This window comes from uncultured Winogradskyella sp., assembly GCF_947498345.1.
Classification (GTDB): Bacteria; Bacteroidota; Bacteroidia; order Flavobacteriales; family Flavobacteriaceae; genus Winogradskyella.
Map to the genome: position 1 here is coordinate 1 of NZ_CANMJY010000006.1, position 115,343 is coordinate 115,343.

Annotated in this window: 92 protein-coding genes, 1 tRNA gene, 1 pseudogene and 1 riboswitch (1 of these 95 running past the window's edge); of the genes and pseudogenes, 42 read left to right on the forward strand and 52 right to left on the reverse strand. The window is 32.7% G+C overall.

Features of this window, described 5'->3' with window-relative positions; genetic code table 11:
- Positions 1–297 precede the first annotated feature (297 nt).
- The 5 genes from Q0912_RS09015 to Q0912_RS09035 form a co-directional block, all read right to left on the reverse strand.
- The gene (locus Q0912_RS09015; RefSeq protein ID WP_299114248.1) at positions 298–2,265 is read right to left on the reverse strand and encodes a putative porin; all 1,968 of its coding nucleotides are present in this window, start codon (positions 2,263–2,265) and stop codon (positions 298–300) included.
- Positions 2,266–2,391: 126 nt separating this feature from the next.
- Entirely contained in the window at positions 2,392–4,365 is a 1,974-nt protein-coding gene (locus Q0912_RS09020) for a S8 family serine peptidase (RefSeq protein WP_299114250.1), read from the reverse strand.
- A 376-nt stretch (positions 4,366–4,741) separates the two neighbouring features.
- On the reverse strand, positions 4,742–5,500 hold the full coding sequence (locus tag Q0912_RS09025; protein ID WP_299114253.1) for a hypothetical protein: 759 nt from the start codon (positions 5,498–5,500) through the stop codon (positions 4,742–4,744).
- A 14-nt stretch (positions 5,501–5,514) separates the two neighbouring features.
- Positions 5,515–6,957, reverse strand: a complete 1,443-nt coding sequence (locus Q0912_RS09030) for a RagB/SusD family nutrient uptake outer membrane protein (RefSeq protein ID WP_299114255.1) — start codon at positions 6,955–6,957, stop codon at positions 5,515–5,517.
- A gap of 13 nt (positions 6,958–6,970) precedes the next feature.
- A complete protein-coding gene (locus tag Q0912_RS09035) occupies positions 6,971–10,207 on the reverse strand; it encodes a TonB-dependent receptor (protein WP_299114257.1) in 3,237 nt (1,078 codons plus the stop codon).
- A 214-nt stretch (positions 10,208–10,421) separates the two neighbouring features.
- Here Q0912_RS09035 and Q0912_RS09040 point away from each other — a divergent pair, with 214 nt between their 5' ends.
- The 6 genes from Q0912_RS09040 to Q0912_RS09065 all read left to right on the forward strand — a co-directional run bounded on the left by Q0912_RS09040 (position 10,422) and on the right by Q0912_RS09065 (position 17,484).
- Positions 10,422–11,024, forward strand: coding sequence for a ribonuclease HII (locus Q0912_RS09040; protein ID WP_299114260.1), 603 nt, complete (start codon positions 10,422–10,424; stop codon positions 11,022–11,024).
- Positions 11,025–11,058: 34 nt separating this feature from the next.
- Positions 11,059–13,422 carry a ribonuclease HII gene (locus tag Q0912_RS09045; protein WP_299114262.1) on the forward strand — a complete coding sequence of 788 codons (2,364 nt, stop codon included), beginning with the start codon at positions 11,059–11,061 and terminating at the stop codon, positions 13,420–13,422.
- A gap of 81 nt (positions 13,423–13,503) precedes the next feature.
- Positions 13,504–15,060 carry an OmpA family protein gene (locus Q0912_RS09050; protein WP_299114264.1) on the forward strand — a complete coding sequence of 519 codons (1,557 nt, stop codon included), beginning with the start codon at positions 13,504–13,506 and terminating at the stop codon, positions 15,058–15,060.
- Positions 15,061–15,180: 120 nt separating this feature from the next.
- Positions 15,181–16,230, forward strand: coding sequence for a nucleoid-associated protein (locus Q0912_RS09055; protein WP_299114266.1), 1,050 nt, complete (start codon positions 15,181–15,183; stop codon positions 16,228–16,230).
- A gap of 40 nt (positions 16,231–16,270) precedes the next feature.
- Positions 16,271–17,209 carry an ion channel gene (locus Q0912_RS09060; protein ID WP_299114268.1) on the forward strand — a complete coding sequence of 313 codons (939 nt, stop codon included), beginning with the start codon at positions 16,271–16,273 and terminating at the stop codon, positions 17,207–17,209.
- On the forward strand, positions 17,206–17,484 hold the full coding sequence (locus Q0912_RS09065; protein WP_299114270.1) for a hypothetical protein: 279 nt from the start codon (positions 17,206–17,208) through the stop codon (positions 17,482–17,484). The genes Q0912_RS09060 and Q0912_RS09065 overlap by 4 nt, the downstream gene beginning before the upstream one ends.
- Here the strand turns inward: Q0912_RS09065 and lipB are convergent.
- From lipB to Q0912_RS09080, 3 genes are read right to left on the reverse strand one after another with little or no spacing between them, the layout of a single operon-like run.
- Positions 17,481–18,179 carry a lipoyl(octanoyl) transferase LipB gene (lipB, locus tag Q0912_RS09070; RefSeq protein WP_299114272.1) on the reverse strand — a complete coding sequence of 233 codons (699 nt, stop codon included), beginning with the start codon at positions 18,177–18,179 and terminating at the stop codon, positions 17,481–17,483. The genes Q0912_RS09065 and lipB overlap by 4 nt on opposite strands.
- Before the next feature lie 4 nt (positions 18,180–18,183).
- Positions 18,184–18,972 (reverse strand): hypothetical protein, encoded by a 789-nt coding sequence (locus tag Q0912_RS09075; RefSeq protein ID WP_299114274.1) that lies wholly within the window; start codon positions 18,970–18,972, stop codon positions 18,184–18,186.
- Between the two features lie 40 nt (positions 18,973–19,012).
- Positions 19,013–19,171: a YqaE/Pmp3 family membrane protein gene (locus Q0912_RS09080; RefSeq protein WP_299114277.1), complete on the reverse strand. Its 159-nt coding sequence runs from the start codon at positions 19,169–19,171 to the stop codon at positions 19,013–19,015.
- A 108-nt stretch (positions 19,172–19,279) separates the two neighbouring features.
- On the opposite strand from Q0912_RS09080, the gene Q0912_RS09085 reads away from it, so the two are divergent.
- The 13 genes and pseudogenes from Q0912_RS09085 to Q0912_RS09145 all read left to right on the forward strand — a co-directional run.
- Positions 19,280–20,338: a LuxR C-terminal-related transcriptional regulator gene (locus tag Q0912_RS09085; protein WP_299114279.1), complete on the forward strand. Its 1,059-nt coding sequence runs from the start codon at positions 19,280–19,282 to the stop codon at positions 20,336–20,338.
- A gap of 109 nt (positions 20,339–20,447) precedes the next feature.
- Positions 20,448–20,855, forward strand: coding sequence for a DUF1573 domain-containing protein (locus Q0912_RS09090; RefSeq protein ID WP_299114281.1), 408 nt, complete (start codon positions 20,448–20,450; stop codon positions 20,853–20,855).
- A gap of 65 nt (positions 20,856–20,920) precedes the next feature.
- Complete coding sequence (locus tag Q0912_RS09095; protein WP_299114283.1) at positions 20,921–21,811, forward strand: hypothetical protein; 891 nt, start codon at positions 20,921–20,923, stop codon at positions 21,809–21,811.
- A gap of 58 nt (positions 21,812–21,869) precedes the next feature.
- The gene (lysS, locus tag Q0912_RS09100; protein WP_299114285.1) at positions 21,870–23,561 is read left to right on the forward strand and encodes a lysine--tRNA ligase; all 1,692 of its coding nucleotides are present in this window, start codon (positions 21,870–21,872) and stop codon (positions 23,559–23,561) included.
- A 550-nt stretch (positions 23,562–24,111) separates the two neighbouring features.
- Entirely contained in the window at positions 24,112–24,633 is a 522-nt protein-coding gene (locus Q0912_RS09105; protein ID WP_299114287.1) for a hypothetical protein, read from the forward strand.
- A 168-nt stretch (positions 24,634–24,801) separates the two neighbouring features.
- The gene (locus Q0912_RS09110) at positions 24,802–25,872 is read left to right on the forward strand and encodes a site-specific integrase (RefSeq protein ID WP_299114289.1); all 1,071 of its coding nucleotides are present in this window, start codon (positions 24,802–24,804) and stop codon (positions 25,870–25,872) included.
- Between the two features lie 3 nt (positions 25,873–25,875).
- A complete protein-coding gene (locus Q0912_RS09115) occupies positions 25,876–26,583 on the forward strand; it encodes a hypothetical protein (RefSeq protein ID WP_299114291.1) in 708 nt (235 codons plus the stop codon).
- A 66-nt stretch (positions 26,584–26,649) separates the two neighbouring features.
- Positions 26,650–26,955 (forward strand): helix-turn-helix domain-containing protein, encoded by a 306-nt coding sequence (locus Q0912_RS09120; protein ID WP_299114293.1) that lies wholly within the window; start codon positions 26,650–26,652, stop codon positions 26,953–26,955.
- Between the two features lie 19 nt (positions 26,956–26,974).
- The gene (locus tag Q0912_RS09125) at positions 26,975–27,919 is read left to right on the forward strand and encodes a phage/plasmid replication protein (RefSeq protein ID WP_299114295.1); all 945 of its coding nucleotides are present in this window, start codon (positions 26,975–26,977) and stop codon (positions 27,917–27,919) included.
- Between the two features lie 112 nt (positions 27,920–28,031).
- Positions 28,032–32,276: a hypothetical protein gene (locus Q0912_RS09130; protein ID WP_299114297.1), complete on the forward strand. Its 4,245-nt coding sequence runs from the start codon at positions 28,032–28,034 to the stop codon at positions 32,274–32,276.
- 288 nt (positions 32,277–32,564) lie between these two features.
- A complete protein-coding gene (locus Q0912_RS09135) occupies positions 32,565–33,035 on the forward strand; it encodes a hypothetical protein (protein ID WP_299114299.1) in 471 nt (156 codons plus the stop codon).
- Between the two features lie 96 nt (positions 33,036–33,131).
- Positions 33,132–36,593 (forward strand): hypothetical protein, encoded by a 3,462-nt coding sequence (locus Q0912_RS09140; RefSeq protein WP_299114301.1) that lies wholly within the window; start codon positions 33,132–33,134, stop codon positions 36,591–36,593.
- 107 nt (positions 36,594–36,700) lie between these two features.
- A pseudogene (locus Q0912_RS09145) lies at positions 36,701–36,931 on the forward strand (lysine--tRNA ligase); the annotation flags it as partial.
- Positions 36,932–36,999: 68 nt separating this feature from the next.
- Here the strand turns inward: Q0912_RS09145 and Q0912_RS09150 are convergent.
- Positions 37,000–38,400 carry a hypothetical protein gene (locus tag Q0912_RS09150; RefSeq protein ID WP_299114303.1) on the reverse strand — a complete coding sequence of 467 codons (1,401 nt, stop codon included), beginning with the start codon at positions 38,398–38,400 and terminating at the stop codon, positions 37,000–37,002.
- A 192-nt stretch (positions 38,401–38,592) separates the two neighbouring features.
- On the opposite strand from Q0912_RS09150, the gene Q0912_RS09155 reads away from it, so the two are divergent.
- Both Q0912_RS09155 and Q0912_RS09160 read left to right on the forward strand, forming a co-directional pair.
- Positions 38,593–39,843 (forward strand): fibronectin type III domain-containing protein, encoded by a 1,251-nt coding sequence (locus Q0912_RS09155; RefSeq protein WP_299114305.1) that lies wholly within the window; start codon positions 38,593–38,595, stop codon positions 39,841–39,843.
- A 92-nt stretch (positions 39,844–39,935) separates the two neighbouring features.
- Positions 39,936–42,440: a zinc-dependent metalloprotease gene (locus Q0912_RS09160; protein ID WP_299114307.1), complete on the forward strand. Its 2,505-nt coding sequence runs from the start codon at positions 39,936–39,938 to the stop codon at positions 42,438–42,440.
- Positions 42,441–42,499: 59 nt separating this feature from the next.
- On the opposite strand, the gene Q0912_RS09165 is transcribed toward Q0912_RS09160, so the two are convergent.
- From Q0912_RS09165 to mraZ, 19 genes are all read right to left on the reverse strand, one after another.
- Positions 42,500–43,201, reverse strand: coding sequence for an alpha/beta hydrolase (locus tag Q0912_RS09165; RefSeq protein WP_299114309.1), 702 nt, complete (start codon positions 43,199–43,201; stop codon positions 42,500–42,502).
- A gap of 79 nt (positions 43,202–43,280) precedes the next feature.
- Entirely contained in the window at positions 43,281–44,159 is an 879-nt protein-coding gene (locus Q0912_RS09170) for an alpha/beta fold hydrolase (protein WP_299114311.1), read from the reverse strand.
- A 114-nt stretch (positions 44,160–44,273) separates the two neighbouring features.
- Positions 44,274–45,215 carry a UDP-glucuronic acid decarboxylase family protein gene (locus tag Q0912_RS09175; protein ID WP_299114313.1) on the reverse strand — a complete coding sequence of 314 codons (942 nt, stop codon included), beginning with the start codon at positions 45,213–45,215 and terminating at the stop codon, positions 44,274–44,276.
- Between the two features lie 51 nt (positions 45,216–45,266).
- Positions 45,267–46,094, reverse strand: coding sequence for a zinc-dependent peptidase (locus Q0912_RS09180; RefSeq protein WP_299114315.1), 828 nt, complete (start codon positions 46,092–46,094; stop codon positions 45,267–45,269).
- A gap of 338 nt (positions 46,095–46,432) precedes the next feature.
- Positions 46,433–46,506: transfer RNA gene (locus Q0912_RS09185), tRNA-Arg, on the reverse strand.
- A 12-nt stretch (positions 46,507–46,518) separates the two neighbouring features.
- Positions 46,519–46,971 carry a GatB/YqeY domain-containing protein gene (locus tag Q0912_RS09190; protein ID WP_299114317.1) on the reverse strand — a complete coding sequence of 151 codons (453 nt, stop codon included), beginning with the start codon at positions 46,969–46,971 and terminating at the stop codon, positions 46,519–46,521.
- A gap of 152 nt (positions 46,972–47,123) precedes the next feature.
- Complete coding sequence (gene ftsZ / locus Q0912_RS09195; protein WP_299114319.1) at positions 47,124–49,052, reverse strand: cell division protein FtsZ; 1,929 nt, start codon at positions 49,050–49,052, stop codon at positions 47,124–47,126.
- Between the two features lie 158 nt (positions 49,053–49,210).
- Positions 49,211–50,542 (reverse strand): cell division protein FtsA, encoded by a 1,332-nt coding sequence (gene ftsA, locus Q0912_RS09200; RefSeq protein ID WP_299114321.1) that lies wholly within the window; start codon positions 50,540–50,542, stop codon positions 49,211–49,213.
- A 3-nt stretch (positions 50,543–50,545) separates the two neighbouring features.
- Entirely contained in the window at positions 50,546–51,229 is a 684-nt protein-coding gene (locus Q0912_RS09205) for a hypothetical protein (protein ID WP_366125127.1), read from the reverse strand.
- Between the two features lie 25 nt (positions 51,230–51,254).
- Positions 51,255–52,607, reverse strand: coding sequence for a UDP-N-acetylmuramate--L-alanine ligase (gene murC / locus Q0912_RS09210; RefSeq protein ID WP_299114325.1), 1,353 nt, complete (start codon positions 52,605–52,607; stop codon positions 51,255–51,257).
- The gene (murG, locus tag Q0912_RS09215; RefSeq protein ID WP_299114327.1) at positions 52,604–53,701 is read right to left on the reverse strand and encodes an undecaprenyldiphospho-muramoylpentapeptide beta-N-acetylglucosaminyltransferase; all 1,098 of its coding nucleotides are present in this window, start codon (positions 53,699–53,701) and stop codon (positions 52,604–52,606) included. Before murG ends, murC begins: the two co-directional genes overlap by 4 nt.
- Complete coding sequence (locus Q0912_RS09220) at positions 53,701–54,900, reverse strand: FtsW/RodA/SpoVE family cell cycle protein (protein ID WP_299114329.1); 1,200 nt, start codon at positions 54,898–54,900, stop codon at positions 53,701–53,703. The genes murG and Q0912_RS09220 overlap by 1 nt, the downstream gene beginning before the upstream one ends.
- A gap of 85 nt (positions 54,901–54,985) precedes the next feature.
- Positions 54,986–56,317 carry a UDP-N-acetylmuramoyl-L-alanine--D-glutamate ligase gene (gene murD, locus Q0912_RS09225; RefSeq protein WP_299114332.1) on the reverse strand — a complete coding sequence of 444 codons (1,332 nt, stop codon included), beginning with the start codon at positions 56,315–56,317 and terminating at the stop codon, positions 54,986–54,988.
- The gene (gene mraY, locus Q0912_RS09230) at positions 56,317–57,558 is read right to left on the reverse strand and encodes a phospho-N-acetylmuramoyl-pentapeptide-transferase (RefSeq protein ID WP_299114334.1); all 1,242 of its coding nucleotides are present in this window, start codon (positions 57,556–57,558) and stop codon (positions 56,317–56,319) included. Before mraY ends, murD begins: the two co-directional genes overlap by 1 nt.
- Positions 57,559–59,022, reverse strand: a complete 1,464-nt coding sequence (locus Q0912_RS09235; RefSeq protein ID WP_299114336.1) for a UDP-N-acetylmuramoyl-L-alanyl-D-glutamate--2,6-diaminopimelate ligase — start codon at positions 59,020–59,022, stop codon at positions 57,559–57,561.
- Positions 59,019–60,980, reverse strand: coding sequence for a penicillin-binding protein (locus Q0912_RS09240; RefSeq protein ID WP_299114737.1), 1,962 nt, complete (start codon positions 60,978–60,980; stop codon positions 59,019–59,021). The genes Q0912_RS09235 and Q0912_RS09240 overlap by 4 nt, the downstream gene beginning before the upstream one ends.
- Positions 60,981–61,037: 57 nt before the next feature.
- A complete protein-coding gene (locus tag Q0912_RS09245; protein ID WP_299114338.1) occupies positions 61,038–61,361 on the reverse strand; it encodes an FtsL-like putative cell division protein in 324 nt (107 codons plus the stop codon).
- Complete coding sequence (rsmH, locus tag Q0912_RS09250; protein ID WP_299114739.1) at positions 61,358–62,254, reverse strand: 16S rRNA (cytosine(1402)-N(4))-methyltransferase RsmH; 897 nt, start codon at positions 62,252–62,254, stop codon at positions 61,358–61,360. Before rsmH ends, Q0912_RS09245 begins: the two co-directional genes overlap by 4 nt.
- Positions 62,241–62,711 carry a division/cell wall cluster transcriptional repressor MraZ gene (gene mraZ / locus Q0912_RS09255; RefSeq protein WP_299114341.1) on the reverse strand — a complete coding sequence of 157 codons (471 nt, stop codon included), beginning with the start codon at positions 62,709–62,711 and terminating at the stop codon, positions 62,241–62,243. Before mraZ ends, rsmH begins: the two co-directional genes overlap by 14 nt.
- A gap of 282 nt (positions 62,712–62,993) precedes the next feature.
- On the opposite strand from mraZ, the gene Q0912_RS09260 reads away from it, so the two are divergent.
- Both Q0912_RS09260 and yihA read left to right on the forward strand, forming a co-directional pair.
- Positions 62,994–63,758, forward strand: a complete 765-nt coding sequence (locus Q0912_RS09260; RefSeq protein ID WP_299114343.1) for an alpha/beta hydrolase — start codon at positions 62,994–62,996, stop codon at positions 63,756–63,758.
- Between the two features lie 65 nt (positions 63,759–63,823).
- The gene (gene yihA / locus Q0912_RS09265) at positions 63,824–64,438 is read left to right on the forward strand and encodes a ribosome biogenesis GTP-binding protein YihA/YsxC (protein WP_299114741.1); all 615 of its coding nucleotides are present in this window, start codon (positions 63,824–63,826) and stop codon (positions 64,436–64,438) included.
- An 8-nt stretch (positions 64,439–64,446) separates the two neighbouring features.
- Here yihA and Q0912_RS09270 read toward each other — a convergent pair whose 3' ends face one another.
- Positions 64,447–65,541 carry an ABC transporter permease gene (locus Q0912_RS09270; protein ID WP_299114345.1) on the reverse strand — a complete coding sequence of 365 codons (1,095 nt, stop codon included), beginning with the start codon at positions 65,539–65,541 and terminating at the stop codon, positions 64,447–64,449.
- Positions 65,542–65,547: 6 nt separating this feature from the next.
- Positions 65,548–67,722, reverse strand: coding sequence for a carboxy terminal-processing peptidase (locus Q0912_RS09275; protein WP_299114347.1), 2,175 nt, complete (start codon positions 67,720–67,722; stop codon positions 65,548–65,550).
- Between the two features lie 169 nt (positions 67,723–67,891).
- On the opposite strand from Q0912_RS09275, the gene surE reads away from it, so the two are divergent.
- Genes surE through lpxB form a run of 3 tightly spaced genes read left to right on the forward strand, consistent with a single transcriptional unit; the run spans position 67,892 to position 70,097 of the window.
- Positions 67,892–68,662: a 5'/3'-nucleotidase SurE gene (gene surE, locus Q0912_RS09280; protein ID WP_299114348.1), complete on the forward strand. Its 771-nt coding sequence runs from the start codon at positions 67,892–67,894 to the stop codon at positions 68,660–68,662.
- Between the two features lie 34 nt (positions 68,663–68,696).
- On the forward strand, positions 68,697–68,984 hold the full coding sequence (locus Q0912_RS09285) for a hypothetical protein (protein WP_299114350.1): 288 nt from the start codon (positions 68,697–68,699) through the stop codon (positions 68,982–68,984).
- Positions 68,985–70,097: a lipid-A-disaccharide synthase gene (gene lpxB / locus Q0912_RS09290; protein WP_299114352.1), complete on the forward strand. Its 1,113-nt coding sequence runs from the start codon at positions 68,985–68,987 to the stop codon at positions 70,095–70,097.
- Between the two features lie 23 nt (positions 70,098–70,120).
- On the opposite strand, the gene Q0912_RS09295 is transcribed toward lpxB, so the two are convergent.
- Positions 70,121–70,456 (reverse strand): hypothetical protein, encoded by a 336-nt coding sequence (locus Q0912_RS09295; protein ID WP_299114354.1) that lies wholly within the window; start codon positions 70,454–70,456, stop codon positions 70,121–70,123.
- Between the two features lie 80 nt (positions 70,457–70,536).
- Here Q0912_RS09295 and Q0912_RS09300 point away from each other — a divergent pair, with 80 nt between their 5' ends.
- Positions 70,537–71,046: a C40 family peptidase gene (locus Q0912_RS09300; RefSeq protein ID WP_299114356.1), complete on the forward strand. Its 510-nt coding sequence runs from the start codon at positions 70,537–70,539 to the stop codon at positions 71,044–71,046.
- Positions 71,047–71,096: 50 nt separating this feature from the next.
- Complete coding sequence (locus Q0912_RS09305) at positions 71,097–73,127, forward strand: ComEC/Rec2 family competence protein (RefSeq protein WP_299114358.1); 2,031 nt, start codon at positions 71,097–71,099, stop codon at positions 73,125–73,127.
- Positions 73,128–73,133: 6 nt separating this feature from the next.
- Here Q0912_RS09305 and Q0912_RS09310 read toward each other — a convergent pair whose 3' ends face one another.
- The 5 genes from Q0912_RS09310 to rsgA all read right to left on the reverse strand — a co-directional run bounded on the left by Q0912_RS09310 (position 73,134) and on the right by rsgA (position 79,084).
- Positions 73,134–75,089 (reverse strand): transglutaminase domain-containing protein, encoded by a 1,956-nt coding sequence (locus Q0912_RS09310; protein ID WP_299114360.1) that lies wholly within the window; start codon positions 75,087–75,089, stop codon positions 73,134–73,136.
- Between the two features lie 49 nt (positions 75,090–75,138).
- Positions 75,139–77,043 carry a DUF3857 domain-containing protein gene (locus tag Q0912_RS09315; protein WP_299114362.1) on the reverse strand — a complete coding sequence of 635 codons (1,905 nt, stop codon included), beginning with the start codon at positions 77,041–77,043 and terminating at the stop codon, positions 75,139–75,141.
- 105 nt (positions 77,044–77,148) lie between these two features.
- The gene (locus Q0912_RS09320) at positions 77,149–77,685 is read right to left on the reverse strand and encodes a metal-dependent hydrolase (protein ID WP_299114364.1); all 537 of its coding nucleotides are present in this window, start codon (positions 77,683–77,685) and stop codon (positions 77,149–77,151) included.
- Positions 77,685–78,137: a D-aminoacyl-tRNA deacylase gene (gene dtd / locus Q0912_RS09325; protein ID WP_299114366.1), complete on the reverse strand. Its 453-nt coding sequence runs from the start codon at positions 78,135–78,137 to the stop codon at positions 77,685–77,687. Before dtd ends, Q0912_RS09320 begins: the two co-directional genes overlap by 1 nt.
- On the reverse strand, positions 78,134–79,084 hold the full coding sequence (gene rsgA, locus Q0912_RS09330; RefSeq protein WP_299114368.1) for a ribosome small subunit-dependent GTPase A: 951 nt from the start codon (positions 79,082–79,084) through the stop codon (positions 78,134–78,136). Before rsgA ends, dtd begins: the two co-directional genes overlap by 4 nt.
- An 82-nt stretch (positions 79,085–79,166) precedes the next feature.
- Here rsgA and Q0912_RS09335 point away from each other — a divergent pair, with 82 nt between their 5' ends.
- Positions 79,167–79,661 carry a hypothetical protein gene (locus Q0912_RS09335; protein WP_299114370.1) on the forward strand — a complete coding sequence of 165 codons (495 nt, stop codon included), beginning with the start codon at positions 79,167–79,169 and terminating at the stop codon, positions 79,659–79,661.
- Between the two features lie 221 nt (positions 79,662–79,882).
- Positions 79,883–80,308: a hypothetical protein gene (locus Q0912_RS09340; protein ID WP_299114372.1), complete on the forward strand. Its 426-nt coding sequence runs from the start codon at positions 79,883–79,885 to the stop codon at positions 80,306–80,308.
- A 33-nt stretch (positions 80,309–80,341) separates the two neighbouring features.
- Here Q0912_RS09340 and Q0912_RS09345 read toward each other — a convergent pair whose 3' ends face one another.
- Genes Q0912_RS09345 through Q0912_RS09360 form a run of 4 tightly spaced genes read right to left on the reverse strand, consistent with a single transcriptional unit; the run spans position 80,342 to position 84,276 of the window.
- A complete protein-coding gene (locus Q0912_RS09345; protein WP_299114374.1) occupies positions 80,342–81,424 on the reverse strand; it encodes a bifunctional 3-deoxy-7-phosphoheptulonate synthase/chorismate mutase type II in 1,083 nt (360 codons plus the stop codon).
- Positions 81,425–81,453: 29 nt separating this feature from the next.
- Positions 81,454–82,305, reverse strand: coding sequence for a prephenate dehydrogenase (locus Q0912_RS09350; RefSeq protein ID WP_299114376.1), 852 nt, complete (start codon positions 82,303–82,305; stop codon positions 81,454–81,456).
- 4 nt (positions 82,306–82,309) lie between these two features.
- Positions 82,310–83,452: an aminotransferase class I/II-fold pyridoxal phosphate-dependent enzyme gene (locus tag Q0912_RS09355; RefSeq protein WP_299114378.1), complete on the reverse strand. Its 1,143-nt coding sequence runs from the start codon at positions 83,450–83,452 to the stop codon at positions 82,310–82,312.
- Positions 83,449–84,276, reverse strand: a complete 828-nt coding sequence (locus Q0912_RS09360; protein ID WP_299114380.1) for a prephenate dehydratase — start codon at positions 84,274–84,276, stop codon at positions 83,449–83,451. The genes Q0912_RS09355 and Q0912_RS09360 overlap by 4 nt, the downstream gene beginning before the upstream one ends.
- Positions 84,277–84,548: 272 nt before the next feature.
- Between Q0912_RS09360 and gldA the strand changes: the two genes are divergently transcribed.
- Positions 84,549–85,442, forward strand: a complete 894-nt coding sequence (gene gldA, locus Q0912_RS09365) for a gliding motility-associated ABC transporter ATP-binding subunit GldA (RefSeq protein WP_299114382.1) — start codon at positions 84,549–84,551, stop codon at positions 85,440–85,442.
- A 45-nt stretch (positions 85,443–85,487) separates the two neighbouring features.
- On the opposite strand, the gene Q0912_RS09370 is transcribed toward gldA, so the two are convergent.
- The 5 genes from Q0912_RS09370 to Q0912_RS09390 form a co-directional block, all read right to left on the reverse strand.
- Positions 85,488–86,231: a head GIN domain-containing protein gene (locus Q0912_RS09370; RefSeq protein WP_299114385.1), complete on the reverse strand. Its 744-nt coding sequence runs from the start codon at positions 86,229–86,231 to the stop codon at positions 85,488–85,490.
- A gap of 37 nt (positions 86,232–86,268) precedes the next feature.
- Positions 86,269–87,363, reverse strand: coding sequence for an acyloxyacyl hydrolase (locus Q0912_RS09375; protein ID WP_299114387.1), 1,095 nt, complete (start codon positions 87,361–87,363; stop codon positions 86,269–86,271).
- Positions 87,364–87,592: 229 nt separating this feature from the next.
- The gene (locus Q0912_RS09380) at positions 87,593–88,663 is read right to left on the reverse strand and encodes an aspartate kinase (RefSeq protein WP_299114389.1); all 1,071 of its coding nucleotides are present in this window, start codon (positions 88,661–88,663) and stop codon (positions 87,593–87,595) included.
- Positions 88,626–89,642, reverse strand: coding sequence for an alpha/beta fold hydrolase (locus tag Q0912_RS09385; RefSeq protein ID WP_299114391.1), 1,017 nt, complete (start codon positions 89,640–89,642; stop codon positions 88,626–88,628). Before Q0912_RS09385 ends, Q0912_RS09380 begins: the two co-directional genes overlap by 38 nt.
- A gap of 100 nt (positions 89,643–89,742) precedes the next feature.
- A complete protein-coding gene (locus tag Q0912_RS09390) occupies positions 89,743–91,035 on the reverse strand; it encodes an O-acetylhomoserine aminocarboxypropyltransferase/cysteine synthase (protein WP_299114393.1) in 1,293 nt (430 codons plus the stop codon).
- A 119-nt stretch (positions 91,036–91,154) separates the two neighbouring features.
- Positions 91,155–91,279, reverse strand: a riboswitch (SAM riboswitch).
- A 430-nt stretch (positions 91,280–91,709) separates the two neighbouring features.
- Here Q0912_RS09390 and metK point away from each other — a divergent pair.
- The 3 genes from metK (at position 91,710) to Q0912_RS09405 (ending at position 96,883) form a co-directional block, all read left to right on the forward strand.
- Positions 91,710–92,963, forward strand: a complete 1,254-nt coding sequence (metK, locus tag Q0912_RS09395) for a methionine adenosyltransferase (RefSeq protein ID WP_299114395.1) — start codon at positions 91,710–91,712, stop codon at positions 92,961–92,963.
- Positions 92,964–93,106: 143 nt separating this feature from the next.
- A complete protein-coding gene (locus tag Q0912_RS09400; protein WP_299114397.1) occupies positions 93,107–94,924 on the forward strand; it encodes a hypothetical protein in 1,818 nt (605 codons plus the stop codon).
- 129 nt (positions 94,925–95,053) lie between these two features.
- Positions 95,054–96,883, forward strand: a complete 1,830-nt coding sequence (locus Q0912_RS09405; protein ID WP_299114399.1) for a carboxypeptidase-like regulatory domain-containing protein — start codon at positions 95,054–95,056, stop codon at positions 96,881–96,883.
- Between the two features lie 51 nt (positions 96,884–96,934).
- On the opposite strand, the gene Q0912_RS09410 is transcribed toward Q0912_RS09405, so the two are convergent.
- The 4 genes from Q0912_RS09410 to Q0912_RS09425 all read right to left on the reverse strand — a co-directional run bounded on the left by Q0912_RS09410 (position 96,935) and on the right by Q0912_RS09425 (position 102,666).
- The gene (locus tag Q0912_RS09410; protein ID WP_299114401.1) at positions 96,935–99,742 is read right to left on the reverse strand and encodes a TonB-dependent receptor; all 2,808 of its coding nucleotides are present in this window, start codon (positions 99,740–99,742) and stop codon (positions 96,935–96,937) included.
- Between the two features lie 23 nt (positions 99,743–99,765).
- Positions 99,766–100,680 carry a GLPGLI family protein gene (locus Q0912_RS09415; protein ID WP_299114403.1) on the reverse strand — a complete coding sequence of 305 codons (915 nt, stop codon included), beginning with the start codon at positions 100,678–100,680 and terminating at the stop codon, positions 99,766–99,768.
- 161 nt (positions 100,681–100,841) lie between these two features.
- A complete protein-coding gene (locus Q0912_RS09420; protein ID WP_299114405.1) occupies positions 100,842–101,705 on the reverse strand; it encodes a GLPGLI family protein in 864 nt (287 codons plus the stop codon).
- A gap of 103 nt (positions 101,706–101,808) precedes the next feature.
- Positions 101,809–102,666 carry a GLPGLI family protein gene (locus Q0912_RS09425; protein WP_299114407.1) on the reverse strand — a complete coding sequence of 286 codons (858 nt, stop codon included), beginning with the start codon at positions 102,664–102,666 and terminating at the stop codon, positions 101,809–101,811.
- Positions 102,667–102,789: 123 nt separating this feature from the next.
- Between Q0912_RS09425 and Q0912_RS09430 the strand changes: the two genes are divergently transcribed.
- The 4 genes from Q0912_RS09430 to Q0912_RS09445 all read left to right on the forward strand — a co-directional run bounded on the left by Q0912_RS09430 (position 102,790) and on the right by Q0912_RS09445 (position 106,463).
- Entirely contained in the window at positions 102,790–104,259 is a 1,470-nt protein-coding gene (locus Q0912_RS09430; RefSeq protein WP_299114409.1) for a HAMP domain-containing sensor histidine kinase, read from the forward strand.
- A complete protein-coding gene (locus Q0912_RS09435; protein ID WP_299114411.1) occupies positions 104,252–104,935 on the forward strand; it encodes a response regulator transcription factor in 684 nt (227 codons plus the stop codon). Before Q0912_RS09430 ends, Q0912_RS09435 begins: the two co-directional genes overlap by 8 nt.
- A 127-nt stretch (positions 104,936–105,062) precedes the next feature.
- Complete coding sequence (locus Q0912_RS09440) at positions 105,063–105,845, forward strand: hypothetical protein (protein ID WP_299114413.1); 783 nt, start codon at positions 105,063–105,065, stop codon at positions 105,843–105,845.
- Between the two features lie 3 nt (positions 105,846–105,848).
- Positions 105,849–106,463, forward strand: a complete 615-nt coding sequence (locus tag Q0912_RS09445) for a deoxynucleoside kinase (RefSeq protein ID WP_299114415.1) — start codon at positions 105,849–105,851, stop codon at positions 106,461–106,463.
- 41 nt (positions 106,464–106,504) lie between these two features.
- On the opposite strand, the gene Q0912_RS09450 is transcribed toward Q0912_RS09445, so the two are convergent.
- The 3 genes from Q0912_RS09450 to Q0912_RS09460 form a co-directional block, all read right to left on the reverse strand.
- A complete protein-coding gene (locus Q0912_RS09450; RefSeq protein ID WP_299114417.1) occupies positions 106,505–107,509 on the reverse strand; it encodes a phosphatase domain-containing protein in 1,005 nt (334 codons plus the stop codon).
- A 79-nt stretch (positions 107,510–107,588) separates the two neighbouring features.
- On the reverse strand, positions 107,589–109,991 hold the full coding sequence (locus tag Q0912_RS09455; protein ID WP_299114419.1) for a sodium-translocating pyrophosphatase: 2,403 nt from the start codon (positions 109,989–109,991) through the stop codon (positions 107,589–107,591).
- A gap of 112 nt (positions 109,992–110,103) precedes the next feature.
- Positions 110,104–110,631 (reverse strand): inorganic diphosphatase, encoded by a 528-nt coding sequence (locus Q0912_RS09460; RefSeq protein WP_299114421.1) that lies wholly within the window; start codon positions 110,629–110,631, stop codon positions 110,104–110,106.
- Between the two features lie 178 nt (positions 110,632–110,809).
- Here Q0912_RS09460 and Q0912_RS09465 point away from each other — a divergent pair, with 178 nt between their 5' ends.
- The 4 genes from Q0912_RS09465 to Q0912_RS09480 all read left to right on the forward strand — a co-directional run.
- On the forward strand, positions 110,810–113,026 hold the full coding sequence (locus tag Q0912_RS09465; protein ID WP_299114423.1) for a M1 family metallopeptidase: 2,217 nt from the start codon (positions 110,810–110,812) through the stop codon (positions 113,024–113,026).
- Between the two features lie 68 nt (positions 113,027–113,094).
- A complete protein-coding gene (locus Q0912_RS09470; protein WP_299114425.1) occupies positions 113,095–114,228 on the forward strand; it encodes a hypothetical protein in 1,134 nt (377 codons plus the stop codon).
- Positions 114,229–114,384: 156 nt separating this feature from the next.
- Complete coding sequence (locus Q0912_RS09475; protein ID WP_299114427.1) at positions 114,385–114,816, forward strand: carboxypeptidase-like regulatory domain-containing protein; 432 nt, start codon at positions 114,385–114,387, stop codon at positions 114,814–114,816.
- Positions 114,817–114,900: 84 nt separating this feature from the next.
- A protein-coding gene (locus Q0912_RS09480; protein ID WP_299114429.1) for a transglutaminase domain-containing protein crosses the window boundary here: on the forward strand, positions 114,901–115,343 show its beginning. 574 nt of this gene lie beyond the right edge of the window; 443 of the gene's 1,017 nt are visible here — the first part of the coding sequence; it begins with the start codon at positions 114,901–114,903; its stop codon lies off the right edge, out of view.

Sequence of the window (115,343 nt, forward strand, 5' to 3'; positions counted from 1 at the left end):
TTAGCGGGCGCAAATATATAATACCTTTTTATTATCGCAATACCTTTTTGCATTTTATTTGTACTTTATTTTTATTTCACTATATATTAAGGAGTTAAAGACTTAGCTCTATTGACTAACACTTGCGTTAGGGATAGTAACGACATCCTTTTTTGTACTAACATAAATTATTCTGCTGTTATGAATATTTTGATTTAATTAAAAAAAAGAATGATAAATGGCTTGGAACAAAAAAGATATAGTGTATGGCCCGACGTTTTTGCTATATAAAAGCAAAAGCGGAACGCTCAAATAATCTTATAAAAAGAAATCCCAAACTAAACCGAAACGGATGGTGAAATCTCTGTAAGGATGGTTGGGTGCTGAAAAATAATCATACCCAGTAAAGGACGAATTAAAGTGTTCTGCTTTAAGGAATATACGAGTTTGCCTAACCTTGGCGTTGATGAAGAAGTCTAATCTTGGAAAACCACCTAATTCGGTTTCATTTTGAGTATAAAATTCTGCCAGTAAGGGATCATAACCATTCATGTTATATTTAGTAAAATAATTGAAGGTTACCCCTGTTTGTAATGTCATCGCTTTTTTAAAAATCTGATTGGAATAATAAAGTGTATTGCGAGTTATAATAGTTGGTACATTTAAAACATCTTCGTCACTAATTACGTTTTGATACATTATTGTATTGTCTAATGCAAAATGTCCTACACGAAATTCTTTTTGGGCTTTTACCCTTAGGTATTGTAAAGAATTGCTATACTGTAATGGCTTAACTATATTATCTCTAGTTGCATCTGAGCTTATACCAAAGTAGGTGTAATTTTCTATATTGGATATGTCTAATGATGCATCAAAAAATTTATCTGACGAAACATTAAATCTTATCTGTTGTGTATTAACGTTTCTAAAATCTTCAAAATTATACCAGTTATAGTCTATATAATCACTTTGATATAAGAGAAAATTATAATTAGGTAGTCTAGAACTTATAAAAAGCCCTCCATCTATATGTATATCATCATTTAGTTTAAAACCAAGGTTAGTATCTATATAGCTACCAACGAACTCATCGGAAAGATTTAAACTGGCTTTACCATTTATATTTATAGAGTTTATGGTTTTACTATACGAAGCCTGGGCTCCAAAAAAACTTGTTTTAATTCTGTTTGGGATTATTTCTGTAGGAAATAGTACAACACTATTATAGCCATAGTTAATGTTGGTATAATCAATTCCGAATTTTAAATTACCTAAGACATTATTACTATACGCTAAACTGAAGCTAGATCTAAAATCCTCTAACGTAACTTTATCATTTATACTACTAGTGAAAGCGTTACCAAAATAATCAACTGAAGGAGAGTTTTGTCGGTATTGATAGTATTTATCTTCGAAAATAGTTTCATTTATAATCGTAAGACTGTTTTTATTTAATGAATCTTTTTTCTTTATAATATCATAAGAATGATTGATAAAAAATCGTTTGCCTACGAGAATGTTTTCTGCATTTTGAAAATTCATATCAAAAACAGATCTATCAATAAACTCCTCATTACCCGATGTGAAATTTTCAATATCTTCATCCAACAACCCTCCATTCTCTTCATTGAGTAAGTCTTGCATTACAATATGCCCTCTAACTTTATATCTATTGTTTTTGGTTTTATAATTTGATGTAAATCTAAAATTCCCTGTACTTGTTAAACTATTTTGATACTTACCTAATGATCTCAATCCCTTATATGCTATCGAAAAATTAAATTGCCTAGATAAGTTTACTGTAAAAAAGGCATCTAACATTTGACCTTGTTCAAATGCTGTCTTATATGTCAATCTTGTCCAAGGAGTAGGTACTTCATAGTATAGTGTATTATTCTTCTCAATATAATTAAAATGTCTTGCTCTAGAACCAAAGACTGGATTTGTCTCATTATTAGCGGTATTAAAACTAAGCGTATTATAGGTTTGTCCTATATTAGAAAAAGGCATTAACCCAAAATTATCATCTTGAAGGTAATTAAATTTATAGTCTTTTTTAATAGATAATGTGGTATCAACAACTGTAGTATCTGCCTCGGTATTAAACAGGAGATACATATCAATTGATGCTTCTTTTTTAACTTCCTTAGTACGTTTAATGGATAAGGAGTCTCTACTAGGTGATTTACCATTATTAGGTTTTGCTACTTTTCTAGGGTTTACTTGTGAAGTAAGCTCCGAGGAAAATAAACAGAAGATAATTATGATAAAAAACTTAAACCGCATTTGACTAATAATAAAGTACAACAAAGTAAACTATAAATTATTGTTTTTAAGTGAAGAATTACAAATTACTTAACATAAAAAAGACCAACAAAAAATGTTGGTCTTTTTTAATATATTAATTAAATCTTACTTAATAATAAGTTTATGAGTTGTTGTTCTATTTCCTTCTGAAATATTAACCATGTATATACCTGGCTTTGCATTATTAAGAGCAATTGTCTCTTTAAATACTGAAGACGAATTTGTAAAGGTGTTATCATAAACTAATCTACCTTGCACATCATAGACATCTACTTTAACATTATTATTGTTACTATTTAAATTAGATTGAAAGCTAATTGTAAATTCTCCGTTAGAAGGATTAGGATATACTGATAGATTTCGTGCTAAATCATTTTCATCAACACTAAGTACAAGGTTGTTACCAGTAACAATTAATGAAAAATCCTGACTTTGTGGGTCAAAAGGACCACCTACATTACCTTGCAAAGTTCCCTTATGGGTAACCGTTAGCGTATACATACCAGATGTAGGAACTTCTATATCTATTCGCTCTACATTATCTACACTATTATCACCTTTGGAGTTAGAAAATCCACTAGCTCCAGAGAAATCTAACTTCCATGGTAAATATGTAGTAGTGCCATCAGAAATTCTAAGATCTAAATCGTTTACCAATTTTGGTGTAGGATCATTGGTCGTGCTAGATACTGAACCTGGCATGTCTGTCCAGCATAATGTAGCTGACAATTTCTCACCAGCTTGTGCAGTAAACGTAAAGGTATAAGTTCCGTTGTTATCTAAGGTTAATTCATCGACTAAGGCATCACCACTAAGCGCACCTGCGATTGTTTGAACTGATGCTCTAGCATTTAAAAACCCCCAACCAAATACAGGATCTGGACCAGCGTTATTATCGTCAATTGCTGTGTGGCAAACCAAACCTTTCAAAGTTGATGAGTTCATGAAATCACCATTTAGCTGATTATAGTATTGCTGTAACAAGACAAGTGTACCTGCAGTGTTAGGTGAGGACATAGATGTACCAGAGAAAGTGGAATATGTACCATTTGGTGTAGGAGAAAATAGATTAGTGCCGTCTGCAGCTATGTCTGGTTTTATTCTTAGGTCATCTGTAGGCCCTTGACTACTCCCCTGGTTAATTACTAAGTTAGTAAGTTCAAAATTACCGCTAAAAATAGGTTGTTCTGCAACAGTTGGATTAGCATTAGCAATTACCAAACTATTTTTAGCATTCTTATCAGTAGTTAACTTATCAAAACCAGGGTATTTCCCCCCTGGATAGCTTGTAATACCGCTATTCCCTGCTGAAGCAACTAAAAGATATTTTGGATTGTTTCTCGCTATATTATCTACATCTCTGGCATCTTGTGTATAAGTACCTATAAATGCTGCATCTAATTGAGTACCTCCATTTTGATTAATTGGGATACCGTACGAATGGTTAGAAACTATAATTGGATTGGTTACAGCATTAATTGCACTTACTATTTCAGCCTCATCATTACTCCAATTATAAGATTTAACATTTACATTAATGGCCATACCTCGTGCACTAGAATTAGCACCTCTTGCAGATATCGTTCCTGTTACATGAGTACCATGAGAACTAAAACCTACATCACCATCGACAACTGTATTATCAATTATTTGTACACGCGATTCTGTTCCTGCAGCATTTTCAAACTCAACATGGCTACTAAATGCTGGCCCTCCATCCCATACTCCAATTGTCATACCTGCACCATCTAAATCTAATCCTAAGCTACCCCCAGTCCATAGTTCTGCTGTTTTTGTCGCCTGTGCAGCTAATCTGTTATCTGTAGATTTATATACTGGTTTACCATCAAATATGTCATAAATATGAGTGATACTAGCTCCTTCTTTTATCGTGGCTTTAAAATTAGGGTTTTGGTTCAAAAAGTTTTGAACTCTAGATAATCTTTCTTGTTCTTGTACTCTAAGTTCTTCTAATAATTCCTTATTTGCATCAGATAGTTTAATACCATCAGAATTCTGAGAATATGAAGAATAGCTAAATGTTAGTAGTACTACTAATACGAGTAAATAATTTTTCATTTTTCTTTCTATTTTTATTTTTTATGCAATATACTGATATTTTAAACGAATTCATAAACTATAACGTAAAGTGCGCTCAATTTAGAAACGACTGTATAATAACCTAACTTCATCTTAATCTATATAATATCACCATTTTGCATCTATTGAATATTATCTTTCAATAAGATGATTAGGTATAACTACATTGCGAATATAATAATATCTGCTGTAAATTTTAAAAATTATATTAATCTAAATAATATATAAGCTAAGGTACTTACTACAGTATATTGTAATTCATCATTAAAAGGAAACGAAAAATCTATCTCATAAAAAAACGCTACAAACTAAGTTTGTAGCGTTCTTAAAACTTTAAAAGTAAATATATATAAGCTTAAGGTGTAAAGAGCGTAACCTCATTGGCACCAAAGGAACCACCTTCCTTAATAACTTCACCGTTAAGTGTTAAAGTATAACTTCCCTGTCCGTAAGCACAGCATATACCATCGGAATATACATCATAGATAACAAATCCATAATCACCATCCTCTAAACATATACGTTCCTGAATTGATCCACCATCTAAATCATCGTAACCATCACCAGATGCTATAAGAACTGTCCCACTGGTTAGGTCATAAAGCTCCCAACTGGTCTCCTCTGCAAAGTTATCAAAGTTGATATCCAGAATCAGCTCGTTCACAGGGCACACAATTACAATGTTCAAATTCATTGGGTGTGGGCTCTCAGCTGTTGTATCATTAGAAAATGCGATAGCCAATCGTTGACCACTTGCTACACCATTGTCTGTAATAGTTACATCAAATTGAGCTGATCGCTCATTTGCTGGAATAGTTACAGAAGCTGGCACACTATAGGCATCTGCACTTATGTCTGTGCCGTAATCATCACTGAAACCTGCAGGTAAAACCTGTAAATTATAAGTTCTCGCTGATGATGATCTTCTTGAATTATAGACTGTAATAGTCTGAGTCGAAGAACCATCCTGGTTCAATTCGAAAACCACATTGTCGTCCTCAAAACTTATAAAGTTATAATCCGATACGCTTGGAACGTCTGCCTCAATATCACTATCACAAGATGTGAATATAGCCATTGAAAGAACTAAGGCACCTAATAAAATTTTTTTCATAATATTCTTTTTTTTTAAATGTTATCAAATCCTGTATAGTTCTCATTTAAGTCAATCTCATCTTCTGGAATCTTTAAGAAGAAAAGGTTACTATTCGCAGGTATATCAATAGAAATTCTATGGATATCGTTTCTATTTATAGGAAGGTTATAACGTTTTGCATCAAACCATTGTGGTCCAAACTCGCCGTAAAATTCCTTCTTTCTCTCCAATAAGATCTCGTTCAATAATGCCTGACCAGAATTATTACTCATTGTAGCATTAGGATCTCTTGACGATTGTAGTGCAAACAAAAGGTTTCTCGCTGCTGGCAAATTACCCAAGTGGTACTGTGCTTCTGCATCGAATAATACCATCTCTGATTTTCTTATTAGCGGAATATCAGAACTGAATGTAAACGCATATTTAGTAGACACGTATTCTCTCCATGGAGTCGTTGCCGAAACACCGTATACATCTATAAATGTATTTCTAGAGTCCGTAGCAGAAAATTCGTCCACAAAATCAGGATCGAAATAAGTAGCATTATAACTTAAAGTTAAATGGTCCATCATTGGTGCTGCATGACCCCAGAAAAAGTTGGTCTCATCTGATCCATTTTGGAACAAGCCCCATAACCATTCCTGATCTTGCATGTCACCAAAGCCATTGCCCCAGTTAGTAGACTGTACGGCTTGTGATGCATTACCACCATAGGCTGCACTTGCCAAATCAGATACTCGCTGCCAGTTATTTTGCGTAACTGCATATACTCGGGTTAATACCGCCTGAGCTACTGCTTTGTTTAAAAAGCTCTTCCCTATTCTAGAATCTGGTAAATCTGCTACAGCATCTTCCAAATCCTGAATAACCTGTGCATATACCTCACTCATTGCTACTGGTGGGTTACCACCAACCGTTTCTAATGATGTCGGTGAAGTATAAATCGGTATACGTTCTAAACTTGGGTCATTGTTAAGGTTAGGTCCAAATTCTAAGGCTAACTCAAACAAGTGTAAACCTCTAAAAAACTTACCCTTGGCAACAAACTCTCGCTTTTCATCAGAAGTCAATCCGCTACTATTGTTAACACCAGCAATTAAAGTGTTTGCAAAATTGACGTTCTCATAGTTGAAATCCCAAGTGAAATTGGTTCTTCTAAAGTTAGGCTCTCTGTTCTCATGACCGTAATCAAAGGTATACCAACTAAAATCCTGGATAATATCATTACCCTTTACCGCTCTTGCAAAATACATAGCATAAATTCCACCTACATCTACTGTTCTATACTGCCCCTTATAATTTGCCAATATACCATTGACAAAGGTTTGGGCATTAGCTCTAGTTGAAAATATCAACTGATCCGTTACACCTGTAGTATCTACAGGCTCTTCAACAAAATCCTCGTTACAGGACACAACCATACATAGCGCAAAGAAAAACGCTAAAGGTCGAATTAATTTAAATCTATTTTTCATATCCATTTTTATTTTAAAATTCAATCAATGTTCCAAAAGTGAAGGTTCTCTGTAACGGAGATCTGTTAGCCGTAAGTCCGTTAAAAGCTTGCTCTGGGTCGATACCACCGTGCGATTGCCAAGTGATTAAGTTATCCCCCTGGAAATAAAATCTTACCGAACTCAATCCTATGTCTTTTAATGCATCTTGAGAAAGGTTATAACCTAGTGTTAAACTTCTAAGACGTACATAGTCGTTTTTAAACAACCATCTTGTAGATCTTGAATTGAAATTGTTATTCGCATTTGTCAATCTAGGGAAATCAGTAATATCCCCTGGTTGTGACCATGCCTTAAAGTTATCTGGGTGTGCAGATGCTCCAATTGCATCAAAGTTATTCACCAACCCTGAGTAGTCTGTATCTAATAGATACGCTCCTAAACTAAAGTTGAACAAAGCACTTAAATCAAATTGCTTATATCTGATATTAGTGTTAAATCCACCTTGGATATCTGGTAAAGATTCTTTTCCAGTCTCAACACGTGTCGCATCATCATACTGGTTAGTCACCGTTCTTACGATTTGTGCATTAGGGTTATCAGATCTATATTGAGACAAACTAGTTATGTTAGTGTCGCCTGTATTAAAGACACCGTCACCATTTGCATCATCAAAATATTGGTACCACATGGCATCACCATTGGCTGGGTTAACACCGGCCCACTCTCTAAGGTAAAACTCAAATAATGAATTTCCTGGTGCCCAGTATTTAGTACCCGCAACTTGATTATCTGAAAATGGAGATACACGGATAATCTCGTTTTTCAATATTGAGAAATTACCACCTACACTCCAGCTAAAATCATTTTTGTTGATAATGTTACTGTTTAAAGTAACTTCCCATCCTGAGTTCTCTATAGTACCCGCATTAGCTCTTACTGTTGGTACACCTGGTGATGGTGTTGCTGTAATATCTTGTATTAAATCTTCACTTCGTCTTTTAAAATACTCAACAGTTCCCGAAAGTGCACCATTAAATATTGTAAAGTCCATACCAAAGTTCAAGGTTGTAGAAGTCTCCCACTGTAATGCTGGATCTGGTAATGTACCTGCTGGTAAATTAGTTGGCTGACCCTCTACTGGTGATATTACAACACCACCGAAATTGGCACCTCCGAACAAGAAACTCACTGGGAAGAATCCACCTGGAATACTGATATTACCCAATTCACCATAAGAACCTCTTAACTTAAGATTGTTAAGCCAATCGATATCTTCCATAAAGCTCTCATTGGTAACATTCCAGGCTCCACCAACTGAGAAGAACTCACCCGTATTGAAATCTTCACCAAACTGAGAAGACTTATCCTGTCTGAAAGAACCCTCTACAAAGTATCTGTTGTCATAGTTATATGCCAATCGACCCAGGTAACTTACAATTCTTCGCTCAGTTCTAAATCCTCCAAAAGATTCTGCTACGGTACCGTTACCCAATTCTTCCTGTCCAGGTAAAAATCCTGTCGCTGAAGCTCTAAAGGTATCTGATGTCGATGTATTAGCCTCGTAGATCGCATCTACAGAGACATTGTGCACATCTGCTATAGTTGTCTTATAATTAAGTGCTTGGATGGCATTAAGACCTGTTGTTACATTTCTTGCCTTACTTACCCTTCCTTGAACATTAGAGGCAGCACCGATCTCATCATCATCAAAACTATGACTGTCAAAAACAAAGTTTTCGTAGTTAAAAGTCGTTCTAAATGTAAAGTTCTTTAAGAATTTTGCCTCTGCATATACAGAACCTAAGAAATTGGTTCGTATACGTTGCTCTGTTCCAAGTAAAATCGAAGCCAAAATATTCTCACCTTGATTTGTTGGTCTGTTAAAGTTGACTGGCTGACCAGTTGGTCTTCCGTTACCATTACCAAGATCGTAGATCCTGTTTCCTGTATCATCCAATATTAACTCTCCATTGGCATCTCTTACAAATATTGGGTATATACCGTTAACGTTATATATCCATGAAATGGCCTGAGTTGTACTTCCTGAAGTCTGGTCAGGATTGTTTGAGTATGATCTTGAATATCCACTGGTGATTCCTAACTTTAACCAATCGTTAACCTGAGAGTCCAATCCAACTCTTGAAGCGATCCTTTCGAAATCTGACTTTATTACTGGTCCATCTTCACTAAGGTAATCTACAGAGAAGAAATAATTGGTATTATCTGTTCCACCAGAGATATTGACATTATGGTTAATCCTTGGTACGTTTTCTCTTAGTACTGCATCTTCCCAATCTGTATCCCACTGTAAACTAGCACCTTGAACTAGGTTACCATCTGTACCGATAGGGTTGGTTACACCGTAAGGGTTATAACCTAAGGTAGGTATTAATGCGTTTGAGGCATTGGCTGAAGCCGTTGCCGCATCCTGACCATTATTGTAGATGTTATCGTTTCTAAGCGATCTCCACATAAGTCTCAGGTAATCTTCAGAACCCACAATGTCATGGATACCTACAGCTGGATTTGAAACACCGTACTGTGATCTAAGTCTTACACTGGTCTTTGTATTTCGCTTACCTCTCTTGGTAGTTATCAATACAACACCATTTGCAGCTCGCGAACCATAAAGTGATGCAGAAGCCGCATCCTTTAATACAGAGATAGACTCGATTTGATCCTGACTTATCGTATTAAGGTTACCATTAAATGGTGCTCCATCGATAACTATAAGCGGGCTGTTAGCACCGTTAAAACTACCGAAACCTCTAATAACAAAATTTGGATTGTTACCTGGTTGACCACCTGAAGTGATTAAGTTGATACCTGCAACAGTACCCTGTAAAGCTCTTAATGGTGAGGTTACTTGTTGGTTCTCGATAATTTCGGAGCTTACAACTGCAACCGAACCTACTATGGCCTCCTTTTTCTGTGTACCATAAGCGACTACAACCACTTCCTCGAGGGCGTTGTCTGATTCTAAGGCCACATCATAAGTATTACTAGCGCCTACTGTAACTTCGGCAGTCTTCATACCTACATAGGAAATCTGTAAAACATCTCCTGTATTGACACTGATAGAATATTTTCCATCAAAATCTGTTTGTTGACCTCTAGCGGTCCCTTTTACAATTACACTAGCACCAGGAAGGGGCAACCCATCCTCTGCAGTTGTAATTGTACCTGTGACTGTTTTCTCTTGTGCAAAAGAAAATTGCATCACGAACGCCATAAATAGCGTTAATAACCATGTTAACTTTAATTTCATAAAACAATTATTTGAGTTAGTCTAGTTGCAAACATCTTAATTAAATATTAAATAAGCAAGTGTTTTTGCCAAAAAAATGTTAATGTAATTGCGAATTTGTCAATTAAGTCTGTATAACAAATTCTTAATGTTTTCAACATATAACTCATCATTATGATGTAAAAACTGTAAAAGGGTTGCGTTAAAATTTTAACTTTGTTCAAATTTTAACATTTTGACTCTTAAAAATCAGTATTCATCTTTTGATTTTGAATGTGGCACAGACGAAGCTGGTCGGGGTTGTCTGGCAGGTCCGGTTACTGCAGCTGCTGTTATTTTACCATCTAATTTTAATAATATCATATTAAAGGATTCTAAACAGCTCTCTGAAAAGAAAAGGATGTTTTTAAAACCAATTATAGAAACTGAAGCTCTAACTTTTTCTGTACAACATATTTTTGAAACTGAAATTGACAGTATCAATATTCTCAATGCCTCAATTAAAGCTATGCATGCTTCAATTGCCCAATTGAAAGTTTCTCCAAATTACATTGTAGTTGATGGTAATCAATTTAAACCTTATAAATCCATACCTTATAAGACAATTATTAAAGGAGATGGTAAATTTTTAAATATAGCTGCCGCTTCAATCTTAGCAAAAACTTACCGGGATATCTATATGGAAAAAATCCATGAAGAATTTCCAATGTATAACTGGAAACAAAATAAAGGCTACCCTACAAAAGAGCACAGAGCTGCCATTAAAGAATATGGAATCACTAAATACCATAGAAAATCGTTTAGATTATTGCCTGAGCAATACCGTTTGGATTTATAACTTTTTATATTTGCAATAATCTATTATCATTTTAATGAAACGACTTGGTTTTTTACTCATTTTATTATCTACTATATATACCTGCCAAAAGGATTACAATAAAATTAAGTCACCTTTTAGATTTATTCCGAATGAAACCACCTCTGTAATAAAAGTTAATGCAATAAATGAGTTTATCAATAGCACCAAAAATCACGATATACTTTTTGGCATATATAATAAGGAGATAAAAAGCACCTTAGGTATCCTAGAACATCTCAATACAACAAAACCAATTTATATTGCTTTTAATGATGAAAACCAGCCAGACTTCCTCATTCTTGCAGAAAAGGACTCCACACTTTTTGTTGTAGACTCTATACCTAACCATATGTCTGAAACTTTGAATAAATTTAACATTGATAAGACACTAATAGATTCAACTGCACTTTTTCACAAAACATTGGGTAAAGTATTTGCTGCATCAAATTCACTTGACATTATACAAAATCTAAATCGTAAAGACACAAATACAGAACTTATAAGACTTCTAGAAACTACGGATAATAATGCTATGGCATCTATATCTTTTAAGACAGTTGTGCCAAACTATTCAAAATTATTATTCTCTAATGTGGGGAAAAATATTAATGGTTACACAGTACTTGATTTAAATTTTTCAAAAAAAAATCTTCAATATAATGGTATTACTACCACAAATGACTCAACATTAAATAAAATAGATTGTTTTAAACATACAGTGCCTCAAACCATAAATAGTTTAGCAATTGCTCCGTACAACACAAACTCACTCTTAAGTATAACATATAATGATTTTTCAACTTTCAACAAAAACCTCAATCATCTAAATAACACAGTAGTTGATAGTACTCAAACATTTTTGAATTTTATTAATGAAATTGCCCAAATTGATAATGCCTTAATACTTCATTCTTTAGATGTGGATTTGGTTTTAGAAACCATTGATGATAAATCTAATATTGAAACCTACAGGGATATTGATATATATGAGCGCAATGACTTAAATTTTTTTAAATCGCGGTTAAAACCTTTTATTGAATTCGAAAATGCCAGATATCTTTCTGTATATAAAGATTTCGTTATTTTTTCAAACTCAACTGAAACTTTAAAATCCATATTATCTAACGCACTCAATAACAATACAATAGCCAACTCAGAAGCATTCAAAAGCATTAGTGATAATTTAAGTGATGAAGCCTCTTTATTTATTTTTAAAAATTCTAAAAGTTTATCAAACATTTTAGAAAAAAACACAAAGGGTTATAATGCTAATGTGGTACAATACATCTATGAAGATAATTATGCACATATCAATGGTATCATTCAAAAATTTAAAAAGAGAGCAGCATCTAACACAATTACTGAAGCCTTCAGCACAACACTTGATGCAGAGATAATCAAAGCACCGCAAACAGTTAAAAACCACATCACAAATACATACGATATTACAACACAAGATGTCAACAATGTATTATATCTTATTTCAAATTCTGGGAGTATCCTATGGAAAAAACAATTGCAAGGAAAAATACTTGGTAAGATAGAACAAATAGATATGTACAAGAATGGTAGATTACAGCTTGCATTTGTAACACCAAATCGATTATATGTATTAGATAGAAATGGTAATGACGTTTCTCCTTTTCCTCGAAAATTTAGCGATAAAATCACACAACCACTTTCTGTTTTTGATTATGACAAAAAAAAGAACTACAGGCTATTAGTGACGCAAGGAAAAAACCTCTTAATATATGATGCCAAAGGCAAATCTGTTAATGGATTTAATTATAAAAACAGTGTTTCAGATATTATAACTCAACCAAAACATTTTAGAATATCAGGCAAAGACTACATTGCTTTTGCTACAGCTGATAACCAATTAAAAATCCTAAACCGTCAAGGTAATGTGAGAATTAAAATAACAGATAAGATTCGTTTTTCTGAAAATGAATTGTACCTCTATAAAAATAAATTCACTACAACCAACAAATTAGGGCAATTGATTCAGGTAGATACAAAAGGACAATTACATACAAAAAATCTTAACCTCACAGATAAACATAAAATTGAAACTACAAGTAAAACATTAGTTTCAATGACTGATAACAAACTAAATATAAAATCTAGAAGTATTGATTTAGATTATGGTGAATATACCAAACCTAGAATCTTCTACATCAATGACAAAATTTACGTTACAAGTACAGATACACAAACTAAAAAGGTGTACCTATTTGACAGTCAAGCAAAATCTATTCCTAATTTTCCGGTTTTTGGAGCTTCGTCAGCAGAACTTCAAAAGCTTGATAAAGACAAAAGCTTAGAACTTATTACCCAGGCAGACGATAAAACTATTGTTGTATACAAACTACATTGATTATATAACCAATTATACATTTCATTTTTTTGTATCAATAGTTATTCTTAACTTTAGACAGCTATTAATCAACGATTTAAAATGAAATATTCAACAATTTCGAAACAAATTCTAATTACATTTTGCCTGATACTTTTTGCTACCCCTAAACTAGAGGCGCAAACTAAAAAAATAAAACGCCCAAAAAGTCGGGTCGGAGTTACCAGTGTTGATAATTTTGTAAGGGAGTCTTTTGATTTGTACGATAAGGTCTATAAATATGATGGCTACGCAGCATCAGGAACTCCACTTGAAGATGAAGATATTGATGTACTCGAAGAAGCTCTTGATGAAATGTCAGCTCTAAGTGAAAGTGCTCCAGATATTTTAAATGATTTAGATGGAGTTGGTATGTTAAAACAAGGTAAGGCTACACTACAAATGAACAAGGCAAAAAAAGCCTTAAAATATAGTATTAAAACAGCCAAAGAATTGTTACTCGGGCAAAGAGAACGAGAATCTAAAGAAGAGGAAGGCAATACCGAACCTGAGGATAAAAGTGATGAAAAATCAGAATCTGATTCTAAGGATGGTAACAATTCAAATAATGATAAAGTCGAAGAAGAAGCTTCTAATGTTTCTGATAACTTAGAAGTTTACAGCAAGTTTGATTTTGTACCAGGAGATAAACAAATTTATTTTGATGATTTTTCTCAAGACTTTATTGGAGATTTCCCAAGCAAATGGAATACTAATGGTACAGGTGAAGTAGTCAAAGTTAACAATGTAGAAGGTAAATGGTTTGAGCTAAAAGGTGGATACGGAATAAAGTTTATACCGCTATTGCCTAATGTTTTACCTGAAGAATATACTATTGAGTTTGATATACTAGCTGTGGTTGACAAAAAAACATCATCAACTGCTAGATTAAATATCACTCTAGACGACAATAATGAATTTAAAGATGGTGCCAATAGAGCAACTGCTGAAATTCCTTTAGGGCAGTATGGCGCTTTTGACATTCGTATTTCCAACAGAATTAATAATGCAACTAAAATTAACTCAGCCTTAAATACTGATTTAAGAAGTGCAATATTAAATAAACCACATATCTCAATAGCCGTAAATAAACGACGATATAGATTATGGATTAATCAAAAGAAATATGTAGATATTCCTCAGTTTGTTGCTCCAAATAAAGTACTGAGTACTATTAAGTTTAATCTATTGGGTATGAGGGATGGAGAAGATCGTTTGTTTATTTCTAATCTAAAAGTTGCTGAAGGTGGCGTTGATTTAAGGCGTAAATTAATGGCAGAAGGTAGAATCTCTACTAATGGTATTTTATTCGATTCTGGCTCAGCTAATATTCAACCGCAATCTCTAGGAATTGTAAGGCAGATATCGCAAGTTTTAATGCAAGATGATAGCATTAAGTTAAATATTATAGGCCATACGGATTCTGATGGTTCAGATGATGCTAATTTAAAGTTATCTAAAGATAGAGCGATGGCTGTAAAAAACGCATTAGTAAACATTTATAAAATCTCTGAAGATCGATTAACTACCGATGGTAAAGGTGAAACACAACCTATAGATGATAATAGCACATCTGATGGAAAAGCACAGAACAGACGCGTCGAGTTTGTAAAAATATAACGGTAACCAAATCTCAAAGTCCCTGAGTCTGAAAACGCCAAATTTATTTTGGCGTTTTCTTTAGTTTTAAGCCTTTCGTTTTGTAGTATTGCACACTCTAAATATCTCATCTATTTCGTAATGATAAAACGACAAAAAGCTTCAATAAAAAGTTGTATTATTCACAAGGTTGGTAATAAATTTAACGACACTAAAAATGCATTTTCTGATGCTAGTGTAGATTTTGATGAAGCTACTTATAACTTAATGCTTCCTTACCTATTAAAACCATTTGTAAATATAGCTGAAAGCTATCGTTTTCATCATCATAGCGACGTTGGTTTAAACGAAATTAACACTTATAGCGAGCAACTTTTTAAAGATGAAGCTGACTTTGTAGATGTTTCAAAACACATGGTTACGCATCTATTTGAACAAAGCAATTCTGCTCAAATAAAAACGGGTGATGTGCTCATTTGCCATTTTGAAAATGTGCAATACGAGGATTACTTTACTGATGCGATTGGTATCTATAAAATTGAAAATAAAACTGAGTTCTTTCAAACGTATTTAGAATCTGGAAACTATGATATTTTAGTTCAAAAAGGGATCCAAGCAAAGAAAGTGGATAAAGGCTGTTTGGTATTAAACACATCTGATATGGAAGGCAAAATTGTATTTAGTGTGGACAACAACACATATGATACTCAGTACTGGATTAAAAGCTTTCTTAACATTAAATATCCAGACGACAGTAATCAACACACCAAAAACTGCATTGAGCTTTGCAGAGAGTTCTCAAAAGAGGTTTTACAGCCTAATTTTGGAGGGCAAGAACAAAGTAATTTTTTAGCCAAAACAGTTGATTTTTTTAAAGAAAATGAGATTGTAAATATCGAAACTTTTAAAGAAGAGGTCTTTGATGAAGAAGACCAAATTCAGCTTTTTGAGGATTATAAAAAAAGTTACGAAACAGAACACAAAGTCCTCATTAGAAACCAATTTGATGTTTCTGAACGTGTTCTAAAAAAGCAAAAACAAAAAATTAAAACCGAGATAAAATTAGATACCAATATTCAAATTAAACTCGATGTGGACGCACCTGATGCTTCAGCTGAATATTTGGAACGCGGTTATGACGAGGATAAAAAAATGCATTTCTACAAAGTATTTTTTAATGCAGAAGCATAACCAAAAAAACCTCATCTTTTTTGCTTAATTTAGAGCCTTAATGGCAAAGCAACAGAAAGAAAAATATAGTGATTTTGGTTTAGGAGATAAACCCGTATCAGAAGGCTACAGAGCTTTAAACAAAGACGGCTCTTTCAATATTAAAAAAATTAATATTCCTTTTTTTGAGGGCTTGAATTTCTTCCACTCATTGGTGACAATGAAATGGTCGCATTTTTTTGGATTTATACTAATCGGTTATTTTATTGCCAATTTATTCTTTGCAACAATTTACAGTATAATTGGTGTAGAAAACCTCACAGGTACGGAAGGCATGAATCCTTTTGAACAGTTTATGGAAGCTTTTTTCTTTAGTGCCCAAACTATTACAACTTTAGGATACGGACGTGTAGCACCTATAGGTTTACCAGCTAATATTGTAGCAGCCACAGAGTCGCTGTTAGGCTTGTTAAGTTTTGCTTTAGCTACAGGTTTGTTATATGGTCGTTTTTCTAAACCTAATGCAAGGATTAGGTATAGTGATAAAGCTGTTATAGCACCTTATCAAGGTATTAATGGTTTTATGTTCAGAGTTGTGAACCCGCAAAAAAATCAGCTTTTAGAGGTAGAAGTTAGTGTAAGCCTCTCTATGAAACGTGAAAACTCTGAACTCAGAAATTTCTACAGCTTGGATCTAGAACGTTCTAAAGTAGTGTTTTTTCCATCCTTATGGACCGTAGTTCATCCAATTGACACTTCTAGTCCAATGTATAATTTAGCGAATGAAGACTTATCTAAAAAAGATGTAGAATTTATTGCTATGCTAAAAGCTTTTGATGAATCCTCTGGGCAGATGATGTATTCGCGTTCATCTTACAAAGCTTCAGAAATTGTTTGGGGCGAAAAGTTTGTTTATATCGCCAAACCTGAAAATGGAAAGCTCACCATAGATGTTAGCCGAATTAATGAAAGTGAAAAAGCGGCTTTAAATAACCAATGAAACTTTTCTTAAAAATATTTGTGCTCATATTCTTAGTAGACATTATTCTTGGTTTTTCTATGTCTTATTTTACAGAGAACTCAGAACCTAATTTTCTATTTAAAATAATTGACGAAATTATTTCTTTCCCAGTAAGTTTATGGAATAGATTGGTACCAGATCAAGGCATTTATGCAGCTACTACAAATGTGTTTTGGCTTGTTGTTTTTTTCAATGCTTTTGTGCAAGCCTTAGTTATATACGGAGTTATGAGATTTGTTAAGAAAAAAATCTAAAAAAATTCAGCTTCAAACAACACTTCAAAATGCTTTAAAAGTTTCTTTTTAACTTCTAACTCATCAACTTTATCAACACCTAATTCATTGTTTAAAGAGGTTACAGCTTTACCTCTAATGCCGCAAGGAATAATATTGTCAAAATACCCTAAATCTGCATTCACATTTAATGCAAAACCATGCATAGTAACCCAACGACTAGCACGTACTCCCATAGCACAGATTTTACGAGCAAATGGAGTACCCACATCTAACCAAACTCCTGTTTCTCCAGGACTACGTTCCGTTTTTAATCCGTATTCTTCAAGTGTAAGGATAATGATTTCCTCTAATAACCGAAGATATTTGTGGATATCTGTAAAGAAATTATCTAAATCAAGAATTGGATAGCCCACAATTTGTCCTGGACCATGATAGGTAATATCTCCTCCTCTATTGATTTTATAAAACGCCGCTCCTTTTTCAGCTAATTGAGACTCAGAAAGTAAAAGATTAGACAAATCACCACTCTTACCCAAAGTATATACGTGTGGGTGCTCCACAAACAGAAAATGGTTATCAGTTTCTAAACCAGCATCTTCCCTCCTATTCTTAATTTTTGTATCTAAAATAGCTTTAAAAAGCGTTTCTTGATAATCCCAAGTTGCTTTAAAGTCTTTTACTCCTAAATCTTCAAACTTTACCGTTTTATTCAAAACCTTAATCTTCTAAAACAACATCTAAATTCATAATAGATGCATCACGATTTATAGCATCCCATGACACTTTATAGGTTACCGTTTTACCATCTTTGGATACCATTGCACCTGCATTAGAGACAGACTTTATCTTTTTAGGAAATTTGTATCTCAATGTGTAAAATGAATTTGAGAAAATCTCATCAAACTGCATCATAAACTCATCATCTTCTCCTTCTATGGACTCCTCGTCGTTTTCAAGGCCGCCTTCCATTTTTATAGTTGATGGCTGAAATCTTGAAAACGTATTGTCTTTAAAAGCATAAGAAATCTCTTCTGTTGTTGATAATTCGTCCATTTGTTGTTGTGGAGCCTGACCATTCTTATTACCAATGTCCTTTACATAATTCATAGCTTCATCGGTCTCCTCATAAATCGTTTTGAGTTCGTCAAATTCCTTAAACTTCTTAGACATATTAAATTTAAAGATGTTCTTTTCTTCATCCATTTCTACGTCTAAAGTCATCCCTCTTAATTTTTCTAAATCCGCACGTTGCTCAGCAGAAAGTGAGGCAATACTATCTTTATGCGTTTTAAAAAGATCGTTAAATACAATGGTTGTATCCATTTTCTCTGTCTCTGGCCCTTCTTGAGATGGTGGTCTGTTAGTAGCAGCGTACTCAAGCATTGGAGCTAAATCAAAATCTGTTACATATTCTCCACCCATATTGTTATCAAAAACAATCGATTCTGTAACATTACAGCTTGTTAAAAAACAAGCTAAAACAAATAAAAGGGCTAAATTTTTCATGTGTACTTTGTTGATTTTTGTAAAGTACAAAGATAAGGATTTATCGTTCAGGATTATTTAGAATTACCAATGCTGCAATTACGCCTGGAACCCAACCGCAAATCCACAGCATAAAGGTGATAAGAACAGAACCACAACCTTTATCTAAAACAGCTAAAGGTGGAAAAATAATGGACAATATTACACGCCATATACTCATAATTTCGTTTTTGATTTGATGTATTTATAGGACGTATTTTTGTTAAAATTGTTACACAATTTGAGTCTAAGCCGTTTAAAATATTCTAAAATTATGTAGTTTCGTCTTATGCGTTTAAAAATTCTTTTGATCTTTTTAACAGCTTCATATGTTTGCCAAGCTCAATATTCTTTTTCAGGCTTTACAAATCCTGATGAATGGCAGAATACGGTATATCTATCTATTGTTGAAGATTACAGAAAAATGTCTGGTGTCTATTCAGAACAAATTATTGCCAAAACCACTGCAGACCAAACAGGTTTCTTTGAGTTTAAAGGTAATATGCTAGACAGTGAAAATCGTATATATCGTATCCATGTTGATAAATGTTTAGAAAACCAACAAGATATTAACCACTTTAATGGTCATTGTAGTGATAGTGAAGAATTATTATTTATCGCAAAAAACACGGACACAATTAAACTCCCTTTTTCGTTTGGTAATCAGGTGTTTTGTAAAATTGAATCGAGCAATTCAAAAGCGAATGCCTTTTTAAAAATTGATTCATTAAAAAACGATATGCGATTTGCATATGGTGAAGTACGAAGCGAAGCAAACCGTAAATTGAATAACAAAAAATGGTTTAAAGCCCTACAAGCATACGGAGAAGCATTAAACGAACCTATTGCAGAACTTTCAATCTATGCTTACCTATCGGATAGAAGTAGTGATTTGCATAGCTACTACGTAGAAGATTTACAAAATAGCTCTTACTATGACAATTTAAAGACCAGGCTCGAAAATAATTACCCTAATGCACCATACACTGTACAATATAGAAATGAATTGGCAGCAGATCGCTATATGTTGGCCTCGTCATCTAATGATACAACTCGTACTAATTGGAATACTTACCTCTATTTCATTTTAGTATTTTCTTTTTTGTTGAACGGTATTTTGCTCTATCGTAACTGGAAACAAAAACAATCTAAAACCAAAGATTTGAAAGCCAGATTATCAAAACAAGAACAAGTCGTTTTAGAATATATCCTTCAAAATAAAACTAATAAAGATATTGCAGAAGCACTTTTTCTAAGTGTAAGCACGGTAAAATCACACACTAACAACATTTACAAAAAATTGAATGTGCAATCCAGAGACGACGCAAAATCTCTGTTTACCAAATAGTTAGAAAATTCAAACTAGGTTCTAGTACCGATTTCCAACCCGTTTTTCGCAAATTTTACATCCCTAATAGTGATGTTTGTTTCATTATTAATCATAAAATATTTATATCATGAAACGAACATTAAACACATTAGTTATTCTGGTTTTAGCTATTGGCTTTTTCAATGCAACATCTACTGAATTTAATAAGTATGAGACAAAAGTTGCTATTATAAAATTTAAAACCGAAGTCATTGACTATGGAACTGTAGAACAAAACTCTGACGGCACAAGAATCTTTGCTTTTACCAATACAGGTAATGCACCCCTCTTAATAACTAAAGTAAAAACAAGTTGTGGCTGCACAGTACCTAGCTACTCTAAAGCACCTATTTTACCAGGAGAATCTGGAGAATTAGAAATTAAATATAATACTAAAAAATTAGGTGCTTTTACTAAAACGGTCACTGTTACATCTAATGCAGAAGGTGGTAACAAAATCCTAAAGATCAAAGGGAATATTGTAGCTTCAAAATAAATCAATCTAGTAATATAAGCCTAGCAGAAGTAAAATGCTAGGCTTTACTTTTAACACCACCAATCATGAAAACGAACATTTATTCAATCATAATAGTATTTATAATTTCTTTTCAGTTAGATGCGCAAAATCTTAATTTAGAAATAACCGAAAACACCAAATCACCATATCTGCTCGGTAAAATTGACAAAAGCGGTTTAGAAGGTGATAATTACAAATCCTGGTTTACAAAGAACTATAAGGATTACCAACCTAATTCAGAAATAATTTCGGCTATTACATTAACACTTAAAAATTATGACATAAAGCTTTTTATGGGTACGTGGTGTGGAGATAGTAAAAAAGAAGTACCTAGACTGTATAAAGTTTTAGAAGCTTGTAATTTCCCAATGGATCAGTTAACAGTTGTCGCAGTGAGCAGGCAACCAAACATGTACAAACAAAGCCCTCAGCATGAAGAAGTTGGATTAAATATCCACCGTGTCCCAACAATCATTTTCTATAAAAACGGTAAAGAAGTCAACCGAATTGTAGAACATCCCATTAAAACTTTCGAAGAGGATATTCAAAATATTATTACTGAAAACAGTTATAAATCTAATTATCAAATTGTTACTGCAATTGATAAGATTTTGAAGAAAAAAGGAATAAAAGGCTTAAAAAGAAAACGCAAAAAACTTTTAAAAGCATACAAAGAGCAAGTTACAAGTATGTATGAGTTGAATACCTATGGACGCATCTTGTATGGAACAAACCGTATTGATGAAGCTATTGCTGTCTTTAAGTTTAATACCAAACTATTTCCAGACCAACCAAGAGCATATATGAGCTTGGCCAATACTCTAGGGGTTTCTGGTCAAAAAGAAAAAGCCATTAAAGTATTAGAAAATGCCATAAAACTACATACTGATAATGAAGACCTTAAACAAAATTTAGAAGTTATAAAATCTAATTAAAAAAGCAGTTCTTCAATTCTTGTAAATAATGTAATTTTGCATCTCTAAAATAACAAGAATGCAACTTTCAGAACAAGAATTAGTACGACGCGAAAAGTTAGATAAATTACGTGCTTTAGGAATTAATCCTTACCCAGCAGATTTATTTCCAGTCAATCACACCTCTAAACAGATTAAGGAGAATTACGAGGATGGCAAAAAGGTGATTATCGCTGGTCGTCTGATGGCTATTAATGTTCAAGGAAAGGCATCATTTGCACAATTACAAGATAGTGAAGGTCGCATTCAGGTGTATTTTAACAGGGATGAAATCTGCCCTGAAGATGACAAATCATTATATAACGATGTCTTTAAAAAGCTTATTGACTTAGGAGACTTTGTTGGTATTGAAGGTGAATTATTCACAACGAAAGTTGGTGAAAAAACAGTAATGGTTAAACAATTTCAACTGCTCAGTAAAGCACTTAAACCATTGCCAATACCTAAACAGAAAGACGGAGTAACATATGATGCTTTTACAGACCCAGAGCAACGTTACAGACAACGTTATGCAGACTTAGCGGTAAATCCACATGTAAAAGATGTTTTTGTAAAGCGTACGAAGCTATTTAATGCCATGCGGCATTTTTTTAATGATGCTGGTTACTTTGAAGTAGAAACACCAATACTACAACCTATAGCTGGCGGAGCAGCTGCTCGTCCTTTTGTAACACATCATAACAGTTTAGACATTCCTCTATACATGCGAATTGCCAATGAGCTTTATCTAAAGCGTTTGATTGTTGGCGGTTTTGATGGTGTTTATGAGTTCTCAAAAAATTTCCGTAACGAAGGTATGGACAGAACTCACAATCCTGAGTTTACTGCCATGGAAATTTATGTAGCCTACAAGGATTACAATTGGATGATGGATTTCTGTGAAAAACTTTTAGAGCATTGCGCTATTGCTGTTAACGGAACTACAGAAGCTACTTTTGGTGAGTACAAAGTAGATTTTAAAGCTCCCTACAAACGTATCTCTATGCGCGATTCTATTTTAGAATTCACAGGATTTGATATTTACAACAAATCTGAAGACGAGATCAGAGCTGCAGCCAAAAGCATGAATATCGAAGTAGACAACACTATGGGCAAAGGTAAGTTGATCGATGAAATTTTTGGTGAAAAGTGTGAAGGCAATTATATACAACCCACATTCATTACAGACTACCCTAAGGAAATGAGTCCTTTGTGTAAGGAGCATCGTGAAAACCCAGAACTGACTGAACGTTTTGAACTCATGGTTTGTGGTAAAGAAATTGCTAATGCCTATTCTGAGCTTAATGACCCAATAGATCAACGCGAACGTTTTGAGCATCAATTAGAACTCGCAAAGAAAGGTGATGATGAAGCTACAGGTACTATAGATTATGACTTTTTAAGAGCTTTAGAGTATGGTATGCCACCTACTTCTGGTATGGGAATTGGTATGGATCGTTTAATTATGTTCTTAACCAACAATCAAAGCATACAAGAGGTATTGTTCTTCCCTCAAATGAAACCTGAACAAAAGCAAGTTGCAATAAGTGATGAGGCCAAGTCTATTTTTAAAATTGTAAAAGATTATAATAAAGTTGAATTGAACTGGTTAAAAACACAAGTTGGGTTAAGTAATAAAAAATGGGACAAAAGCATTAAAGAGCTCACTAAGAATGCTTTAGTTGGTGTTCAAAAACTTCCTGACGGTACATTAGAAGTGTGGCTAGAATAATATACTTTGTTGTAAATACTATAGGGTTATTATAAATAAGTACTTTAAATAGGTTGCTTTTTAGCAACCTATTTTTGTTGTAGATAATAGCAGATTACATCAAAATACTTGTCACTTTATTGTCACTTGAAGATTTCAATACTTCAGAATCTTTGGGATTTTTTCGTACCTTTGACTTATGAGTCAAAAAGTACTACATATAGCATTATTAATCATTATAACAATGTTCATTTCATTGTATTTAATATTTGGCCCATTCTCAAAAGCAATTGATGATTTCATATCTTCAGTGAATAATATATCTTCTATATTATCTTTATTAGTTACCTCAATTTTAGTTATACAATTGGAATTAAAAAAAAAAGAGTACGCTGTCATCTAGCCTCTTTAGTTAATTGAACTTTTTTTAGTACATATGTACAAATAAAGGTAATGTACGGATGTACAATAAAACTCTAAATAATTATGTATTTTTGTCCTTGTACATTGTCTATTTATACAATGCACAAGGACTGAAGTACATATTTTTAATTTAAAAACATACAATAAAATGATAAAAGATTTATTATCAACCAACTCGCTAATGCTTCAACAATATAACTTTCCTTTTATCGAATTAGAGACTGTCATTTTTTTTGAATGGTTGATTGTAAAAAAATATTCTTTTAGAAAGAAAAAAATTGACAATTATGACTTCTTTTATTCATCTAAAAGAGCAACGAATGAAACTGGTATAAAAAGAAGAAAGTTGGAAAAGGTTATATCAATTTTAAGAGAAGATTTTGAAATAATACAAACTAAGATAGATGGGAATCCTAAAGTAACTCACTTTGCTTTAAATTTTGAAAACATTGTTAGTCGAGAATTTATCAAATACCTATATAAGGAACAATATCGAATATCTGCCTTTAAGGAATGGCAAAATTTTAAAAGACTTATTGAATTGAATGACAGTCATAAACCAGGTATTAATCACTCTCTACCGAATACCGAATCATTTGATGAATTTATGGATAATTTTCAAGATGGCGAAGATTATAGGCCTAATAATGATATTGGCACTCCATTTTGATTTTAAAACTAAGTACCAACTAAGTACTAACTCTCTACATATCTAAGGTTTTTAATCATCAACCTACTTTTGTTGCTAATAATAGTAAATAATACTCAAAATAGTGCATTCAATATAAGACTAAAGTCGAAATTGTCCATTAAATTTAATACACTAAACCATTTAGATATGTCTGTCAATTTAAGAACAAAATATTTGGGTACCATTAAGCTATCTCAAAAGAACAGACCTTATAAATATCAACTTGATTATTCACTTAATGGTAAAAGAGTAAGAGAAACGATTAAAGATGTCATTTTTTATCCCTCTGACACTAAAGAAGAAAAAAAACAAAAACTAAGAATCGTTAATAGAATTAAATCTCAATTAGAAATTGAATTAGGTAATTCTAAAAATGGATTAATTTCGAGACAATTACAAAAAGCTAACTTTATAACCTACTTTGAGTTATTAGGAAAAAATAAAGAGGATAAAACACGTACTGCATGGAATAATACTTTAAAACATCTAATTGATTTTCAAGGTAAAAGAATAAAATTTGAAGATGTTTCAGCTACGTGGCTTGAAAAATTTATTGAATATCTTAAAAGTGAAAATCTGGCTGCAAATTCAATAGTTACATATTTCAATAAGGTTAATGCAGCTTTAAATAAGGCCGTGAAAGAAAGAATAATTATTGAAAATCCTTCTAAGTTTATAGAAAGGCCCAAAAAAGTAGAAACAGAAATAATCTTCTTAACAAAAGAAGAAATTCAACAAATAGTTCAAACTGATTTTTGGGACAATGAATCTAAAAATGCTTTTTTATTTAGTTGTTATACTGGACTAAGAGTTTCGGACATTAGAAACCTAAAATGGTCAAACATTAAGGATAACAAAATTCAATTAATACAGAATAAAACAAAAAAAGTAGTATATATACCATTGAATAACAATGCAAAAAACATATTAGAAAAACAAAAACATAATGAAGGTTTAGTCTTTAAACTTTCTGAACATATTAGCTCAATAAACAGAACAGTTAAAAAGCTTATCAAATTAGCTGGTATAAATAAGAAAGTACATTTCCATTGTGCTAGGCATACTTTTGCAACTCTATTAGTAACATCAGGTGTAAACGTTTTTACAATTTCCAAATTGATGGGGCATAAGGATATTAAAAGCACTCTCGTCTATGCAAAAGTAATCGATGAAGAAAAACAAAAGGCAGTAGATAGTATGGTAAACTTAGAATTTTAAATTATGGAATTAAAAGAGGTAAAAGCATTAGTAGAGTACTTTGAAGATAGAATAATTAAAAACTTTGAAACCCACTTTAGCTATTTAGTTTTAGAAGACTTTTATGAAGGTGGTTATGACGATAGAATAGAAGATGAATTTTATTACGACGAATACTACTCAAAGTATGAAAGTAATATTATAAACTTACTTTTAGAGATTGAGGACAATATGAGTAGTGAGTATATTAATCTGAAATTAAGATTAATTAAACTTAAACGAATAATTGATACTAGACTATCAAAAATTGAATCCAATATTAATCCCCCAATCAGGTCTAAAAAACGGAACGTTCAGTTCATTTTAAATCCTAAAATAGAAAAAGAATTATTTATAAAAACACTACATATATTACTACTTGACTTTAAACTAATAAGTAGCAATTTCGATAATTTTAAATCGCATTTCGATAATAATTGGCATGATAAAATTCAATGGTATGGTACTGAATTACAAATCACAAATTTCATAACTTTATTAATAGAAAAAGGACTACTTGATATTGAAACTCAAAATTTTAAAAACAAACTTATTACAGCTCACTTCACAAACAAAAAAGGCAATAATTATAAAGAGAAACAACTTAGCTCTGTTTTAGCTGATAAAAAAGCCTTAGTCCCTAATGATGATGTTATATTGAAAATAATTCAAGAATTGAGTACTAACTTTTAACTCATCTTTTACTTACTAAATAAACCTTTATAAATCAAGAGATTTACGTCATTATAAAATTTTATTATGACAAAAATATCTCAACTCATTCTTGAAGTAAAACTTCTTAAAAAAGAAATAAAGAAAAGTCATCTTTTCAGGAAAAGAATCTACACTATTAAAGAAGCTGCATTTGTAACTGGTGTTAGTATATCACAAATTCAAAAACTAATTGCTTCACGTAAAATACCTCATTCCAAACCCAATGGAAAGTTAATTTTTATTAGACGTAAAGACTTAGAATCATTTTTGATGAAGAACTATATCAAATCTAACGATGAAATTGAAATGATAGTTACAAACACCATCCTTTCTAATAATAAGTTGAACTAATTTCCATAATAAGGAAACAATGATAGACACAATTAAAGGCTATATTGATTTAAATAGTAATACAGAAGTAAAGCATCTTATCGTTTTAGCCAAAAAATCAGAAAGTGAATATGGATTTAACGCCACATTCAATATAGAAAATATAAAACTAACTCTGAGACTAAATAGAGAAGGTAAACCTTTAAAACTTTACTTTAATGGTTCATTGCCTAAATTCTATTTTGGAAATAATGTTTCATATCTAAATAAAGCAGATACCAAGAGTGCTATAACCAAGTTATCAGATTGTTTACGTATTAATATGTCAAAATCTATTTTAACAAGAGTGGATTGCGGTTTCAATATTAATTTAAAGCATCCAGTACATGAATATATTGATTGTCTAGCCTATTACCCTCGTTTGGATTATATGCGTTACAAAGACTCTGTTACTTTTTTTAAGAAACATGCTAGAATGAAACTATTGTTTTATGACAAAAAAAACGAGATTAGAAACAACTCTAAGGAACTTTTACACATTCATCCTGACCTATACCTCAACAAAAACATATTACGCTATGAAATAAGCTTATATCGTCGTTTGAATACTTTTTTCAAAGTAGATAAATTCACATTAAACCTACTAATGAAACAAAGTATTGAAGATAGACTATTAAGAACTTGGTCAAGTAGTTATTTTCGTGTAAAAAAAATTCAACTAGGAATAGACCCAAAAGAACTACTACATAATCATAACGGCCTATTTAAGTATTTGGCATATCATGGTATAGATAGGTTAGGATTTAATAAAACTATTAATACAATTTCACATCTTAATTTTAATGTAAAAAACCCAAGAAGTAAGCGTAGCAAGATGAAGAAAACAATTAAGGTTTTATTTGATGATGTTAATAAAAATACACTAGACAATAACTTAATAACAGAATTAGACTATAAAGTTTCCCAAATCAAAGATTATATATAGTTCCTAAAACTTGTCCCCCAGAATTCTGTAAGTTCTGCTATTTTTATTAATACAAAGCGCCTTTATAAATACTACGAATTTTTACGCGCGCGATAAAGACAATTTATTTAACTTGTTGCAGAAAAAATTGCTGAAAATGACTGGAAAAGGGGATAATTTAGAAAATCAAGTTAAAATATTATTTGAAAACTTATTGAAAGAATGTGGGTATACTGTCATTAAAAATCGCAAACAGAAAAGTGGTACACAAGATGGTTTTGATAATGAAATAATAATTGTTGATGAGTTCAATAGAAGGTACAAAATTCATTTAGAATGTAAAGATTATTCTACAAAACTCAATTTCTCTGAGGCTATTGTAAAAATTCCTCAAATAGTCACATCGTATAAACCCGATATTCTAATTTTCTTGTCACCAAAAGTTCAATTTAGTAATCCATATAATGACACTCGATTGGTAGAATTTTATGAAAGATTTGATGTGCCTATTGAATTTTTAACACCCGACAACTCAGTAGAAGAATTAATTGCTTTAGATGAAAGTATATATAAAAGTATTTATGGAGAAGTGCCCAAGTTTAAAGTTGACAGAAACGAAAAAATCGAATGGTTTAAAAAATTCATTTTTTCATCAAAGCCTTTAAAAAAAATAGTTTTAAATGAAAGCGATAGAATATCCTACATAACAAATATTACTCTAATAGAAAATTATATTGAAAGGACTATTTGCAAAGCTTCTGACAGTAGAGAAGTCAGGTATTTTTATAATAGTAAACATGACAATTCACTAATTAACCTTTGTAATTCATTTCTCAATTCAAAAAATCAAGATAGCGAAGGAATAGTAATACTTGGCAATCCTGGATTAGGTAAATCCATCGAATTAAAGAATTTAGCCATACATTTTTGGGAGAATTACAATTCAATAAAATGGGTGCCTTTTTACAGAGAAATTAGAACATTCACTTCATCTGACAAGATAAGTGATTATTTACCCAGCAACTGGAACGAGATACCTCAACTATTAATCATTTTAGATGGGTTGGATGAGGTTTCCTATAGTCAAGATTTCTGTGCGAAATTAGAGAAGTTTATAATCGATAATACTGAAAATAAAAATTCAATTCAATTTGTTCTAAGCTGTAGAACAAACATTTATGAAAACGTCATCAAGGATATATCTAAGTTTGAAACTTATGTATTGAATAACATTTATTATTCAGATGCAATTAATTTCTTAAAAATTAATTACAACCTATTACAAAAAGATTCTAATAGACTATCATTTTCTTATAATCAAAAAGAATTTTTAGAGAATCCATATTATTTAAGAATATTTGGAGAATATTACAAACAATATAGAAAACTTCCTTCAAACAAGAGTGATTTACTAAACAAATTTGTAGCCAAAAGACTTGAAGATGACAGAAAAAAATTTAAAAATAAAAACTTTGACAAATCAGATATAGAAAATAGCTGTAAAAAAATTGCTCTTTCTATGGAAGCCATGCAAATAAATGAAATTAAGGATTCGAAGCTTAGAATTATTCTTGGAGAAAAAAAAGATAATTTCACAGACTCTTCATTCTCAGAAAGAGTATTTGGAAAGGATAATTGGAAATTTGAGCACAGAAATCTGCAAGAGTATTTTGTTGCAAAATCTTTAAAAAACCTATCATTTCATGAAATAATAAATTTTATAAGATTAGATGAAAAAACCAACAAAACACATCCTTCTTGGCTAAATTCAATTTCATATCTTATTAGTGTATTAAATAAAAAATCAAATGAATACAAGGAATTAATTAATTGGTTAATAGAAAATGAACCTGAAGTGTTGTTCAAATCTGATTCTGATAGAATAAATCCACAAACTAGGTTTAAAATATTTAAAGATTATTTCAATAAAAGGTGTAAGATTGATACTTTATGGATAAGAAGTTATGATTCAGGAGTTATGGAATTAGCGAAATTTGCTGATTGCGAAGATTCAGTAATCTTTTTGATTGATGAAATTAGAGATGAATCTAACCATAGAAGGGCAAGAATATCTGCAATTGATCTTCTTTCAAATATGGATTTGACTTTTAAAGCAAATCAAATTCAAGAATTAATACTATTTTTATTAGAGGCACCTGTAGACAAAGTAGATTTTCGATTCAAAGCAAATATTATTTATCAATTTAAAAAACTTAATTATCATCTTGATTTAAGATTTTTAAACAAAATAATAAGTGTATTAAAAGATATTGATTTTCATGAAATCACAAGTGCCGTTTTGGGTTTAATAGAAGAAGTCGAAGTCGACTATTATTTCACTTACATCAAGAACTTAGCTCCTAAAATAACTGGGGATATCGAACGCAAATACAAGAAAACTGATAACCTTTCAACCAATGAAGAAGGTAAACTAGAAAACATTCTAGTTAGTTTTAAAAATCCTAATCATTTATTATTCTCTATTGAATTTCTTTTGAGTAATTCTAGCTCTTTTTCAACCAGAGAAAAGAAAGAAAATTTACAAAAAATAATAAATAAATTAAGCGAATTACACTTCAAAGATGACAATGTTTATAAAAAACTGTTAGACTTTGTGGATAGTGATTTTTATGAAAAAACTTTTAGCTATGAATATGAAAAAATCATTTTCTCATATTTTGAAAAAACGAATACAACTGATAGAGCTTTTAATGATTTATATAAATCAAAATCAAATTTTGACTCCAAAAGAAAATTTCTGGTTTTATCTGCAAATAAAGAAAACATACAACAAATAATTAAAGACTATAAAAATAATATACTTGATAAAACTGAGGTTATTTATTTCACTAATAACTTATCTCATTATAATCATGATTTAGCATTATCCTTTCAGTCGTCTGTAGAGACTGAAACGGATATCCAATATAAGAAAAAATTGGTATCGGTTGATGAAAGAAACCGGTGGAACAATTTTCATAAGAACAAGCATCAATTAGGTTTCGATTTGTTATTTAAGAAAAATCAACTCCTGAAATTGGCTCAAGAATATTTCGATTATTCAAAAGAAGAAATAATTACTTGGGAAAACAATAGTGAATACAAAAAGGAATTTTATGATAGTCTAGATTTACAATTAAAGTTTCCGCAAACTTTCATGGGGATCATATATGACAGTCTAAGAAATAATAATGGAAAAGTTAAAGTAGAAGATGTGAAAAAATTAATTAGAAATGAAATATTTCTATTCTATAAAATAAAAGATGAGATCACATCATCTCACAGTGGTTATTTTGAAATAACATTAAAACAGGTAGAAGTAATAAAAAAATGGTGCAATAAAAACTTAGAAAAAGCTGATTTTAAAAATCACAATCAAAACACAAAGAAGTACAATCGCAATAGATGTCATTTATTATGGTTTTTTAGACATCATTTTGATTTTCACTATGAAAAAGAGTATTTATTAGATATGTTATTTATAGATGGACGAATAAAACTGAATGAAAAAGAAATTGGTTATAAATATATTATAGACAAAGTTGATAAAAAGCTAATCGATGAACGGGTACTATTTAATTTACAGAATGTAGAATTAAATCAAATGATTTATGATAATCATATTAGTTATTGTATAGAAAATGAATTGAAAGAAGCATATCAAATAATCGAAGAATATCTAAAGAGTTATACTGATAGGACCTATTTCATGAGCACTTTACTTTATTCCTATTTTGAAAAAACTAAAAGAATTGGACTATTAAAAAGTTTGGTTAAACCTCATCCAAATGATGAGCAAAAAGATGGTTTAACTTGGGATGCAATAAAACTACTTATTGCTAGTGAAGAATATGAATATGTAACAAAAAAACTATTAGAGTTTAGGAATTTAAAGCCAGAGAATGAGGATTTACTAATAGTGATAAAATTTCTAATCAGATTAAATCATCATGAAGGATTTAAATTCTTAAATAAATGGTTCTCTAATGCGAAAAACAGAAAAAAGCAATTGAGAAATGTTCTAAGTACAGATGATTATTACGTTCATACCAATAAAAAGTCTATTCCTCATTTGGTTAAGCTTTTCAAAATATCCCATAAGTCTGATTGGGACTTTGATGAAATGCATCATCCTCGTCGTATATCACATGAAACTTTAGAGGTAATATGTCGCGAAAACGGACAAGAAGAATGCCTATTAGTTTTAAAACTCTTGGCTAAAACTAAAAATGAATTAAAATCCACTGGATTAGATTTATTCTACATTAATATTTTAATCAACGACATTACTCAACAACTTAATAATCATAAGTCCAAATCGATGAGTTTTGAAGACCTTGTCAATAAAATTGAGCAATTGAAATACCTAATAATTTAATATCAATTATATTTGCATGAAAGTTTTTTAAAGAAACTAAGTTCTTTACATACGAAATATACGATAGGCATTAGTCATCTAATAACTTGGACGAAAACTGGTAATTTTCAATCAATCAAGTAGAAAAAGATGAACTGATGCCCATGTCTCTAATGGGCATGGGCTTAGTTCGCTTTACTTGATAGGTATACCAGTGCCTCGTCCAAGGAGTGGGCTTTAGTACCATGCCTTATTCTTTTCAATAATTTTTTAATCTAGGTACTGGGTTTTCATAGAATAGAAACCAATATGAAACGATCTAATTTCCTTACCCCTGCTGGTTTGGTAGTTATTTTACTAACTACAAACCTTTGCAAAGAATCTACTCAATTAAACGAGACATATGAAGAAAAAAAGGATACCATAAGAGAAGAAAACAAATATGACTATTTATTTATTGATTTAGGTGATTATGAAAATGTACCATCACAAGAAGAGTTTGAATATTCAGAATTTTGGAGAAAAGAGGCATTCAAAGCGTCATCAAAATTTATTGAGAATGAAATTAATAAAAAACCTAACTGCACATTAATAAAACAGGGCCATTATCAACCTTATCTAATTAGATACCTAGGTGGATTTGGTTTTTTAACAAAGCACTACTGCGAATTTGATTGCAAACAAGGGTATAATAACCCATCTAATTTTTGGGTTGAAGTATATTATAGGGGTTACAACAATTGGTCTGCTCAAATCATAAAACAAAAGTTTGTCGATTAAATCGTTTTTAATAAATATCTTTTAATGCTCATATTAAAATTGATGTAATAATAAATGTTAACTTTAGAACAAGCTTAATTTTAGTTCTAAAAAAGTATGCCATTAAACAGACGTGAATTCATAGGGAAAGCAGGGTATAGTTTATTATTCTTAAATATACTTTACTCCCTTCCTTATTCAAGAAATTTAATATCACTTTACTCACAAGAAAAAATAAAACCAAGTTCACTTTTTTTAAATGAATTAATTTATCTATCAAAAAATGAAGACGAAAAAAATAACATTAACACATCTTTATTTAGATTGATCGGCGCTAAAAATAATATAGACCCCGCATTTGACTTAGATAATTATTTAAAAGGACAAGGATCGTATCGCGGACCATTTAGAAATGATGTTTATCTATCATACGACGAAATAGACATGCTCGTTAAATCATATAATCCTTATACAGAATCTTGGTGGGTAACTGGTGAAGATGTAGCAGGTGTTTTAGGGCTTGTAACAGGCATCCCTGGGATATTTTACAAGCCATTAGGAATTGCTAGCCTAGCTCTTGGTGCTGGAGCAATGTATTGTGGAAATGAAGAAGATCAAAATTATCAACGGCATTTAATACATCAAAATCTACAGCGCAAAGCATACCATCTTTATAATAATGACTTGTTAATTAAAAATTATTTAGTAGAAGAATCTAATGATCTTAAATTCGAATGGACAGAGGATGAAAAAGATAATTTCATTAACAACTATCTTCTAGAAAATTTTGAGTCTGATTTCTCTAAAAAGGTTAAAAAGTATTTTGGTGAGAGGTTAATTATTCAAGAAAACTCTATAAGAGAGTTTATTAAAGATCAAAACAAATCAATAGAAGATGCGAAGAAAAAAGTTAAAGAAATAAGAGAAGAAAATTATAAAAACAAATACCAATCTGAACAAGAATTTATTAATTCAAAGAAAATTTTAAATAAATTATTACTTGAAGAACAAAGAAAAAATGCTGAAAAGCAGATGTTTTTTAATTCAATAAATAATTTTCTCTCATTCACAATTGAACAGACTAATGGAAGTAATGATACAAAAGTATTACTTTCGGGGATAAGTCAATTGGCAATGCACTACGCAGTTTATGGTAAGCTTGGACCAGGAGCAGTTTCGACAATTATGATGTCAACGTTTATAGGTCTTAATTCAAATGATAATAATGATGGTTTCCAGAAAGCAATCGAACAAATATTTAAGTACTTCGATCAAATTTTAGAAATGCTTGAAGATATCAATACTCAGCTTACTCAAATAGAAAAAAATCAATATAGAGTACTTAACGCTGTACTAAGTAATCAAAAACTGATTAAGCAAAGTATGTCACTAACTCAAAATCAATTTTTACAACTAAAAAGCGACATAGCAAATTCATTTGAAGGTATTCGCTTAGAGAATGCAGAGTTAAACAACGATCTTTTTGAAGGAAAATACAAGGAACTGATCGAAAAAAACATAACAGATAATATTGTTTTGACAGAAAAGTTTAACGAATTCATTGACCTTTGTGAGATAAAACTAAACAACATTCAATTTACTGGTAGACAAGATAAATTATTATCAGGAAGAAATTTTTCTGACGTATTTAACTTTTCACATTTAAAGAATGAATTTGATGAAATTAAATTCAAAAACGGAATCACATTTAAAAGACCTATTTGGTTTGACATTTATTCTAGAATTGGCTTATTACCTCAAACTCAAAAGTGGTTAAATAAAAATGTAACTGAATTAAATTCAATTAGCAATCCGAGATTAGTTAATAAACATCTTGCACCTCTTTTAAGTTTAATTTTTAAATCACATATTCTAAAAAAAACAGACAAAAAGTCGTTATATGAAAGAATAAAATCTTGGGCTAGAAGTGAAAATGAAAAAATAAAAGCATTGGCAGATTGTGACTCCTTGTATAAAATAACTAATCTCTATATAGATAATTGGAAGTCTCTGTTGATTAGACTAAATAACAGCCTAGATGGACTAATGAATGAAGAGCTTAAGAATGCGATAAATAGTCATGGAATATCTATAAAATTTAGTGACACAAAGGAATCCGAAAAATTTAATAATAGTGATTACGGTGGTCGTCTAAGATATTTACATTCGGAATTGACAAAACATAAAATAATTAATTCCGCATATATTAAATCTAATAAAATTCCTAAAGTTTATGTAGAAAATAATTCGATTACTGAAAAACAACCAAAACCAATCAAATACTTTTTTGAAAATGAATTTGATATTATTTCTCTCGCCAAGAGCTTAGGTATAGTACAAGAAATGAGGGCAGAAGCGATCCAAAAAAGTCCGAAATTCTTCTATCTTCAAAATGCCCCATATGCCCATTTGCATGGCATGAATAATCAATACTTATATCTAATAAACAATAAAAGATCTGTACGTGATGCCCAATTAGCCGCTCAGAATGCAAAAAAATCAATTGGAACTGCTCAAGATGTTAAATTAATAAGTTATCGTCTAACTAGACCTAATGGTAAAAGTTTCAATTTTTATATTAGAACAGGAAAAATGGTAAGGCATGCCGAGCATAGATTTATACCAGTTGCTACAGGAAATCATCTTTACGCCGTACCAATAATGTCTTGGCAAAATTTTATTTGCATCGGTACCAAAATTAAGTCTACTGATCCATGGAATAATAATTCTAATGTTACAAAGTCTTGGAAAAGTAATTTTGCTAACTCGGATGATTTTCTTTCTGATATAAATTCTAATATTCTGACAAGTATTGAGAGTAAAAAAAAGAAAAACACGAAACAAGATGAATATGACAACATCACTTTTTTTGAATATTTAACAATTCTTTGTTTAGTTAAGTTAAATAAAGAAATTACAAACAACTATGTAAGTTCCTACTTCACTCTCTACAGGAGTGATTTTAAAGATATTTCGAATATTACCTATTCTGAGTTTGGGTCAAATGATTATACGAAACTCTTGGATAAAGTATTAGGAATATCAACAAGTCTTTGCATCATCAAATCTGTAAATCGTAAGCTGTCTAAACCAAATTATTTTTATATCCCTATAGAAAATTCAACACTAAAAGAAATTAATCCCATTGGGTTGCCTCTTGAAGATTATCCCTTGGATCAAGTAAATTCAATATATTCACATGAAGACTTGATTAAGTATTTATATCCTCTTTTAATCCAATTATTAAATGCGAATTCCAATTCAATTGTGGAAACTTTAAAAAATTTAGAATCATTCGAAAATTATCCAGAGTTTAAAATTATTACAGAAAAAGATTTTATGATAAGGAAATTATTTGATATGATCGAAAATAATTCTAGGTTCATTCTTGAAAATAGTTCTCCCTTGGATGACAAAACTATTTACGACTATCATTACGCTGAAATTTTAAACAGCATTGAATTTCTTTCCAATAATAAATCTAAGAAAAACAGTACATTAAGTACAGTACTTTTAGCTGGTAGTGCCATCGGTTTAGGATATTACGGATATAAAAGATTTATAAAAAGGAAGAATTAACAATCGCAAATAATAGCAGATAAATCATTGATTTCTGTCACAAAATTGTCAGACTCGATAAGACAACGCTTCAGAAAACCAGTATCAATAAAGGTTTTAATATATTAGTTTCATTCTTCCCTCAAATGCGACCAGAGAAAAAGCAAGTGGCTTTGAGTGATAATGAAAAAGCCATTTTTGAGATTTTAAAATCTCAAAAACGTATGGTCTTAAATGACTTAAAGTCACAGTCTGGGCTTAGTAATAAAGGCTGGGACAAAGGTATTAAAGGACTTGGCAAACATGGCTTAACCAAGGTTGAAAAAACTGAAGAAGGTTTGTTTGTTGAGTTAATATAAACAATAATGAATTTATAATACTCAAAAAAGCATATTTTAAGACGATATGATTTTTTGAGTATTTAAGCCTAATTCCAATCCTGAATATCTGTTGGTATTTTTTCCTTAAGGTACATTTCTAAAAAGCTAACTAAATCGGTTGCAACAAATTGACTAGGTTTACCATCTTGTCCAAGCTGAATAATCTGCCCGACATGCCCATTTTCATCTGGTAACATATCCATAGCATATCTATAAGTGTAATCTTCGTAAAAAAGCAACCATCTTGGAGAAACTTTTACAGGTAACACTCTCTTAGATTTATCGTTATATTTTGGATTTTTAAGACTTACAACAGGTATTCTGTAAAAGCGATTACTCATCTCTTCTAAACGCACTTCTAACTTCCCTAATTGTATAAATGGGCCATTAAGGTTTTGATATTTAAAGAAAAATCTTAAATCTTCTGGTAGTATACTCTCTGAAGATTTTAAGAATATCTTTTGAGGTAATGATGTTATCTTAGTTTTGTATTTAAACTTAAATTTTGCATTGATTTTTTCCCAAACATCAATAAGTTTTGTAGTATCTAATTCAACCTTTTTGGTCGTGATATTTTCGTGTCTGTAAAGAAATTTATCATGCTCTAATCGTGTTATTAGATTATATGTTGATACACTATCATTTTCATAATAATGCTTTAATGGGTAATCGTAATAAGAAGTATTATTCATAAAATCATACTCAGCCATATTGCTGTTAGTAGAAGATACAGACAACCGCATATCACTATTAATTCCAATAAAAACGTTATAGCCCTTTTTATATGATTTATTGATATTATCCCTAACATCCTTTAAAAAGAGATAATGATCCGCTTCTTCTTTTGCATAGAAATCTTCGATTTGAAATAATGTTAAGATCATGTTGTTCTTAGCTACAGAATAGAACTTAATGTCATCTCTATTCATATTACAAGCACTAAAATCAACTTTTGTATATAATAAATGAGATATAGAATCTTTTTCTAATGAAGGTATACTCACACACTTAGTAAAGTCTGTATTCAATTGATTGAGATGAAGCTGCTTTTGGTTATCTAGTTTTTCAGTTTCAGCATTTCTTTTACTTTCCTGGATCATAGAATCAATCTCAAAATAGATAAAAGTAAATGCAAGCATAACTATCTGATATGCTAAAAAAGCCAAAAAAAGGAAGTGCCACCAAGGACGTCTCAGAGGTTCTTCTTTGTATTTAGATAAAATATCTTTGGGAGCTGTTTCTTTAAAATGGTGTTGCCCGCATTTTCTACATTTAAATTCAATTGTTTTTCCTAATGGGATTATAGGAATCCAAAACAAATAAAAGTAACCCGCAGTTCCTTTTACATCAAAAGACGATACGCTACTACATTTAGTACAAATGGTATTTCCCTTAAGTGCTTTATTTTTTAATTTAGAATCTCTAAAACCGAATATTATGAAAAACATAAATCACAACTATTTTTTTGAATCTTGCTAAGCTAAAAAAATATTAAGACTCAAGTATCATTTTGTGAATTTATAAAACAACACATGTAACTTCACATAAGAAATAACACATCTTAAAAATCGGCAAGAACTTGTTATTTCGCTCATTTTTACTATTTTCACATCGCTTAAAAGAAAAATTAACTACTCAAAATGAAAAAATTAATAGCCCTTTTTCTAATTATTACAACGTTTTCTTGTAACAATGATGATGATAATACCGTAGATGCTTGTGTTGAAGCAACCAATATTCAGGCAAATAATATTACAATCAATTCAGCAACAATAACTTGGGATGATTCAAATACTGCGAATTCTTATATTTTAGAATATGGTGTTTCAGGTTTTGCATTAGGTACAGGATCTATTATGACCGAAACGACAACATCTACTGATTTATCGAATTTAGAACCTGCAACAACTTATGATGTTTATGTGCAAGTAGTTTGTTCTTCAAACAATTCGAGCATGTATTCAAATGTCTATAGTTTTACAACAGAGACACCTCCTGTAGTTGCAGAGTTTAGACCAAATCTATCAGAGTTAAATTTATTTTCTGGTGATTTAAGTGGTTTAAATATTTCATCAAAAGCTTTTGAATATCAATTAAATTCAGAACTTTTCACAGATTATGCTCATAAACAACGCTTAATAGCACTTCCTGATGGTACAAGTATGGAATATGATGGTGATGGGCTACCTGTTTTTCCTGACAATACTGTAATCGCTAAGACTTTCTATTACAATGCTGATGAGCGTGATTTATCCTTAGGAAGAACTATAATTGAAACACGAGTTCTCATCAAACTTGAAGGTGAGTGGGAAACTGGAGATTATAAATGGAATGCAGAACAAACAGAAGCTGTATTAGATCTAGATGGAAGCATCTTACCAATATTTTGGATAAATGCTGCAGGTGAGACTAATTCTGTAGATTATGAAATACCATCTAACTCAGATTGTTTTACATGTCATAAAACTTATGAGCAAAAGACTCCTATTGGACCTAAATTACGCTCAATGAATTTTGATATAGATGGTTCTAATCAATTAGATCAATTGATTAATAATAATCAACTTGTAGGTCTTGCTTCCAGCTCGTCTGTAGCAAGTTTACCAAATTGGGAGGATACATCTTTATCATTAGAACTAAGAACTAGAGCATATTTAGATATAAACTGTGCACACTGCCACATACCTGGTGGTCATTGCGAGGATGCTTCCATATTAAACTTAGATTTTAGAACAAGTCTAGAAGATAGTAATATTGAAAGTCGTAGCGCTAGTATAGACTTTAGAATCACGTCAAATACCGAAGGAGAAGGTATGCCTCTCATAGGGACAACTATTCTACATACTGAAGGAGTACAACTCATACAAGATTACTTAAATACCCTAGATTAAGGGCGTTAAATAAATACTAAATTCGGTTTAGCGACACTTAGGTTCTTAATAGAATCCGTACTTTCATCCAAATTTTTTAAAACCGACAAAAAGTGAAGCAACTATCAATTAAACTACTCTTTGCAGTTTTGGCTTTTGTGGCATTCTCATGTTCTACAACCAAAAAAGCCAGTAAATCAAAAAAAACTGATGCCACAGCAATGGCCAAACCACCTGGAAAAAAACCTGGTAAAAATGACCCTAAACCGTATAATAAAGTCATCACCAAAGATGCTAAAAGTGACAAAGGTCTTTTTACGGTCCATAGCTTAGACGATAAATTTTACTATGAAATACCAGATTCTTTATTCAATAGAGAAATGCTAATGGTAACACGTATTTCTAAAACTGCAAGCGGATTAGGTTTTGGAGGAGGAAAGCAAAACGAACAAGTATTACGTTGGGAGAAAAAAGGAAAAAAGGTAATATTACGTGTAGTATCTTACAATGTTACTGCTGCAGATTCCCTTCCTGTAAATGAAGCTGTTAAAAATTCTAATTTCGAACCTGTACTTTATACATTCCCAATTAAGGCTTATAGTAAGGATTCTACAAGCACTGTAATTGATGCCACACCTTTGTTTGAAAAAGATGTAAAGTCTTTAGGACTTCCTCAATTTAGAAGAACACCATACAGAGTAACACGTTTAGAAAGCAACAAATCTTTTATCGAAAATATAAAAAGTTACCCTAGAAACATTGAAGCACGCCATGTAAAAACCTATGCTGCTGGTCGTCCACCTTCTAATTGGAGTACAGGAAGTATTTCTATAGAAATTAATAACTCTATGATTTTACTTCCAGACAATCCAATGAAGCGACGTTATTTTGATGAGCGTGTAGGTTGGTTTACCAGCAATACAACAGATTATGGTTTAGAAGATCAAAAAAGTAAATCGCTAACATACTTAGACCGTTGGAGATTAGAAGTAAAAGATGAAGATCTTGAAAAGTTTAAACGTGGTGAGCTGGTAGTACCTAAAAAACAAATTGTTTATTACATTGATAGAGCTACACCAAAGAAATGGAGAAAATATATTAAGCAAGGGATAGAAGATTGGCAAGTGGCTTTTGAAGCTGCAGGTTTTAAAGATGCTATTATTGCAAAAGATCCTCCTACACCCGAAGAAGACCCAGAATGGACACCAGAAGACGTTCGCTATTCTGTAGTGCGCTACTTAGCATCTCCAATTCCTAATGCTAACGGTCCTCACGTAAGTGACCCAAGAACTGGAGAGATTTTAGAAAGTGATATTAACTGGTATCATAATGTAATGTCTTTATTACGTGGATGGTTCTTTGTGCAAACTGCAGCTATTAATCCAGATGCACAAAGCCCTCAGTTTAAGGACGAAGTTATGGGACGTTTAATTCGTTTTGTATCTGCACACGAGGTTGGACACACACTTGGTTTACCTCACAATATGGGAAGTAGTGTTGCATATCCAGTTGAAAGTTTGCGTGATGCTGAGTTTACTCAAAAATACGGAACAGCACCATCAATTATGGATTATGCACGCTTTAACTATGTAGCTCAACCAGGTGACGAAGGAGTAGCTTTAATGCCTAATATTGGTATTTATGACAAGTATGCTATTGCTTGGGGTTATAGACCTATTTTAGACAAAACAGCAGAAGAAGAAAAAGCGACTCTTAACGAATGGATTATGAAACATGCTGGTAATCCAATGTACCGTTTTGGTCACCAACAAGTAGGTGATGTACACGATCCAAGTTCGCAAACCGAAGATTTAGGCGACAATGCGATGTTAGCGAGTGAATATGGTATTAAAAATTTAAAACGTATTGTACCAAATCTCATTAAATGGACTACAGAAGCTGGTGAAGACTATGATGATTTGCAAGAAATGTACGGTCATGTAATCTCGCAATTTAATCGTTATATGGGGCACGTTTCTAATAACATTGGTGGAGTTTATGAGCATTACAAAACTGCAGATCAAAATGGTGCGGTTTATACTTCTGTTGCAAAAGCACATCAAAAAGAAGCGATGCAATTTATTCAAAACAACTTGTTTGACACACCAGATTGGTTGATTGACAAAACCATTTTTGACCGTATAGAGTACTCTGGTTCTGTGGAACGTGTACGTGCATTACAATCTAGAACATTGAATAATATTTTACGTTTAGGAAGAATGCAACGTTTAATTGAAGCACATACTTACGATAGCAATTCCTATGCTTTAACAGAAATGATGCGCGATTTACGCCAAGGTGTTTGGAGCGAATTGCGTAATGGTAAGAGAATTGATACTTATAGACGTAATCTTCAGCGTGCACATATTGATAGATTAGCGTATTTAATGACAGCTGAAAATCAAAGTGGTAGATCCCCAAGTCCTTATTTAAAAAGAACTGCTGTAAATACAAGTCAGTCGGATATTAGAGCTATTGTTAGAGCTGAATTAAAAACCTTGCGATCGCAATTAAGAAGTGCTCGTGGTGGAGACTCTATGAGTAGAATACATATAGCCGATGCTATTGAACGTATTAATGATATTTTAGACCCAAAAGTTATAATAACTAAAGAATAGCACTAAAACAGATTTATGTCTAAAGGCTTCATCTCATTACTTTTTGAGATGAAGCCTTTTTATTTCAATATACTTTCTATGGTGTTATGATAAGCATCAAACTCAATAAGGTTGTTATGATCCCCATTCTCAATTGTAATAAAATTTAATTTTTCGATATTCAATTCTGACAGTTTTTTACCAGATGAATAGGGTACTACATTATCATCAGTGCCATGTAATATTGTAATGGGGCAATTTGTTTTAGGCAAGTATTGATGTGTTGGAAAACGGTATTTCAACAATGGTTTTACAGGAAACATTGGAAACCTATGTTTAGCTACATCCAGGATACTGTAATAAGGTGTTTCTAAAATGAGTTGTTTAGGATTATTGTTTGACGCTAAATAAGATGCTATTCCAGTTCCTAAAGATCTTCCATATAAGGTAATTTCTTTTTCAGAATAGTGCTTTAAAAGATAATCATAACAATATTTTGCATCATTATAAATGGCTGCTTCACTTAGTCTCCCTGTACTTTTTCCATAAGTTCTATAGTCTATAACCAGTATATCATAGTTTTTATCTACAAAGTATTCTGTAATTTTCCCCCAACGACTCAAATCTCCTGCATTACCGTGGAAATAGAGAATTACACCTTTAGGATTATCAACTTTAAAATGAAGTGCATTTATAATAGCATCCTTTTCGGTTTTTAGAAATAATTCTTCAAAAGGATAATCAAAACTATACTGATAATTTTGTTCTAAAGTGGTTGGCAAAAACAAAATTTTTTCCTGAAAAAAATAAAGTAAAGATCCTATCATAACATATAAACCCAAAAGGGTAATAATAATTCTTCTAAGCCTTTTTCTTAGCTTTTTTTGATGAGTGAATGACATTAATACTTGTGGTTTCTAAATCAATGGTTTTGGGTTGGCTATTAAGAATTTCATCTAACATATTATGGTAGGATTCAAAATTATTTAAATCCTTATGTCCACCACCTATAACGGAATGTAACTTAGTTAATTTAGGCTGTATTTGTGCCAATTTCACACTAGTTTTATAAGGAATCAGCTTATCGTGTGTACCATGGATAATATGTATTGGGCATTTCACATACTTCAACCATTTATAGGTAGGCAATGGATATTTTATTAATAAGGACAAAGGCATAAAAGGCGCATAGCGTGCTGTAACTTTAGTTAAGCTGTAATATGGTGCATCTAGAATAAGCATTTTCGGATCATTCAAAGATGCAAGTTTTGCTGCAAAACCAGAGCCTAATGAGCGACCATAGAGGATAATTCGATCTTCTGTGGTTTGTTCCTTAATTTTATTGTAAACCAATTGTAAATCGCGTTTAATGGCTTTTTGAGAACGTTTTCCTGTACTTTTTCCAAAGCCACGATAATCTACCATCAACACATTGTAACCATGTCTTGTAAAGTCCACAGCAAATTTACCCCAACCTTTAATACTTTTTGAATTTCCTTTGAGGTATAATACAACACCTTTACTTTTCCCTTTAGGAAAAAACCGTAAACCATTAATTATAGCTCCATCTCTAGTTTCTAAATTGTATTCTTTGGTTTCTTGGTTTTCGTAATCAAATAGAAAATCCTTGGGTAACTTTTCTGGCTTGAATAGCATATAATCTTGTAGATAGTATAGTGCTATACTTATAGCGCTATAAATCGCTATGATTAGTATAATAGTCGAGACCCAATAAGGCATAAATTGCATATTACTTTCTACAAGATACCGAATTTTAATGACTAACTCAAAATAACTACAATGAATAAAAGTTGTACTAAATTAAAGCATAGCATCAATTTTTAATTATAAAGCTTAACTGCTCAGCAAAGCGTCAAAATATTTAATAGTATGACCTAATCCTTCACGTAATTGAATTTTTGGCTCCCAACCATCTAGCTCTTTTTTAGCAAGACTTATATCTGGTTGACGTTGCATCGGGTCATCTTTAGGTAATGGCAGGTAGGTTATTTTAGATTTAGAGTTCGTTAAATCTATAACCTCTTTTGCTAATTGCAGCATGGTAAACTCAATAGGGTTGCCAATATTAACTGGCCCTGTAAAACCCTCACGAGAGTTCATCATACGATGTGTACCTTCAATTAAATCATCTACATACTGAAAGCTTCTGGTTTGCGTTCCTTGACCAAATATGGTGATATCATCACTTTTTAATGCTTGTACTATAAAATTAGATACTACCCTTCCATCTTGTGGATGCATTCGAGGTCCATAGGTGTTAAATATTCTAATGATTTTAATCTTTACATTATTTTCTTTATGGTAATCCATAAACAAAGTTTCTGCACAACGTTTTCCTTCATCATAGCAAGACCTCTGACCAATTGGGTTAACATTTCCCCAGTAACTTTCTGGTTGAGGATGTACGGTTGGATCGCCGTAGACCTCACTTGTGGAAGCTTGCAAAATTTTAGCTTTAACACGTTTGGCAAGACCTAACATGTTAATGGCTCCCATTACAGAAGTTTTTACCGTTTTAATAGGATTATATTGATAATGTACTGGTGAAGCTGGGCAAGCCAAATTATAAATTTCATCAACCTCAACCATGTACGGATTAGTAATATCATGACGTACCAATTCAAAATAATGATGATCCATTAAGTGCTCAATATTGCGTTTTGAGCCAGTAAAATAATTATCTAAACAAATAACCTCATTACCTTCCTTAAGTAATCGCTCACACAAATGAGACCCTACAAATCCTGCGCCACCTGTTACCAATATTTTTTTCATGTGTATCTTTATAAATAAGTGCTTAAAAATAAGACTTTATTTTTAAGCTATTTAATAGCCAGCAAAATTAAAATTAAGCATCTGTTTCATATGTGCGTATAGCTTCGGGAATTGAGATTTAAATGCTTTTGGTGTCTCAATAAAGTTTTCTAAAATTACAGCAAAAAACTCATAATGATTGGTGTAGGCGTATTCTCTAAAGTATTTTGAAGCAATCAGGTCTTCCCTAACCATTTTATGATGTTGTAAAAAATTGATTAAATCCTCAAAGCCTTGTCTAAAAATCTTGCTACTAATATCATTATTGACAAAGGCATTTAAATGAATGGCATGCCCAAACTCATGAATTCCTAAATTTAAATTATCATCTCCGATATGATAACCTTGTTCAAAATCTTCCCACGAAAATACAATTGACTTTAATTTTGGGTTGGTCTCACCTTTATGATTGGTCTCATTAATTTGCGAATAATACGCTTTGGGATAAATAATAACTTTATCAATTAAGTCTATAAGGTAATTTCTAAACCCAAATGTCAGCATCACAGCTGTTGCTGAGATGAGTGTTTTCATTTCTTCTGTTGGCTCTATACCTTCTCTACCTATAAATACTTTATTCGCAATAAATCTGGCTAACCTATGTCTAAATATCTTTTGTTCCTTTACATTGAGTATTTTATAAAAATTAAATTCTCTCTCTAGAATTATGATCTGCTTTTCTGTTAGTGAACGCTTTGATATAGAAATATTAAGAAAAAAGGGTTTTTTATACTTAAAGGCATAAACTTGTTCAAAATAGATATATAATCTGCTAAGTACAACTGAAGCAATAGTTACCAATAAAACAATAATAAAAATAAGTTTTAATATTGGGTTCATCGAAGGTGATTGGGTCTCCTGTAGGTAGAATAAGATCATTGTTCAATATAGGAAAGATATTTTGAAGTTTTTAACACAAGTCTAAAAAAGCTTGCTCATAAAATTTGGGTAAACTTGTAATATAAAGCTAATGATTCGAATTATACAAAGCGGATTATAAAGGGTTACTGTCGCTTCCTTTGTGATCCGCTTTTAAAGTGTTTATTAGTGACCCAAAAAGGGAAAAGTTTAAACCAAAAGAGTGAATTCCATTTTCGCAGCAATCCCTTTGATATCAAACGAACTATCTAAAATGAAAAACGGAGAAGCTATCAATCTAGATAAATTCTCCGCTGGAGTGACCACGGCAGGATTCAAACCTGCGACCGCTGGAGCCGAAATCCAGTGCTCTATTCAGCTGAGCTACGTGGCCAAAATTGATAAATTAAGACAATAGTTTAGCTTTTACAATGGTGGAAATTGTTTTTCCATCTGCTTGACCAGCAAGTTCTTTTGAAACGATTCCCATAACCTTACCCATGTCTTTCATACCATCGGCGCCAATCTCATCGATAGTCATTACTACGACTTTTTCAATTTCTTCTTCGCTCAAAGCTTCTGGTAAAAACTGACTAATGACTTCCGCTTGATCAATCTCAGGTAAAGCCAAATCCTTTCGGTTCTGCTCCAAAAATATAGCAGCGCTATCTTTTCGCTGTTTTACCATTTTAGACAAGATTTTAATTTCTTGTTCCTCAGTTAGCTCTTCTGTAGAACCTGATGCAGTTTTTGCTAATAATATTTCAGCTTTTACTGCTCTTAATGCTGCTAAAGCGGTTTGATCTTTCTCTTTCATCGCTGTTTTCATTGCAGCCATGATATCATTTTGTAAGCTCATTTTGTCTTAATTTAATTGATTTGCGAAGATACTAAAAAAGTTGTGGTGAACTTTATATAAAATCTCGTACCTAGTAAAAATAAAAAGCCTAAAAAGTTGAGGGAACTTTTTAGGCCTGACAATGGTGTAAAACACTTAACTTAAACTTGCTATTAATCTACGTTATCGTGTAAAAATGAATTGTTACTTCTCAATTGAATATCGTCGTTATCATCTGTACCGACAGACATCCTGGAAGCGTTGGTTTCTGAAGAATGCTGAGCATCCTCTAGATTAACACCCTGTCTCTTATAAGCAGGCTCTTTTTCTATTTCGTCAATCTTTGCAGTATTGAACTTATAGTTAAAATCTTTCATATGCTTTCTACGCTCATCTGCACGTGCTTTAATGAGTTCAGAAATAGGGCTGTTCATTGGATCGATTTCGTCTTCGATGACTTCTTCATTGTCTTCTACAGGAAGTATTTTCTTTTCAAAAACGATTTCTTCTTTTACTTCAACTTCTTTTGTATTTGTATTAATAGAAGACTCAAAAGTTTCAAAATCATCTAATGCGTAGCGTTTCTCACCCTCTTCATTTACTTCGGTAACCGAAATAATTTCAACAGGTTCATTGACATCGATATCTTTTACATCTTCATCTAAGCTGAAAAACATTTTTTCTTCACCAGATTCTGGCTCTTCAACTTTTTCAGGCTCATTGTTTGAAAGTGGTAAATCGAACGTTAAGGTAATTTGTTCTTCTTCTGACTCTTCTTCAATGGTTTCTGCCTTATTTTCTATTGGAGTAATAATGAATTCTTCAGGGGCAACTTCAACCTCAGATTTAGTATCTAATACTTCATCATAGACCACATTCATATTCCTCAGCAAATCTGTAGTAGGAATAATATCCATACCGTTATTTGTTTCAGGCTCTACTTCATCCTCATCAATCAATACATGCTTTACGATCGGCTCTTCTTTTTTGTCTTCTAAAACAATATCTGGTGTGATAATCGCTGGTTCTTTTTCTTGCGTACTAACCTCTTCTACAACGTCTTCTTCTAAAGCATGAATTACTTTTTTAGTTTCGGTATTTGAAATTTCATTTTGCTGATCTAGATCAAACCCTGTAGCTATAATAGTTACAGCAATTGATTCTTGTAAAGATTCATCTTCACCAACACCCATAATAATGTTAGCTCCATGACCTGCCTCATTTTGAATATGATCATTAATTTCACCTATCTCATCAATAGTAATTTCTTGAGAACCAGAAACGATAAGCAACAATACATTTTTGGCTCCAGTAATTTTATTATCGTTTAGTAATGGCGAGTCTAAAGCTTTCATAATGGCTTCTTGAGCTCTGGTTTGCCCAGAAGCTGTAGCCGATCCCATAATAGCTGTTCCACTGTTACTTAGTACTGTTTTTGCATCACGTAAATCGATATTTTGTGTGTAGTGATGTGTGATAACTTCCGCAATTCCTCTTGATGCTGTAGATAAAACCTCATCTGCTTTTGAGAATCCTGCTTTAAACCCAAGATTACCATATACTTCGCGAAGCTTGTTGTTATTTATAACGACTAGTGAGTCTACATGTGCGCGTAGGTTTTCTATGCCACGTTGCGCTTGTTCATTACGCATCTTACCTTCAAATTGAAATGGCATCGTCACAATACCTACAGTAAGAATATCTAATTCTTTCGCCATTTTTGCGATGATTGGCGCAGCACCTGTACCTGTACCGCCTCCCATACCTGCAGTAATAAATACCATTTTAGTATTGGTATCTAACATTCTACGGATATCTTCTAAACTTTCTACAGCGGCCTGCTCACCAACATCAGGATTGGCTCCAGCTCCTAATCCTTCGGTTAAGTTTACACCAAGTTGAATTTTGTTTGGAACACCACTATTTTGAAGTGCCTGTGCATCGGTATTACAAATCACAAAATCAACACCTTTGATACCTTGTTGAAACATGTGATTTATGGCATTACTACCTCCACCACCTACACCAATCACTTTAATGACGTTAGATTGATGTTTAGGCAAATCAAATGAAATGTTTCCAAATTCGTTGCTATTACTCATACTTTTTGAGATTATGGGATTTTATATCTTTTAAACTTTATTTTATTTTTTAATACATGATGATTGTCAATCCATCATATTTTATTGTTCAATTGCCCTCGCCTTAGCGCTGGCTTTTCGTTAAAATTGTCCACTGGACAATTTCCATACAATCTGTCCTATTCTGCGTTGTCTAAAAACTCTTTAACACGTTCTGTTAACTTGTCTAAAAATGAACGGCGTTCCTTAATTGGTTCTTCAACTTCGATCTCTGATTCTGTTTCAGAATTTTGTTCTACTTCTGCCACATTTTGCATTTCATCATCTACAGCTTCGGCCCTTTTACGATCCTGGCGTTTTAACCCATCCATAACCAAACCAACTGCTGTTGCAAATAACGGACTTGCAATATCCTCATCACTATCACCTGCCAAATGCTCATTAGGATATCCTATTCTGGTATCCATCCCTGTGATATATTCTACTAATTGCTTTAAATGTTTTAATTGGCTTCCTCCACCCGTTAATACTATACCAGCAATAAGCTTTTTCTTTTGCTCTTCGTGACCATAGTTTTTTATTTCTACATAAACTTGCTCAATAATTTCTACAACTCTGGCATGAATTATTTTAGATAAGTTTTTTAATGTAATCTCCTTTGGTTCTCTACCTCTAAGCCCTGGAATAGAAACAATTTCGTTGTCTTTATTTTCACCTGGCCATGCAGAGCCAAACTTCATTTTTAAAAGCTCTGCTTGTTTTTCTATAATTGAGCATCCTTCTTTTATATCCTCAGTAATCACATTACCACCAAAAGGAATAACTGCTGTGTGACGGATGATACCATCTTTAAAAACTGCTAAATCTGTTGTTCCACCTCCTATGTCAATCAAAGCTACACCAGCTTCTTTTTCTTCTTGGCTTAAAACTGCATTAGCTGATGCTAAAGGCTCTAAAGTGATACCTTCTAATTCTAATCCGGCACTTTTAACACAACGCCCAATATTTCTTATAGATGATACCTGACCAACAACAACATGAAAATTAGCCTCTAATCGTCCACCATACATACCTATTGGTTCTTTGATTTCGGCTTGACCATCTACTTTAAACTCTTGTGGTAACACATGTATAATTTCTTCACCTGGAAGCATTACCAGTTTATGAACCTGATTGATTAAGCGATCGATATCAGTTTCATCAATTACCAATTCGGAATTTGCTCTTGTGATATAATCACTATGCTGTAAACTACGTATATGCTGACCTGCGATGCCTACGGTTACCTCTTCAATCTTTTCTGAAGCCGCAGCTTCAGCTTCTTGCACAGCCTGCTGAATCGATTGAATTGTCTGCGTAATATTATTTACAACACCACGATGCACACCCATGCTTTTGGATTTACCCACACCTAGAATCTCTACTTTACCATACTCATTTTTGCGACCAATCATGGCCACAATTTTTGTGGTTCCTATATCTAAACCTACTGATATGTTATGACTGTCCATAGCTTATATTTTGGTGCAAATCACTTGTTTATCAAATTTGAGATTCACAAGCTTGTAATTATTTAATATTCTGTCTTTTAGTGCTTTTTGATAAAAAGCTTTAAAATTATTTATTTTCTTTTCGAGTTTTTCTAAAGTTCCTAAATGAACTATAAAATCACTTTTTCGAATTTTAAAATCAATGGTTTTATCGTCATTCTGACGAATTTCAATGACATATTTTTTTAAGAATGCATCTTCATCAACAGCTTTGGCAAATTGAAAAACTGTTTCAAGGTCATTTTTCTTAATATTACCAATAACTAATGGTACTCTTGCAGCATAATTAGACGACAAAGGCATATATGATCCCTGATCATCGATATAATATGATGCATTAGTATTGACTCTTGCTATAGGTCGTTTTTGTTCAATTTCTGCGGAAAGCTCACCATTTACGGATATAAACACTTCTGCTTTCTTTATCATTGGGTTAGAATTTAGGGCAGTTTCTAACTCGTTCAAATCTATAATTTCTTTAGGCTGTTCTGTAACAGGTCGCTGATTTTGTATTAACAATTTACTAACAGTGGCTTCTGTGATAAACAATTTGTTTTCGCCAACAAATTCTATATTAGGTTTAGAAACTTTCCTGTTATCATTTCTATGTTTAGAAAACGCAAACAAGAAGCCTATTAAAAGTAACAAACCAATGATTTTTATGTAGTTATAATTAATTCGCAATACTAAGTGCTTCTTTAATATGTTTAACTTCTTCTCCTATATCACCTGCTCCAATAGTCAAAATAACCTGAACATCTGATTTTTTGATTTCATCTATCAACTCTGATTTAGAAATCAGCTGTTTATTTGGGTTTTTAATCTTCTCTAATAACCACTTTGAAGTCACTCCTTCAATTGGTAATTCTCGCGCTGGATAAATATCTAAAAGCAATATTTCGTCAAATTTTGAGAGGCTCTCAGCAAATCCATCTATAAAATCACGTGTTCTTGTATAAAGATGGGGTTGAAAAATCGCTAAAACCCTCCTATCGGGATACATTTCTTTAACCGCTTGATGGACTGCATTAATTTCTTCGGGATGATGTGCATAATCATCAATAAACACAAAGTCATTCGTTTTAATTTGATATGTAAATCTTCGCTTAACTCCTTTGTAAGATGCTAAACCCTTGGCGAGCTGGTTGTAAGGGCAACCAAAATCAACAGCCATCGCCAAGGCGATTATTGCATTCGACAAATTATGTCTACCAGGTAGGTTAAATTGAAAATCTTTATATAATTCGTTAGGTGTCTTCATATCAAACACATAACTTCCATTCTCTATTCTTACATTTTTGGCGCTATAGTCAGAATTGTCTTCTACACCATAAGTAATACCATCTAATGGCAATCCATTTCTAATAAATAGCTTGCCATTTGGCTTAATACATTTAGTAAAATCCTTAAATGACCTTACTAGTTCTAAAGCATCACCATAAATATCCAAATGATCAGCATCCATTGATGTAATGCATGCCAGATTTGGTGATAAGGTTAAAAAGGAACGATCAAATTCATCCGCTTCAACAACAGTAACGTCTGTTCCATTTGAAATTAAATTTGAATTATAATTCTCACTTATACCACCTAAAAAAGCAGTCACTGGAACATTACATTCGTTCAGCAAATGTCCTAATATACTTGTTGTCGTTGTTTTACCATGTGTACCCGCAACTGCAAGACATTTGGTTTGTCTTGTAATTTCCCCTAAAACTTCAGAACGTTTTAAAACCTTAAAGCCATTTGAATTAAAGTAATTTAATTCGGAATGATTTTTAGGAATCGCTGGTGTATAAACCACCAAAGTGTCTTCCTTATTTAAATACTTAGGGTTAATTTCAATAATATTATCATTAAAATGAATGTAAATATTTAAGTCTTGTAATGCTCTGGTAATATCAGATGCGGTTTTATCATAACCAGCAACCTGTTTTCCATTAGCCACAAAGTAACGCGCTATTGCACTCATACCAATACCACCTATACCGATAAAATAGACATTATTTATAGCTTTTAAATTCATTCTTTTATTAATAGTTTTTCAACCTCATCCACAATATCATTAGTAGCATTTACTAATGCCATAGCTTCAATATTTTCGCCTAATTCATTTCTTTTTTCTTTATTAGAAATTAGCACTGAAAAATGATTCTGAAATTCTGAATCCAGATCTTTCTCTCTTATTAAAATTGCTGCATTTTTGTCTGCAATTGCCTTTGCATTTTTTGTTTGATGGTCTTCTGCAACATTAGGTGATGGAATAAAGATTGTAGGTTTACCGGCAATACACAACTCAGAAACTGATATGGCACCAGCTCTCGAAATAATCACATCTGCTGCTGCATATGCCATATCCATATTGTTTAAAAATGCATGAACCTGAACGTACTTTAATTTATTGTACTGTTTATATGCATCATAATACAACTTTCCACATTGCCAAATTAACTGCACATTCATTTCCTCGAAAAAAACAAGGTTAGCTTCAATTAATTCATTGATACGTCTAGCCCCTAAACTTCCTCCCAATACTAATAATGTATGTTTACTATGAATAAGCCCAAAACTGTCTTTCCCTTCAATATGTTTTCCACGTACTTCGAGTAAATCTTTTCTAATTGGATTGCCTGTAAGTTTTAATTTTTCCTTTGGAAAAAACTTTTCGAGTCCTCCATAGGCTACACAAATTGTATTTACCTTTTTACCAAGCAATTTGTTTGTTATACCTGGATATGAATTCTGTTCTTGAATAAGACATGGAATGTTTTTATTAGTAGCCATTTGTAATAATGGACCACTTGCAAAACCTCCTGTACCTATAACCACATGAGGTTTAAATGTTTTTATAATTTTTCTGGATCTTAAAAGACTAATTAACAGCTTAAATGGAAACATTAAATTCTTTAAAGTCAATTTTCTTTGAATTCCAGAAATCCACAACCCTTCAATTTTGTAACCCGCTTGTGGTACCTTATCCATTTCCATACGATCAGAAGCTCCAACGAATAAAAACTCGGCATTAGGGTAACGCGACTTTAACTCGTCTGCAATAGCAACCGCAGGATAAATATGACCTCCTGTTCCGCCTCCTGATAATATGAATCTATAGCTACTCATTAAATTGCTTCACTTAATATGTCTAAAGGATTATCTCCTTCTAAAGTTTCACTTTCTTTTATTTCTTGACGCTTAGCACTTACGCTGAGTATAATTCCTATAGCAAGACAGGTCATCCAAATAGAAGTTCCTCCACTACTAATCAATGGTAAGGTTTGTCCGGTTACAGGAAATAATTCTACAGCAACAGCCATATTTATCAATGCCTGAAATACAATTGGTAGTCCAACTCCTAACACTAATAATTTTCCAAAAATGGTATCCGATTTCTGAGAGACTATAACAATTCTAAACAAAAACCATGAGTACATAATGAGTAAGAACAATCCTCCTACTAATCCATACTCTTCTATTATAATAGCAAATATGAAATCTGAAGATGATTGTGGCAAAATGTATTTAGTTGGGCTCTTACCTGGCCCAAGCCCAAAAACACCACCAGATGCAATTGCAGTTTTAGAGCGTTCTATTTGATAATCGGCTTCTGTATCTTCATCATTTGAAAAATTTTCGATTCTGCTCATCCAGGTATCAACTCTATTTGGCATTGCTTCAGGGAAGGCTTTCGCTATTAAAACAAATAGTACTAAAGACATTATGCCTGTCCCTATAATCACTAATAAATATTTAATAGGATAACCCCCAATAAATGTCAACATCATTACCATGGTAAAAATGATAGCTGTAGTTGAAAAATTTGCAGGAAGAATTAATATTAAAATAAAGAAAACAGGAACCCAAAGTGGTAAAACAGTTTCTTTGAAAGAAATTGATTTATCTCTTATTTTGGATAAATAACGTGCTACATAAACCATTAAAACCACAGCTGCCAACGTCGATGTTTGAAACGACATATTCACCACAGGAATATTAATCCATCTGCTAGTATTTGTGCCTGAAGAGTTAGTAGATCCTTGTAAAATTGTAATTAACAATAAGACTAAAACCACAGGAATAAGTATCATTGATAACCCTTTAAAGTATTTATAAGGAATTTTGTGTACTGCAAACATTATTGCAAACCCAAGTGACAGATGCATAAAGTGCTTTACAAAGAATGAAATAGTACTACCACTCTCACCATAATCTGCTAAATTACTAGCAGCACTATATACTGGTAAAAAGGAAAAAATAGCCAATAGAGTAGCTATAGCCCAAATAGCCCTATCTCCTTTGATTTGTGAAAATATATTTTGCATTCCTTTTTTTATTTCTGCCGAAACAGAAACCTAATTATTCTTCTCTTTTATTATGGATTCCAGCTTTAGCAGGAATAGCATTATATTATAAATTACGTACAGCATTTTTAAATTGACGCCCTCTATCTTCATAATTTTCGAATAAGTCGAAACTTGCGCAAGCAGGAGACAGTAACACATTATCACCAGCATCTGCTACTTTATATGCAATTTTCACTGCTTCACTCATATACTGTGTCTCTACAATAACATCTACCATATTACCAAAAGCTTCAAATAGTTTTTCGTTATTAACACCCAGGCAGATAATGGCTTTTACTTTCTCATTTATAAAAGGGAACAATTCTTTATAATCATTTCCTTTATCTACTCCACCAACTATCCAAACTGTAGGTGCGTCCATACTTTCTAAAGCAAAATAGGTTGCATTTACATTAGTTGCTTTAGAGTCATTTATATACTGAACCTTATTGATTTTTAATACATGCTCTAACCGATGTTCTACACCTTGAAAATTCTCTAAACTTTCTCGTATAGTCTGTTTTCTAATTTTAAGCAAATGTGCCACAGTAGAGGCAGCCATTGCATTCTTAATGTTATGTTTACCTTCTAATGTTATGTTTTCTGTTGGCATAATGATTTGATTGTTATCTATTGTTATTATTATCTTATTATTTTCTATATAGGCCCCTTCTTCAATAACTTTAGTTAATGAAAAAGGCAATTTTTTAGATTGAATCTGATGGTTTTGAAGCCATTCTAAAATCACTTCATCATCAGCGTCATATATGAAATAATCATCTTCGTTTTGATTTTCTACAATTCTAAATTTTGAAGCGATATAATTTTCAAACTTGTAATCATAGCGATCTAAATGATCTGGTGTGATATTAGTTAAAATGGCAACTTTTGGCTTAAAAGCCATAATGTCATCTAACTGAAAACTACTTACTTCTAAAACATAGTTGTTATGATTTTTATCAAGAATTTGCTTTGCAAAACTGTCTCCTATATTTCCGGCTAAACCAACATCTAACTCTTGCTTAAGCAAATGATGAGTTAATGTCGCAGTTGTTGTTTTACCATTGCTTCCCGTTATAGCAACTAATGTTGCATCTGTATAACTCGAAGCGAATTCAATCTCTGAAACCACTTTAATTTTAGTCTCTCTAATCTGTTTCACTAAAGCCACTTTATCTGGTATACCAGGGCTTTTCATGATGATATCTGCATTTAGAATTTTTGATTCTGTATGCTGTTCATCTTCAAATTCAATCTCATTATTTAAAAGAACGTTTTTATACTTTTCCTTAATCCTTCCTTTATCAGATACAAATACTTCGTAGCCTTTTTTCTTTCCTAAAAGTGCAGTTCCTACTCCACTTTCACCTCCGCCAAGTATTACCAGCCTTTTCATTATCTAATCTTCAGTGTCACAATAGAAATAATAGCGAGTAAGATGCCAACAATCCAAAATCGTGTTACAATTTTACTTTCGTGATATCCTGATTTCTGATAATGATGATGCAAAGGCGACATCTTAAAAATCCGTCTACCCTCACCATATTTCTTCCTCGTATATTTGAAATAACTTACTTGCATCATAACCGATAAATTTTCTGCAAGGAAAATTCCACATAGAATTGGTATTAACCACTCTTTTCTAACAGCAATAGCAATTACTGCTATAATTCCTCCAATTGTTAAGCTCCCAGTATCTCCCATGAAAACTTGCGCCGGATAAGCGTTATACCATAAAAATCCCACCAATGCACCTACAAAGGCTGCTATATAAATCGTAATCTCCTCTACTTGAGGGATGTACATTATATTTAGGTATTTTGAAAAAATTATATTACCCGAAACCCAGGCAAAAATTCCTAGAGTTAATACTACAATTGCTGAAGTGCCTGCTGCTAGACCATCAATACCATCGGTAAGGTTTGCTCCATTAGAAACAGCAGTAACAATGATTATGGTTATTAATACGAAAATAATCCAAGCATACCTTTCTAAATCAGGGCTAATCCATGTAATCAGATCTGAATAATCAAACTCATTATTCTTTAAAAACGGTATTGTTGTTTTGGTAGATTTTTCTGCAGCATCAAACAACTGAGCTTCTGTTAAATTTGGATTTTCAGCAAGCAATACGCGTTGTTCCTGAAGTGGTAATTCCTCCTTTATAGTAACATCTTCATGGAAATAAAGTGTTAGCCCAACTATAAGCCCCAAGCCTACTTGACCTAGTACTTTAAACCGACCTTTTAAACCTTCTTTATCATTTTTAAATTTCTTAATATAATCATCAATAAAACCAATTGTACCCATCCAAAGTGTCGTAACGATGAGGAGAATGATGTAAATGTTTTCGAGTTTTGCTAATAACAATACAGGAATTAATGTCGCCAAAATGATTATAATTCCTCCCATTGTTGGCGTACCAGCTTTTTCAACCTGACCTTCCAAGCCTAAATCCCTTATGGTTTCGCCAACTTGCTGCTTTTGCAAAAAACGAATAATACGCTTCCCAAAAATGGTAGAGATTAACAATGACAAAATAATAGCAACCGCAGCCCTAAAAGTTAAGAACCCAAAGAGTGATGCTCCAGGAAACTGAAATTGTTGTTCTAAATATTCAAATAAATAATACAGCATCTATTTTTGTAATTGTTTTAAAAGTTCTTGTACGGTTTTATAATCATCAAAATCAAAGCGTTTTCCTTTAATTTCCTGATACGTTTCGTGCCCCTTTCCTGCAATAAGAATAATATCTTTTGCATCAGCCATTTGACAAGCCGTTTTAATGGCTTGCTTTCTGTCAGTAATCGATAAAGTTTTTTTGAAATTTTGAGGTTCTACACCTTTTTCCATATCTTCAATAATGGCTTCAGGCACTTCACTTCGAGGATTATCACTTGTAAAAATGACCTTGGTACTCAAAGCAGATGCGATATGCGCCATTTTTGGACGTTTGGTTTTATCTCTATCTCCACCACAACCAACAACTGTAATTAGTGCTTCATTTTTGGTTCGAATACTATTAATTGTTTCTAAAACATTCTTTAGGGCATCTGGTGTGTGTGCATAGTCAACAATAGCTGTTATTTTCTCATCCGAAATGAAATACTGAAAACGTCCAGAAACATTATCAAGCTCACTAATTAATCTCAAAATTTCATTTTTTTCTAAGCCTAATAATTCCGCTGTTCCATAGATGGCTAGAATATTATAAGCATTAAAACTTCCTATTAAGCGTGTCCACAATTCACTGTCATTAACTTTTAACAATAAACCGCTAAACTCATTCTCCAAGATTTGTGCCCTGTAATCTGCGTAGTTCTTTAAAGCATAGGTGTACTTTTTAGCCACCATATTTTGAAGCATTACCAAACCATTCTTATCATCCATATTAGATAAAGCAAAGGCATCCTTAGGCAGACCATCAAAAAAAGTTTTTTTTACATCTCTATACTCCGCAAAAGTGTCGTGGTAATCTAGATGATCATGCGAAAGGTTAGTAAAAATCCCTCCTGTAAACTTCAGCCCTTCAGTTCTACTTTGATGTATTCCATGAGAACTCGCCTCCATAAAACAGAACTCTACACCTTCCTCGTTCATCAACTTCAGGTACTTATTAATAGCTAAAGAATCTGGTGTTGTATGTGTTGCTTTATATGTAGCATTATCCACCATAATCTTCACAGTAGATAACAAACCAACCTTATAACCCGCTTTTTTAAATAACTGATATAACAGACTCGTAACAGTTGTTTTGCCATTAGTTCCTGTAACACCCACAAGTTTTAAGTTTTCTGATGGATGCTCATAGAAATTAGCTGCCATGTAAGCTAAAGCCTGATTTGAATTAGCTACCTCTATGTAAGTGATACCATCTTTAAGAGTTTCTGGGAGCACTTCGCAAACAATTGCCAATGCACCAGATTTTATAACATCGTCAATGTACTTATGCCCATCAGTTACTGTCCCTGTAATTGCTACAAAAACATCATCTGTTTTTATTTGACGCGAATCGAATTCTATTTTATTAACAGCAATACTTGTACTACCAACCACAGCATTAATAGTAACCTTATACAATATATCTTTGAGTATCATCATGATGCTTCCAAGATTATTGTTTGGTTAGGTTTTAACTTCTTATGTCTCTCTACAGATTGCTTTTTTATTGTACCACTACCATTTAATTTAACTTTGACTTTGACCTGAAGGTTTTCCAGTAAAGCAATAGCATCCATAGCAGGCATACCAACCACGCCTGGCATTAATTGTTTATACTTACGTGCATTTTCGTAATAGTTTTCAAAATCCTGATTTACTATACCATTATTAAACTCTAAAGTTTTAAGCTCTTCAATAATTGGTGTATCTGTATAGATTTTTTGAGCAATACGTTTAAAAACCGGACCTGTTACATCAGCCCCATAGTACCCAACCTTGGTGCTTGGCTTGTGAATAATTACTATACAAGAATATTTAGGATTATCTGCTGGAAAATAACCTGCAAATGAAGAAATGTACTTTTTATCTTTTCTCCATTCTTCATAATTGGCATAATCTGTACGTGCAGTACCCGTTTTCCCTGCCATAGAGAAGGTTTCAGAATACATACGTTTTCCAGTACCACGAATTACAATGTTCTTAAGAATGTCTCTAATTTCAGATAAGGTTTTGTCAGAACAAATTTTATCTACTAAAACTTCCTTTTCAAAAACCTCAATTTCCTTATCAAAAGATTTCACAGACTTGATAAAACGTGGTTTTATCATTTCACCGTTGTTAGCTATAGCATTATAGAATGCTAGAGTTTGTAGAGGAGTAATAGTTAAGTTATAACCATAAGCCATAGATGGCAACGCGTTTTTACTCCAGTTAGATTTACCAGGTTCAGGAATGTTTGGAATGCCCTCACCTAAAATTGGAATATCTAATGAATCGTTGAGCTTCCAAGTCTTAATATGGTTAATAAACTTGTTTGGATTTTTGGAATAATGATCATCTATGATTGTTGCTAAGCCGATATTTGATGAAACTTCTAATGTACGTGCAGCAGATATTTTCCCATAACCTCCATGATGCGAATCACTTATAGTGCGCCCATAAAAATATTTTTTTCCATTTTTAGTATCTATAACAGTAGATGTATCAATAACCTTATCTTCTAAGGCCGCCATCATTGCCATTACTTTAAAAGTTGAACCTGGCTCATGAGATTCATAAACTGCATAATTACGTTTTTCGTAATAGGTTCCTTTTGATGTTTTGGCGAGGTTAGCAATGGCTTTAATCTCACCTGTTTTCACATCCATAACCACAACACAACCATGTTCTGCTTCATATTTCTCTAATTGACCCAATAACGAATGATGCGCTATATCTTGAATATTAACATCTATAGTTGTATAAACATCAAAACCATCTTGAGGCTCTACTTGGTCATAATCCGCAATAGGTTTCCACTGTCCATTGCCTATTTTTTGTTTTAAACGTTTACCCTTTACTCCTCTTAAATATTTTTCACCAAAGGCACCATCAATACCAGCTCTTGTAACATTGCTATCCTTGTCGAATCGCTCATAACCTATTGATCTAGCTGCTATTTCACCCATAGGATGCTCTCTCCTGGTCGTTTGCTCTACAATTAGACCTCCCTTTATAGCTCCAAGATTTAACAATGGGAAATTTCGCATTCTGATATAATCTGAATAGCTAATATTTCTAGCTAAAAGGAAATATCTGTTTTTATTATTACGTGCTTTTCGAATTACATTTTTGTAGTACGAAGCTGATTTGCCTTTATAAACCGAAAGTGAATCTGCCAACACACTAATATGTTCATTAAACACAGCGTCTTTTGCCTGGATTGCGTCTATTCTTATATCGTATTTTGGAATTGAAGTAGCCAACAAACTCCCATCTGCAGAATACACATTACCACGATTGGGCTCTATATCAAAATCCTGAACTGTACGCTTTTCAGCAAGTGCTCTATACGCATCACCTTGAATAAACTGAATACTACACAATTTAAAAACCACAGCCAATGCAAAGACAAACATGCAGCCTGCTACAAAGTACAATCTGTTTAATATGTTGGTTTCTGTTGTTGCCAAAGCTTACTTTTGAACTGATGATTTAACTCTAATTTTTGTTGGTGGAATTTCAGAAATCTGAATTCCTTTTTCTGCTACTTTATTTATAATGGATGACTCCATTTTTAACCGCATTAATTTTGATCGACCATCCACAAAAGCAGACCTCAATTCTTTTACCTCATTAGTAAGTTTTGCAATCTCATGAACTTTTTTATCTGCACTATGAGAGCTCGCTATCATTATAATTGCCAGGAATGAAATAAAAATGATGATGCGCCAATTTTTAAACGAATCATCACTGATTAGAAATTTTCCACGTAATATGCTGTAGATACTTTTCTTCATATTTTTTCAGCAATTCGAAGTTTTGCACTTCTTGCTCTATTATTCACTTTTATTTCGTCTTGAGACGGAACAATGAGACCCCCAACTTTTTTTAGTGGGACTTCAAAATTTCCAAAGACATCACGCTCTGGCTCCCCTTCAAACAATCCGTTTCTTATAAATCGTTTCACTAACCTATCTTCTAAAGAATGGTATGAGATAAAGCTTAATCTCCCTCCAACTTTTAAAATTTCTGGCATCTGCATTAACAATTCTTTTAATACTTGAATCTCTTGATTCACTTCTATTCTAATCGCCTGATAGATTTGCGCTAATACTTTATTCTCCCTTCTATGATTTAAAAATTGTTTTAAAATCACTTTTAGCTGTTCGCTAGTTTCAATAGGCGCTGTTTTTCGTTCTGAAACTATAACTCTCGCCATAGCTGGTGCCTGTCTTAACTCTCCATATTGAAAGAAAACTTCCCGAAGCTGCTCTTCATCATATTCATTTATCACCTCAAAAGCAGACAACTTGTTATCTTGATTCATTCTCATATCGAGCTTTGCCTCAAAACGCGTTGAAAAACCACGTTCAGCAACATCAAACTGATGTGACGACACACCGAAATCAGCTAATACCCCATCAACTTCCCTAACCCCATAAAACCTTAAGAACCTTTTTATATATCTAAAGTTCTCATTAATGAGAACAAATCGATCATCTTCAATAGTATTTGCCAAAGCATCTTTATCCTGATCGAACGCATATAATTTTCCGCTGGATCCAAGACGAGATAAAATTTCCCTACTATGACCCCCTCCTCCAAAAGTGACATCTACATAAACACCATCTGGTTTTACATCTAAACCATCAACAGTTTCCTTAAGTAATACAGCGTTATGATATTCCATCATCACCATCCTCTTGTCCCATTACCTCTTCAGCCAAATCCGCAAAATCAGAAGCTGCATCATCAATAGCTTTTTCGTACTTGGTCTTATCCCATATTTCAATAATATTTACAGCAGAAGCCAAAACCACACCTTTCGTAATACCAGAAAATGCCATCAAATCTTTAGGGATTAACAAACGACCAGCATTATCAACCTCAACTACTTTTACCCCAGCCGTAAAGCGTCTTATAAAATCATTATTCTTCTTCTTAAAACGATTAAGCTTATTCACTTTAGCCATTAAGATGTTCCATTCTGCCATAGGATAGAGTTCCAAACATGGCTGAAACACAGCACGCTTAAGCACAAATCCATCTTGTAGAACAGCAGACAACTGTTTCTTTAAAACAGCTGGAATCATCAACCTGCCTTTGGCATCTGCTTTACACTCGTATGTTCCTATAAACGATTTCAAGATGTTCTGTTTCTCACTTAAACGATTAAGATTCAAATATATTGAAAATTTTACCACATTTTACCACATACTCCCACTTTTGTTAATAAGTTTTATGTAACTATTTTTTTAATTGATAAGCAACCCAATAAAATCAATATATGTAGCCTATCCTTAAAGTGGTAATTATTAACACTTAACTTGTAATAGTTCTAAATCAAAAAAGTCGAAAAACATTAATTCTATTTGTTTTACAAAGGATTTAGTTATATTTGTTTTTAACACAAAGCACTAACTTTATAGATGGCACACCTTTTAAAAAAAGAAAAGGATTATAGTTATATTGAAGTAGGAGAAGGCACACCAATTATTGTGCTCCATGGACTGATGGGCGGATTAAGTAATTTTGATGCTGTTACTGACTTTTTTAGCTCTAATGGTTATAAAGTGGTTATCCCCGAATTACCTATTTACACCATGTCACTTTTAAAAACTAACGTTAAAAATTTCGCTAATTACCTTAAAGATTTTATTGAATTTAAAGGTTTTGACGAAGTTATCTTATTAGGTAATTCCTTAGGTGGACATATAGGTTTGTATCACACAAAATTATATCCTGATAAAGTAAAGGGATTAGTTATTACTGGAAGCTCAGGACTATACGAAAGTGCCATGGGAGGTGGTTACACAAAGCGTAGTGATTATGAAGTCATAAAAAAGAAAGCACAAGATGTGTTCTACGACCCTGCTGTAGCCACAAAAGAAATTGTTGATGAAGTATACGAAACCGTAAACGACAGAAATAAACTGATAAAAACTTTAGCCATAGCAAAAAGTGCCATTAGACACAATATGGCAAAAGACTTACCTAAGATGCTCACTCCTACCTGCATTATATGGGGAAAGAATGATAATGTGACTCCTCCGGAAGTTGCTGAAGAATTTCATGAATTATTACCTGATTCTGATTTGTTTTGGATTGATAAATGTGGGCATGCAGCAATGATGGAACATCCTGAAGAGTTTAATAGAATTTTAAACTCCTGGCTTGACAAAAGAGGTTTTTAAAATTTCAAAACCCAAACATCTATTAGTTTAATTTAATGAGATTTCCACTTTTGTGGAAAATGAATATGAAAGTAAAATCTGCTGAGTTTGTAATGAGTAATTCTGATGTGGCAAAATGCCCTAAGAATCCTATTCCAGAATACGCATTTATTGGTAGAAGTAATGTTGGTAAGTCTTCATTAATCAATATGCTTACTGATAGAAAAAGCTTAGCTAAAACTTCGGGTAGACCAGGAAAAACGCAACTCATTAATCACTTCATTATCAATGATAATTGGTTCTTGGTAGATTTACCTGGTTATGGCTATGCGAGAGTTTCTAAATCGTCCAAGAAAAAGTTTCAGAAGTTTATCACCAACTATTTTGAGCAGCGACAGCAATTAGTTTCTGCTTTTGTTTTAGTGGATATTCGTCATCAACCTCAACCTATCGATTTAGAATTTATGCAATATTTAGGTGAAAGTGGTATTCCTTTCGGAATTATATTTACAAAGGCTGACAAGTTAAAATCAAAAGCTATCGACAAACATGTAGATGACTATTGTAAAGTCTTATTAGAAATCTGGGAAGAATTACCACCTTACTTCGTCACATCATCAAGTAAAAAGATGGGGCAGGAAGAGGTTTTGAATTTTATTGAAGTTACTAATGAAGAGATTGAAAACCTCAGAAATCAATAAGGTATTAATCAAGTTTTTACATCCAAAGCATCACGTAACGCATTTCCTACTAACATAAATGCCATTACTAAAAACATAATACAAATCCCTGGGATTAATGCCAAATAAGGTTTGCCAAGAATAATATAATTGTAGTGATCTTTTATCATCGCTCCCCAGCTAGCCATTGGTGGTTGGGCGCCAATTCCTAAAAAACTCAAACCACTTTCTATTAAAATCGCTGCAGCAAAATTGGCAGCAGAAATTACAATCAACGGTCCAAAAATATTTGGTAAAATATGCTTTGTAATAACCCTGTAATCATTATAACCTAGCGCTTTAGCGGCAGTTACATATTGCATCTCTTTGGCGCTGATAATTTGTCCTCTAACCACTCTTGCAACTTCAACCCACATCGTTAAACCCACTGCAATAAACACTTGCCAAAAGCCCTTCCCTAAAGCTAAGGTTATGGCAATCACCAATAATAATGTTGGTATTGACCAGGTTACGTTTATTATCCACATAATTGCCGCGTCTACTTTTCCTCCATAATAACCTGCTAAACTTCCCATTAGAAGTCCAACTATAAGAGAAATAAAAACCGCTACAAAACCTATAAAAAAAGAAATTCGCGAACCAATTAAAATACGACTTAAATAATCCCGACCATACTTGTCTGTTCCAAAAACAAAGTCTCGATCCTCTATAAATGGTTTATAATCTGAATTTGGAAATTGATTTAACTCAACTTGCTTTTCTAAGCCTTTTAGACCATCTGAAGCATATGCTATATAAGTTAGAACATTATCATTGACCTGGTAAGACTCAATAGGAATTTCGGTATCCGTATTTTCTGTTCCGAAAAATAGTTTTGAAATAAAATTTTGATCAGATTCAATACCTGAAGGAATGGTTAGCATTTGCACTTTAAACCCAGGCGATTTAGAATGAATGGACAAATGCATTTGATTGGCATTTTTAGAAGCATCTGGCGCAAACATATAAGCGAAGATTGAAATTAATCCAATGCTTGCAATAATTGCAAAACTAAAAACGCCCCAAAAGTTTTTTTTAAACTTTTGAAGCGCTAGTCTTGTTAATGAGTTACTTTGGTTTCCCATTGAAATTTAATTCTTCACTCCTGCAACGTTATTTTTTATAGCATAAGTCATCTTTAAATCATTGAGCACGTTTAAGGCTTCTTCTACATATACGTCTTTTGCCAAGCTTTGGTGCCAACGTTTACGTTTTTCCTTTAAAACCGAATCTTGCTCCATTAATTTTAACTCGTATGGCAATGAATTGAACGTTAAATTGGTTTCGTATTCTGATAGTTTTTCGAATCGTTTAGCCTCTTCTTCATTGAGTTCCATAGCCTTTTTATAGTCATTATAATTCAACGAATATATTTCACGATCTCTTATCTTCTTAACCCATCTGGCATTAGCGTCAATAAGCTTCAACTGCTCATTATTAGCCATACGCGCTTTACTTCTTTCTATAGTGGTATCATAATCGAAATAATTTCCCCAAAGATCGTAATCTACAGCATCAATTTTATCCCAAGGCAATGGGTTTTCCTGATCTTTTTCTCCAATATTAATATAGCTGTAACGGTCTGGAACCACAACATCACTTTTAACTCCTTCTAACTGTGTAGAACCTCCATTAACTCTATAAAATTTCTGAGTGGTAAACTTTAAGGCACCCATATCACCATTAGAATTATTACGCACCATTCTATTTAAATCCAATACATTCTGTACAGTTCCCTTTCCATAGGTTTGTTTACTACCAATTACTATCGCACGCTTGTAGTCTTGCATTGCAGCAGCTAAAATTTCTGACGCTGAAGCTGATAATTCGTTTACCATAATTACTAAAGGTCCATCCCAAACAATAGCTTTGTCTTTATCTTTAAGAACTTCTTTAGGCTCACCTGTTGTTTTAACCTGTACAATTGGACCTTCTTCAATAAATAAACCTGCAATATCCACTACAGTTTGTAATGATCCACCTCCGTTATTTCTAAGATCTAAAACTAATCCTTCAATGCCTTCTTTTTTAAGTCGGATAATCTCTTTTTTAATGTCTGAAGCTGCATTACGTTTATTATAATCTTCGAAATTGATATAAAACTTAGGCAAGTTAATGACACCAAACTTCTTATCGTCTTTAATAACGGTTGAAGATTTAGCATAAGTTTCTTCAATCTCTACAATATCTCTTGTAATTGAAATCTCCTCAACGGTTCCATCGACTTTTTTGAGTGTTAAATTAACAACCGTTTCTTTCGGACCTTTAATTAATTTTATAGCATCATCTAAGCGCATTCCAACAACATTAACTGGTGCTTCTTCATCCTCTTGCCTTACTTTCATGATTTCGTCACCTACTTCGAGTTCGTTTGCTCTCCATGCTGGCCCACCACTTATGATTTCATTTACGATGATAGCATCCATTTTTTTCTGCAATCTTGCCCCAATGCCTTCAAAATTCCCAGACATAGCGACATCAAAACGGTCTTTATCTTCTGGCGCAAAATAGAATGTATGAGGGTCGAATTCCTCTACAATTGCGTTAATATATACCGCAAACCAATCTTTACGTTGTCTATCATCAATAAAATCGTAAAGTTCGTCAAGTGAACGTTTTGTTGTCTCTCTTGCTTCTTTTTCTATTTCTTTTAACGACTTCTTTTCATTAGTAGATGATTTTTCATTCTCAGCAGAAAATGCACTTTCTGGAAGATTATTAGCTTCTAAATCTGTATTGCGTTGTGAAACAGCATCATCATAATTTGCAATAGTAGAAAACTTAAGTTGTTGTCTCCAACGCTCTTTCATTTCGCGTTTACTTGACACATAATTTAGATTTTCGTAATCTGAAGAATAGGTCTCATCTTTAAAAAAATCGAAAGGTTTGTCTAAAATTTCTGAATAAATCTTTTTAGATTCTTCAATTCGCTTCAATAAGCGCTCGTGTGTAATACTAAAAAACGTAACATCGTATGCCTTTATCTGGTCATCGATTTGATCCTTATAAGCTTCAAATTCTTTGATGTCTGATTCATAGAAATAACGTTTAAACGGATCTAATTGATTTAAATAATCTTCAAATACATTAGCAGAAAAATCGTCATTGATATCTTGCGGGTTAAAATGTCCTTGTTCCAGAACATAGGTAATCAGTTGTATGAGTAATTTATCTTTATCTGGATCCTCAAATTTTTTGCTTGTAAAACTACATGAAGCAAAAGCAATCAATAAAGCTAGCAGTAAAAATTTATAATTCCCTTTCATTCTTTCATTTTTTTAGTTCGTACCTATAGCAGGTCTCATATAATTCACTAAAATAGGAGAAAAAATCATGCCATAAAAAAACAGGACACTAATTTTTTGTTAAAGGTACAATTCCATTCAATTCGTATGCTTTTAGTATTTTTACGCTATCAAAAATTAGCTAACACATATGAGTAAACGTCCTTTAATTTTAGTGACCAATGATGATGGCATTACTGCACCAGGAATTAGAGCTTTAATTTCTGTTATGAGTACTATTGGAGATGTCGTTGTTGTTGCACCAGACAGCCCTCAAAGCGGTATGGGACATGCGATTACAGTAAACGCAACACTCTATATCGAAAACGTAGAAATTGACGGGAAACAATTAGAATACAGTTGCTCTGGCACACCAGCAGATTGTGTGAAACTTGCGGTAAGAGAGATTTTGGACCGAAAACCAGATATTTGCGTTTCTGGTATTAATCATGGCTCTAATTCTTCTATAAATGTTATTTATTCTGGTACGATGAGTGCTGCTCTAGAAGCTGGTATTGAAGGGATTCCTGCTATTGGTTTTTCGCTATTAGATTATAACTGGAATGCCAATTTTGAGTTTTGTAAACCTTTTGTAGAAATCATTACAAAACAAGTTTTAGAACATGGTTTACCAGATGGAGTTGTTCTGAATGTAAACCTACCCAACTTAAACGATAAAAACATAAAGGGTATAAAGATTTGTAGACAAGCACGTGCCAATTGGGTAGAAGAGTTTGATAAGCGCACTAATCCTATGGGACGTGATTATTATTGGTTAGCTGGTAAATTTGTAAATATGGATAAAGGTGAAGATACTGATGAATGGGCCTTAGCAAATGGATACGTCTCAGTTGTACCTGTTCAATTTGATTTAACAGCGCATCATGCCATACAAAGACTAAACACCTGGAAATTAAATTAAGTTTAATACTATACCGCTTTAACGGAAGATAAATATGACTAGAAAAGAGATTATAATAGGTTTTTTTGTTGGTGTAATCGCTGCAACATTTGGATTGATTATCGCTATTCAAATTTTTGGAAAGTCCGATGATTGGGGAGAAGTTGTTTCACAAGCTATTAGAAATGGTACATTAACAAAGCTTATGAGCATTGGCGCTTTGTTAAATCTTGGAGCTTTCTTTTTGTTTCTTAAGAAAAATCAAGACCACAGAGCCAAAGGAGTATTAATTGCTACGTTGCTTATTTTTATTACAACAATGGTTATAAAATTCGTAAACTAAATGAAGTACTACATCATTGCCGGCGAAGCTTCGGGCGACTTGCATGGCTCTAATCTTATGAAAGCTTTATTAAAACAAGATAATGAGCCCAATATTAGATTTTGGGGAGGTGATTTAATGCATACTGTTGGAGGCGAGTTAGTGATGCATTATAAAGAACGTCAGTTTATGGGTTTTGCTGAAGTAATTTTTAATCTTAGAAAGATCGCAAAGCATATAAAGTTTTGCAAAAATGATATAGAAACTTTTAACCCAGACGTTATTATTTTTATTGATAATTCTGGTTTTAACTTAAGAATCGCTAAGTGGGCTAAAGTGCATGGCTTTAGAACACATTATTATATTTCACCTCAGGTTTGGGCATCAAGAGCGAGCCGAGTAGAAAACATAAAACGCGATATTGACGCTATGTACTGTATCTTGCCTTTTGAAAAGGAATTTTACAAAACATACAATTACGATGTACACTTTGTTGGCCATCCTCTAATTGATGCGATTGCAGACCGACCACAGATTGACGAAAATGAATTTAGAGAAACGCATCAACTCAGTGCTAAGCCTATTATTGCTCTATTACCTGGGAGCAGAAAACAAGAGATAACCAAAATGCTTGGTGTAATGTTGAGCTTGGTTGATGATTTTGAGGATTATCAGTTCGTAATTGCTGGAGCTCCAAGTCAGGATTATGAATTTTATAAACGATTTATAAAGCAAGATAACGTTGGTTTTATTTCTAATAAAACCTATGATCTATTAAGTATTTCTAATGTTGCTTTGGTGACCTCTGGTACTGCAACCTTAGAAACCGCTTTGTATAAAGTTCCTCAAGTGGTGTGTTATAAAGCCAACGCCATCTCCTATCAAATTGCAAAACGCATTATTACTTTAAAGTTTATTTCGTTAGTTAATCTTATAATGGATCGCGAAGTGGTTACTGAATTGATTCAAGGTGACCTAAATAGAAAACAGCTTAAAAAAGAACTTACCGCTATTTTAAGTTCTGATAAGCGTGAACAACTGTTTTTAGACTATTACGACTTAGAACAAAAGCTTGGTGGCAAAGGTGCAAGTGAAAATACGGCGAGGTTGATTTATGAAGCCATAAAGGATTAACTTAATTACTTTTTACTAATGTTTTATAACAAGCATGTAAATCCCCAAAATTCTATTTGAGGCCTAAGTGTTTCTATAAATTCATACAACGGTGTAACCACCATAATACTAGAAATAAAAGCTGCAATTATTTTAGTTTTAATACCAAATGCTTCAACCTTACTGTTTCCGTTTTTAAAATTGAACGTGTAATTATCAAATCTATATTCTACCTCATCATAAAGAAAGAACGTAATATTGCCTGTTTTAGACTTCAATCTTAGCCACGCCCATTTAAAAATAAACGGTAGAGCAGTTATAACAACAATGAACGTAATTGTAAAATTATCAACGTCTGAGTTTAGAAGTAATATTTTCATGATTGTATAAATTTATAAAAAAGTCCTGTTCTTTTTTATTATTTTCGGCATAAAACCTATTAGATCTACTAGAATATTATATGAAACGCTTACTCCTCTTTTTGCTTTTAACGCTATTTCTATTTAACTGCAAATCAAAAAAAACGTATTCTAATAAAAAAAGGCAAACACATACAGTTAAAACCAATGCAACTGCAAAGCCCTCTGAAGAAGCAGAAACTATCGCAAAATATGCTAAAAAATTTAATGGCACACGCTACAAATATGGTGGCACTACCAAACGTGGTATGGATTGCTCTGGTCTGGTGTATACCTCATTTAAGGACAATAACATATCTGTACCAAGAACTACAAGAGATTTATCTAGTTATGGTAATTGGGTAGATCTAAAAGAAGTTAATGTTGGTGATCTGGTCTTTTTTGCTACTAAAAAAAATAGCCGTAATGTTAACCATGTTGGTATTGTAACTAATGTGCGGCTTGGCAATGTTGAGTTTATCCATGCCTCAACCAGCAGAGGAGTAATGATATCTTCTTTAGCAGAAAAATATTGGTATTTTGCTTTTGTACAGGCGCGACGTATATTGTAATCTTTTTCTTATAAATTATTCTCTTTTTATTATATTAGTAACTCATTATCATGAAGTTACTAAATTTCGTCATTATAAGATTAACCTTATGCCTAATTCTAGGTATTGCTTTTGCACATTATCTCAATATAAACTTTAGTATTTCACTATATATAACTATTGGATTGATTTTTTTATTAGGCTGCTATTGGTTATTCCTTAGACACAAAATCAATCGCTCCCCTTATTTTATGCTCTTAGCTTTTTTGTGCATGGTCGGTGTTGGAATCAACACTTACAATATTAAAAATGGAAAATTAAAACGCAGGCATTATACTAATATATATAAAGGACGTGAGTCAGTAACATTATTGTTTAAGATTGAAGAACGATTAAAACCAGACACCTATAACGATAAGTATATTGTTTCGATTATGGCAATTGCAAACAAAACGGCTTTAGGTAAATTACTTATTAATGTAAAGCGTGATTCAACATCCTCGATTTTACCTGTTGATGCTGTTTTATTTACTTCAGCTGAGCTACAAATCATTCAAAGACCATTAAATCCACATCAATTTGATTATCGTAAGTTTTTAGAATTGAAACAGGTTTATCATCAATTATATCTAGAGCAGACTCAACTCTTATTTATTTCAGATTCTAAAACCTCTATCTATGGCTTTGCAGATCAATGGAGAACCACAATCAATGAGAAACTCATTGCTGCTGGGTTTAAGAATAATGCGTTGAGCATCATAAATGCTTTATTGCTAGGTCAACGCCAAACAATAGACAAGAGTACTTATAACAACTATGTAAATTCTGGTACCATTCACATTTTAGCAGTTTCTGGACTTCATGTAGGCATTATACTCTTAATTCTAAATTTTATTCTTAGACCGCTACTTTACTTTAAACATGGAAATTTCCTTAGACCTTTTATCATTGTCACCTTACTTTGGGGTTTTGCTGTTATTACTGGTTTATCTCCATCTGTAACACGTGCGGTAACTATGTTTAGTATTATTAGTATTGCCATGCATTTAAAGCGGCCTACAAATATTTACAATACCTTAGCGATTTCAGCATTCTTCATACTCCTGGTGAAACCTGTTTTTTTGTTCTCGATTGGTTTTCAAATGAGTTATTTAGCAGTTTTGGGTATTGTGAGTGTGCAACCTATACTATATAAACTGTGGCAGCCTAAGTATTGGGTCTTAGATAAACCTTGGCAGATTTTTACAGTAACCTTGGCTGCTCAATTGGGTGTTTTTCCCATTAGTTTGTTTTATTTTCATCAGTTTCCTGGGTTATTTTTCATTTCTAACTTAGTTGTGATTCCCTTTTTAGGCTTAATCCTCGGTTTAGGATTATTGGTTATCGTTTTAGCTTTATTAAATATTATTCCAAATTCAATTGTTGTTGCTTACAGTTTTATAATGGATTGTTTAAATGGTTTCATTGCCTGGATAGCACAATTTGAAGGTTTTCTTTTTAGAGACATTCCCTTCACTTTACCCCAAGTAGTAATAAGTTACTTCATTATTGTGTCTTTGATCAGTAACTATAAGATCAAATCTTTTAGAAGGCTAATATTATGTTTCATAGGAATTATCAGTTTTCAAAGTATTATGATCTATAATAACCATAAGACAAAAGATGATGCTTTTATCGTTTTTAACAAAAGTCGTTATACCCTAGTTGGTCAAAAAAATGGTAACCGGTTATTTCTATATCATAATTTAGATTCTATAAAGAAACCAACTAATAATGTTATAAAGAATTATAAGGCTGGTGAGTTAATTGACGGCATTTCAACCGATAGCTTGCAATCGATTTACCAATTTAAGAATAGCACTATACTCGCCATAGATAGTCTAGCGGTTTATAAAGGAATTTCTTTTAAGGTTGATTATATCCTATTGCAAAATTCCCCAAAGGTTAACCTTGATCGTATTATTGACACTTTAAAACCTCTAAAGATTATAGCTGACGCAAGCAACTATAAATCTTATGTAAAACGTTGGAAAATGACTTGCAAAAGAAGAAAAATCCCTTTTCACTACACTAATGAAAAGGGAGCTTTTATTCTAAAGTAATAGTGTTTATGGTTTTGCTTTGTTTAGTACGATTTGTTCGCCTTGCTTTTCTACTATTTTACCAAAAAATGCTTTAAAATCTTTATAGTCTTTAGGCAAAACTGTAGGGTTATTTATATCTAATTGTACTTTTAATTGCAAATAGCTGCCATTGGCTTTTGCAACATAAACAAACTTTACGTCATTATCATTAAATGCTATAGCCTCAGATTTTGGCAAAGACTCTAAGACATAACCTTCTGGCAACATAATATTGATTAAGTATTTATCTTCGTATGGAATGATAAAATCAATAGGATATTGTCGCTCTTCTAATTTAAAAGGGTTTTCTTTCATTGCCATAAATAATAATGGTGAAAAATATAGTTTATCACCAATCTCATCAACGGCATCAGCTAAATTGTATTCATAACTAACTTTTACATCTTTATAAATATCTTTTCGATTTTTAAAATCAATAGTACTAATCTCTAAATTACCATTGTCTTTTTCTAATGCTTTTATATGAGATTCTGGAGTAGCCTGAGCATATTCTTTTCTGTATCTGTAGGCAATATAATCGGTTAGATTTTTAGACACTTTACCTGTAATATTAAAATCATCATTTATTTTAATGTTTAACATGGTTGACTCTACAGATTTAGTGTTCGGTTTTATGTCTACCCATCTCGAAACACCTTTAGCTTCAATTAGTCTTCCACGCCAATTGAGAACACGTTGAGGCAAAACATTATTTGTACTATACTTTTCCGTGGCATCAATTAACATATAACTATCACCACTTTGCACACAGCAAATTACATAGTTAAATCCTTCTCGTGTTGGAAACAATGGAATACCATTATTTCTTGTACTAATAAGTACAGGGTTTGCATTAACCCCTTGAGATCTCAACATAGCCACCACCATTAAATTTATATCTGCTACATTTCCTTCCCCTTCCTTATATGCAGCTCTAATACCTTTTTGGGCATATTTACTATAATTACCATTCCACTTCACTTTAGACTTAACCAAGTTTTCTACTAATATGGCTTTTTCAAAATCTTCGTTAGCACCTGCTAGCAAGGCTTCTAAATCATCTTTATAAAAGCTTGTTCTTCCTAATTGACCACCAAAATTTTGACTATCATATATGGTTTTAGATACTTTCTCCCAATTTGTGGAGAAAGTCTTCTCTATAACTTTTTGAGCATTAAGAATCGCCGTTAGCTCCATACTCATTCCACTCCTATAATTATTAATATTACCAGCATAGGCTTCTGCATTGAGAGCAGGGACATTCTCTTCATTTATATCAATCATATCTATCTTATAATCAAAGGGTACAGAAACTTGTTGTGTAGTCTTATTAAGTTTAGGTATAAACTTAGCTCTAGGGTTAAGTTGCGAGTTATAGATATAATATTGCGGTGTAGCTACCTTTACATCTAACTTGTTTATTGGAATATTGTATTGAAGAACAAAATCGTCAATACCAATGCGAGGGGAATTAATAGTGTATTTGTATTCAATTACTGTACCTTGCTTAACATTGGGCATGGTAAATGAGTTTATTTTCAAATAGTCATTATAGTCTTCCTTAAACTTGCCATCACTGCTGAGTTTGTCTTTCTTTATTTTACTACCTTCAAGATTATAAGAAAAGCCTTTTAAACCACTGATACTTTCATCTTTTTGACCTTTGTATAGATATACTTTTTTGGTCGCCCAATCAAAACCGTCTTTATTGTATATTTTAATTCGAAATTGAATCTCTCGCCTTTGCATAAACCCTCTACTTTCATCAAAAAAGAAATTAACATGCTCTTTTTTATACAATATTGCTGCTGATGCAGAAGAATCTGTTGGGTGCCATTTTTCTTCAAGTTCTGCTTTAGATACTTTACCAAAATTATAGTTTTGAGCATTCACCTGAGTGATTGTAAATACGGTGATTATGGTTAATAATAAATACTTCATTGATAATAAATATTGATTGTTAGGTTGAATTTTTATTTTAAGGAAAAAATTATGCTTTAATAAGTACGATTTTAGTTTTATCGTGTTTAACAATTTGTTTTCTAAAGTCTCTAAATGCTTTATAATCTTGTTTTTGATAATTCCCTTTATTTAAAATATATGTGCGCGTATATTTAATTTTGTTACCATCTATAGCTTCAAGTTTAAAGTCATATTTACCAAATTTACTGTCTATAGTTTTACCTTCGGCCATTGCTTCAATTTTTAAATTTTCTGGTAATTGAATAATAAACTCGTCAACATCTTTAAACGAACGATCTATCTTAAACTCTAACTTACGATTATTATATCTTGGAGGAATTTTGGTAACCTTATTAAACATATTTGGTTGAAAAATTAATCGAGATCCACTTTTTGAGGCATAATTTCTTGAGGATAGCTTTACATTTTCTTCATATACAATATGATCTAGATCATTATTAACAGTAATATTATCTATGCTAATATTGTTAATGTTTGCCCAATATTCAGTGTAATGCAACTGTTGATCTCTTGTCGTTTCATTTTCGATACCTTTATGCAAATTATATTGATAACCTGTTGTAGTTATATTAACTTCAGCTTTAAAACCACCTGTATCATCCATATAAACATTAGCTATTGTTTTTTGTACACTGTCATCAGCTTCATAAACTTTAGTATGTACTATTTCACCTCCTTCTGGCTTTACCAATAACACATCTCTATCGTCTGTAAAACCAGCTGTAAAGCCAAAAGGGCTGGTTTGACTTGTGCACTCTAAGAATATATTTTCATTTTCGTTTGGAACGCATAAAATTACATGATTGCCTTCTATCGCAGAAAACTCGCTATCTATATTTCTTATACCATTTCCACCATAGACAACTGTATAATATGATGGCACATTAACAGCTTCTAACAATGCCTTCGTGTAATTGGTAAGACCCTTACAATCTGCATAACCTAATTTATCAACATCCTTAGCCATCATAGGCTTCCATCCTCCTATACCAACCTGTATACTAATATATCGCGTTTTATTCTGCATGTATTTATACACTTTTTTAGCACGTTCAATTTTGTTATCAATACCAGCCGTAAGTTGTTTAACTTCGTCTACAGTACTTTGTGGAATAGCATCGGTACCAGTAAGCAATCTATCGTACATCCATTTTCCAAAATCACTCCAATTATTATTTACACCTTCTACTCCAACCATATTAAACTTTTTCAACGCCACTTTGTATCGTGGAACAAGGTTATTCAATTCTGGTGTATAAGCTTCATATTTTATACCCTGAATTTTATTTGCTATAAAATGCTTATCTGATAACTCTTCTATATCGAAAGCATCGAAATTCTCCTTTTTAGTCTTCAACTCTATTTTAGCTGAGTTTATAATTTTATATTCGGAATGCTCAATACCAACATAATAACCACCAATGGGTTGCCAACCAGGAAAAAATGCTGTACTATTATAAACAACTTCTGAGGTATATTCTATAGTATATGGATAACTTTGAGGTACATATTTTAAATATTTTACGCGATCATCTTCATAAATAGAAATATCGCTAACTGCACTTGCATCGATAAAATCTTTTTCTTTTATTTTTTTAATTTCTTCACCCGAAGCATTATATATGTATACTCTCATCTCTTTAATGTCTCTAAGCGCATCATAAAACTCTAATGCATTTGCATGCTTTTTTCCATATTCGTTTAGTATGGTCACTATTCGTTTTTCCTTAACATTGATCTTATCATAATCTAAAATCTCTACTACCTTCTCTTCGAAACGTACCACTGCGTTAGCATTGGCTTTTAAATCTAAAGGAATTGTATAGGAATTATATAACGATTCTGTTTGCGAAAAACCATAAAAAGAGATAACAGTAAAAACTGTAACTAGAAAAAAATTTATGCGAGGCATATAAAAATTAAATTTATAGCTTACAATATATAAAGGAAATCTAGTTTTGCAAATGATAACTGTCATATTTCTCTTACTCTATAAATTTTTCGATGATCTGTAAGCTTAATAGTCTTCTACATTAGGATTTTCGATTCTTTTTACAACAAAAACAATAGCTAAAATTATAAAACAAGGTATTGCTATATACTTTAATTCACTCATAACAACCCTCATTCCCCATTCTGAAAAAAATTGCTCAATACCAATCGGTGACACTCTAATTTCTCTAAAAGGAAAAAAATATCTCGAATTTTCAAAAGGAATAAAAAACCCAACACCTTTACCACCTGAAGTCATCGCATCTAAAACACCATGCGATAGTGTTGACAAAAATAACACAATGGCAAAAATCAGTTTTCTGGTTTTACCAAACAGAAACGATAATAAACCACTCAAGACTAAAGCAAATAAAATAGAATGCGTAAAACCTCTATGACCTAATGGATGAGAATAAGAAATCCCAAATTTAAATGCTAAAACATCTATATCTGGTATGATAGCACAAACGATGGCTAAAAACAAAAGTAGTTTACTCGATTTAGCATCAATAAGCTTAGATGTCGTAAAAGCAACCAATACATGTCCAAAAATAGATGCCATTAGTCTCTGTACTTAGAGTCTATGATAATAGTTACTGGTCCATCATTAACTAAATTTACACTCATATCAGCTCCAAATTCACCAGTATGAATTGGTTTACCTAATTCTACCTGAAGTTGTTTTATAAACCTTTTATATAGTGGAATTGCAACATCTGGTTTTGCAGCTTTAATATAACTTGGTCGATTTCCTTTTTTGGTACTAGCATGAAGCGTAAACTGACTTACCACTATAATATCACCACCAGAATTTAATAAAGATGTGTTCATAATACCCTTGTCATCAGGGAATATTCTAAGGTTTACAATTTTTTTACATATCCAATCAATATCCTCTTGAGTGTCTTCATCTACAATACCCAACAATACCAAAAGTCCTTTTTGAATAGATGCCACTTCTTTCTCATCAATAACAACCGAGGCTTCTGAAACTCTCTGTATTACTATTTTCATTCTTTATCCCAATTATCTGTTCGGTAATGCTCATCTTCGCCTTCAAGTATTTGAAGGTAACTTCTATATCTTGAGTATGAAACCTCATCATTTTCAAGTGCTTCTTTAACAGCACATTTAGGTTCTTTAAGATGCAAACAGTTATTAAATTTACAATCTTGTTTTAGAGCAAAAAATTCTGGAAAATAATCACCGACTTCTTCCCTTTCCATATCGACTACCCCAAAACCTTTAATACCTGGTGTATCTATAATCTTAGCATCAAAACTTAAATCAAACATCTCGGCAAATGTGGTTGTATGTTGCCCTTGCATATGCTGCTCAGAAATTTCCTTAGTTTTTAAATCTAAAGCGGGTTCTATTGCATTAACTAAAGTAGATTTACCCACTCCTGAGTGACCTGCAAACATACTTACTTTATCTACCATAAGGGCTTTAACCTTGTCTATATTTTCACCACTTGTAGCTGATATTTCTATACATTCGTAGCCTATTTTTCGATAAATACTAGCCAAATATTTTACCTCCAGCAACCTTTCTTCATCATATAAATCGACCTTATTAAACAATAAGACTGTTTTTACAGAATAGGCCTCTGCAGTAACTAAAAAACGATCAATAAAACTTGAAAATGTTGGCGGGTTATCTATTGTAATTAATAAGAATACCTGATCAATATTAGACGCAATAATATGTGTTTGTTTGGATAAGTTTACAGATTTACGAACAATATAATTTTTGCGTTCTTCTATACGATTAATAACACCAGTATCTGAATTATTTTTGGTTTCCAGCTCAAACTTAACTATATCACCTACAGCAATCGGATTAGTACTTTTAATACCTTCTAACCTAAATCTTCCTTTTATTCTACACTCATAAAACTTGCCGTTCATCGTTTTAACGGTGTACCAACTTCCAGTAGATTTATATACTATTCCTGTCATTAAAAAATATATCAATAGCAAAGTAACAACTTTTTGTCAAAAAAGTATTTACTTTAAGACCTTAAAACAAATATCAACAATCATGAAAAAAAACTTCTTATTTATTGCAGCCATTGCTGTAGGTCTAGTTTCATTTTCTTTTATCAATAAAGATAATTCTGAAGAAGATAAACCAGTAGCTCAAGTAGAGTACAAAATTGTAACCGTTGTAGAATCTATTGTACCAAATGGATTGGGTCGTTCTAGAATGATATCAGCCAATGAAGTCAAAGATTTTCAAGAATATACAACGACAAGGTCTGGCGATAAAGACAAGGATGAAAAAAACAAATCTAAAAGAGGTGATATCCGTATTAAGGGTTATGAAGAAACTAAACTATTAAATTTTTATAATCTAGGTGGAATTCGCTTTCAAAATATAGCAGCTAATGATGCTATAATGACTTCTAAGATTAATACTATGATTGCTGAAGGTTGGGAAATCGCTTTTATAAATACTGGCGTTGAAAGCGTTGGTGGCAAAGGAGATAACAAAGGTATTTTTATTACCAGATATACATTTAAGAGAAACTTGTAATTCATTAATCTTATCAAAGAAAAAGGCTTGCTGTTAGCAAGCCTTTTTCTATTTAAGTTATTGTAAATTAGATTATTAAAACCCATATTAGTTTTAATTCTTGAACTGATTGTTTAAATCACAGATATGATAATTCATCTAACAATTATGATATTTAATTTAATTAATCATTAAATTTATGAGCTATAAGAATTACCTTATACGCAATAAAACACCTAACCATGAACACTATCAAACTATTTTTTGTTTCAATTTTTGCACTAACCTTTTCTTCTGTTATTGGCCAATCGCAAAAGGAATTAGAGAGAGAAAAAAACAAAGTTGAAGTATTAACTGTCGAAGAAAGAGCAAACCTGCAATTGCTTTTTTATAACAAAACTAAAACGATGAACCTCTCTGAAGAAGTTGAGGAAGAATATTATAGATATTTATTACACTATGTATATGACATGCAACGCCTTAATGATAAAGACAAGGATTATACTGATGATGAAATGAAGAAAGAACTGAAGAAACTTATTACCAAAATGAATTCAAAAATAGAGCCTGTTTTAAATAAAGAGCAATTTAAAATGCATCTAAAGAATTGGAATGATATAATGAAAGTGGTCTACTTTAAAAATGGGTGGGAATGGACCGAAGAATAAAAAAAGGCTCGCAAATTGCGAGCCTTTTTTTGTTTAGTGATTAATAATTTCTTCTTGGTGATTAATCGATTCTTGATGAATTGCTTTAAACATTCTAAGTATAAACTCTTCACTTAAGTTTTTCTCTTCACCTTCTAAAATCATTTTTCCTAGGATTTCATTCCAACGTTTATTTTGTAATACAGCGACATTATGTTGCTTCTTCAATGTTCCTATCTCGTCTGCAACCTGCATACGTTTACCTAAGATTTCAATCAGCTGATGATCTATGACATCTATCTTAGTTCTCAATGTATTTATTTTGTTTTTAAACTCAGCAGCTTCACCAACCTCTTTTCTAATTCTTAGGTCCTCAGTGTATTTTACTAGAGTATCTGGTGTAATTTGTTGTGCCGCATCACTCCATGCTTTATCAGGATCGTGGTGGGTTTCTATCATTAGCCCATCGTAATTTAAGTCTAATGCCGTTTGACTTAAATCGAAAATAATATCGCGACGTCCTGCTATATGTGAAGGGTCTAGTATTAATGGTAAGTCTGGAAAGCGATTCTGTAAATCTACAGCTATCTGCCATTCAGGATTATTTCTATATCGTGTTTTTTCGTAAGTAGAGAAACCTCTATGAATAACCCCCAGATTATTAATATCATTGGTATAAAAGCGTTCTACTGCTCCCAGCCATAATGCCAAATCTGGATTCACTGGGTTTTTAATCAGTACGGGTTTATCGGTTCCTTTTAACGCATCTGCTATATCTTGAACTATGAAAGGACTAACAGTAGTTCTGGCTCCTATCCAAAGGATATCTACATCATGTTTTAAAGCTAATTCTACATGGTTAGCATTAGCAACTTCAGTTGTAATCATCATACCAGTTTCCTCTTTAGCTTTTTGCAGCCATTTTAAACCTAAAGCCCCTACACCTTCAAAATTTCCCGGACGAGTTCTTGGTTTCCAAATACCAGCTCTAAAAACCGTTGCATCACTATCTTTTAATTGATGTGCAATTTTTAAGACTTGCGCTTCAGTTTCTGCACTGCAAGGTCCTGCAATGACTAGTGGATGATCTAGATTAAATGCATCTAACCAGTTTCTCAATTCTTTTTTATTCTCCATATTGCTATTAATCTTGTGTTTTCTAATTTTTATTGTATTCCGTTTAATATATCTTTTATATGATTAGTTGTTTCCATTTCATTATAAACCGCTTCAAAATCTCCAGTTTCCATAAGCTGTTTAAAATGTTTTAAATTATTTATATACTCTTCTAAGGTTTCGATAACATTAGTTTTGTTTTGCTTAAAAATTGGAGTCCACATTGCTGGTGAACTTTTAGCGAGACGAACAGTACTTTCAAATCCACTACCAGCCATATCGAAAATATCGCGTTCGTTTTTTTCTTTTTCTATTACTGTTTTGCCCAACATAAATGAGCTTATGTGCGATAAGTGCGATACATAAGCAATATGCTTATCGTGTGCTTTTGGGTTCATATATCTAATACGCATACCTAATTCTGAAAATAGCTTCAAAGCTTTTTCCTGAAGCTTAAAAGCGGTTTCCTCTACTTCACAGATTATATTAGTTTTGTTTTTATATAAGCCATAAATGGCAGCGCTAGGTCCCGAATATTCTGTACCAGCGATAGGATGTGCCGCCAGAAAATTTCTGCGTTTTGGATGGTTCTTAACCTTTAAGCATATATCCTCCTTGGTTGAACCTACATCAAATACAATAGCTTTATCAGATACTTTATCTAAAACACCTGGCAAAACTTCTAAAGTGGCATCAACAGGAATAGCTATAATAACCAAGTCCGCTTTTTCAATGTCTTGAATGCTCGACTTCTTATCAACGATACCTAGCTTTATGGCTTCATCTAAATGTCCTTCATTTTTGTCTATGCCATAAATAATACAATCGGAATTTTGCTTTTTAATGTCTAATGCAAAACTGCCACCAATCAATCCAACTCCAATGACAAAAATATTTTTCATAGTCTTAAACTCTAGCTATCGCTTCTTTAATTATTATTTCTGGCGCACATAATGAAAAGCGCACATAACCCTCGCCATTACTACCAAAAACAGTTCCAGGAGCTATAAAAATAGAGTGCTTTTTTAGTACTAAATCTGTAAATTCTTCAGCCTTTATTTTTGGAGGTAGTTTTGCCCAAACAAACATGCCTGTAGCATATTTATCATAAGTACAATTTAAAGCCTCAACTAATTTCCATATGAGCTCACGTCTTTGTTCGTAAACACTGTTTAAACTTACAAACCACATATCCGAACATTTTAATGCTTCAATAGCTCCTTTTTGAATACCATAAAACATACCCGAATCCATATTACTTTTTACCTTTAAAACAGCATTCAAATACTCATAATTCCCTACTAACATACCAACTCTCCATCCAGACATATTAAACGTTTTACTAAAAGAGTTTAGTTCTAAGCAAACCTCTTTAGCATGGTTATAACGCATGATGCTTATTGGCTTTTTATTAAGTATAAAGCTGTAAGGGTTATCATTAACAACAAGAATATTATGACGTTTCCCAAAAGCTATAACCTCATCATAAAATTTATTAGGTGCATTTGATCCTGTGGGCATATGTGGATAATTAATCCACATAATCTTAACTTTACTTAAGTCCATACGTTCTAAAGCAATAAAATCTGGCAACCAATTATTATCTTCTTTTAAATCGTATAAAATTGGTTTTGCTTCTAAAAGTTTAGTCACAGCAGAATACGTTGGGTAACCTGGGTTTGGAACTAAAACTTTATCTCCTTTATTTAAGAATGCCATGGAGATATGCATAATACCTTCTTTACTGCCTAATAGAGGTAATACTTCTGTCTTACCACTTAGGTTGACCTTATAATGTTTTTTATAAAAATTTACTATCTCTTCTCTCAACTCAGGTAAACCTTGATAACTTTGGTATTTATTTGCCCCTTCATCTTCTAAACTATCTTTTAACAATAGTGTTGCTTTAGAAGGAGGTGCAAGGTCTGGGCTTCCAATCCCTAAATTAATGATTGGCTTTCCTTGAGATTTGAGGAAAGCCACTTCTCTAAGTTTCTTAGAAAAGTAGTATTCCTCTACATGCTTTAAACGGTTGGCAATTTCGATCATAATCTTGCATTTTTATATTCGCCTAAAACTTTAAAATTCTCTGCCATTAATTGCATTATGGCGTGTGCTTTTTCATAGTCTTTATAGTCATCAAAAGTGACATCTACAAAAAAAGCATACTTCCAAGGAGTTTCAATTTTAGGCAAGGATTGAATTTTGGTTAGGTTTAATTTACAATCACTCATTACATTGAGTATTGTAGCTAAACTACCACGTTTATGATCTAATTCAAATTTTAGAGAAGCTTTATTAATAGCTTTTCGTTCAATCTTACAATTTTCTCGCTTAACAATAGCAAAGCGTGTTTCATTGTGCTTAATGGTTTGAATGCTTTCTGCCAGAACCTCTAAACTATAAATCTCAGCAGCATTTTTACTAGCAATTGCTGCAACTCCATTTAGTTTTTGTTCAACTATTTGCTTGGCAACATCTGCAGTATCTTTTGCCTCTACTAATTTTATATGTGGATAATCTTTAAAAAATGATTTGCATTGTAATAAAGCCATTGGATGTGAGTGCACTTCTAAAATAGAAGCTATGGTTTGCCCACTAAGCGCCATTAAATTATGCTGAATATCTAGATAACACTCACCAACTATAGACAAATTATGATTATCTATAAGTGCATAATTAGGTATAATAGAGCCTGCAATAGAATTTTCTAATGCCATAACAATATTGTCTGTATCCCCTTTTATAAGACTATCTACTGCACTATCAAAAGACATACACTCAACCACTTCAGTTTGGGTATTGAAGTACAGCTGGGCAACCTCATGATGAAATGAGCCTTTTATACCTTGTATTGCTATTGGTTTTTTCATAAAAAAAAGCCTCGATTAAATCGAGACTTTATCATTTATATTTTAATTAAAACACACCTAGTCTCGTTCTTTTAGCTAAAAAAGAAATAAAACCAGTTAAAATATGTTCTAGATATACTCATTATTGTAATTATGTAGCTAATGTAATTAATATTTTTACAAATCAAAATGTGAACACCGCTTTTTTAAAAATAAAACTAAGGTTTTAAAGATTTAGCAATAAAGACAATACAATATTATATAATACTTATTTTTGGATAAACTTTTCTAATATGTCTATTGAAGTTAAGAACATTACAAAATTATATAAAGATCAAAAGGCTCTTAATGATGTATCTTTTAAAGTAAATGATGCCGAAATTGTTGGCTTCTTAGGTCCAAATGGTGCAGGTAAGTCTACAATGATGAAAATTTTGACTACTTATATAGAAGCCTCTGAAGGTTCTGCAAATGTTAATGGTTTTGATGTAAACACTAATAAGAAAAGTGTACAAAGTAGCGTAGGTTATTTACCAGAACACAATCCACTCTATACAGATTTATATGTTAGAGAATATCTTAACTTCAATGCAAATGTTTATGGCACTTCAAAATCTAGAATTGATGAAGTTATTGAACTTACAGGTCTTACACCTGAAGCTCATAAAAAAATAGGACAGTTATCTAAGGGTTACCGACAACGTATTGGCTTAGCAAACGCCTTATTACACAATCCTGATGTATTAATTTTAGATGAACCAACAACTGGTCTAGACCCTAATCAATTAGTAGAGATTAGAAACCTTATAAAAACCATAGGCAAAGAAAAAACTGTATTTCTCTCAACACATATTATGCAAGAAGTTGAAGCTATGTGTGATCGTGTTATTATTATCAATAAAGGTGAAGTTGTAGCCGACAAATACCTAAAAGACTTAAGAGATGGGCAAGAGCAAGTCGTTGTTGTTGAGTTTGATTACCGTGTTGAAGATGCTTTTTTATTAAAGCTTCCAAAAGTGACTTCAGTAAAAAATACCCATGGATTTATTTACGAAATCACATTTTCTACAAAAGACGATATGCGCTCTCATGTCTTTGATTTTGCTCATGATAATAGTTTAAAAATCCTGCAGCTCAATCAGAAAAATACAAGTTTAGAAAGCTTATTTAGGGAATTGACTAGCTGAGTATAATTAAAACGGTAAGTGTTATATAAATACTAGAAAAAAGACTCAATTAAAAATTAAATCACCAATATAGATTTCCTCTACATCAACCAAAGGTGGTTCATTAACCGAAATTACATCTCCCGTACCTCTGATTAATCCGGTCAAGCTTAATTGAGGGTTTACAATCATATCGTTACTTCCACGATGGCTTATCACTACGTTTTTAGCAATTAAATCTACACCTTCAAAACGACCTGAGCCAGAGAAAAAACTAACAGAAAGATTTTCTGTGTTACCATTGATATAGAATGACGAAATATTATTAGATACAATATTTAAACTCTGATTGTTTATACTTAACCTATAATCCCCAACTGTAAAAGTTACATTTTCATTAATGTCTTCCGACACTAAACTTAAACCAGGGAAAGATAATACTCCGTTTGATGATACTTCGTACTGCGATGAATTTCTTATTTCTGTTAAAACTGGTGTTTCTACATATATTTTTGTAATACCAAAATCTCTTACATAATTACAATTGTTATTATCAGTAAGCACAAGTCGGTTTCCTATAACTTCTGCCTTAACATCGTTGAGTAAATTCTCTCCTGTTTCTATAATCACTTTATAGTCCGCTGCTTGTGTAATGATTAATTCCACACCTCGGTTAACTAATATTCTTTCAAAATCAGGCACAGCAAACTCTTGCTGAATTATGCCTCCTGAGGTTTGAAAACAATCATTAGCGTCTTCGCTATTACAAGCGAAAATTAACACTACGACTACATAAATAAATTTTCTCATCATTTAATAGTTTATTGCTTTTATAGAAATGATAAATCTATAGCCTAACACCTACTCCAAATTCCACAGCTTCAGCTTTTGCTCCATGCGATTTTAAGGTCATGGCGCCGAAAAATTTCTTACCAAAATAGCGTTTTAAACCTATCCTAATATACGTTCTTCCTTCAAAATCAAAAGGGTAGTACACGTAATAACCTAACTGTGTTTCTATAGACATTCTATTAATAAATAACTCATGACCAACAAATAAGCCTACACGTTTATAATCTTCATCACCCGTAACATTTTCTTCAGGAAAAGAAATTGACTGGTAATAAATCAATTCTTCTAAAAACTTTGAAAAAAACACATCTGCACCTAGTTGAATAGCGCTAACATGGCTTAAACGTTTATCTGCATAAGCAGACACAATATAAAACGGAAACTGCCCACTACCAATGACGTCACTTTGGTTAATCCCTGTTCTAAATGCAATATTATACTTAATGTGTTCTGTAAACTTTTCGTCACTTAAATTATCTATATACTCTGAATTTTCCTCATCCAAATCATAAGTCAATCCTAAATTAAAAGCCACGGTATTTATACTCGTATTTGGTGCCTTTACATTGGCATTAGAGTAATGAATTAAAGATAAACCTGCCTGTATGCCCACACGATTAAAAAGCCGTTCTTTTTTATAGTTTACCATCATATAGGTAGAACTTAATAAGTGTGACCCGAAAGCAATATTTTTATGGTTGTCTACTTTATCATATGGATTGGTGTTATATGCTAACCCTTGTCCAATACGTAGCATTAAATTACGTTTGAAGAAATAAAAATTATAATGCGCATAGAGTCCATAGTTTTCACCTAAAACCTCATTTCTTAAATTCTGAAAGATGAAAGACGCCCCATAATCAGGATAATTGTAACGTTGTTGCCAATCTTCGTTTCCAAAGGTCTTTTTATTCCAACTAAAAATAACACCCTCGGGATGTCCTGTAATTAAATGAAGAATATCGTTATTATGAAGCGCAATATTTCCTGAAAAATAATTAAGATCAAAGTATGAGTCTAATGCTTTCTTGTCTTGCGAAAACAAGGAAAGTCCTAATAGAATTATTAAACTCGTAAGCCAGTGCTTCATAAATAATTTCTTACTGGCAAAAGTAACAGAATATTTAATTTATCAATAATGTAGCCAATAAAGATACTACTGTTATAAGCAATAATTTAAATGCAAATCTAAGTTCTAGTTTATACTTTTTCATTGATTTGGGTTTTTAGCAAAATTCCATAATATCTGGAATTAAAAGTTTATCCATAGTTAAAGAAACCGTTACCAAAACATTATATAAATTAACCATCTATTTAGATTAATACAATTGAGTAGATAACTTTAAAATATCAGATAAGACGCCTCTTGCCGTAACAGCTTTTCCTGCGCCTGCGCCTTGTATTATCATAGGTTGTGTATTGTAGGCATCTGTATAAAACTCGAACAACGTATCTGCTCCTTTTAACTGACCTAATGCAGAGGCTTTAGACTCAGAGATCAGCTTTACTTCTAATAAATTATTAACAGTATCTAGTTCACCTACATAACGCAAAACAGTTTTAGGCTTTTGCGTTTTTTTATTGTTTTCGAAAATAGAATTCAACTCATATGAGCGTGCTTTAAATTGCTTTAAACTCGTTTGCCCATTAAGCTGCTTAGGTACTAAAGACTCAATCTTCACTTGGTTTAATTCTGTTTTCACACCTAACTCTCTTGCTAAAATCAATAGCTTCCTGGCTACATCTTTTCCAGATAAGTCATCTCTAGGGTCTGGCTCAGTTAACCCTTTTTCCGAAGCTTTGCTTAGTATTTCATTAAAAGGTATATCTTCTTCAGAATAGCGATTAAAAATATAACTTAAAGAGCCCGAAAACACACCTCTTATTTTTGTAATATTTTCTCCAGATTGATGTAAGTTCTTTGTGGTTTCGATTATGGGCAAACCTGCACCAACATTAGTTTCGTACAAAAATTTTTTATCGTTCTTTTTTAAGACTTTCCTTAAGTTTATATAAAACTGATGGCTTAACGTGTTAGCCACCTTATTTGCTGAGACAATATGAAATCCATTTTCGATAAGAGGCACATAATTATCAACAAATTCAGTACTTGCTGTAGCATCAATGGCAATAGTATTTTTAGCATTAACAGATTTAAAATACTTTATAATGTCTATTATTTTGTAAGGCACAGAAAATTTCTCAAAATCGACTTGCCAATTTTCGCCAGTATTATCTGCAAAAAAGGCTAAAGTAGAATTTGCAATCACAGGAATCTGTATATCTAATTGCTGTTCGTGCTTTAGCTTATGTTTAAGTTTTTGAATTTGATTAATTAATGTAGACCCTACATTACCAATTCCGAATATAGCGAGATTTATAGTTGTCATTTTTTTCGATTTTTAAATTAAAAACTGGCCGTAATAGTTTGGCTAATTGATGGTATTCGATTAAAAAAGCATCATGACCATCATTGGATTTTATTTCTCCAATAGTAACATCTTCTTTAATAGATTTTAATTCAACAAACGTATTCCAGTTTTCATCTGACTTAAATAATAAATCAGAGTTAATAGTTATAATATGAATGTGTGACTCTATCTTTTTCACCACATCCTTAAAGTTATTTTTCCCTTGGGTAATATCTATAGTTTTTAAAATTTGATTCATCATTTTATAAGCAGAAAGTTTAAAACGGTTATTCAATCTTTCTCCATGATGCTTTAACCAGGATTCTATATTGAAGACACCTTTAGATTTTTTTGCTCTATTAAATTTTGAAGTAAAAGACTCTGGTGTCCTGTAAAATGTCATCGCATGCAACCTTGCGTCACTTAAAGGCTGAGATGAATGATTTAATATTTCATCTTGAATAAAACAATTACCAATCACCCAATCTGTAGATTTCCAATCCGCAGCTATTGGGACTATATAGTCTGCTAAACAAGGACGCAGGGCGGCTAACTCCCATGTAATACCTCCGCCTACTGATGCTCCTATAATAGTATGAAGATGATAAATATGTAATCTGTTTAAACCTTCTGAAAAAAGTCTTGCGATATCTCTGGCTGTAAACTCTCTATAATATTTTGTAAAAGATTCATCAATATTACCAAAGCCATTTCCTGGACAATTAAATACTAAAACACCATATGCATTTGTGTCTATGACCTTATCTTTTCCAACAATATCATTCCACCAGCCATTTTTCCCAGCGATTTGCGAATTTCCTGTTAATGCATGATTGACTAAAACAACAGGATGATCAGCTATTGGTTTTCCAAAAACCTGATACGATAATCTCAAGCTTATTCTTCTACCATTACAAAGTTCAAAATGATCAAACTCTATATATTGAAGTGTACTCATAAAAAGGTTTTATTATTAATTTTCGATGATTACTGATAAATCAAACCGAGTGAGAAGTATCACTCAGTTTGATTAACACAACACTAATAGATTAAGGGTATTAAACTAAATGTGGTTTATTTACCCACTGAAAAGCTTCTTTTAAGTCTGCTTTTAGATCTTCAATATTTTCTATACCCACTGACAAACGAATCAAATCTTTTGTTACTCCAGTACTCTCCTGAGCCTCATCACTTAATTGCTGATGCGTTGTACTTGCAGGATGAATAATCAATGATTTTGTATCTCCTATATTTGCTAAAAGTGAAAATAGTTTTGTTGTATCCGCTATAGTTTTTGCAGACTCATAACCTCCCTCTACACCAAAAGTTACAATACCACTCTGTCCATCTGGCAAGTATTTTTTAGCAAGAGTGCTGTATTTACTTGTTGGTAATCCAGGATAGTTAACCCAAGAAACTTCTGGTTGTTCTTGTAACCATTTTGCAAGTTTAAGTGCATTTTTACTGTGCTTCTTTATACGTAATTCTAATGTTTCTAAACCTTGTATAATTTGAAACGCATTAAAAGGACTCAAGGCTCCACCATAATCTCTTAAGCCCTCAATTCTTACTTTGGCAATAAAAGCTGCAGCTTCTAAAGCCTCATTATAAACTAACCCATGATAACCCGCTGACGGTTCTGTAAATTCCGGGAATTTCCCGTTTGCCCAATCAAATGTACCTGCATCAATAATAACACCACCAAGTGCTGTTCCATTACCATTGATATATTTTGTTAATGAATGAATAACAATATTAGCTCCATAATCAATAGGGTTTAATAAGTAAGGAGTAGCCACTGTATTATCCACAATCAAAGGCACTTTGTAGGCTTTAGCTTCTTTTGAAATGGCTTCAATATCTAAAACGTCGAGCTTAGGGTTACCAAGTGATTCAATAAAGAATGCTCTTGTATTTTCTTGAGCTGCTCTATTAAAGTTCTCTGGATTTGAAGGATCTACAAATGTTGTTGTGATACCGTGCCTAGGGAGTGTTACGCTTAACAAATTGTAAGTACCACCATACAAACTACTTGAAGCTACAATATGGTCGCCTGCTTTGAGCAAAGTCAATAATGTTGTCGCAATAGCTGATGTTCCCGAGGCAGTGACCACTGCAGCAATACCACCTTCTAATGCAGCTAATCGCTGTTCTAAAATATCATTAGTAGGGTTATTAATTCTGGTGTATATGTTTCCGGTTTCTGCTAAAGAAAATAAATTAGCCGCATGATCTGAATCATTAAAAACATATGCTGTTGATTGATAAATAGGGACTGCCCTTGTCCCGCCATTGTTTTGAACATCGTGTCCTGCATGCAACGCTTTCGTTGCGAATTTTTGTGTACTCATTTTTCTAGTTTTTTGAGTTAAAATAAATTAAACCAAAAGTCAAAATGCGCCTTAAAAAAGCGTACTTAATAGAAAAATGTTATAAAGAAATTGCTAATTACAAATGAGTAATTAGTCTTGAGTTATCTATCCGAATTTGCAAAAAATGACTTGCATATTCAAGTAGAATTTAGCACCTTCTTAGTAAGTCTAAGGGTTGCTAAGGCTTCAATGGGTCTATTCCCTCCACCTTTCTTGATAACATTTCAGTAAGTGTTTGAACTTTGTGAGTACAAATATTGCATTACAAAAATTTAATTTCAAAATAAATTAACAAGTTTTTTATTTATTTAACAAAAGAGAGCGATTAGAATAATCCCATAAAGTATTAACTGTTAGCATTTTAAATTCAAAAAAACATAGTATTTAATACTTAAAACAATTATCACATTTTAAGATTTACTTATCAAGTAAAGACTTTCTATCTTAAATTTTAATCTTTATTTTTGCGAAGATTAAAATTAAGAGGGAAAATTTGCCTGATTGCAACCTCTTCCAATTACGGGAAAAATTAGATAAGGATTCCCAATAATATTGGGAATAAAATGCTAAAACAGAAAGTAACTCACTTTTGTAGCGACAAAGCGATCACCCAAATTTCTTTTAATTTAATAACCTTAACAAAAAAGATATTTATGCCATATTTATTTACTTCTGAAAGTGTTTCGGAAGGTCATCCAGATAAAGTAGCTGATCAAATAAGTGATGCTCTAATTGATAATTTTTTAGCCTTCGACCCAGAATCTAAAGTAGCATGTGAAACATTGGTAACTACTGGTCAAGTTGTATTGGCTGGCGAGGTAAAATCCAACACATATTTAGACGTACAAAAAATAGCGCGAGACACAATCAACAAAATTGGTTACACCAAGAGCGAATATATGTTTGATGGTAATTCTTGTGGTGTTTTCTCAGCAATACACGAGCAATCGGAAGATATTAATCGTGGTGTAGATAGGGCTTCTAAAGAAGAGCAAGGTGCTGGTGACCAAGGAATGATGTTTGGCTATGCGACAAACGAAACTGACAACTATATGCCTTTGGCTTTAGATATTTCGCATCTTATTTTAAAGGAACTTGCGCAACTACGTAGAGAAAATAAAGATATTACCTATTTAAGACCAGATTCTAAAAGTCAAGTAACTATAGAATATAGTGATGACAATACACCTCAGCGCATTGATGCTATTGTCATTTCTACTCAGCATGATGATTTTGATTCTGATGATGCTATGTTGGCAAAAATCAGAAAAGATATTGTTGAGATTTTAATACCTAGAGTTGTAGCCAAAGTACCAGATCATATTAAACCATTGTTTAATAACGATATTAGATACCATATCAATCCAACAGGTAAATTTGTTATTGGTGGGCCTCATGGTGATACTGGTCTCACAGGGCGAAAAATTATTGTAGATACCTATGGAGGAAAAGGTGCGCATGGTGGTGGTGCTTTTTCTGGTAAAGACCCTAGTAAGGTAGATCGAAGTGCAGCTTATGCAACAAGACATATCGCTAAAAATTTAGTTGCTGCAGGGCTTTGTGAAGAAGTATTAGTACAGGTATCTTATGCAATTGGTGTTGTAGAACCTATGGGAATATTTGTAGACACTTATGGCACATGTCCTTTTAATTTAACCGATGGTGAGATTGCAAAGACAGTTGAAACCATTTTTGATATGCGCCCTGCAGCCATAGAAAGCCGTCTAAAATTGCGCCAACCTATGTATAGTGAAACCGCTGCTTATGGTCATATGGGACGACAAAATAAAATCGTAAATAAAACCTTTAAACAACCTTATGGAGAGCCTATTTCAATTGATGTTGAATTGTTCACTTGGGAAAAACTAGATTATGTAGATAAAGTAAAATCTGCATTTAACATATAATACACATAAAAAGCATACTACATCTATAAGCCTCACAAATTTTGTGAGGTTTTTTTTACTTAATAAATAAATGATAGGGTAGGGAATTATTGAACATGTTTGTTTAATAAGAAAGATTAACAACTTAATTAAATCATGACATTATGAAAAACATTAAAAAACTACCAAATCTTATTTTAATGCTTTTACTTTCATTGCTGATAACAACGTCTTGCCAAAAAGACGATGATGGTTCTGGAGGTGGCGAACGACAAGAAAACATTCCAGACACATTCTCAGAGTATTTTGGCAACACCATATCGAGAGATTTTCTTGGTAATGTAATTGACACCGATCACAACCCTATTGAAGGGGTTACTATTACAATTGGTAACCAAACAGCAATTACAGATAGTAATGGTGTGTTTATATTAAACGATGCTAATGTCAATGAACGTTTTGGATATATTAAAGCTGAAAAAGCTGGCTATATTCATGGATCGCGAAGTGTTGTCCCTAGCAACGGCACAAATAAAGTAACCATTATGTTACTAGATGCTACAGTTGTAGGCTCAGTAAATAGTGGCAGTACTGATATTGTAACTGCTAATGATGGTAGTTCGGTTAGTTTTGATGGCAATTTTATAAAAGAAGATGGTTCTGCGTATTCGGGTTCTGTGGATGTCATTATGCATCACTTAGATCCAGCAGATGAAGATATGTCCATGCAAATGCCTGGGATGTTATATGCCGAAAATGAAGCTGGAGCTGAGCGTATGCTTCAAACTTTAGGAATGTTAGCTATAGAGTTAAGAGGTTCTGGCGGAGAAGATTTAAATTTAGCTGAAGGGTCTATGTCCGAAATTAAAATTCCTGTAGATGCCAGTTTAATGAGTATAGCACCAGCCACGATTCCTCTTTGGTATTTTGATGAAACCAATGGTTATTGGAAAGAAGAAGGTGTGGCCACACTGCAAGGCAATATGTACGTGGGCAATGTGTCGCATTTTTCTTTTTGGAACTGTGATATACCTGCACAAGCCATTACGCTTTGTGTTACAACTACTGATGAGGATGGTAATGTCCTAAATAATCTATCTGTTGCCATAACAAGTGGAACATTTGGTACAAGAAGTGGTTTTACCAACGAAAATGGTGAAGTTTGTGGATATGTACCTAGCAATGAAAGTCTAGAGCTTAATGTTTATAGCTATGACTTGTGTGGTGATGCGTCATTACACACAGAAACGGTTGGACCATTTAACGCAGACACTAGTATAACTGTTATTATACCAAGTAATCCAGATGTTATACAAGAAACCGTTGTGGGTAATTTTAATACCTGTAGTGGTGATGCGGTTACCGATGGTTATGTACAGGTTTCTTATGGTAACCAAACGTTTACAGATGTTGTTAGCGATGGCACTTTTGAAGTCAATCTGTTACGATGCACAGACAATAACACCTTTGGAATCGAAGGGAGTGATTTTGTTAACCTTCAATCTACAGATAGTATAAGTTACACGTTCACAACACCACTAACAGATATTGGTAGTATAAGTGCATGCAATACGATTACAGAATTTATACAATACACTATTGATGATGGGGATTCAGTATTTTTAATAGACAATATCGATGCAAGTTTTTATACCACTGGAGACATGATTCCTAGATTAGGTATATCGTCATATTCTAATGATCAAGAATTTGGATTTTATTTTCAATTTAGATTAAATGACAACCCACCATACACTGGAGAATACATGGCTAATGGATTTGGAGATGCTATAGGCTTTGGTTCAGAAAGTCAAGACTTACCATTTTTTGAACAAAATGCAGATACTGACGTTATAAGTAATATTACAAGTTTTGGTGAAGTTGGTGAGTATATTGATGTTAACTTTAGTGGTAATTTTGTAGATTTTGATGGTACTATACGTTCTGTTACAGGAGTAATCCATGTGTTGAGGGACAACTAAAACATATAAACAAGTAGTTAAAAAAAGCCTTCTCAAAAATGAGAAGGCTTTTTATTTTGCAAGAATTTTCACGCAACCTTTTGTTGATTTTTACATCTATTTTAAAAAAAGAAAACTAAATCAATCGCTATGAAGTCAACAAAAATTATCTCAACACTGCTATTCATTTTTCTATTACTAATTTCGTCTTGCCAAAAAGACGATGATGGTTCTGGAGGTGGCGAACGACAAGAAAACATTCCAGACACATTCTCAGAATATTTTGGTAACAACATCTCAAGAGATTTTCTCGGTAATGTAATCGACACTGATCACAACCCTATTGAAGGGGTTACTATTACCATTGGTAACCAAACAGCCATAACCGATAATAATGGTGTGTTTATCATTAGAGACGCCAACGTCAATGAACGTTTTGGATATGTAAAGGCAAAAAAAGCAGGCTATATCCATGGCTCGCGAAGTATAGTACCAAGTAATGGCACAAATAAAATTACCATTATGTTACTTGATGCCACAGTAACTGGGACAGTTAGCAGTGGTAACTCAGGTATTGTAACGGCAAGTGACGGAAGTTCCGTTAGCTTTGATGGTAATTTTATAAAAGAAGATGGTTCTGCGTATTCGGGTTCTGTGGATGTCATTATGCATCACTTAGATTCTGCAGATGAAGATATGTCCATGCAAATGCCTGGGATGTTATATGCCGAAAATGAAGATGGAGCTGAGCGTATGCTGCAAACTTTAGGAATGTTGGCTGTAGAGTTAAGAGGTTCTGGCGGAGAAGATTTAAATTTAGCAGAAGGGTCAACGTCTGAAATTAAAATTCCTGTGGACGCAAGTCTAATCAGTATAGCTCCAGCAACGATTCCTTTATGGTATTTTGATGAAGCCAATGGCTATTGGAAAGAAGAAGGCACAGCCACTTTACAAGGTAATATGTATGTTGGGAATGTATCTCATTTCTCCTTTTGGAACTGTGATATACCTGCTGAAGCTGTTAATTTATGCATAACTATCACCGACAATGAAGGAAATTTATTATCAAATCTATATCTCCCAATAACTAGTGAAGCTTATGGTACCAGAAGTGGTTATACTAATGATATTGGAGAAGTCTGTGGTTTAGTGCCTAGTAATGAAAGCTTAGAGCTTAATGTTTATAGTTACAATATTTGTGGCGATGCCCAATTATTCACACAAACGGTTGGTCCATTTAATGCAGACGCCTCAATTTCTATTACCTTACCTGAAAACGCTGATTTTATAGAAGAAACAGTTACTGGTAATTTTAATACCTGTAGTGGAGATGCGGTTACTGATGGTTATTTACAACTCTCTTACGGTAACCAAACCTTTATTGATATTGTTAGCGATGGTACTTTTGAAATTAATTTAGCAAGATGTAGTGTGCAAAACACTTTTAATATAAGCGGAATCGATTACGCAAATACACAAAGAACAGGGAGTATTAATTATACATTTACAACACCTGAGACTAATTTAGGTCAACTAAGTGCATGTAATAGCGCAATAGAATTTATACAATATAGCATTGACAATAATAATTCAGTAATTGATACAGACATTTATTCGGCGAATTTTAACACAAATGGAGGTACATTTCCTTTATTATCTATATTGTCAAATCTTATTAGTGACCCAGATGGTTTTATCCTCTTTCGTTTTAATCTCAGTGACAATCCGTCATACACTGGAGAGTACATGTTAGAAGTAGGTGGTGATAGTGGTAGTAATACTAATAGGTTGAGTCTTACTATGGAGAATGCAAGTATATTGCTTTTTTATCCAAACTTTAATTCTGATGTTATAGGCAATATCACAAGTTTTGGTGAAGTCGGAGAATATATTGATATTAACTTTAGCGGTACTTATGAAGATTATTTTGGCGATCCTCATACTATAACCGGTGTTGTCCATGTTTTACGAGATGAGTAAAATCATCTGATAAATAGAAGCCTTCAAACCGAATATTTGAAGGCTTCTTTTTTATAAAGTATACGTCAATCGAAATGTAACAAAACGTGGCTGCACAAAAGTTTCAGAACTAAATACTGAGATATTACCAGCACCATTACTAATATTAGAATCGATGTCTAATAAGTTAGAAGCAATTAAGGAATATTCCCATTTGGCATCTCTATTCTTTCTGTAGCGTAAAGAAGCATCCCAGGTTTTAAAGGATTCTTTATTACCATCATTATTTTGCTCTGTAAAAGTAAAATCTGTAATGAATGTTACGGCATCCCATATGTAAGCATCAAAACGTACAGATGGTGCGTGAGTAATAAATTTTGTTGAGTTACTACCTTGGTCATTATTGTTAATCGTATACCTATATCTTAATCTTACATTTGGTGCCTCTCTAAAATTGGTTCTTATCTCTGGTGTATAGCGTTGCGTAAAACTCTCGTTTAAAGACTGCCTCCCTTGCACAAACTGGTTAAGTTTACTATAAGAGAAATTTGCACCTAATCGTGCTCTTATTTTACCAAAGGTGCGTTCTACGCGACCAAAAACTGTCGCATTTTCATCAGCAAACTGAGAATTAAAAAACGAATTTGTTCTAATAACGCTTTCAAAATTTGTTAAGGAACGTATCTGATCTTCATTAATACTATAATTAACTCCAGCAAAAACATTGGTATAGTTAAATAAATTAAAGCTACTATAAAACAATCTGAAATTATGCGACAAAGCATTTTGTAATTCAGGATTACCAAATTGAATACTATTAAAGTTATTTAAAACTAAGCCTTCAGCTATATTAGTAATATCTGTAAACGTATTGGTCATATTATAGTTAAATTGTAAAGCTTCACTTTTCTTAAACTGAATGCGCATTTCAAAATCTGGTAACACATCAAAGAAGTTATCTTTAAATGTGTTATTTGCCTGTGTATTTTGATTGCTATAGGCATGAAAAGACACGCCTGGTGTAAAGGTGAATTTACCTGTCTTAAAGCGATAGTGTACACCTAAATATACATCACTAAAACGGTATTCTACATCGTCATTTTCTGCAGACAGAAGGTTACCTTCTAAGTCTGTAAGTGTTGGTGTCGGATCTAAACGCGTATCATCATCTAAGAATTGAAAAATGTTTGAATTAAACTTTTGGTTACTGAAAATTGTACCTAATGTTAAGTTGATATTACTTTTAGAATTTAAAATATTATAGTAATCTAATTTGGCATCTAATTGATTGCTCTTAACTCGTCGTTCTTGATTAATATCGTAACTGAGTTGATCTCTGTTAAAGCCAATATTTTCAGCAGTTTCATCAAAGGCATCTTCATCTGGCAACATATCATTAGGATCATTACCATTATCATTATTTGTAGGATCATTTACTAGCAAAGCATTATAAAATGGATCTTCGTCTTTTAATAAATGTTGTACCTCGAGCGCAAAAATATTGTCTTCGTTTAAGGTGTAATAGTAATTTAAATTTTGATTGATACTATAAGGATTTACCTGATCTACCTGATCTGTACTACCTACTACAGATGAAAATAAATCTTGACGTTCTTCGTCATCAGATGTTCGTGCCAAAATATCATAATCTAATTGATTGTTTACATTTGGCTTATACGATGCACTTAGTTTAGCTATGGCCTGATTGGAAGCTTCTCTACCTCTTTGTATCGTAGCTTCGTCTGGCGGAACGCTTGCAGACTCATCTATCGGAGTATTTGGATCATCTTCAACTTCTATATAGTCAAAAAAGTTTTGTTCTCTGGTTCTTAAACGACTGCTATTATATATTAAAAACCCACTTAAATCCAAAGCCTTATTAGGCGAATAGCTAAAATTAGCTGTTGCTAATTTTGTAATGACTTCTTGCGCATTTTGTATGTTGGTAAGACCTCCCAATCCATTATCTCCTAAATTAATATTGGTACCGCTAGTTCTACTTGGCAGCCTAAATCCACCTCCAAAACCTCTTAGGTCTCTATTGGTAAGTGCTACTTCTCCAATATTATTCATATCACCTATAAGGTTAATGCTGTATTTAGGGCTATAATAAAATAGTTTTGGTTGTACCAAATATAACTCGTCATTAGGAGATGGAGCACTACCAGCACCAGCTGTGATATCCCCAAACCAAAAGTTTTCTTTACCTTCTTTTAATTTAATATTTATAGCTACATTATCTTGGTTATTAGTAACACTACGTAATTGACCTACTTCTGAATAATTACGTAATACCTGTACTTTATCTACGGCATTTGATGGAATGTTTTTAGTGGCCAGTTTGGTGTCACCATCAAAAAAATCTTTACCATTAACCATAAGTTTATTAACTGTCTTCCCTTCAACTTCAATCTGTCCATCTTCATTGATTTCAACTCCCGGTAATTTTTCTAACACATCCTCTAACTTTCGTTCTGATCCGTTTTTAAAGGAATCTGCATTATAAATAAGTGTATCCCCTTTAATGGTTACGGGCATCTCATAAGTGAGCTCCACAGCATCTAAGGCATTATCTGTAAGTAACTTAAAGTCTTTTGAAATATTGACTTCTTGTGTAGAAATGACTTGCTCAAAAGTCTTTAGTCCAATATAACTAACTTGTATTTTATACGTCCCATTTTTTCCTAATGATAAAATATATTTACCTTTATCATTAGTGATTGCATAAGATTCAAGAGCATTGGTTTTTTGATTGATCGCGATAACATTGGCCAATTCTAAAGGCTTACCAATGCTATCCTTTACAACACCTTGCATTTTAATTTGGGCAAAAGTACTGCCTGCTACTACAAAACATAGTAGTACTAATAATTTTTTCATACGTTGATTAGATTGTGTTGTTTTTAGTTTCTACGCCCTCCTCCACGACGGCCATCACGCCCTCTTCTTCCGCCATACATTTCACGCATTTCTTTCATTTTTTTAGTGATTATCTCATTGTATTTGGCTTGGGTAACTTCTTCACCTTTTTTAGGCTGTTCTATATCTTCCTTCTCATCAGGATTCATTACAATTTTGGTGCACAGAATTGTGGTTCTATCTGCATTAACTTCTAATATAAGACCTGGTAAACCCCAATAATCATCTGGCCCTTGATTAATTGGTATCTGTGGTGTATACCAAGCCACAACCTCTATAGTTTTTGGCACTTCTATTTCGCTCATTGGATCCTCAGCAACTTTTGTTGAATCCTTAACCATTTTATCCCCTTCCTTCTTTTTATCATCACCTTTTGGTCCTCTTCCTCGTCTTCGCATACTTCTCCAATCAAATTTATCTACAATTTTTATAGCCGTAGCTTTAAAGCAAGTATACTGACCTATTTGTTTAGTTTCAGTTCCCATTTTCCATTCTAAACCTTTCAACTCATCTTTAATCAAAAATTGTTTACCAAAAAACTCTTGATCTTGTACAACTTCCTGGGTCTTTACATTTTTATATTTAGGGCCTCCAGTAAAACTGCTTCCAAAACCGCCAAAGCCTCTTCCTGATCCTGGTGCTTCTAGCTTTTCATCCTCTTTATATATGGATTCTGTTTTATTAAAGGTTAAAATATATTCTTTTTCTAAAAAGTTTTTCATACGTGCCTCAATCTCCTTTCTTCGTTCTGGTGTCATTTCGCGTCCGCCCCATTGATCGAGATCCACAGTGGTTTTAGACATGTAATAGGCTTTTCCTTGAAAATCTTGTGCAAAAGAAAATAAACCAGTGCATAAAATAATAATCAATAATGTAATTTTCGAAACTGAGGTTTTCATCATAATCGTTTAGTGTTGAGCTACAAATGTAATCTTATAATAGCAATTCATAATGCTTATATAGGTCTTACATAAAATAGTAATCAATCTTGTTAATACTTACTTTGACTTCTTTAGATGCCAAAGGTTAGATTTAATTGCGCTAAACTTATGTTAATTTATCAACCTCTTCTTCTTCCCATTCTATTATTGCGAAATTCCTTCATTTTTTCTACAATAGTTTCTTGATATTTTGCTTTAGTTATCTCTTTGCCCTTATCTGGTGCCTCAATCTCTAACTTCTCTTTAGGGTTCATAACTATTTTAGTACAAAGCATTGTGGTATTACCTGCACTAACTTCTAAAATCAAACCTGGAAGCCCCCAATATTCTAGTGGCCCATGACCAACAGGTATTTGTGGAGAATACCAAGCCTCAACATCTGTCATAGCTATTGATTGTTTTTCTGTTTCTGCACTTGTTGTATCAGATTCTTGAGTTTCATTATTTGTATTTCTTAGTCGACTCCACGAGAAATCATACCATGCTAAATCATTTGTTGGGATAGAAGCTGTTGCTTTAAAGCACATGTAATTGCCTATCTGTTTTGTTTCTTTTCCCAATTTCCAATCTATATTTTGTAATTCATCCTTTACCAAAAACTTCTTACCATAGAATTCCTGACTTTGAATCTGAGTATTGGTTTTTACATTTTTATACTGCTTTCCTGGGGCAAAATTCTTACCCCAAGAATCCGTGGCTCCAGACATAGCATCTAACTTTTCATCCTCATAAAACAAGGCTTCTTCTTTATTAAAGGTCAATATGTACTCCTTCTCTAACCTATTTTTAAGTCGTGCTTTAACTTGCTTTTTTTGCTCTTCGCTAAGTCTCGCACCCCATTTCCCTAATTCCATTGTAGATTTTGAAACATAAAATGCTTGCCCTTGGAATTCCTCTACCTTGGGTTGAGTAATAGGTTTAAAATCATTGGAAGAAAAAATTAATGCGATTAAAAGACTGAATTTAAGAGCAATTGATTTCATGATAAAAAGATTTATGTGTTAACTTTGTTTAACAAATATATTTAAACATTGAACAAAATATATTCGATTTATCATAAAATTAACACCTAAATAACCTTAATCTTTAGCCCCCTATAGTAAAACTCATAGTTTCACCATCGCCTCTATCTCCTTTTTTGGGCTTATAACGCTCCATCATTTCTTTAGCTTTTTTGTCCATAATTTTATTGTATTTCTCCTGGTTTACTACTTTACCTTTTGTTGGTTCAGTGATTTCAATTTTTTCCTTTGGGTTTAATACAATCTTACTACAGATAATAGTGAGTTTACCATCATGCACTTCTAAAATCAATCCAGGAAGGCCTTGGTAATCATCTGGTCCGTTGTTTACAGGAATCTGTGGTGTATACCAAGCTGTAACTACTCGTTCTTCCATTTCTGGTTCTTCATCCTCATCTTCCTGGGCTTCATCAGAACTGGAAAAATATCTTGGCTTTTCAACCATTTTAGTAAATGTAGCTTTATAGCATTGGTATTCTCCAATATATTTTGTTTCGGATTCCAGATTCCAATCAATTTTCTCGAGATTATCTTTTACTAAAAATATTTTACCATAAGTATCCACCTTCTCGGAAAACCTTTGATCCTTAGTGTTTTTATAAAACACATCTGAACCGCCACCTCCACCAATGGTAACGATTCTAACATCTCCTCCCAAGCCAACATTAGGTTTATCTAATTCTTCCTCTTGTCTGTAAACCGATTCTTCCTTATTAAATGTTAGTATAAAAGTTTTTTGAAACTGTTTTTTCATCATTTCCATCATCTTGGATTGCATTTCAGAATTCATCTGAGTACTATCGAGCTTAATATCTACTTGTCGTTGAGTCTTGTAGGTTGCTATACCCTGAAAGTCTTGCGCCTGCAAACTCATTGAGAAAGCTATCAATACAGTAACTAATGCTCTAATAATTGTTGTCATTTTGATTGAATTTTTAAATGTTATACCACAAATATGTTTAAACTATTTATTTTACAGCGTTAATGAACGTTAACGTGTGTTAACTGATTCGTTAAAATAAATTTTAACCTCTACATTTGGTATATGAATAATCAGCGGTATAGGTGGATTTTATATGTAATTACTGCAGTAATTGCAGCTACAATTACTATTCAAGTTTACTGGAATTACAAAAACTACCAGACTAACAAACAACAGTTAATTAGGGATGTCCAAATAAGTCTAGATAAAGCCGTAGATGATTACTATGCAAGTCTAGCTAAGGCGACTTCAATAGGCTTTTCTGACGATAACACCATATCTCAACAAGTCTTTACTAATGATACTTCTATAACGTCAATTATAAAGTCTTTTGACAGCAATTTTGATTACTTAGATTCTGTAGAATTTAAAGATGTAGATAGGTTACATGTTATAAAAGGAATAAAATCTAACCCTACTGAAATTAATTTTTCTGATGATTCATTACAGTTAAAAGATATTGAATTTTTAACAACAAAGATTTTTTTCTCTATAAGAAATGATTCACTTGATTTAAGGAAAGTAAATCTTTTATTGAATAAAGATTTAAAAAGAAAGGAACTAGACTTAAATTACCACCTTAATTATTATCATGATATACTTGACAAATGCTTCCTTGATAAAAATGAAGTGACCTCTCCAAAACTATCTAATACTGAACAAGAAGAACACAATATTTATGTAGAATCTAACTCAGCTTTTTTGCCTAAAAACAGTTCACTTAAACTCAGATTTTCTAATGACACTAAAGTTATTCTAAAACGAAGTTTAGGTGGTATTTTAATCTCAATGCTTTTAGTCCTGGTAGTAATCAGTTGCCTTTTTTATTTATTAAAAATCATTAAAAATCAAAAACAATTTGCCGAGGTAAAAAATGACCTCATTAGTAATATTACACATGAGTTTAAAACACCAATAGCTACAATTGGTGTCGCATTAGAAAGCATCAATAATTTTAACGGCATCAATGATAAAGAAAAAACACAAAAATATATTGGTATGTCTAGTGAACAACTTTCTAAGCTCAACACTATGGTTGAAAAACTGCTAGAAACTGCAACATTAGATAGCGACAGCCTTGAACTTAACAAAGAGCCTGTTAATATTTTAGAGTTACTTACAACTTTGTCTAATAGATATGAAATTCATTTTCCCAACAAAGACTTTAACAATAGCTTTAAAATAGAGCATCTTACTGCTAATGTAGATCTTTTTCATTTTGAAAATGCCTTAAATAACATTTTAGACAATGCAGTAAAATATGGAGGTAAAATTATATCTATTGATTTAATCCCTAGAAACAAAAATTTTGAAATTCATATTTCTGATAATGGTAATAATTTATCTAAAGTTAATAAGGATAAAATTTTTGAAAAATTCTATCGTGTTCCAAAAGGCAATACCCATGATGTAAAAGGCTTTGGCATAGGGCTTTATTATACTAAAACTATTATAGAAAAACATGGTGGACATATAGATATTGATCTCTCAAACCAATTAACAACTTTTAAAATTACGCTTCCAAATGGCTGATAAAATAAAGCTATTATTAGCAGAAGACGAGGCTGCTTTAGGACAAATTATCAAAGAAAGTCTGGAAACCAGAGATTTTGAAGTGGTGCTTTGTGATAACGGTGAAAAAGCATATGAAAAGTACCAAACAGAAATGCCAGAAATTCTAGTTCTGGATGTGATGATGCCCAAAAAAGATGGCTTTACTTTAGCAAAAGATATTAGAGCAATTGATGATACAATACCAATTATATTCTTAACTGCGAAATCGCAAACCAATGATGTAGTTGAAGGGTTTTCAGTCGGTGGTAATGATTACCTAAAAAAACCATTTAGTATGGAAGAGCTCATTGTAAGAATACATAATCTGATTAACAGAACTCATATTCAAAAATCATCTAAAATCTTAGATGTTGGTAATTACACTTTTGATTTCCCTAAACAGCAGCTACAATTTAAAGATGAAGAAGTTGTTCAATTAACACATAGAGAAGCTCACCTTTTATTTCATCTTATTAAAAATAAAAATCAGGTCTTAGACCGTTCATTGATACTCAACAAGCTCTGGGGAACCGATGATTTCTTTTCCACACGCAGTATGGATGTTTTTATTACCAAACTTCGTAAAAAACTCAAAAAAGATGAAAGCATTCAAATTATTAATGTTAGGGGATTTGGTTATAAATTAACCGTGTGAAATACTAAATAAGTTGAAAAAAAATCTGCATCTCAACCGCATAATAAGCTTTATTTAAGTGTAGGTTATGAAACAAGTATAGAATCGCAGTTGCTTTTGGTTCAATTTTTGTATTTTTCTAAATCTTATGCGAAATCTATTTATTTTCTTTTTTATAATAAGTTTTTCGGCGGTAGCTCAAGAACAAATACATACCAGTATAAAAGATTCTACTGCATTAAAAGCAGACAAGATCTTTGGTGTAGATACTTTTGGCACACTATATTACACTACAGAAGATAATACATTCTACAAAAAAACTAAGGACACCACAATTACCTACACCAATTTTCAACTGGGGCAAATAACAACGGCTAATGCGTTCAATCCCTTAAAGATTAATCTATTCTACCAAGATTTTAATACCGTAATCATTCTAGACAACCGATTGGCAGAAATTTTTAAAATCGACTTCAATACTGTTCAGCCCTATAAAAATGTAAGCTTTGTTTCTACAGGTTTTGATAATACACTTTGGATTTTTAATCAAGATTTACAGCAACTGGAATTGTATGATTACAAAACCAATAAAATACGCTTAAAGACTGTCCCTGTACAAGCAGATATTTTAGACCTAAAGAGCGATTACAATTACTGTTATTTACTAACAGAAAAATATCTATACATCTATAATTATTTTGGAAGCTTAGTCAATAAACTTAAAAACATTGGTTACGAGACCATGGCATTTAGCAAAGCGCATTTAGTTTTAAAAAAAGCTGAGCAACTCTATATTTTACCAAAAAAAGAGACTGAAATACAATCCATTGCACACCCAAATTTGTTAATAAATCAGTTTTTGGTAACCAATGAAACCTTGTATATTTACGACGATAAAATTCTACGTCAATACCAACTTAAACTAGAATAAATTATGCACATTGCTGTTGCAGGAAACATAGGAGCAGGCAAAACGACGCTCACAAAACTACTCGCCAAACATTACAAATGGGAAGCACAATTAGAAGATGTTGTTGACAATCCGTATTTGGATGATTTTTATAATCAGATGGAGCGTTGGAGCTTTAACTTGCAAGTCTATTTCTTAAACAGTAGATTTCGTCAGGTTAACCAAATTCACAATAGCGGAAAAGACATTATCCAAGACCGAACTATCTATGAAGATGCACACATATTCGCTCCCAATCTTCATGCAATGGGTTTAATGACCAATCGCGATTTCGAAAATTATTCTTCTTTGTTTGAGCTTATGGAATCTTTTGTAAAAGGTCCAGATTTACTCATTTACCTCCGTAGTAGTATACCAAATTTAGTAGCTCAGATTCATAAACGTGGAAGGGATTATGAAAATACTATTAGTATCGATTACTTGAGTAGACTAAATGAACGTTACGAAGCCTGGATTACAAAATACGATAAAGGTAATTTATTAATTATTGATGTTGACAACTTAGACTTTGTTGCTAACCCAGAAGATTTAGGGGGTATTATCAATAAGATTGATGCACAGATTAATGGGTTATTTTAATTTATAAAGCCTCCTCACTAATTATAACAATTCTGCTATTTTCAAACAATAAAGCCAAGGTTTTTAGCATGCTCAATAGCTTGTGCACTACTTTCGACCATTAAAATCTCTGTGGTTTTAAAATCTTTCATTAGACCTCTTACACGCGACATTTTCTTCTTGTGCTTTACACTACGTAAATAAATAGCTAAAATCCTACTGGGAAATTCTTTAGCTATCTCCATATAGATATCAGGATCGTGTTCACCACTATCGCCTATCAAAATAAATGGTAAATTGGGATATGTTTTAAGTAAATTTAAAATCTCTTTTTGCTTCTGAGGTTTTTCATCCTGCGATTTTCTTTTAAGCAGATTACTCATACTTCTTAATAAAATTGGACCTTTAGGAAAATTGTTTTGTCGCAAAAACAACTCTAGGTAACGATATAAATTCCAAGGACTATGGCTCACATAGAATATAGGATTCGCATTTTTACCAGAAACTCCTTTGTGTAATTTATGATAAAATTCAGCAGCACCTTCAAGCGGAATTCTATTTTTTGCATGTTTAAACACCGAGTTATATATAACCTTCCACTTTAAGGTAGAAACCACTCCAGTATGCAAAATAGTATCATCTATATCACTCGCTACACCAAATTGGGCCTTTGTAGATGGGATTAATATTTCTCCAGGAAATTTATTATGGTTTTGAATGGTTCGTTTTATATTAACATCATTATACGATAATGTAAAGAGTAACCAGCCTTCTTCATTAGTTATATCTTTTAAAACTTGGAGGTGAGCTTCGACTTTATAATAACCATCATTGTCTGTAGTTCCTTTTAGTATTGTTCCATTTGGCAATGTAATAGTAATACCCACTTTCTTAATCTCATCAGTCTCAAAACGTTTCCAGGTATTGACAATGAGGTGCCAAATGTGTTGGTCTTCTAAATCAATAGATTCATCTTCAAGCGCTCTTCCACGTGCATAAAAATGCGAATCCGTACCATAGCCTTGAAATGCAATTATTTGTAGTGGATCTTTTCTAAACCAACCCATAAAATTTTTTGAAAAAACTAAAGTTAATAAAAAACCACGCTGAATAGCGTGGTTTTGTTTTATAAATTTATATAAAAAATTATTTTTTTCTTACATCAATTTTTTCAATTACACTTTTCACCTCTCCAGCTTCAGTCTTTAGTGATGCTTCAAAAGCTTTTATTTCTTTTTCAACCTCAGCTTGTGTACCTTCGAAAGTAATCGTTTCAATTACCTTTTCACCATCTTTAATTGTTGAGTAATTAATGTTAGCTATAGCTAAATCTTTAGATTTGATAGTTGTTTCTATTGAAATCTCATTTTCTTCAACATTAGCTAAACCACTATCATCACTATGACCACCTAAAATTGGAGCAATAACTAAACCAACTAAACACGTTAATTTGATTAAGATATTCATAGAAGGACCAGAGGTGTCTTTAAAAGGATCACCAACAGTGTCACCAGTTACAGCTGCTTTATGAGCCTCAGAACCTTTCTTTTCAATCTTTCCATTTACCATAGCTCCAGCTTCAAAAGACTTTTTAGCGTTATCCCAAGCTCCACCTGCATTGTTTTGGAAAATTGCCCACATAACACCACTCACACAAACACCTGCCATATAACCACCTAATGGTTCTGCTCCAAATACCAATCCAATAATAATTGGAGTAACAATAGTAATTAAGCCTGGTAATAACATTTCTTTTAAAGATGCTTTTGTTGAAATTTCAACACACTTATCATATTCTGGTTTACCAGTACCTTCCATAATACCTGGAATTTCTTTAAACTGACGACGTACTTCTTTTACCATTTCCATCGCAGCTTTACCTACAGATTTCATTGCTAATGCAGAAAATACAACTGGAATCATCCCTCCAACAAATAACATAGCTAATACATCTGCTTTAAAGATATTAATCCCGTCAATTCCTGTAAACGTTACAAAGGCAGCAAATAATGCTAATGCTGTTAATGCAGCAGAAGCAATAGCAAATCCTTTACCAACAGCTGCTGTTGTATTACCAACTGAGTCTAGTATATCTGTACGTTCTCGCACTTCTTCTGGTAACTCAGCCATCTCAGCTATGCCTCCTGCATTATCCGCAATAGGACCAAAAGCATCAATCGCTAATTGCATTGCAGTTGTTGCCATCATAGCAGATGCTGCTAATGCAACGCCATAGAATCCTGCCAATTCATAAGAACCATAAATTGCCGCTGCAAATAACAATACGGATGCTGCAGTACTCTTCATACCTACAGCTAGACCTGCAATAATATTTGTTGCGGCTCCGGTACCAGAATTCTCAACAATATCATTTACTGGTGCTTTACCTAAGCTAGTATAGTATGCGGTTACCCAAGAAATCAATCCTCCTACAGCTAAACCGATTACAGCACTCCAGAATACATTTATTGAAGGAATAAGCTTTGCACCTTCACCAAAGAAATTCATTGACATTTCTGCTGGTAACATCCAATTAATTAAGAACCAGCTTGCAATTAAAGTAATAATTATAGCAACCCAGTTACCTGTATCTAAAGCTTTCTGAACTTGTGATTCTTTAGCGTCATTATTTTTAATACTCACCAAGAATGTCCCTAAGATAGATGCGATAATTCCAACACCAGCAATTACTAGTGGTAAAAGAATTGGTCCCATGCCATCAAAAGTTTCAGTCACAGTACCTGCGGCTCTCATATCACGTAATACATAATTTCCTAATACCATAGACGCTAATACAGTGGCTACATAAGACCCAAAAAGATCGGCTCCCATACCTGCGACATCACCTACATTGTCACCTACATTATCTGCAATAGTCGCTGGGTTACGAGGGTCATCCTCAGGAATACCTGCTTCAACTTTACCTACTAAATCTGCACCAACATCGGCAGCTTTGGTATAAATACCTCCACCTACACGTGCAAATAATGCAATAGATTCAGCACCTAATGAGAAACCAGCTAAAGCTTCTAAGACTACAGTCATATTATCATAAAAAGAACCTTCACCAGTCATATACATATTAAGAAAAAGTATAAAGAAGATACTTAAACCTAATACTGCTAAACTCGCTACACCCATTCCCATTACAGTACCACCACCAAAAGAAACTTTTAATGCTTTAGGCAAGCTAGTTCTTGCAGCTTGTGTTGTACGTGCATTGGCATCAGTCGCGATACGCATCCCAATATTGCCTGCAAGTGCACTGAAAATAGCACCCACAATAAATGCTAGAATAATAATATATTCAGTTGATGGTACCAAATAAGCTACCACGCCTAGTAATGCACTGGCAATGACAACGAATACAAGAAGTAAGCGGTACTCTGCACTTAAAAATGCTAAAGCCCCTTCTTTTATACTTGCAGAAAGTTCTTGCATACGCTCATTACCTGGATCTTGTTTCTTAACCCAAGCATACTTTACTCCCATAAAGATTAGACCAATGATTGCCAAAATTGCTGGCACATATAGAATGTATTGTTCCATTTTAAATTTGATTTGTTTTTAGCTGGGCAAAAGTAGTAAAATGAATGCGAATAGAAAAACCCTTTGACGAGTATTGCCAAAGGGTTTTGTAATTGTGATGTTATTGAACTAATTAGATCGCAAAATCACCGTTTTTTTTATGGTCACTATTTTCGTATCTATCAACACATTTATTCAAAATATCATATGCTTCCTCAGCGTTTCCCCAACCAGCAACATCAACTTTCTTTTTCTCTAAGTCTTTATATACCTGAAAAAAATGTGTGATCTCTTTTTTTCTATGCGGATTTAAATCTGTAATATCTTTATAACTGTTCCATATAGGATCTGTAACTGGCACACATATCAACTTTTCATCAGGTCCTTTTTCATCTGCCATATGAAACACGCCAATGGGTTTTACCTCCATGACACACATAGGAAATGTAGGTTCGGTTCCCATTACTAAAACATCCAAAGGGTCACCATCTAAAGCTAAAGTTTCTGGTATAAAACCATAATCACCTGGGTACATCATTGATGAAAACAACATACGGTCAAAGCGAATTTTATTCAATTCAAAATCGTATTCGTATTTATTACGGCTTCCTTTTGGAATCTCTATTAATACATCAAAAGTTAATTTTCCTGTGCTTGTCATTGAAACATATTTTAATTCCTATAAAAATAGAGAGTTATTACACTATATTTTAAAAAGGGTTGCAAAGATAAGTAAGTGTTTAAGTTTCACCAACTAAATAACAAATTGAGTTTTTATTAACTATATCCTTAACTCTAAATTATTACCTTGTAATCCTATTTTCATTAATCCTAAAACTATGAAACGGTTTTTCATTTTATCACTCACTATTTTTATTTCTTCAACAATTTATGCTCAAAACCAACCTTACCAAGGAAAGTTTGAACCTATCGACAACATGATTCCACAACCCAATGTCTATCGTTCAGCAAGTGGTGCTCCAGGAAAAGCATATTGGCAACAACGTGCTGATTATAAAATTAAGGCTCAACTTGATGAAAAGAACAATATATTAAGTGGTGATGAAACCATAACCTACTACAATAATTCACCTGATGATTTATCGTATTTATGGATTCAATTAGAGCAAAACGTCAATAAGAAAGAGAATGAAGATTTTGGTTATGCTTTTGGTAATGTTCGTGATTCAATGAATACGAGACACATGCAATTTTTAACACGTGCAATTGATTTTCCCGCTGGTTATACCATAAAATATATTAAGGACACTAATGGCAAACCCATAAAATCATTGGTAAACAATACTATGATGAAGGTTATACTTAGCAAACCTTTAAAGTCTGGAGAATCTTTGACATTTTCAATTGGTTGGTCGTATCATATCACAGATCGCAGCATGTATTTATTGTCACGTGAAGGTTATGAGTACTTCCCAGAGGATGACAATACCGTTTATCTCATTGCCCATTGGTTTCCGAGAATGGCTGTTTATAATGATACCGAAGGCTGGCAAAATAAACAATTTCAAAAATTAGGTGAATTCGCCTTAGAATTTGGGGATTATGATGTTGAAATTACTGTACCAGCTGACCATCTTGTTGCTGCAACGGGAGATTTAAAAAATGAAAATGAGGTTCTTACAAAGGTACAACGCCAACGTATGATCGAAGCCAGAAATTCAGTAGACAAACCCATAATGATTGTCACACCAGATGAAGCAAAAGCCAATGAAAAAAATAAAACCACTAAAACCAAAACCTGGAAATTTAGAGCCGAAAATGTCCGTGATTTTGCCTTAGCTTCATCTCGAAAGTTTATCTGGGATGCACAAGCTGTTCCGTTAGAAACACATACCGTAATGGCAATGTCTTTTTACCCTAAAGAAGGCTTACCCGTGTGGAGCGAATCCTCAACTTTAGCGGTTAAGAATGCCTTAGAGGTCTATTCTGAAGACGTTTTCGAATACCCCTATCCTGTTTGTATTTCTGTAAACACCTCTAATATTGGTATGGAGTTCCCAATGATTAGTTTTAATGGAGGGAGACCCGTAAACGGGAAAATTAGCAAAAATACTAAAGCTGGTATGATTAGCACTATTGTTCACGAAGTGGGTCACAACTGGTTTCCTATGATTGTAAGCTCTGACGAGCGCCAGTGGATGTGGATGGACGAAGGTCTCAATACGTTTATTCATCAACGTACTATGGAAAAACGCTATCCAGATTACCCACACACAGAGCCTAAAAGTATCGTTGCATTTATGAGTGGAGATCAAAGTATAATGCGTCCAATAATGACCTCATCAGATAATGATTTATTATCACAATTTGGCGCCAACTATTACCAAAAACCTACTGTGGGTCTACAAATATTACGAAATTCTGTAATCGGAAAAGACCTTTTTGATCAGGCTTTTAAAGAGTATGCCAATCGTTGGAAATACAAGCATCCAAATCCTGCAGACTTATTTAGAACGCTCGAAGATGCTACTGCAGTAGATTTAGATTGGTTTTACAGAGGTTGGTTTTTCACTACGGATAACGTAGATATGGAACTCACCAATGTAAAATGGTTTACTGTTGCTAATGAAGAAAATATAGAAAATAGAAATAAGGTCGCAAAAGCTAATATTAAAGCCGAAAATGCTGGAGAAAATACAACAGACTTTGCAGGTGGTCCAGAAATGATAACTATGGTATCTACGCCCGATCAGGCTTATGGGCAGTTTTTATCGCGATTAGATGAGCCTGAAGTTAGAAAACAACTTTACGGCAAAAATATTTATGAAATTACTGTGAAAAATGTTGGTGGCCTAATAATGCCAGTAACTATAGAATGGCAATACACAGACGGTACTAGTGAAATTGACACATTACCCGCAGAGACATGGAGGCTAAATGAATATGAAGTCACTAAAACCTTTATAAAGTCTAAACAGGTAGAAAAAGTGGTTTTAGATCCAAATTTTGAATTTGCTGATACAGACATGAAAAACAATAGCTTCCCAAAAGTTGAAGAAGTTTCTGATTTTGATAAGTTTAAGAATAAGAATTAATATATAGAATAAGTAAAACATCTTTTTACATAGATATACTGAGTTAATAACTATTTAAAATAGCAAGAATGAAAAAACTTATAGTCTTAATGCTTATAAGCGCATTATTTACACAATGTGCTACAGACAGAACCATTTCAAAACTTAACGAACTTGAAGCAAAAACACTAAAAGTATTTGAAAACTTTGAAAGTGAAAATCAAGTACAAATCAGTGATAGTGATGAACCTGGACAGAAGCTATGGTTATGTCTTACTGTCATTTCAAAAGAAAACAAAAAACCATTAGTTAATGAGCAAATACATCTTTATCATACGTCTTCTGCGGGTGAATATGAGCCTTCAGATCCAAATGACGAAACTACTGCTCGATTAAACGGATCTGCGATTACTGATGAAAAAGGACGAATATATGTTAAGACTATTTTACCAGGTGATTATGGAAGTTCTGCAGATAACAGACATATACACACCACAGTTAAAAATGCAAGACCGCAGGCCTATGATATTCACTTTAAACAATATACAGGTGTAATGGGCAACAATTTTATCTCTGGAAGCGATCAACATTTCCTTGCAGATTTAAAACAGACCAAAGACAGTACCTTTGTAGCTTTTTTAACAATTGAAGTGAAAAATGTTTCCAACCAAAATATAGCAGCAGAACAAAAAATACCAAATTGTCAATGGTGCGGTGCAAATGAGGTCCCAAAAAATGTATCCTGGGAAACAACCATTGCTAGTGAAGATGTTGAAGGAGAACGACTCATCTTAGAAGGAACTATTTATGAAAGTGATGGTAAAACTCCTGCAAAAAACGTCATTATTTATGCTTACCACACAAATAGTAATGGTGTTTATAAAAAGAAGGGCAATGAAACCGGAAATGGTATTCGTCACGGATATTTGCGAGGTTGGGCAAAAACAAATAGCGAAGGCAAATACAAATTTTATACTATAAAACCTGCTCCTTACCCAAACCATACTGAGCCTGCGCATGTACACATGACATTAAAAGGAGATTACTTTAATGAGTATTGGGTTAACGCTACTTGGTTTAAAGGAGATAAAATTATAACCAAAGAAATGATCGATAATTTAAAACGTACAGGCGGTTTTTCTAATATTGTTGAATTAAAACAAAATGCTGATGGTATATGGGTTGGGGAAAGAAATATTATTATCAATCCACCAAAAGAATAATTTACAATACCCCTTCAACTTATCAAAAAAATGTATTCACACATACTTTCCTAAGTAAAAACACTACTTTACTCACTCATCTATTAGTGTAACTAAAACCTATTTTATACCTTTAGCCTTAACCATTAGTTTTGAGGTAAACAAAACACAACTATTATGAAAACACATGTCTTTACTCAAAAACGATCATTTAAAACCATTGGCTTAATCGGGTTTTTAATGATGTCTTTACTCGCATTTAATCCCACTTATGGGCAATCTGAAAAAACTACCACTGAAATTGCTTCTAATGCGCGTACAGTTAAAGGTATAATAAGCGATGAAAAAGGTCCTCTTGGAGATGTTAACATCGTTCAAAAGGGTACTCGAAATGGTACTGTTACCAATGAAAAAGGCGAATTTACATTTCCTGTAAAACTAAATACTGGTGATGTTTTATTGGTAACCTATTTAGGCTATGAAACACATAAGATTAAAATTAAGGATGATACAAGCTTTATTGAGATTGTGCTAACCGAAGATTTAATTGAAATGATAGGAGCTTTAGACTCTGGAAAGCCATACAAATCTAAACGGAAAAAAAATTAATTAAGCATATTATTTATCTTAGGCATAATCTAAATACAGTGAAAATGTATAGATTATGCTTAAAATAAATATAACTCTTCAGATTTGAAATTATCTTTAGCTATTCTACTTTTCTTTTGGTTTGTTAAAGGGTTTACTCAGATATCAGACTTTAAGCATATAGATTTCAAAAAAGCAGACAGTATAGCGCTTTCCTATCCTAATGAAGATTTAACAAATTTACCTGAACTATCGTTTAAACTTACATCACATTTAAATACGGATGTCGAACGCTTTAGAGCAATATACAGATGGGTATGTGCAAATATTAAAAATGATTACAGTTTATACCTAAAAAACAAACATAAAAGAGAACGGTTTAAGGATGACAGTATAAAGTTTAAGGCGTGGAATACAGATTTTAGAAAAAGATTATTCAATAAATTATTAAAGAAAAAACAAACCATTTGTACAGGTTACGCTTACCTCGTAAAAGTACTGGCTGACTTATCAGATCTAAAATGTGAAATCATACAAGGTTACGGAAG

Bases quoted from the DNA above. Each gene is read 5' to 3' on its own strand.
- Q0912_RS09400 (WP_299114397.1), top strand. From the start codon at position 93,107: ATGAAAAACATTAAAAAACTACCAAATCTTATTTTAATGCTTTTACTT.
- murD (WP_299114332.1), bottom strand. From the start codon at position 56,317: ATGAAAAGGCTGGTAATACTTGGCGGAGGTGAAAGTGGAGTAGGAACT.
- Q0912_RS09455 (WP_299114419.1), bottom strand. From the start codon at position 109,991: ATGGAACAATACATTCTATATGTGCCAGCAATTTTGGCAATCATTGGT.
- Q0912_RS09170 (WP_299114311.1), bottom strand. From the start codon at position 44,159: ATGCCTTATTGGGTCTCGACTATTATACTAATCATAGCGATTTATAGC.
- Q0912_RS09140 (WP_299114301.1), top strand. From the start codon at position 33,132: ATGCCATTAAACAGACGTGAATTCATAGGGAAAGCAGGGTATAGTTTA.
- Q0912_RS09415 (WP_299114403.1), bottom strand. From the start codon at position 100,680: ATGAAAACCTCAGTTTCGAAAATTACATTATTGATTATTATTTTATGC.
- Q0912_RS09430 (WP_299114409.1), top strand. From the start codon at position 102,790: ATGAATAATCAGCGGTATAGGTGGATTTTATATGTAATTACTGCAGTA.
- Q0912_RS09110 (WP_299114289.1), top strand. From the start codon at position 24,802: ATGTCTGTCAATTTAAGAACAAAATATTTGGGTACCATTAAGCTATCT.
- Q0912_RS09095 (WP_299114283.1), top strand. From the start codon at position 20,921: ATGAAAACGAACATTTATTCAATCATAATAGTATTTATAATTTCTTTT.
- metK (WP_299114395.1), top strand. From the start codon at position 91,710: ATGCCATATTTATTTACTTCTGAAAGTGTTTCGGAAGGTCATCCAGAT.
- Q0912_RS09125 (WP_299114295.1), top strand. From the start codon at position 26,975: ATGATAGACACAATTAAAGGCTATATTGATTTAAATAGTAATACAGAA.
- Q0912_RS09050 (WP_299114264.1), top strand. From the start codon at position 13,504: ATGAAATATTCAACAATTTCGAAACAAATTCTAATTACATTTTGCCTG.
- Q0912_RS09220 (WP_299114329.1), bottom strand. From the start codon at position 54,900: ATGCAAAATATATTTTCACAAATCAAAGGAGATAGGGCTATTTGGGCT.
- Q0912_RS09260 (WP_299114343.1), top strand. From the start codon at position 62,994: ATGGCACACCTTTTAAAAAAAGAAAAGGATTATAGTTATATTGAAGTA.
- Q0912_RS09105 (WP_299114287.1), top strand. From the start codon at position 24,112: ATGATAAAAGATTTATTATCAACCAACTCGCTAATGCTTCAACAATAT.
- yihA (WP_299114741.1), top strand. From the start codon at position 63,824: ATGAAAGTAAAATCTGCTGAGTTTGTAATGAGTAATTCTGATGTGGCA.
- Q0912_RS09385 (WP_299114391.1), bottom strand. From the start codon at position 89,642: ATGAGTACACTTCAATATATAGAGTTTGATCATTTTGAACTTTGTAAT.
- Q0912_RS09020 (WP_299114250.1), bottom strand. From the start codon at position 4,365: ATGAAAAATTATTTACTCGTATTAGTAGTACTACTAACATTTAGCTAT.
- ftsZ (WP_299114319.1), bottom strand. From the start codon at position 49,052: ATGAGTAATAGCAACGAATTTGGAAACATTTCATTTGATTTGCCTAAA.
- Q0912_RS09470 (WP_299114425.1), top strand. From the start codon at position 113,095: ATGAAAAAACTTATAGTCTTAATGCTTATAAGCGCATTATTTACACAA.
- Q0912_RS09370 (WP_299114385.1), bottom strand. From the start codon at position 86,231: ATGAGAAAATTTATTTATGTAGTCGTAGTGTTAATTTTCGCTTGTAAT.
- Q0912_RS09045 (WP_299114262.1), top strand. From the start codon at position 11,059: ATGAAACGACTTGGTTTTTTACTCATTTTATTATCTACTATATATACC.
- Q0912_RS09115 (WP_299114291.1), top strand. From the start codon at position 25,876: ATGGAATTAAAAGAGGTAAAAGCATTAGTAGAGTACTTTGAAGATAGA.
- lysS (WP_299114285.1), top strand. From the start codon at position 21,870: ATGCAACTTTCAGAACAAGAATTAGTACGACGCGAAAAGTTAGATAAA.
- Q0912_RS09335 (WP_299114370.1), top strand. From the start codon at position 79,167: ATGAAAAAAAACTTCTTATTTATTGCAGCCATTGCTGTAGGTCTAGTT.
- Q0912_RS09360 (WP_299114380.1), bottom strand. From the start codon at position 84,276: ATGAAAAAACCAATAGCAATACAAGGTATAAAAGGCTCATTTCATCAT.
- Q0912_RS09035 (WP_299114257.1), bottom strand. From the start codon at position 10,207: ATGAAATTAAAGTTAACATGGTTATTAACGCTATTTATGGCGTTCGTG.
- Q0912_RS09380 (WP_299114389.1), bottom strand. From the start codon at position 88,663: ATGACAACTATAAATCTCGCTATATTCGGAATTGGTAATGTAGGGTCT.
- Q0912_RS09245 (WP_299114338.1), bottom strand. From the start codon at position 61,361: ATGAAGAAAAGTATCTACAGCATATTACGTGGAAAATTTCTAATCAGT.
- murC (WP_299114325.1), bottom strand. From the start codon at position 52,607: ATGAATTTAAAAGCTATAAATAATGTCTATTTTATCGGTATAGGTGGT.
- Q0912_RS09120 (WP_299114293.1), top strand. From the start codon at position 26,650: ATGACAAAAATATCTCAACTCATTCTTGAAGTAAAACTTCTTAAAAAA.
- Q0912_RS09055 (WP_299114266.1), top strand. From the start codon at position 15,181: ATGATAAAACGACAAAAAGCTTCAATAAAAAGTTGTATTATTCACAAG.
- dtd (WP_299114366.1), bottom strand. From the start codon at position 78,137: ATGAAAATAGTAATACAGAGAGTTTCAGAAGCCTCGGTTGTTATTGAT.
- Q0912_RS09270 (WP_299114345.1), bottom strand. From the start codon at position 65,541: ATGGGAAACCAAAGTAACTCATTAACAAGACTAGCGCTTCAAAAGTTT.
- Q0912_RS09410 (WP_299114401.1), bottom strand. From the start codon at position 99,742: ATGAAAAAATTATTAGTACTACTATGTTTTGTAGTAGCAGGCAGTACT.
- rsgA (WP_299114368.1), bottom strand. From the start codon at position 79,084: ATGACAGGAATAGTATATAAATCTACTGGAAGTTGGTACACCGTTAAA.
- Q0912_RS09425 (WP_299114407.1), bottom strand. From the start codon at position 102,666: ATGACAACAATTATTAGAGCATTAGTTACTGTATTGATAGCTTTCTCA.
- Q0912_RS09175 (WP_299114313.1), bottom strand. From the start codon at position 45,215: ATGAAAAAAATATTGGTAACAGGTGGCGCAGGATTTGTAGGGTCTCAT.
- Q0912_RS09375 (WP_299114387.1), bottom strand. From the start codon at position 87,363: ATGAAGCACTGGCTTACGAGTTTAATAATTCTATTAGGACTTTCCTTG.
- Q0912_RS09405 (WP_299114399.1), top strand. From the start codon at position 95,054: ATGAAGTCAACAAAAATTATCTCAACACTGCTATTCATTTTTCTATTA.
- Q0912_RS09295 (WP_299114354.1), bottom strand. From the start codon at position 70,456: ATGAAAATATTACTTCTAAACTCAGACGTTGATAATTTTACAATTACG.
- Q0912_RS09060 (WP_299114268.1), top strand. From the start codon at position 16,271: ATGGCAAAGCAACAGAAAGAAAAATATAGTGATTTTGGTTTAGGAGAT.
- Q0912_RS09065 (WP_299114270.1), top strand. From the start codon at position 17,206: ATGAAACTTTTCTTAAAAATATTTGTGCTCATATTCTTAGTAGACATT.
- Q0912_RS09030 (WP_299114255.1), bottom strand. From the start codon at position 6,957: ATGAAAAATAGATTTAAATTAATTCGACCTTTAGCGTTTTTCTTTGCG.
- Q0912_RS09155 (WP_299114305.1), top strand. From the start codon at position 38,593: ATGAAAAAATTAATAGCCCTTTTTCTAATTATTACAACGTTTTCTTGT.
- murG (WP_299114327.1), bottom strand. From the start codon at position 53,701: ATGAGTAGCTATAGATTCATATTATCAGGAGGCGGAACAGGAGGTCAT.
- Q0912_RS09460 (WP_299114421.1), bottom strand. From the start codon at position 110,631: ATGACAAGCACAGGAAAATTAACTTTTGATGTATTAATAGAGATTCCA.
- lpxB (WP_299114352.1), top strand. From the start codon at position 68,985: ATGAAGTACTACATCATTGCCGGCGAAGCTTCGGGCGACTTGCATGGC.
- Q0912_RS09390 (WP_299114393.1), bottom strand. From the start codon at position 91,035: ATGAGTACACAAAAATTCGCAACGAAAGCGTTGCATGCAGGACACGAT.
- Q0912_RS09305 (WP_299114358.1), top strand. From the start codon at position 71,097: ATGAAGTTACTAAATTTCGTCATTATAAGATTAACCTTATGCCTAATT.
- gldA (WP_299114382.1), top strand. From the start codon at position 84,549: ATGTCTATTGAAGTTAAGAACATTACAAAATTATATAAAGATCAAAAG.
- Q0912_RS09440 (WP_299114413.1), top strand. From the start codon at position 105,063: ATGCGAAATCTATTTATTTTCTTTTTTATAATAAGTTTTTCGGCGGTA.
- Q0912_RS09135 (WP_299114299.1), top strand. From the start codon at position 32,565: ATGAAACGATCTAATTTCCTTACCCCTGCTGGTTTGGTAGTTATTTTA.
- Q0912_RS09355 (WP_299114378.1), bottom strand. From the start codon at position 83,452: ATGATCGAAATTGCCAACCGTTTAAAGCATGTAGAGGAATACTACTTT.
- Q0912_RS09465 (WP_299114423.1), top strand. From the start codon at position 110,810: ATGAAACGGTTTTTCATTTTATCACTCACTATTTTTATTTCTTCAACA.
- ftsA (WP_299114321.1), bottom strand. From the start codon at position 50,542: ATGGACAGTCATAACATATCAGTAGGTTTAGATATAGGAACCACAAAA.
- Q0912_RS09450 (WP_299114417.1), bottom strand. From the start codon at position 107,509: ATGGGTTGGTTTAGAAAAGATCCACTACAAATAATTGCATTTCAAGGC.
- Q0912_RS09340 (WP_299114372.1), top strand. From the start codon at position 79,883: ATGAACACTATCAAACTATTTTTTGTTTCAATTTTTGCACTAACCTTT.
- Q0912_RS09025 (WP_299114253.1), bottom strand. From the start codon at position 5,500: ATGAAAAAAATTTTATTAGGTGCCTTAGTTCTTTCAATGGCTATATTC.
- Q0912_RS09320 (WP_299114364.1), bottom strand. From the start codon at position 77,685: ATGGCATCTATTTTTGGACATGTATTGGTTGCTTTTACGACATCTAAG.
- surE (WP_299114348.1), top strand. From the start codon at position 67,892: ATGAGTAAACGTCCTTTAATTTTAGTGACCAATGATGATGGCATTACT.
- Q0912_RS09420 (WP_299114405.1), bottom strand. From the start codon at position 101,705: ATGAAATCAATTGCTCTTAAATTCAGTCTTTTAATCGCATTAATTTTT.
- Q0912_RS09275 (WP_299114347.1), bottom strand. From the start codon at position 67,722: ATGAAAGGGAATTATAAATTTTTACTGCTAGCTTTATTGATTGCTTTT.
- Q0912_RS09085 (WP_299114279.1), top strand. From the start codon at position 19,280: ATGCGTTTAAAAATTCTTTTGATCTTTTTAACAGCTTCATATGTTTGC.
- Q0912_RS09300 (WP_299114356.1), top strand. From the start codon at position 70,537: ATGAAACGCTTACTCCTCTTTTTGCTTTTAACGCTATTTCTATTTAAC.
- Q0912_RS09235 (WP_299114336.1), bottom strand. From the start codon at position 59,022: ATGATGATACTCAAAGATATATTGTATAAGGTTACTATTAATGCTGTG.
- Q0912_RS09075 (WP_299114274.1), bottom strand. From the start codon at position 18,972: ATGAAAAATTTAGCCCTTTTATTTGTTTTAGCTTGTTTTTTAACAAGC.
- Q0912_RS09150 (WP_299114303.1), bottom strand. From the start codon at position 38,400: ATGTTTTTCATAATATTCGGTTTTAGAGATTCTAAATTAAAAAATAAA.
- Q0912_RS09090 (WP_299114281.1), top strand. From the start codon at position 20,448: ATGAAACGAACATTAAACACATTAGTTATTCTGGTTTTAGCTATTGGC.
- mraY (WP_299114334.1), bottom strand. From the start codon at position 57,558: ATGCTGTATTATTTATTTGAATATTTAGAACAACAATTTCAGTTTCCT.
- Q0912_RS09475 (WP_299114427.1), top strand. From the start codon at position 114,385: ATGAAAACACATGTCTTTACTCAAAAACGATCATTTAAAACCATTGGC.
- Q0912_RS09445 (WP_299114415.1), top strand. From the start codon at position 105,849: ATGCACATTGCTGTTGCAGGAAACATAGGAGCAGGCAAAACGACGCTC.
- Q0912_RS09180 (WP_299114315.1), bottom strand. From the start codon at position 46,094: ATGAACCCAATATTAAAACTTATTTTTATTATTGTTTTATTGGTAACT.
- Q0912_RS09015 (WP_299114248.1), bottom strand. From the start codon at position 2,265: ATGCGGTTTAAGTTTTTTATCATAATTATCTTCTGTTTATTTTCCTCG.
- Q0912_RS09315 (WP_299114362.1), bottom strand. From the start codon at position 77,043: ATGCCTCGCATAAATTTTTTTCTAGTTACAGTTTTTACTGTTATCTCT.
- Q0912_RS09345 (WP_299114374.1), bottom strand. From the start codon at position 81,424: ATGGAGAATAAAAAAGAATTGAGAAACTGGTTAGATGCATTTAATCTA.
- Q0912_RS09080 (WP_299114277.1), bottom strand. From the start codon at position 19,171: ATGAGTATATGGCGTGTAATATTGTCCATTATTTTTCCACCTTTAGCT.
- Q0912_RS09350 (WP_299114376.1), bottom strand. From the start codon at position 82,305: ATGAAAAATATTTTTGTCATTGGAGTTGGATTGATTGGTGGCAGTTTT.
- Q0912_RS09190 (WP_299114317.1), bottom strand. From the start codon at position 46,971: ATGAGCTTACAAAATGATATCATGGCTGCAATGAAAACAGCGATGAAA.
- Q0912_RS09435 (WP_299114411.1), top strand. From the start codon at position 104,252: ATGGCTGATAAAATAAAGCTATTATTAGCAGAAGACGAGGCTGCTTTA.
- Q0912_RS09240 (WP_299114737.1), bottom strand. From the start codon at position 60,980: ATGTTTGTCTTTGCATTGGCTGTGGTTTTTAAATTGTGTAGTATTCAG.
- Q0912_RS09310 (WP_299114360.1), bottom strand. From the start codon at position 75,089: ATGAAGTATTTATTATTAACCATAATCACCGTATTTACAATCACTCAG.
- rsmH (WP_299114739.1), bottom strand. From the start codon at position 62,254: ATGGAATATCATAACGCTGTATTACTTAAGGAAACTGTTGATGGTTTA.
- Q0912_RS09285 (WP_299114350.1), top strand. From the start codon at position 68,697: ATGACTAGAAAAGAGATTATAATAGGTTTTTTTGTTGGTGTAATCGCT.